We start from the raw sequence: 91,758 nt of genomic DNA, 5'->3' as shown, positions 1-91,758 counted from the left end.
CCTGGTCCCGCTGGCGCCGACGACGCCAATACCAAGCCCGAACCTGCCACTACCGACGACACGGCTACCCCTGACCAACTGCCGTTGCAGTACTAACCTACGATCGCGGCTGTGGTGGCAGCGAGCCGCCGACCTGGCGACGACGCGCACATCTAGCCGCGCTTTGGACGACGCCCACGTCCACCGATTACTCATCGTGAGCAACGAACGTGCGGCGCCGGGGCACCGGCGCCGCAAGGTCCCCCCCCCGCGCCACCCGCCCAGGCCTCCGCGCATCTGGCGCTCCAGCAGCAACCTCGGCTGTAACACGGGGACGCTGGAGCCGATCGCATCGGCTGGATCGGTGACTCGACGGGCTACGTCGGTGGTCGTGGAAGCCCTCGCTGTTCGACGGCCAGTGGGTGTGGCTGGCCGGTGAGGGCTGCCACGGCGGTAGCGACGGCTTGGAGGTCGGCCTTGATGTAGGTGGTGGCGGGTCTGCGGCGGTCGGTATGTCCGGCGTAGGCGCGGGCAACACCGTAGCCGAAGTGCCGCTCCACCCAGGTGAGGGTGGTGTGGCGCAGCCAGTGCGTGGTGATGCCCTGGGCGGCGACCCACGGCAACTGCCGGCCGATGCGTCTCCACATCAGGTCGTAGCGCCGAGAGGTGGCGGGTTGGCCGTTGCGGTAGCGCAGCAGCGCATCGGTCGGTGCGACGGCGCCGCGGGCTCGGGCGTGATCGTTTAGTCGGCTGGCGAGCATCGGTGTGATGGGCTGCCAGCGTTGCGTGCCGCCCTTCTCGCGCAGCCGGATGAGCGCGTGGTGGGTGTCCAGGTCGGTCAGGCGCAGCGCGAGGGCGCCGGCGCGTCGGCAGGCCGTTTCGGTGTGCAGGCGCAGTAGCAGGGCGTCGAGCACGATGTCGTGGCCGCCGCTGCGGGCGGCGGTGTTGATGTCGGACAGTTCGTCGGGGGTGAGGGCGCGGCGGGTGTTGGGCAGCCGGCGAGGTTTGCGGCCCCGGTGGGCAGGGCTGTCCACGATGGTCGGATAGCCGTCGGCGATAGCGCGGTTGTAGAAGGCGCGGGCGGCGGCGATGAGATGCTCGCCGGCGTGCCGGCCGTTTCGGGAGTTGCGGCGATGGCGGGCGCCTGCGGCGGCCTGTCGCATGAGGGCTTCGAGGTCGCTGACATTCCTCGTGGGATCGGCGTCTCAGACGGCGGACCCGCAGCACACTTCCGCCCGCTCACCTGCAACGCCCTACATCGATCGACAGCAATTCGGCAGGGTGGCGTTAGGCGACTCGAGACGCCGGCCTGTGCCAGCCATCCCGAAGCTTAGGACCTGTACGTGGGCCATAAGATCCACGTCTATGGTCCGCACCACACCTCCGCGTCCTCTGGACATCGCGGCACTCTTCCCTGAACTGCGGGAACATTCCATCACCGCTACCCGCCTGCATCCCCGACCCGGCGCTCCCACGGTTACGGCCAGTTCGGTCGGCGGACCGCTGCTCTGGCCGGCCGGCGAGGAATGGCCGGTCTGCGACGACGCCGGGGCGCACGAGCCATGGAACCTGACGACCCCGGCCGCCCTGCACCGCAGGCGGGAGATCCTCGCGACCGCAGAAGCTCGGGAGCCGCTGCCGGGCGGAGACTTCTTGACTGCGGAGGAGCGGGCCGAGCTCGATGCGGCCGACGCGCTGGACCTGGACGACCTGATCGAGGATCCCATCCCGTTGGTTCCAGTCGCGCAGTTGTACCGACGAGATATCCCGGACTACGCCGGTCCTGACGGCACCGACCTGCTCCAGGTGCTGTGGTGCCCGGTGGACCACTCGGACCGGCACTACAGCCCTCGCGTCTTCCTCTACTGGCGCGACAGTTCCGCCATTGGCCCGCTACTCGAAGCACCTCCCGAACCGCTGGTGATCAGCGACACGTACCTGCCGCTTCCGTGCGTGGTGCACCCCGAGCAGGTCCGCGAGTACCAATACGCCGCCCTGCTCCCCGACGACCTACGCGAGCGGCTCGACGAGTGGGATGACAACGAAGACCAGAGCCGTCCCCACTATCAGAGCGACTTGTCGCTCGCGCCGGGATGGAAGGTCGGCGGGTACGCGAACTGGTCACTGACCGATCCGTACCCGATGGACTGTGCTGCCTGCGGCACCACGATGACCTTGATTCTCACGGTCGGCTCAAGCGACTGGAACGGCATGCATTGCAGCTGGCGCCCGTCCGAGGAGAACCCGACCGCGTCCCCAGACACCGTCGGCGTGCAGATCGGGCGCGGCTACTCGCTGTACACCTTCCGCTGCCCCGAATCAATCGATCATCCCCCGGCCACCGCTATGCAGTGACGGGGCCTCCCTCCATGACGTGCCGACAAGCTGGCCGCCCGCTACCAAGCCACCATCCAACTCGCCGCCATCGACGAATAACTATGACGGACTACAACACCTGCCCTAGACCTGGGCACCGTTCTAGTGCAGGTCGCCGTCGAGCCACTAGTCGAACGGCTCGGTCGCCGACCAGCGCGGCGACGGCGGCGAGGACGACTGCGGCAGCGTGGCGCGTGATGCGCGGAAGACGGGCGGAGATTCGGGTTACCCGCATAAGGGCCTCCTCGGCACTGGGTGGACGGCAACCTTCTCTGACGATCGTTGCCATCGAAGGGCGCATTTGTGAAGGGGCGAGGAGGCAGCCACGAAGCTTTGAACTGCGGGCGGCTGGCATGCGGGCACGAACCGGGTCGACTCCACGCAGCCTCGCCGACGGCCTTTTCCGGGCACGCGCGGTACGCCATCAGCTCTCGAACGACATGGCGCCCAGCTCCCAGCGGCGCAGGTCGACCGGAGACTGCTTGGCCCGCATCGCCGCGATGTTCTCCCGGAGGTAACGCAGATGCAGGGAGAATGCCTGTGGGTTCGCCCCGCCCCAACGGTCGAAGACCTCCTCGGCCTCGGCGTTGTACTGGAACGCCTCAGTGCGACGGTCCAACTGCCAGAGGTATCCGCTGAGGTTCGCCAGTACGGCGGCCAGGTCGAGTTCGAACGCGACCATGTTGGCCCGGACGAGGTTACGGAAGATCCCTACCGACTCCTCGGCAGCCGTCACTGCGGCACTCAGCTGCCCCAACTCGGCGTGGCGCAGGCTGACCGTGTTCAGGGTGAGCGCCAGTTCGGGCCGGTACACCGACGGCTCGTCGTGGCTGAGCTGGCGCCAGATCCGCTCCGCGTGACGGACCGTCGCCAGCGCCTCCGCGCTGCGGCCCCGGTGCGCCTCGATCACCGCCAGGTTGGTGAGCGCCCCGGCCAGGCCCCGCTCACCCCGGGCCGACCGGGAACCACCGGTGAACAACTCGGCCGCCCGTCGACCCGCCACCTCGGCTTTCTCGTGGGACCCAACGTTCGACAATCGGAGAGCGAGATTGTCCAGCGCCTCCGCGAGTGCCCACCGGAACGACCCGGCACCGTCGCCCCAGGCCTGTGCGAGCGGAGTGAGCAGCTCCACGGCCCGCTCCGCACTGGCCAGCGCCGCAGGGTAACGGTTCACGGCGGCGAGTCGGTGAGCCCGCAGATGCGGGGCCAGGGTGAGCAGCGCGAACGATTCCGGCGAGGCGGCGGTAGTCACCGCGGCCTCGCCGGCCGCGACGGCAAGGTCGGTCTGCTCCAATGCCGCTTCGCGGTCCCCGGCATTGGCCAACCGGCGCCCGTAAGCGATGTGCAGGCGGGTCCGCTCAGCCGGGTCGGGGTTTCGGGCGAGGCGGTCAGCCGCGAGGCGGGCCGCCACCTCGCGTGCCACGTTGTCGAAGTCGACGTGACGTCGGGGAGGCAGGAAGGGTTCGATCCGTGCCAGAAGCTCGACGTCCACATCCGGAAGGTCGATGATCTTCGCGAGCACCGCCCCGCCGGCGGCGGTGGCGAGCGCCGGGTCGTCACATAGGGCCGGCAGGAGCACCGCGGCGGCCACACGCGCCCAGCCGGCCGCCACCTCGGCGAGCACCGTGAGCGCGCCAGCCCGGACCCGAGCCGCCTGCGCGGTGGGCATGCCCGCACCGCGCAGCAGCGCGCGAACGACGCCGACCGCCCACGCCTTCGGAGCGTACGACGACCATCCGTGACCGGGAAGCGCCAACGCCAGGTATGCCTCCCCGAGGACGACCGGAGGCCGGCTGCGACCTCGGCATCGGGCGGCGCCAGTCTGACACGCGGAGCAGTCGCGGAATAACGAACTATCGACGTATCGAATTAGCTCAGTGCCTCCGCGTTCCGCGGCTCGGCGCTGAGCGGCACCGCCCTCGGTTCACTCGTGCCGCGGGCGCGCGCCCGGCTGGACACCCCTGAGGCGCCCACCCGGTTCTCCTAAGGACTGGACACCAATACCGTTTCGCCTACCGATCGTTGTCGACTACCACCAGGCCGCACTCGTAGCCGAGAATGACCGCCTGCACCCGATCCCGCAGCCCCAGCTTCGCCAGGATCCGGCCGAGGTGGGTCTTGATCGTGCTCTCGGAGACGAAGAGCGCCGCCGCGATTTCCGCGTTCGAAAGCCCTCGCGCGACCAGGGTCAGCACCTCGCGCTCGCGCTCGGTCAGCGCCGCCAGCCGCGCGTTCGTGTCGGGCCGGGGCGGGGTCCTGCCGAGGTAGTGCGCGAAGAGGCGGCGGGTGACGGTGGGCGCGGCCACCGCCTCGCCGGCGGCCACCACTCGTACGGCGGAGATCAGGTCGGCGGCGAGCGCGTCCTTGAGCAGGAAGCCGCTGGCTCCGGCGCGGAGCCCGGCGAGCACGTACTCGTCCAGGTCGAAGGTGGTCAGGATGATCACACGGGCCGGGTGCCCACCGAGGCGGATGCGGCGGGTCGCCTCGATGCCGTTCAGGCCGGGCATCCGTACGTCCATCAGGACTACGTCGGGCCGGCTGCGGGCCACCACGGTCAACGCCTGCGACCCATCGGCGGCCTCCCCGACCACCTCGATGTCGCCGGTCTCCTCAAGCACCAGCCGGAACCCGGTGCGCACCAGTGTCTGATCGTCGACCAGCACGACTCGTATGCTCATCGCTGCACCGATGTGATCGTGCGGGCTTGCAGCGGCAGCGTCGCGCGGAGCCGGAATCCGCCGCCCCCGGCCGCGCCGGTTTCCAGTTCGCCCCCCAGCATGGCGACGCGCTCGGCGATGCCGCGCAACCCGTTGCCGCGTCCGTCCGCCCCGTCCGTCAAGCCCGTGCCGTCGTCGGTCACCTCCATCCGGAGGTGACCGGGCTCGAATGCCAGCCGCAGCACCGCGCCGGCGCCCGGGCCCGCGTGCTTCAGCGTGTTCGTCAAGGCCTCCTGCGTGATCCGGTAGGCGGACAGGTCGACCGCTGGGGGCACCGCGGCGGGCACTCCGTCGACGTACATGTCGATCCGCATCCCGGTGGACCGCAGCTGATCGATCAGCTCGGGCAGCGCGCCGAGGCCCGGCAGCGGAGTCAGCCGCGCGTCGCCGGCCGAATCGGTGCGCCCGGCGGCGAGCAGTCGGCGCATCTCAGCCAGGGAGGCCCGTCCTGTTGTGATCACGTGCTGCAGCGCGGTGGCGGCGCGGTCCGGATGCCGATTGAGCGCGGCGGACGCACCCTGCGCCTGCACCACCATCACCGAAATCCCGTGCGCCACCACGTCGTGCAGCTCCCGGGTGATCCGGGCGCGCTCAGCCGCGACCGCCAGCGCCGCCCGCTGCCGCTCCTCCCGGGCCAGGTCGGCAGTACGCTGCTCGACCGCGGCCAGGTGCGCGCGCCGGCTGCGCATCGCGTCACCAACGGCGAACGCGGCGACCAGCAGCAGCCACAGCTCCGTGACCGACTGGCCGACATTGACCAGTCTGTCGACCGAGAACACCGACGGCGGTGCCAGCACTCGCTTGACCCCGTCGTTGGCCAACGCCCCCTCGACCTGCCTCTGCGCGACCTGCTCCTGGGTAACCTGCTGGACCCTCGCGAACTCCTGCTGTTCGGCATGGATGCGGCCGCTCAGCATCGCCGCGTAGGTCAGCAGCATGGTGATGGCCAGCACGGCGAGCGAGATCCGCCGGTTTCGGCCCATCGCGGCCACGGTGTACAGGACCAGCGGAAGTGCCAGATCGAGCAGCTGGAACTTGGCGTCGCTGAACAGATGGCCGAACACCCCGGCCCCGGTGAGGACCAGTGCCACCGGAGGATGTTGTTGCCTGATCAGCAGGCCGAGAACGATCAGCCCGGCGAACATCCACCACAGGTGGTCCGCGGGGAGAGCGTTCTTCTTCACGTACTCCCCGGCGGCATCCGCGATCGTCCTGGACACGAGCCCGGGCCCCAAGGTCAGCACGATCAGCACCAGCGCCAGCGCGGCGTCGGTCAGGAAGTGGCGCGGCACGAACCGGAGCACCCTCCCATGGTAGGGACGCAGGGCGGCGGCAGCGTCCGACTCAGGTGCTACGTCCGCGGTACCGGCGGCGGCCAAAGGACCGACTCCGGTCCGACGAGGTGAATCACCACGGCAGGCACCGTGAAGCCATGACCAGAACAACGTCCAGAGTTTTTCTAGCCGCCCTGCTCGCCGTCGGGGCCGGGGTTGTCGGATGCGACCGCGGCGATTCTGCCTCCGGGGCGCCAACTCCGTCGGCGTCTGCCTCGGTGAGCCGCCAGCAACTGCTCGCCCTCGGCCAGGAGTGGGTCAAGTGCATGCGCGATCACGGTCTGCCCCGAATGCCGGACGCCGACCTCGGCTCGGAGGGATACCTCGAGTTCCCACCCCAGGGCGGGTACGACTGGAAGAGCGACCTGCGCAACCATCCAGCGGCCATCGAGGCGTGCAAGTCGATCGAGGACCGGTATCCCCCGACGGCGTTCCGCCCCAAGGCACAACTCTCCGCCGCGGACGTGCGCAAGCTCGGCGAGTACGCCAGGTGCATCCGCGAACACGGCGTCCCCGAGTTTCCCGACCCGAACGCGGCCGGCGAATTCGACCTCGCCGGAACCCCGCTGGCCAACGGACTCCCGCCCCAACAGATGAACGCAGCAGCACAGGCGTGCAGGCAGATCTGGAACGGTGAGGTCCGCATCCACGACAACGGCGGCGGCGCGACCGGAGGCAAGAAGTGAGCCGCCGGCGCCGGACCGCAACGGTGCTCGCGGTCGCGGTGGCCGCGCCGCTCGCCGCCGGCGTGGCCTACGCCGCCCGCCCCCGTGGGGACGCCCCCGACCCACCCGCCGCCACGGTGGCCATCGGAACCGCCAAGGTCACCCAAGGCACGCTCACCGAACGCATCCAGGTCGGCGGTGTCCTCGGTTACCTGGGCTCCTACACCGTCGACCATCGGGGCATGCCAGGTGTGCTGACCGCAGGGCCCGAATCGGGCGCCACGTTCGGCCGCGGCGCCGTCCTCTATCGGGTCGCCGACACACCGGTCCGCCTCCTGCTGGGCAGCGTTCCTGCGTACCGCGACTTCCGGTACGGGATGAGCGACGGTCCCGACGTGCGCCAACTGGAGCGCAACCTCGTCGACATGGGCTTCGACCCTGACCACCGGATCACGGTGGACCGGCACTTCAGCGCCGCCACGGCCACGGCTATCCGGCGCTGGGAGGCGTCCTGGGGGCGGCCGGCCCACCAGCGCACCGGACGGCTCACCCAGGCCCAGATCGTCTTCCTGCCCGCCCCGCTGCGCGTCACCCAGCTACAGATCCGGGTCGGCGGCACCGTCGGGCCCGGGACGACGGTGCTCACCGGGACGTCGACGGACCGGGCGGTGACGGCACAGCTGGACACCGCGCAGCGCAGCACAGTACACACCGGCGACCCTGTCGAGGTCGGCCTACCGGACGCCGAACCGATTCCCGGGCGGGTCACCGGCGTCGGCGAGATCGCGACGGCGCCCCCCGGAGACTCCGGCAACGGCCCACAGCAGCCGGCGAACCCGGACACGGCGACGGTCTCCCTCACCATCGCGGTCCGCCTGCCCCGCGGCAACAACCTGGAGCAGGCACCGGTGACCGTCGACATCGTCACCGGCACCCGCCCCAATGTCCTGCTGGTCCCGATCGCCGCACTGCTCGCGCGACCGGGCGGCGGCTACCAAGTGCATCTGGCCGGCGGCACCGCAACACAGGTGGAACCGGGCAGCTTCGACGAGAGCACCGGCCAGGTGGAAATCGTCCACGGCCTCACCGCCGACCAGACCGTGGAGGTGCCCTCGTCATGACCGACGACACCGAGCGGCACCCATCCGCCGTGCGCAACCACCTCACCAGCGGGGACCAGGCGTGGCAGAAGGAGGCACAGCCATGACCGCCGTCCTGGAGTTGATCAACGCGCGCAAGGTCTACCCCGGCACACCGCCGGTCGAATCGCTGCGCGGCGCCACCCTCACCGTGCACAGCGGCGAGCTGGTCGCCGTTGCCGGCCCGTCCGGCTCCGGCAAGACCACGCTGCTCAACCTGGCCGCCGGCCTGGACCGCCCGTCCGGCGGCTCGGTACGCATCGCCGGCCACCCGGTCGAAAAGCTGCGCGACGCGCAGCTCTCCGGCGTGCGTGCGCACCTCCTCGGGATTGTCTTTCAACAGTTCTTCCTGTTGGAGCGGCTGACTGCGGCAGAGAACGTGGCAACGGGCCTGCTCTACCGCGGTGTGCCGGCCGCCGAACGCCGGCGGGCCGCCCGCACCGCCTGCGAGCGGGTCGGGCTGGCCCACCGCGCCGATTTCCCTGCCGCACATCTGTCCGGCGGCGAGCGGCAGCGGGTAGCGATCGCCCGCGCGCTGGTCGGCCGCCCTGCCGTGGTGCTCGCCGACGAACCTACCGGCAATCTCGACTCCGCCACCGGCGACGAGATCGTCGAACTGCTACGCGAACTCAACGACGACGGTGTCACCATCGTGGTGATCACGCACGACGAGCGGGTAGCCGCGGCGATGCGGCGCCGCATCCAGTTGCGGGACGGACTGGTGGTCGCAGACACCGGGGCTGCGTCGTGAGGTCCCGCCTGCGCGCCGCCGATCTGCTGCCGGTGAGCACCGTGGGCCTGCGGTCGCGGCCCGGCCGGGCGGCGCTGTCCATCCTCGGGGTGGCGATCGGGATCGCGGCCATGGTCGCCGTGCTCGGCGTCACCCGGTCCAGCCAGTCCGACGTGATCGCCCGCATCGATCGGGTCGGCACCAACCTGCTCACCGTGGGCAGCGGCAAGACCATCCGCGGGGAGGAGGCCCAGTTGCCGGTGACCGCGGGCACGGCGGTGGCGCGTACCGACGGGGTGCTCACCTCGGCGGCGACCGCAATGCTCGACGTGCGGATCTACCGCAACGACCGGATGCCCGCCGGGCGGACCGGCGGACTGTCGGTGCGGGCCGCCGACCCGGCACTGCTCGCCACCCTGGACGGCACCCTGGTAGACGGACGCTTCCTGGATGTGGCGACGGCCCGTTATCCGGCGGTGGTGCTCGGCCACTACGCCGCCACGTCGCTGGGCATCCGCCGCGTCACCGGGAACCCGCAGGTCTACCTCGGCCACCGCTGGTACACGGTGGTGGGCATCATGGCGCCGGTCGAGCTGGCGCCAGAACTGGACGCTTCGGCGCTGATTGGCGCGCCGGTGGCGGCCGACCAATTCGGGTACGACGGCAAACCGACCCGGATCTTCGTGCGGGCACAGACCGAACGCACCGACGAGGTGGCCGGCCTGCTCGGACGGGCGGCCAACCCGGCCCACCCCGAGGAGGTCGCCGTGAGCCGGCCCTCGGAAGCGCTCACCGCCCGGCTCGCGGTCACCGGCGGAGCCACCGTACTGCTGCTGGGCCTCGGCGTGGTGGCTCTGCTGGTCGGCGGCATCGGCATCGCCAACGTGCTGGTGATCTCGGTCCTGGAACGGCGCGGCGAGATCGGGCTGCGCCGGGCGCTGGGTGCCACCCGCCGGCACATCGCGGCGCAATTCCTGGTCGAGTCGCTGCTGCTGGGCGCGGGCGGCGGCGCGGCGGGGGTCATACTGGGCGCCACGATCACGTACGTGATGGCCATCGTCCGCGGCTGGCAGACGCTCGTGCCGGCTGCCGCGATCGGCACGGGTCTGGCCGCTGCCCTTCTTATCGGAGGGCTGGCGGGGGTCTATCCGGCTCTGCGGGCCGCCCGCCTCTCCCCGTCCACGGCACTGCGAACGACGTGAGTGCGGGCGCCCTGGCCGGATGGGACAACACGACGCTGCCCGGACCGCACATGACGCCCGTGGTGCGAGTCAACTCGCTGCCCAACTGATCGTGACGAACTGTAACGCTGGCGGGAGATGGGTAGGCCACGGATTCTCTCCCTACCGCCGGCCTACAGTCCCCGCGCGTGGCGCACCGGGCCCTGAGTGACCACAGTGGCGTCGGCTACTGCGCGAACTGGCGACGCCGACGGTGACACCCAGGTGTTCTCCGCCGGTGCAGGCTTTCCGAGGAGATCCTGCACCGGCGGACGAATCTGATTCAACCCCGTACCGATGAAGGCACCGTGGTTATCCAACGCCGTGGCCAAGGCGCAGCGACTTCTCACTGCCGTCTTACAGAGATTGAAAGGCTGGCGTCTCTCGACGTGTGTGCGTGATCTGCGTCGATGGTTTGGGTAGGTCGGGGTGATGAGGTATCCGGCTGGTGGTGGCATGAACGCGGCAGCCCGGGTCCGGCGTGAGAAGGTCCGGGTCCAGGCCGCGACGATGTTCGAAGAGTCCAAACCGACGACGCAGATCGCTTCTGAGCTGCGGGTTTCCGAGAAGTCTGTCCGTGAGTGGCGACGCAAGTGGGTAGCTGGCGGAGCCCAAGCTCTGGCGTCGGCCGGGCCGGGTGGTTCGGATTGCAAACTCTCCGCTGACCAGCAGAAAGAACTCACGAAGATGCTCGATGACGGTCCTCTGGCCCACGGCTGGGAGGACGCCCGCTTGACCCTGGCCCGTGTCGCCGAGGTCATCGATCGCCGCTTCGCGGTCAACTACACACTGCGCGGGGTGTCCTATCTGCTGCACCGCATCGGGTACAGCCAGCAGGTCCCGACCCGCCGGGCGGTCGAACGTGACCCCGAGGCGATCGCGAGTTGGCATCGTAGGCGGTGGCCGTCGGTAAGAGATTAGCCGCGACGCGGGGCGCCTGGATCTGCTTCCAGGACGAGGCAGGCCAGGTCATGCGACCGCCGGTGGCCAAGACGTGGGCCCGGCGCGGGCACACGCCGGTCATCGAGGTCTGCGGCAAGGGCTCCGGCCGGGTCTCGATCGCCGGTCTGGTCTGCCTCAAGCCCGGACAGCGAGGCCGGCTGATGTGGCGAACCCGGCTGCACCGCGGTCGCGCCGGGGAACGTGGCAGTTTCAGCGAGGACGACTACATCGCCTTCCTCGACCAGACCCACCAACGCCTACAGGCACCGATAGTGCTGATCTGGGACAACCTGAACACCCACGTCAGCCACCGCATGCACGCCCTGATCGCCGCCCGGACCTGGCTGACCGTGATCCGGCTACCCGCCTACGCCCCGGACCTCAACCCCACCGAAGGCGTCTGGCGCTGGATGAAACGCGGCCTGACCAACACCGCCGCCCGCGGCGTCGACCACCTCACGCAACTGGTCAAACGTCGACTACGCAATTGTCAGCAGCAGACAGATCTCCTCGCCGGCTTCCTCGCCAGCACCGGCATGACCCTCGACCCCGAACCACCGAGATAACCCGAACCCTGGCCTTTCAACCTCTGTAGCTACGCTCGGCCTCCATGACGACGATCTACACAACCCAAGAGTGGAACGGCCACGGGAAGCAGAACTACTACTGGAACGAGTACCGGCTCGAAGGTGACACCGTCGTCAAGTACAAGTGCCACAGGCAGAAGTTCTTCGATGGCGATGAAAACACCTGGCAGGAGGACGAGACGGTCGTGGAGTCGTGGAGGGTTGACGATCCGAGCATTCCCGACTGGCTCAAGCAGTACCTCTGATCGCGCGCCCCCTTAATTCATGACGTTGCTCAGACGCTGAAGCGGAACTAAGAGACGCTATGCCGCTACCAGCGGGAATGGTGTTCGCCGCCTGCTCACAGGGCGTCTGGGGCTGCCACTGCTGATAGCTGGTTGACGACGATTCACACCGTCTTGTGCCCCACCTGTGCCCCGTCGTCACCGGGCATCTCCGCCCCCGTCTCCTCATCGGCTGGGCGAGGAAGCCTTTCCAGAGTGGCAGCTAGGTAGGCGTTGCGGCGTGCGACGAGGCGTTGCAGGTACGGCCGCAGGATGAGGCTGGCCACGAGGCGGCCAATAAGTCCCATCGGTGCAGTGAAGTCGATGACATCCGCATAACGGTTGCCGAGGAGTCAGCCGGGTTCCGTGTGAAGCTGTGCTCGTGGTGCCATCGGCCGAACGGGCCGCTGATCTGCTTGTCCGTGAAGCCGTACGGCCGCCGGTAGTCAGTGATCCGAACCGTCATCCGCCAGGGGATCCCGAAGTGCCTGGTTTCCCACGTGCTACAGAAAGCTCACAACCGCCCCCCAGCGCAGCAGCGCTCGGGTGCAGATCAGCTCACTCTGGGTGATGTCGCTGCCTGCGGTGAGCGCCGGGGTTGCTTCTCCGGAACTGCCTGACTAATATCTCAACGCTTGTCTAGTTATTGGGTTGCCGGTGAGGCTTCCGCCCTTGCCGGGACCTGCCTGCGACGAACCCACCAGGTTGAGGAATTCGTATGAAGCTGATCGTTTTCGGGGCCAGCGGCGGCACCGGACGCCTCGTGGTCTCCGGCGCGCTCGACCGCGGGTACCAGGTGACCGCAGTGGCCCGCCACCTCGACGGGCTGCCGTCACATCCCGATCTCGCGTTGCAACCCGCCGACGTGCTGGCCGGTGGCCGCCCGTTGCGGGAGATCGCTGTCGGGCACGACGCGGCGATCTCCGCGATCGGCAGCACGGCCCGGAATCCGAACGGCATCTACTCCAAGGGTGGCCAGGCGGTAGTCACTGCGCTGCAGGACGCTCAGGTGCGGCGGTTGATCGTCGTCTCCTCCGGCGGGGTGGAGCCCAAGGACCCCGGGTTGCCCTGGTGGTTCCGGCTGATGATTCCGCTGTTCCTGCGTGAGTTGTACGAGGACATGGGCGTGATGGAGGACATCGTGCGGTCTAGCCGGCTCGACTGGACTCTGGTCCGCGCCGGTTACCTCACCGACAAGCCGGCCACCGGGACGTTCCGAATCGAGGACGGGAAGAACCCGCCCGGTGGGTCGCGGCTCAGCCGCGCCGATCTGGCGAACTTCCTGCTCGACCAACTCGACACCAGCCGGTGGAGCAAGGCTGCCCCGACGCTGACCTATTGATCTCATCGTTGGTTCAGTTTCTACGTACGGCGAGAAGGCACGGCGAGGATTTGATGCGTACGACGGCGGAGCATTCCGAGCAGGCGAGCCCGGGGGATCTGCTGACGCTTCGGGAGGTCACCGCCCGTACCGGATGGCGGCCCCCGTTCTGCGTTTCTACGAGAGCAAAGGGCTAATCATCGCAGAGCGCAGTGAGGGCAACCAGCGTCTCACCGCAGGAACATGCTGCGCCGCGTCTCGCTGATCCTCGTTGCTCGGCGACTCGGCATTCACCTTGCCGATGTCGCGGAGATCGTCGCGACGCTGCCGATCGGCCGGCGCCGACCCAGCGGGACTGAGGGCATGTCTCGCGATTGGAAACGGGAGTCGGAGGGCCGCCGGCGCTTCATCGAGAACCTTGAGCATCAGCTCGTCGGCTGTATCGGCTGCGGCTGCCTCTGGATGAAGGCGCGTGGTCTGTTGAACCCGGACGACGGCCTCGCGGAACGTGGTCAGGGACCTGTACGCCTCGATAAGGCCAGCCGCTGACCCCCGGCACGCCACGCTGCGAGCCGAGGGGAGTACTTCATGATGCGGTGTGCCGTCGCGCACCTGCCGACAGGGCGAGCGAGAGCAGTTCGAGCAGACGGCTTTCAGCATCATTGCAGCCGAGCAGGTGCCGGCGATCTTCGGCGCCGACGCGTAGGCGTCAGGCCGGCGGGGCGATGACGTTGCGAATGGCCGGGCCGGCCAGGCGCAGGACGTCGTCGAGGTCGGCGTCGGCGATGTAGGGCATCCGCAGCAGGTAGCGCTGCGCGGCGATGCCCATCATCATGGCGCCGGCCAGGGAAGCGCGCAGGTGGGCCTCCGGATCGTCGACGGTCGCGGCGATCGCGTCGACGACCTCGGTGGTGATGTGACGCCGCAGCAGTTCGGCGGCTTCTTCGCTGGTCATGCTCGCGCGCACGAGCACCGCCATCGGACTGTTCGGGTCGGCGGCCCAGCTGCTCAGCATGCCGTGCATGAAGTTGTGCACGCTCTGCGCCGGATCGTCGGCGGTCAGCTCCGCGATCGGGATGTGCCAGTGCACCGCGGCCCGGAACAGCTGCTGCTTGCTGCCGAAATACTGCAGGATCGACGACTTGTCGACCTCGGCCGCCGCGGCGATCCCACGGATCGTGGTGCGCTCGTAGCCGAGCTCGGCGAACAGGGCGCGAGCGGCCTCCAGGATGCGCCGCCGGGTGCGCTCCCCCTTGCGTTCACCCTGCGGCGCCTCTGCGGCGGCCTCGGTCATCGTGCAGCACCCTTCCGTACGTCGGCGTCCGATCGTACAAGCCGGCACACCCCTACTTGAAAAACTAGACAACCGTTGAGATATTGTCGCGGCCTCACGAAAACTCAACACCCGTCTAGTTCTGGAGTTTCTGATGTCCATCCCCGCACAATCGGCTCCGCCGCGCACCTCCACCCATCCGGCCCTCGCGCTGATCGTCATCGCGGCCGCGCAGCTGATGGTCGTGCTGGACAGCACGATCACGAACATCGCGCTGCCGAGCATCCAGAAGGACCTCGAGGTGTCCGCCTCCGGCCTGTCCTGGATCGTCAACTCCTACGTCCTGGCCTTCGGCGGGCTGCTGCTGCTCGGCGGGCGCACCGGCGACCTCTACGGCAAACGGCGGGTGTTCCGGATCGGCCTGACCGTGTTCGCCGGCGCGTCCCTGCTGGGCGGCCTGGCCCCGAGCGTGGAGTTGCTGATCGCCGCCCGGATCCTGCAGGGCCTCGGCGCGGCCGTCATCGCGCCGACCGCGTTGTCGCTGATCGCGACCACGTTCGCCGAGGGTGCCGCCCGTAACCGGGCGATGGGCGTCTACGCCGCGATGTCGGGCTCGGCGCCACCGTTGGCCTGCTGCTCGGCGGCGTGCTCACCGACTACCTGAGCTGGCGCTGGGTGATGTTCGTTAACGTCCCGATCGGCGCGCTCGTACTGCTCGGCGCCCGGGTGCTGGCCAGCGGCGAGAAGCTGCACGGCGAACTGGACGTGCGCGACGCGGCCACCGCCACCGGCGGCCTGACCGCCCTGGTCTACGCCATCACCCAGGGCGGCGACCGCGGCTGGACCGACCCCGTCACCCTCGGCATGTTCACCGTCGCGGCAATCCTGCTGATCACCTTCCTGCGCTCGCAGCGCAGGAACCGGCACCCGCTGCTGCCGTTGCGGCTACTGCGTAACCGCAACCGGGCCGGGTCCTACGTCACCATGCTGTTCATCGGCGCGGCCATGTTCGCCACCTTCTACTTCCTGTCGCTTTTCATGCAGCAGGTCAAGGGCTACAGCCCGGTTCGTGCCGGGTTCGCCTATCTGCCGTTCAGCCTCGGCATGGGGATGGCCGCCGGGATCGGCTCACGCCTGGCCGGCGGGTTCTCGCCACGCACGCTCGCCGGCCCCGGCCTGGTCGTCGCGGCCGGCGGGATACTCTGGTTCAGCCTGCTCGAACCGTCCTCGTCGTACTTCACCCACCTGATGCCGGCCATGTTCATCACCGCCCTCGGCCTGGGCGCCAGCTTCCTGCCGATGACGCTCGGCGCGATCTCCGGCGTCGACCGCAACGACACCGGCATCGCCTCGGCCATCCTCAACACCGCCCAGCAGATCGGCGGCGCCGTCGGCCTGGCCGTCCTGGCCACCGTCTCCACCAGCGCCGCCGATGACAAACTGCCGCACGCCGACGTCGCGTTCTTCCGCGGCCTGGCCAGCGGCGACCAGCCCCTGATCCAGCGGGCGGCCGACGCGCTGTCCCACGGCTACACCGTCGCGTTCGCCTCCGCCGTCGGCTTCCTGCTGGCCGCGCTGGTCATCACCGTCACCACGCTCAACGCAAGCCCCCAGCAGCGCACCGAGGACCCGGCGCCCGTACACATCGGCTGACACGCCGCTGCGGTGTCGCTCCTTCGGCGACACGTGTGCAGACAACGGGCTGGTGGCGGTGTCGAAGTGAGCTGCTGGAGTCCGGTCACAACGGTTCCAGCCCGGCAGAAACGGTGGCCGCCACATGTATCACGACGCCCGAGCTTGCCGATGGAGTCGCTGGGGCTACATCGGCACCTGGCGGAGAGGGTGGACGACGGCTGATTGGGCGGTGTGGAGCGGCTCCGGGAACTGGGTGTTCTCGGTGGCGAGCAAGTTCACGATGCGGGCGAGCATGTCGTTGTCGTGCTCCAGAGAGTGGATTTGCTCCATGGCTTCGGCCAGCCGACGCTGCGGTATCGGGGCATCAGGGCCGTTACTCGTTGCGGGAGATCTTGAACTCGATCTTCTATCAGAACCGGACCGGGTGTCAGTGGGCGTATCTGCCGCATGACACCGAACCCAAAGACACCGAAGGTGTCCGAGCCAAGCTGAAACGCCTGGTCAACCGGCAGATCCTGACCGAGAGCCAACCCGGCCTATTCACCCTCAACCCGGAACGGACATAACCTCCCGGAGCGCCCTCTGAGAGGGCGCGTGCCGCGTCCAGGCGACGTTCCGTGAATCAGGGTTCGGCGTTTCGCCGTCTGGTCTGAGTGCTGCGTTAGAAGGGCGGCTGTTAGGGGTCGGGGCTGTGCTGGCAGGCGTCGAGTGTCCAGTTCTCGATGTCGTCCGGCCAGGGGGCGGAGCGGCCGTGGTCATCGAAGAAGCCGGTTTCGGTGTTGTCGGTGAACAGGCCGGTGTTGAGTGCCTCGCGTTCGGCCCGGGAGGGGAAGTTGCGGGGTGCCGGTTCGGTCATGGTGTGGTCCGCGCGGGGCGCTCGGCGGCAGTGAGGTTGTGGGCGGTCATTTGTCTGTGGTGAGGCTTTGGGTCGTTTGTTCGGCCGGTAGGAGGGGCCGTTCATGAAGACCTGGTGGCTGTTGTTGATGAGCCGATCGAGCAGTGACTCGGCGACCACGGGGTTGGGGAACAGCGGATACCAGTCCTGAGGAGCGCGGTTGGCGGTGATCGCGTTGGAGCGGCCTTCGGCTATGCGTTGGGAGATCAGCTCGTAGAGGTCGTCGGCCTGGCCGGGGGTGAACTCGCGCATGGCGAAGTCGTCGAGGATGAGCAGGTCGGCTTTGACGTGGGCGGCGAGGCGTTTGTCGAAGGTGCGGTCGGCGTGGCCGCTGGCGAGGTCGGCCAGGATGCGGCTGGTTTTGTGGAAGCGGACCTCGGCGCCGGCGCGGATGGCGAGGTGTCCCATGGCTTGGGCGACGTGGGTTTTCCCGACGCCGACGGCGCCGTAGAGGATGATCGATTCTCCGGCTTGCAGCCAGCGCAGCGCGGCGAGGTCGCGGATCTGCGCGGCGGGGAGTTTCGAGTTGGCGCCGAAGTCGAAGCCCTCGACGGTGGTTTCGGTGTCGAAGCGGGCGCGGCGCAGCCGGCGGCTCATGGCTACTTGTTCGCGGCGGGTGATCTCGTCGTCGCAGAGGATCTGCAGGAACTCCAGATAGCCGAGATCACCGCCTTGCGCCTGAGCGAGGCGGGCGTCGAGGGTTTCCAGCATCCCGGACAGTTTCAGCGTCCGGAGGCTGTCAGCCAGAGCGGGGCGCAGGATCGTCATCGTGTCGTCTCGGCCTTCGAATCGGCGGGATTGAGCGGGGCGCGGGTCATGACACGGCGTCGTGTGGTTCGTCGTCCCCGGTGCTGTCACGGCGATCGGGCGTCGCCTCGCTCGTCGTGTTCGTGCTTGTCGCGACGGCCGCGGCCGGGGCGGGGAACGGGATGATGTCGGCGAACAGACCGGCGGGGCCGTGCAGGAACGCGGGCGCCCCGGCGTCGCCGGTGGGCCGGTCGGCCTCGATGTCCTCGAGCCCGGCGGCCAGAATGTGGCGGATGGTGCGATAGGACGGATCGCCGGCTGTGGTTGCCTTGCGGCAGGCCGCCTCCAGCCGGGCGTCGGAGTATTTGCCGGCCAGGTTCAGGATCGCCTGTGCCGAGCGCAGCCGATGCAAAGCTGGGCCGTCGAGCAGTTCGGCGATCACCGCGGCAGTCGCGGGCCCGGTCTGCTCAGCCCGCTCGTGGCACCACTGCGGGGTGCGCATGTGGAACGCGATCTTCTCCGGCGGGTAATCTGCGATGTCGGTGGCCCGGCCCCTGTCCTTGCGGACGTGGGTCTTGACCAGCTCGCCGTGGTGGAAGATCTGCACCATCGTCGCGGTGGCGCGGATGTCGACCAGCTGCCCGATCAACCGCCAGGGCACCGAGTAGAGCGCCTTGCCGCACTTGACGTGGACGTCCGAGCCGACCTTCGCCCGCGACCACTCCGCCAGGGTGAACGCCGCGGCCGGCAGCGGAGTCAACGTGCCCGCCTCAGCCTGGTCGAACACTTCCGCCGGGGTCCGGCCCTCCAGTCCGCGGTGCTTGCGTTGCCCCGCGACCTCCCGGCACCAGTGCAGCGCCGAAGCCTGCATCTCGACCAGCGAGGTGAACTCGCGGCCCTTCCACCACGAGTCGCGGATGTAGGGCATCTGCCGTTCGACCCGTGGCTTGTCCTTGGGTTTGCGGGCCTGCGCCGGGTCGACCAGGACGCCGTAGTGCGCGGCGAGTTCGGCATAGGCCCGGTTCAGTTTCGGGTCGTAGAGATCGGGTTTGTCCACGCCGGTCTTCAAGTTGTCCGGGATCAGCCGGGCCGGACTACCGCCGAAGAACGCGAACGCCTCGACATGGCTGGCCGTCCAGGACGCCTGATCCATGCTGATCACCGGCCGCACGAACATGTGCCGCGAGTGCGACAGCAGCATCACGAACGCCCAGATCCGCTGCGAACGTCCCGTGCGCGGGTCCATCCACGAGCCCAGCAGCCCGTAATCGATCTGCCCTTCCAGCCCCGGCTCGGGATCAGCCCGCAGCACCGTCACCTTGTCCCGTGCCGCGTCCTCGGCCAGGTTCGCCGTGACATACCGCTTGAACGACGCCAACGACCCGGCCACCCCGTGTTCGTCACGCAGCCGCTGATGGATCGTCGCCTTGGTCACCCCGGCCCGCAGCATCTCCACGATGTAATCGTGGTGCTTAGCGAACTCCGGCCAGGTCACCTGCCGCAACCGGGTATCGGTCAGGTGCGGAAACCACTGCTTGACCAGCGGCGCCCAGTCTTCCTGACTCATCGGCTGCGCCCCGCTCGGCACGAACCCCGCCGCGATCGCCGCCTCGACGTAACGCCGGATCGTCTTTCGATCCACGCCCAGCGAGCCCGCGACGTCGTGCTGAGACCGGCCCGCGTACCAGTGCACCAGGATCTCGGTTATATCGATCACGTGGAACGTCCTCCTCGCCATCCGCTCCCCAAAGGGCATGCCGGCGAAAAGATGATCTACGCGAGAAGGAAAGGATCTTGAGACCTACGCCCGAACGCTCGCCGTCCCCTCGACGAACACCACGAGCGGACCTGTAGTCCATGACGAGCGCACACCAGGGGAATTACATGAGCGCGCTACGGCCTCCTGGAGGAATTAGTTGAGCGCTGACAGCCGAGGCACTGGCGGTCCTGCCGCAGCGTGAGCAGGACGTGCTGATCGCGCCGTTCGTCGAGGAGGTGTTCGACCACAAGCCGCTGGCGTCACCGCTGGACCTGAAGGCCAAGGTCACCCTCGTGGTGCGAAACAGCCTGATCGAGCAGGCACACCACGACGGTCCGCTTGACGACGGGATCATCCCGGCGACGGAGTACGCGGCCGGCCCGCTGTCGCATCTGCTGGCCGCACGCCGCCGCCAGCCCATCGCGGCTCAGGATTCGCCGGGCTGGCCGAGCGCTATCGACGTGCGTGGGCGTGCCTGGACGCGCTGACCGACACCTTCACCGACGGCGGCCGTGGTCCACTGCGCCTACCGTCGGCGCCCACGCCCAGCCTGCCGTCCAGCAACGAGGTAGTCACGGCACCACCGTCCGATGACGACACGGTGACCGTGTTCAGCGCGATCGACCCGCGCTTCGACCAGGGCCTGGTGGACCTGCTCGCGATGGCCACCGAAGGCAACTTCGTACTGTGCACGTCGGCGCTGAGCCGGTACTCGCGCAACAACGAGAAGCTGCACCGCATCCTCGAATTCCTTCTCGCGCACAGGGCCACAATCCTGACCACCAACTATCTAATCCGCCACACCGACGTCTGGGTCCGCCGTGGCGCGCTCGTCAAACCAGACAGCAGCAAGCCCTTCGCGGGCGTGCTCGACACCCAGGGACTGGCCGGCACCCACCGAAAGGTAGCCGAGAGCGTCGCCGCGCAGCACGGTCTGCGCTGACTCCGTCAGGCGGTTGCGCGTCGGCGCGGAGCACGATCAGCCGGACGAGCCACCGGCACCCACCCCGGCGATTGCGAGACCCAGTCCCACTGGGCGGTGACAACAGCAGCCGCGCAAGCAGGCGTACCGTCGGACATGTTCCGTCCTGGGCAAACACGGTGGGGATGGTAGGCAGGGCAGCGGCGCGAAGGGGTTACCGGATGGCAACCGGGGACGAGGCGTCGGACTCGCGTCGAGACAGCGGTGGGTTCCTGCGCTGGGTGGAGCTCACCGACGACGACGCGGACCGGTCCGGCTATCCGTTCGCTCTGCCGGTCGTCGCCGGTCTACGGGCGGCCGGCCGGTTGACGCTGGACCCGGCGGTGACATTCCTGGCCGGTGACAACGGCACCGGCAAGTCGACCCTGATCGAGGCGATCGCGGTAGCGGCAGGGTTCAACCCCGAGGGCGGATCCGCCAACTTCCGGTTCAGCACGCGGGCCACCGAGTCGTCTCTGGGTGAACACCTACGACTGGTACGCGGCACCAGGAAGCCACGCACCGGCTTCTTCCTGCGGGCCGAGTCGTTCTACAACGTGGCCACCGAGATCGACCGCCTCGGTGTCGCCGACGGCTACGGCGGCACCAGCCTGCACGAACGATCCCACGGCGAGTCGTTCCTCGACCTGACCGTCTACCGGTTCAAGCCCCACGGCCTGTACCTGCTCGACGAACCGGAAGCAGCCCTGTCCGTACACGGCTGCCTGGCTCTGCTCACCCGCATCCACGACCTCACCCAGGCCGGCGCACAGTTCATCATCACCACCCACTCCCCCATCCTGCTGGCCGCCCCACACGCCCGGATCCTGCAAATCGAACCCGACGGCACTATTCGTAACGTCGACTACGACGAGGCTCAGCCGGTACTGCTGACCCGCTCATTTCTGGCCAACCCGCAGCGCTACCTGCACCACCTGTTCCAGGAAGACACCTGACGTGGGCTGGCGGACTGGGGCTTGTCGTCACCTAAGGGCGCCCGAACACCCGTCTGCCTGGCGGACACATGCACGCTAATGCCGATAACATTCCAGGATTTGGCGGCAAACATTGTAGGATTGGCGCATGCTGTATCGGGCCCCTGCACTCGCCGACGACGACAAGCGCGTGCTCGGCGAACTGGACACCATGCGGGACAACCTGCGGTATCAGATCGCCGAGCCGCACCGCTGGACAGGGCAACTCCGACGAACCCTGATCGCTCACGCCATCCAGGGTTCGAATTCGATCGAGGGCTACCAGGTCTCCCTGGACGACGCCGCCGCCGCCGTCGCCGGCGACGAACCGGTAGAGACGAACCCACAAACCTGGGAAGTCATCACCGGCTACCGCGACGCCCTGACCTACGTGCAACAACTCGCCCGCTCACGCGAGTTCACCTGGCAGCACATGCTGCTCAACGCACTGCACTTCATGATGCTCCGCCACGACCTCAGCAAATGGCCGGGCCGCTACCGTCCAGGAGACATCCACATCGACGAGGCGCACACCGGCCGACGCGTCTACACCGGGCCAGACGCCGACGACGTTCCATCGCTGATCTCCGAGCTGATCGACTGGCTGGTCGACGGCGAACCGGAGACCCCGCTACTCGTCCGGGCCTCCATGGCCCACCTGAACCTGGTCAAGATCCACCCCTGGCGCGACGGCAACGGCCGAATGTCGCGCTGCCTGCACACCCTCGTACTCGCCCGCGACGGTGTCCTCGCCCCGGAGTTCTCCTCGATCGAGGAGTGGCTCGGCGTCGGCCGGAACACCTACGCCTACTACGACGCGCTCGGTGAGGTCGGCGGCCCAACCTGGCAGCCCGACAACGACACCAGCAGGTGGATCCGATTCTGCCTGAGCGCCCACCACCAACAAGCCCAACTGGTCCGGCAACGCCTCGACCAAGCCGCGCATCTCTGGGACCTGCTCGACACCTGGGTCCGGCGCAACGGCCTGCCCGAACGGGTCGTCAGCGCCCTACACCTCGCCGCCACCGGCGGCCGAGTCCGCCGCACCCTCTATCAACGCGACGAGAACCTCACCGACGACCAAGCAACCCGCGACCTACGCGCCCTCGTCCGGGCAGGCATGCTCGAACAGCACGGCGAGACCCGAGGCAGGTTCTACCTCACCTCGCCGACACTCCGCGAGCTCGCCGCCCCCGCGCTGCGCCCAAAGGAAATCATCGACCCGTACCGACGGTGAGGCGCAAGCCCCGACACTGCCGATCTCCGAACCGCCGATTACGCTCGGCACAACTCTCAAGCTCACGCAAAGCCAGCGACACCGTGGACATCAACCGGAACGACGGCACGGTGGTCAAGGCCGGGCAGAAACCGCTCATGACGGGAGTTGTATTTGCCTCGCGGCTGGTGCGACGACTTCATCGAGGAGCTCACCGAGGTCGTTCAGCAGGAACCCGTTGACTTCGGCCAAAAGCGTCTGATTTGGATCTTCTTCGCTGGTACCTCAAGGGTAGGTTCCGAAGTTAAGCCTTGCCCGCAACCAGCCTCAACAGGACGACCGGCGAATGCTCGCGGTGGCTTTCTCCATCCGCGGACATGCAGCTCGGCGATGCCGCTGGCAGCCGCTCCGTTCCCCATCCATAGTCGTTGCCTAGATCTCAGCGTAGTGGCCTGGACCGTCGAGGCCATTGCGACGCAGGAGTTCCTTGCGATGCCGACAGGACGTTCGGACGGCTCCTGCATCGATGAGTACGCCGCGGACCCTAACCACTGGATCAGCGTTCGCCAGCACGGCGTCCACGCGGGTGTATCCCTGCGCTGGGCGACGCACGGCACGTGGAAACGGTGGCCGATACTGGTCGACCGATCGCTGGTGGACGCAACGGCGGGGTTGCAGGTTGTGGAGGGCAGGACGCGGGTCGGCATCCTCAGAGGACGTCACCGCGAGAACGACCGGGTGGCCCGACAGCATCTAGCGTGGGTCGGCCGACCCACCGCAGATCCCAGCCAGACGGCGTGATCTGGCCCCCAATACTCGAGAAGGCCCAATCGAGCCGGATCATCGCCGCGGGTGTCTCGGATCCGAGTCGCGTGCCGGCGGCACGGTGGCCGGTGACGAACAGTTGGCCCGGCCAGTTCGTGCACGCCGACGCCGTCCGTGTGCGCACGACCTGAGGGGTAGGTGTGAATGGCGGTCGCCGCCTCGCCGCGTACCCGGCGCCGGTATCGGCTATCGTCGCGCAGCCACATCAGGACCCGCCGGCCGTCGTCGTCGAGATTGAGGTCGTTGATGTCCAGCCCGACTACTAGGTGTTCTGCGCGGTCGACTCCGACAGCACGAAGCTCTGCACCTGGAGCCGGCAGGTCGCCGCGATGCTCAACGGCGAGCTTGCATCGCCGGCCGCCCGTCCCGGAATCCCCTACAGCGCCGTCCGAAGACCATTGAAGTGTCGGTCTGTACGGAACTCGTGTGGCGGAACAGCTCGCATCCCCTCGGACGCCATTCCACGGAGCCGAGGGCAGGTTTCGGCCTGGCGGTACGGCAAGCGGGTCACAGTCGCCCGTCTCTGCGCAGCTGCCATCGGCACCGACGACGTCGTTGTGACCGGGGGCACGACGAGCGCGTTTGCAGTGACACTGATGTGAACGTTGGAGTCTGGTGGCATGAACGACACGACGCAGTCAGCCACGGGTCCTGTCAAGGTTGATGTCTGGTCCGACATCGCCTGCCCCTGGTGCTACATCGGGAAGAAGAAGTTCGAGGCGGCCGTCGCCGAGACGGGTATCCCAGTGGAGGTCGAGTACCACGCCTACGAGCTAGCGCCGGACCTGCCCCAGGAGTTCGAGGGGAGCGAGCAAGACTACCTGGAGATTCGTGGGTTCACCGCCGACCAGGTCGAGCCGCTGCTGGCCCGGATCGTCGGAGCCGCGGCGCAGGTCGGACTGCGTTTCGACTACGACATCTTGCGGCACACGAACATGCTGAAGGGCCACCAGCTCATCCGCTTCGCCAAGGAGCAGGGTATGCAGTTGGAGATGGTTGAGCGGATCCTCGCCGCCCATTTCGAGGAGGGTGGCCATGTCGGCCGGAACGAGGACCTCGCCGACCTGGCTGCCGAGGTCGGCTTGGACCGCGAGGAGGCGCTGGCGGCGCTCCGGGAGAACCGCTTCGTTGACGACGTCCGTGCCGAGGAGGCGCACGCGCACAGGCTCGGCATCCGGGGCGTCCCGTTCTACGTCTTCGAAGAGAGGTACGGCGTCTCCGGCGCGCAGGACACCTCCGCCTTCGCTCAGGTGCTCCGCAAGCTCTCCCACGAGAAGCGGGGGACGGCGGCGTGAACGAGGACGAGAAGGACCCGATCGCCATCGTCGCCCTCGACATTCCACCGGCGGTCGTGTGTAGCGACGGCGTCTGCGTGATCGCGGACGAGCACCCGACGGACGCAGAGGACGGGTCCGAGAACTCGACGCCGGCGCAGTGACAGCACGCGACGCCCCTTGAGGCCGGCCCTCGCTGGAGGTCTCCGCACCGAGCGCAGTGATCTTGCCGTCCCACCGCGTGCTCCAGCGCGCCCCGACGTCGAGGATCCCGAAGCTTAGCCGGAGCACCCATGAAGAGCTCGCGGCCTCCGTTCGCGATCCGGCACTGGCCACCGCCTTCTCCGGTTGACAAGCCTGATCGACCCCGGGAAGTCTGAGCGATCCTGCGCTGACTCGCCGGGTTGTCGCGGCCGACGGGTTCGCCCTCATAAAGGTTCAGTTCCAGCGGGCGTGGGGACGTGTCTCAACGCTCGTTTTCCGAGCCTCAGTTTTTTACCGTATGTTCGGTAACCTGGTGATATGGGCCGCGCACCTAGCATCGAAGACGAGGCACTGCTGAAGCAGCTGACCGAGGTCTTCCGCCGTTCGGGCTACGAGGGAGCTTCGCTGACGGCTCTGTCGTCGGCTTCAGGGTTGCACCGCGCCAGCCTCTATCACCGGTTCCCCAACGGAAAACCCGCCATGGCCGCAGCGGTGATGGCGTCCGTGGAACAGATATTCAGCGATATTCTCGATCCACTGATGTCGGAGGACGACCCGTCGACGGCCGTCGCGGAGATGGCTCGACGTGTTGGCGCGTTCTATGACGACGGTCGCCTCGCCTGCGTTTTGGACACGATGACGCTCCGCGGCACCCCGGAGGACATTCGAGCCCGGGCCACCCATCTGGCAACGACCTGGCTGACGGCGATGGCCGAAATCGCCCGGCGCGCCGGAGCCTCCGAGGAGGATGCCGCGCGCCGGGCGAGAACCGCACTGGTCCTCATCGAGGGGTCACTGGTCGTGGCACGAGTGCTGGACGATCCGGCCGAGTTTCGGTTGGCGCTGGCCGAACTTCCGCAAACGCTGATCGGCGGACCTGGCAATGCCGGATAGCCGGCAGTGTCATGGCGCTCGCCTCAGGTCCGCGGCAGGACTTGAGGCGAGCGACAACGGATGATCCCCCTGAGGCGATCAGACCGGCAGGGGCGGGTTGAATCGCGATAGGGTTGGCGCCGACCAGTTCGTCAGGAGTGCCTCTGGCCGATAGATGGCTTCATCGAGTTCGAACTCCACGGAGCGCTGGCCGGTCGCGGTCGGGCCGAGACCCTCGGGCCAATTCACCTTGGCTCGCCCGGTCAGTTGGAGCGTCGTCCCGGTCGCCCAGTCGACGAAAAGCAGCGCAGCGTGCGGGTTCTCGGTGATGTTGCCCAGTGTCATCAGCATGTTGTTGCCGACGTAGTCGGGCCAGCGCAACCGTGTCCGCGACATCAGGTCGACGAATCCTGGGTTGCCGCCGCGATGCGAGACATCAGGGTCACCGGTTTCGGAAGCCGAGGCCACGAAGAAGGTGTCGGCGTGGGCGACCAACTCGCTCATCTCGTCGGTCAGTGCGGCGACCCGCTTACCGTCGGCCGGCCCTGCCTCTCGACCCCTCGCTTCGGCCAGACTGACCACGTGGCGCTTCTGAATGTACTTCGGGCAGTTGGGAAAGCTTTGCTCGATGGCGAGCCGGAGCCCGCCCGGCAGCGGCGTCGCTTCGCCGTTGATCCGCAGTCTGATGCGCGTTTCGAGATCGATGGCCAGCAGACCCAGCTTGCCCTGGCGCCGGGTCATCGGCTCGACCGGATCGTCGGCCGCGAGCTGAGCCAGCACCTGCACCGATTCATCGTCGGTGGCACTGATGAACCCGCGTGGCCCGACGAACAGCGACGCCCATAGCCTACCGTCGTCGCCCTGAGCCCCGACCGCCAGTAGATTCTGGTACGACAGGAAGTTGTCGGCGCCGTCAGGCAGTAGCGGTTGCACCAACTGGGAGATGGCCAAGGCCCTCTTGGTGAGGCCAGCTCTGGCCTGAGCCTCCAATTCCCCCCAATGATAAACAGAAGAGTTCGACATGGTGATTCTCCCTGTGCCGCCCGGCAGATGCCCGGGGCGGAGCCGTTCCGGCCCGGGTCGCGAAGATTGAGAACGTAAGGACTCGGTAGTCGTGCTCCGTGAGCTCTCGCTGGCTCGTCACTCCCGGCGTGCCCGGCGCCCTGTGTTGCTGATGGCCTCGATGCCGGCGTCTACCACCGAATCCTTCGCGCCGACCGCGATTGAGCACCCGCCGGAGGCCGTGATCGCGATCTTGTCGCGGTTGACCACAGCGGTCTTCCGCTCGGCATCGCAATCTCCCTCCGGTCGATGCACCGACAATATTACCGAACGTTTGGTAATAGCCGAAGAGGCGGTGTGCGGCTTCACATGCTGGTGACCGGGTCCGCCGCCTCGGTGTCTCCGCCCAGGCGGACAGCAGCGATTGTCGAGCTTCACCCGAGCGTGACACCGCGCAAGTCAGGAAGCGGAAGAGACTGTGCTTTACAGCAGACCGAGGTCGAAGACTTCGAAGGAAGCGGCGTAGCGGACACCCAGACGGGCGCCGATCTGGCGCGAGACACTCTCGAGGAATCCCTCTGCGTCAAAGGGGCCGGAGGCCAGGCTTCTCAGGTAGGAGGCGTGGGCCTTCAAGGAACGTACGCCCAGATCGAAGGTGTCGGTGGTATCCACGGCGTGGCTCGGACAGGGTGAGCCGGCGGCCCAGACCGCGCGGGTGGCCCACTTGTCGAGGCCGTCCTGCTCGATCTGGTCTCGGAAAACCCAGCGGTTGGCGGCGTCGCGCGCCGCGTCCAGGACGGCGCGGCCGGTGACGATGTGGTCGGCCATGTTCAGGGCGTGGCCGGCCTCGTCCCAGCTGTCTCGGAAGTTGTTGGTGATGATGACGTCCGGACGGTCAGCGCGGATCACGCGGGCCAGCTCGCGGCGAAGAGGGACGCCGTAGTCGAGGACGCCGTCGGGCAGGCCCAGAAAGTGGATCTGTTCGACGCCGACGATGGCGGCCGCGTCGCGCTGCTCCTGCTCGCGGGCGATGGCGGCGTCGCTCGGATCGAGGTCGTCGATGCCGGCCTCGCCACTGGTGAGCAAAACGTAGGCGACGTGCTTGCCCTGCTTGATCCAGCGGGCAATGGCGGCGGCAGTGCCGAACTCCAGGTCGTCGGGGTGGGCAACAATCGCGAGACCGCGCTGCCAGGACTCATCGACGGGTTGAAGAGCCATGGGACCGGCCAGCCTTCCATCCTTGCACCGGAACGTCACAGTGGGATGGGGATGCAGCCGGCTGCGGTGGCGGTTCGCCGACGACGACGCTTCGCTTCCGTGGAGTCGCCATAGATCAGCTGTACCGCCATCGCCGGCTCGTTATCGCAGGTGACGTGAACAGCGACGTATCCCATTTCAGAGACCTCCAGACACGCCGGCAGGGGCAGGTTTCTTCGAGAACCTGCGCTGACCAGGCGTGCGGTCGCCCGGCTGGCTCAGGCCACGCCCGCCGGGCGACCGCACACACTTCGGCTTCACGGGAGGGGTGTTCTGTTCGTACCGCATCAAGATCGGGATGAACCAGTCCCCCACGTGACCAGGTCGCCTGAGTTCGTTCGGCGATCGGATGGTCAATGCCCACCGGAGGTCAGCGAACCGGCATTGTCCCGTGGTTTCGCCGGGCCTGAGGCCGGCTTGCGGCTTAGTTTCGACAACACCGTTGCCAGCTAAATCAGTGCACCAGGGTGCTGATCCAGCCACCGTCCACGCTCAGGAGCTGACCGGTGACGAACGAGCTGGCCGGCGATGCGAAAAACAGGACGGCCTGGGCGATGTCCTCGGGTTCACCGAGGCGACCGAGGGCGTACTGCGCGGTTAGCGTGTTCTTCCATTCGGGGTCGGCGAAGATGGGCGCCGACATGTCGGTGTTGGTCACGGCAGGACGGACAGCGTTGACGCGCACGCCCTTCGGGCCCCACTCGGCAGCCATCGCGAGTGTCATTCCGTCGACCGCTGCCTTCGTGGCGCCATACAGGGTCTGGTTGGCGATGGCCCGTTCGCTGCCGATGACCGATGAGAGGTTGACGATGCTGCCGCCTCCTCGCGATGCCATGTGCTCAGCAGCTCGACCGGCCAGGATCAGCGGGGAGCGGGCGTTCAGCCGCCAAAGGTCGTCCGCCTCGGCCTCGGTGAGTTTTTGGCTTTGGGTGAAGTTGAGAGCGCCCACGTTGTTCACCAGGATGTCCAACTGACCCAGGCGGGCGAGGGTGGCGTCGAAGAGTCGCTCTGTTTCGCCGTCCCGTGACAGGTCGGAGGGGATGATCACGGCGCCGTCCTGGAGGCTGTCGGCGACCGTGCGCAGTGACTCCTCCGATCGGCCGGTTAGCGCGAGCCGGGCGCCGGCCGTGGCGAACAGTTTGGCGATGCTCGCGCCGACGCCGCGCCCACCACCGGTGATGAGAGCGGTGCGGCCGGCCAGCGGGTGAATGGGCAGTCCTTCGTTCACTTCTTCGGCTCCTCGATGAGGTTATTCGCGGGTGGGCGGCGGTAGGCGCCGTACCACCAGATGTGCCCGAGTTCGCGGGCGAACGCGGCGTCGCCGTCGCCGTTGTCGACTTCGATGTGCCTGGCGATGGCTTGTCCCCCGCCCCACACGATCACCCGGCTCGCCGCGGCGGCGTCCAGATCGGCCGGGGTCTTTCCCGACTGCTGCTGTTCGACAAGTGTGCGGAGCACGGCCTGGTCGAAGCCCTCCAGATCGGCGGTGTAGAAGCCGCGAACCGTCTGGTCGTAGCTCGCGACCTCGCGCAGCGCGGCCAGCACCAAGCCTTTTCGGCGGTGCAGGGCGATGACGTCGGCGAAGAACCGGGTGTACCGGTCGGCGCCATCCTCGCCTGCTGCGGGGTTCCATCCCTGGGCCATCTCGAGCAGCCGCTGCCGCAAATCGGCGGTCAACCGCACTATCAGGTCGGTCTTGTCCGAGAAGTGCGCGTAGAAGGTCGCCCGGGAGACGCCCGCCTCGGCCAGGATCTGCTGCACCGAGATCTCGGTGTAGCGCTCGCCCCGCTCGATCAGGCGTTCCGTCGCGGCCAGGATGCGGCTCTCGACCGCCGGCGTCCCGGGGTCCGCCTTAGCTCGCCGAGTGAACGAGGCCATCGATTTCCACCAGGACGTCAGCGAACTCGGCGGGATTCGACCAGAATGGCGCGTGGTTGCCGGGCACCCGGAACACCCGGTCGGCACGGGCGGCCATCTGCTCGGCGATCGTTCCGGTCAGGGAGATGTCATCGGACGGGATGACATAGCTGTTGGCCACCTCGCGCCAGCCGACGCGAGTCACCGACTCGTAGTCAGCGCGGGCGCTCTGGGGAACCAGCCGCGCGATCGCCCCGGCCGTCTCGGGGTTGGTCGGGTCGCCGTCGTAGAAGGCGAGGGGCAGGTTCAGGTCCGGGTTCGCTGCGGGGCGCAGACCACCCAGCGAGTCCGGCGTCGGAACTCCGTGCACGCCGAACATGCTCTCCCCGCTGTCGACCATGTAGGCGGCAACATAGACGGCGTGGGCGACCCCGGACCCCGCGGTGATCGCCTCGGTGACGGGCACCCCCGCGTAGGAGTGGGCCACCACGACGACCGGACCGGTGATCTCGGCGATAGCCTCCCGGACGACCTGGGCATCGTCGTACATGCTCGGGTACGGCTCACCGGACGACGCGTCCGTCACCGCGGTCGGCAGGGTCACCGTGCGGGTCGCAAGACCGCGGTCCGCCATCGCTTTCTGCAAAGGACCCCAAACCCACTCGCCGTGGTGGCCACCGTGTACGAGCAGGAAAGTCGCATCACTCATGAAGCTGCTCCGAAGCTGAGGAGGGACAAGTACGACCCGAGTGTACGACGCAACTATACATCGTGTTTAGACGCGATGTTCCGGTGTAACTTCGATCACAGCTCCAGAGGTCACCTCACATCGAAACATGTGGCAAGCGCCGGACAACATCAGGTCCGCGCAGACGGTGCCGTAGCCATCGGGAGCAACTCGGCGAGAATCGATCAGAATCGCGTTGCCTAGGAGCTTCGAACAAAATATGGCCACCTCCGCAGGTGCTTGATGAAACGTTCGCTCAGCCCGTTGGCGAGAAGGTACTCCTCCGTCACCGGCGTCTTCGGACTTTCGTACCGCGGGTGCTGCTTCACTTGAAGAGGAAAATCCCGCCGAAGGATGCCAGCCCTGCCGATCAGCACGAAGTCGCATCCCTCATCCAAAAGTTGCCCGACACGTTGAGCGCTCATTATCTTTCCCGCCGTGCCCACACGCACACCTCGGCGGGGAAGGCTGGTGAAGACACTGAGCATGGTCTGGCCCCGAAACGTGCCCTCCTGAACAATCTGAGCGGAATCCCACAGTGCCAGGTCGAGATAGTCGATCAGTTCTCGGTCAAGGATGTTCGCTGCAATTTCCCGCAGTTCCTCCAGGCGAAGCCCGTAGCGCTCGACGGACATGCGCAGACCGATCTGGAAGTCGGGGCCGAAAACCCGTCGAATTCCTTCGATCACCTCGACGGTAAGGCGGGCTCGGTTCTCGGTGCTACCGCCATATTTGTCTCTGCGATCGTTCAACAGCGGGGACATGAATTCCGACAGGATCCACCCGAATGCGCCGTGGACTGACACTCCGTTGAATCCGGCCAGTTCCGCCCTCCTCGCGGCAGCGATGAAACTGTCCCGGATCCGCTCCACCTGTTCCGTGGTCAGAGCTCTGACACCCGGCACCGTCAAGCTGGAAGCGGGGGCTGGAATTCCGCCCAAGCCAGGATCAGCGCGATGCCCGGCGTGGTGCAACTGCACAGCGGAAAGCGCTCCCCCCTCGCGGATCGAGGTGGCCATCTGGGTCAGTCCGGCCACGTGGGCATCACTTTGAATACCTAGCTGCCGCTCGTACGCGATGCCACCGGCCTCGACGTAAGTGGCACCAGTCTGGATCAAGGCGTAACCGCCCCACGCGAGCTGCCGAATCCAATCTTGGTCGAAGGTGGACGCTGAACCGTCATGCCCGCTTTGTTGATTGACGAGCGGTGCCATCATGAATCGGTTGCGCATCGGCGGGCCATGCAGGAGGGTAAGCGGTTCAAACATTTCTGCGACAGTCATGAGGTCTCCCGATAGGAGTGATGACGCGGTTGGTTTCTTTTCGCCGACGAGCTCTGCAAGAACGAGCGCTGATTGCGGCGGCTCGACTATCGTCCAACCTTCACATTGGTGTCATGGCAAGTGGGCACGGACGGTGTCCCTCGTCTCGCCCGACGACCCGTTCGCGAAGCTGCTCGGCGTCGCGTTGTTCGGCGCCGCCACGACCTGGGTGCTCATCTTCGCGACCCACGCGGCTCTCCGCCGCTGGCCCGCCGACGAGGCACGCCGTCGCCGCTGTCGCTGCCCGGCGGTTGGCACACCAGTGCCGCGGCGGCGGTCACAACGACGGCGGCGGACGTGAACGTGCTGTTCATCGGGACGTTCCGGGTCGCGTGGACGGTCGGCACGCCGACCGTGGAGGCGACCATGGCAACCTACGAGCTGACCCCGAACGGTACGGCGCACACACCCTCAACCGTGATCTGAACCGGCATCGCCCTCTCCAGTCAGCAGCCGAGCCGCTTACTGGAGAGGGCGATGTCATCGATCCAGAGGCCGAACTCGCTCGGCGTCGTGTGTCTGCACGGTTATACCGGCCAGGGCGTCCGGCACGACCAGATCGGTCAGCCGAGCTTGCGGGTCAGGAAGTCGTGGATGAGCGGGAAGACCTCGTCGGCGCGGTCCTCGAGCAGGAAGTGCCCGCTGTCGAAGAGGTGAAATTCGACGTCCTTCAGGTCTCGCTTGTAGGGGTGCGCGCCCTCGGCAGGGAAGATCACGTCATTCGCGCCCCACACGATGAGGGTCGGTGGCTGCGTGGTGCGCAGCCACTCCTGCACCCGCGGGTAGAGCGCCGGGTTCGTGCCGTAGTCGAGGAAGTAGTCGAGCTGGATCTCGTCGTTGCCGGGTCGGTCGAGCAGGGCCTGGTCGACGATCCAGTTGTCGGGTGAGATACGCGAGGCGTGGGCCATCCCGTCGGTGTACTGGAACTTCGTGGTGTCCAGGGTGAGCAGGCCGCGGAGGGCATCACGGTTTTCCTGGCTGTTGTCGGCCCAGTAGCGCTTGATCGGCGCCCAGAAGTCGTTGTCCAGGCCCTCGTCGTAGGCGTTGCCGTTCTGCACAATGAGCGCCGTGATCGCGTCGGGGTTCGCGAGGGCGAGCCGCCAGGCGGTTGGTGCGCCGTAGTCGAAGACGTTGACGGCGTACTTGGTCACTCCGAGCTTCGTCAGCAGCTTCTGCACGTACGTCGCCGCGTTGTCGAAGGTGTAGGAGAACTCGGCGCGATCGGGTGCGGCGCTGTGTCCGTAGCCGGGCAGGTCGGGCGCGATGACGCGGAACCGATCCGCGAGGAACGGGATCAGGTTGCGGAACATGTGGGAGGAGGTCGGGAAGCCGTGTAGGAGCAGGACGACCGGGCCATCGGCCGGGCCGGCCTCTCGGTAGAACATCTGGAACCCGTCGAGGTCCTCGGTCTTGTACTGCACGACGGGGACGAACGGTGTGGCGGTCATGGTGGTGCTCCCTTCGGTGAACGTCGGACGAGCCAACCATACATACCTCTAGGTATGCCGACAACCCTACCTCCAGGTATGGAGCTTGCTAGTCTTGTGTCATGGACAACAGGCGGCTGATCATCGACTCGGCCAAGAGGCTCTTCTGGCGCCACGGATACTCGACGACGAGCCCGAAGCAGGTGATGGCCGACTCTGGTGTCGGGCAGGGCAGCTTCTATCACCACTTCCCGACGAAGCCCGACCTCGGCCAGGAGGTGGTTCGGGAGAACGGGCGGGATCTCCTCGCCTCCGTGCGCGCCGCGATGGAAGGGTTGCCGACGGGCCGGGAGCGTCTTGCCGCGTTCCTCGCGTCGGCCGGCGACGCGCTCGGCGGATGCCAGATCGGCGGCTTCGCGTACGACGCGGGGATTCTTGCCGAAGCCGGGTTACGGGAGGCCCTCGGTGCCGCGTTCACCGAGCTGGCCGACCTTCTTGAGAACGTCGTTCGAGAAGCTCAGGGCGACGGCTCACTATCGCCGAAGCTGGACCCGGCGAAGACCGCTGCCACTCTCCTGGCCGTCGTCGAGGGCGCGTTTGTCATCGCGCGAGCCACCGGACGGCAGTCCTCCGCCGACAATGCGACCACGGGCGCTCTCGCGCTGCTGGACGGGAACGACGTCAGGTCGTGACTCCCCATCGACCTGCCGCGAGATCGGGCCGGGACGTTCGAGCCTCAGATGGTCCGCAAGCCGCAGCGCCGGTCCTCGGGGGTCGACGAGGTGGAGTTGTCGTCGCATGCGCCGGATCACCGACACGGTGATCAAGGAGATCAACAACTGGTCACGCCTGCCCCTGTCGAACTATGGGCCGGCGCCGGTGGCGAAGGCGCGTTCGGCAGGTGCGCACGCTCGGCGAGGTCCGACACCTCCTGGCGCATCGGTGCTGTAGGTATTCGCCGCCTGCTGGGGACGCGGCCACGAGTGCGGCTGCCGCGACGACGTGGCTGAGCTACCTCTGGGCGACGGCGTCCAGGTACGCGTCGATGGCCTGCAAGTTCTTCGTCAGGCACTCGAGTCGCTCCGCCATCCGGTCGCGCTCCTGCTGAACCCGGCTGACGAAGTCCGGGGCGGGATACTCGCGGGTCGCCGCTTCGGCCAGGCAGGGCAGCACTTCCCTGATGATCTCTGTCGTCAGGCCTGCGTTGAGCAGACTACGAATCTGCTCGACCCTCTCCACCAGGGCCTCGTCGTAGTCGCGATACCCGTTCTCCTCGCGCCTGGGACTGAGCAGGCCTTGCTCCTCGTAGTAACGCAGGAGTCGAGGCGACACGCCCGCCCGCTCGGACAACTCTTTGATCCTCAACAAGACCGCCCTCACAGCACCCTTGCCATCACATTGATGTGAAGGTTACAGCATGGTCGAGCCGCCGCAGCAGTGGTGGCTTGGACCTGCAACTAGATGAGGAATGACCCGTGTCCACCACACATCTGGACGTTCCGCAGACGCCGCGTACGGAACGTCTGCCGTTCCCGTCCCTGATCGCGCTCTTCACCGCCGGATTGATCACCACCCTGACCGAGGCGCTGCCGGCCGGTGTGCTGCCGCAGATGAGTCAGGCGCTCGGAGTCTCGGAGTCCGTAGCCGGTCAGACTGTCACGATCTACGCAGTGGGAACGCTGCTGACGGCGATCCCCGTCGCGCTGGCCACCGCGACGTGGCCACGACGTCACCTGCTCCTGGCAGCACTTGTGGGCTTCGTGATCGCCAACCTCGTCACCGCCGTCTCCCTCAACTTCTCCGTCACGATGGTTGCCCGATTCGTCGCTGGCGCCGCCTCCGGGGTCGTCTGGAGCCTGCTTGGTGGGTACGCGGCGCGTCTGGTCGGCCCCCCACTCAAGGGCCGGGCGATGGCGTTCGCCTTCGCCGGCACCCCGGTAGCCCTGTCTCTCGGCGTGCCAGTCGGCGCGTATCTCGGCAAGGCGGTTGGGTGGCAGCTCACCTTCGGCCTCGCCTCGGCGCTGACCGCCCTACTGATCATCTGGACCGCGTGGAAGTTGCCCAACTTCGCCGGACAGAAGGCCGAGGACCGGATTCCACTGCGCACCATCCTGAAACTGCAGGGCATCCGTACGGTCCTCGTGGTGACCGGAGCGTTCGTGCTCGCGCACACCATCCTGTACACGTACATCGCGCCCATCCTCGCCGACGCCGGTCTGCAGGATCATGTCCAGTGGATCCTTCTCGACTTCGGCATCGCCTCGATCGTCAGCATCTGGCTCACAGGCCTATTCATCGACCGGCACCACCGTCGACTCGTCGTACTCGGCACGGGGTTGTTCGCCGCAGCCGCGGTCGTGCTGACCGTGGCCAGTTCCAGCGCTGTGGCCGACTACGTCACGGTCGCGGCATGGGGACTGTCGTTCGGCGGCGCAGCCACCCTGCTGCAATCGGCGTTGATGAGGGCGGCAGCAGAGCACGCAGACGTGGCCCAGTCGTCGATGGTCACGACCTGGAACCTGGGAATCGGCCTCGGCGGACTCGTTGGCGGCGCGCTTCTCGCCGGCTTCGGGTCGCGCTCGCTCATCATCGCAGCGGTCGTACTCATGGTGCCGACCGTGCTCGTGGTGATCCTCGCCCGGCGGCACGCCTTCCCGACCCGGCGCCCGGACTAGCAACTCAAAATTGTCGGTAAGAATTGAGTGGGAAGGTGGCACACATGGAATCTGGAAGAGCGGGCTCGGCCAGGCCCGCTGACATCAACTTCTACTTCGATCCGATCTGCCCATTCGCGTGGATGACAAGCAAGTGGATCAGGATCGTGCAGGCACAACGCGACTACACCGTCGACTGGCGGTTCATCTCGCTGCGCCTCATCAACTCGCACATCGACTACGACACCCACTTCCCGCCAGAGTACGAAGCCCAGCACACCGCGGGGCTGCGGCTGCTGCGGATGGCCTCCGCGGTGCGTGAAAAGCACGGTCGCGAGGCAGTCGGCCCCCTGTACCAGGCGTACGGCGCCCGCATCCTGGAGGTGGGCCCCGACGACGGCCGGAAGGCGGGCTGGCAGGGTGCTCCCGACCTCGCCACCGCCGCCCTCGCCGAGGCCGGCCTGCCGACCTCGCTTGTCGAGTTCCTCGACGACACGTCCCGTGACGCGGAGATCCAAGCGGAGTCGGACGAGGCGCTGTCACTGACGGGTAAGGACGTCGGCACGCCGATCGTGCACTTCCAACCGCCGGACGGCGCCGCGTTCTTCGGGCCGGTGATCAGCCGGCTGCCCGACGAGAAGCAAGCCGCACAGCTGTGGGACCACGTCGTCGGCCTCGCCCAGTTCCCCGGCTTCGCCGAACTCAAGCGCAGCCTGCGCGAGCAGCCACAACTGCCGTCGTTCGGAGTCACCGGACAGGAGACGGGCAAGGTCGAGGACTGGCACGCCGGAAGCCGGCGTCTCAAGAAGTAGACACCCGGTCGTTCCTCCTACCGGCAGTCAGCGGTACCGCACTAGTAAGCAGCGGTCCGGGCCTGTCAGCGACAGCCCTTGTTCCTTGGCCGCCATAACCAAGCCGGCGGCAGCTTTGCCTCCGCCGACGCTTGGGTCACTTCTTACACCCCATCGGGTCGCTCCGTGCCGCGGGTCATGACGGCACCCACGCCGCTAGGCACAACGCCCGGAGTGTCAGGCCGAAGACACCGGTAGACACCCACAGGCCCGGCCGGTGGGGATCGCCGGCCTCCGCAGGCCGTGACCTTACAACACACAGTGAATGTCTTTCCGCCAACTATGCCTTGGTGGTGGAAGACGAAAGAAAGGTGGAATCTCGTGGTGTCGTACGGCCACTTGCAGCCCGTGCGTGTTCAGTTCGATGACCTGGACCCGATGGGCATTCTGCATCACGCCAACTATCCCAGATTGCTGGAGCATGCTATCGCGGCATACGTCGCGCCGATGGGATTGGCATTCGGTGGGCCGAAGCCGGACCTTTATCACGTCATTCGTGAATTCAGTATCAGATATGACGCTCCCATCCGAGGTTACGGCGATGTCGAGGTGCATTTCTGGACGGAACGACTCGGTTCGAAATCGGCTGACATGGGCTTCCGGTTCGTGTCGACGGATGGCAAGGTCGTTCATGCCGAGGGGGTGCGGAAGCACGTGCATATCGATCCACGCACGATGAAGCCGGCCGAGTGGAGTGATCTTGCTCGTAGCATCCACGACGACCTGGCGCGGCCGGCTGGGACTGACTGATTCGGGTCGTGGACATCGTCGACGTGAAAGACGTCTGCCCGGCACGACACGCGCCGGGCAGACTCGCCCGTCACCAGGGGCGACGGCGAGAATCACAGTGCCTGGAGTTTGCGGGCGTCGTCGTCTGCGCACGGGTGACCGCTGAGGTGGAACACACGTCAGCAGCGAGAATTCACCGTCCGTGCGGAAGGACAAGGTCCATCGGACCGCGCGTCACTCCTGGTCGAGCTCACCGGTGAACAGCCGGTTCGGCGGTATCTTTTCTCGATGATGCTCGAATGGGGCGCAGAACGCCTGCATTTCACCGTTGAGGGCGCCGGACCGGCACTTCTATTCCTGCACGGACTTGGGGGGACCGCCGGAAATTGGTTGCATCAACGTCGGTACTTCGCAGCGACCCACCGCGTGATTGCGCTGGATCTCCCGGGCCACGGCCGGTCGACCGGGATCGAGGTGCCGTTCGGGGACTATGCCCTTGCTATCGAGGCGGTGGTTAAGCACTGCGCGGTGGAGCAGGTGTCGATCGTCGGTCTGGCCGCCGGCGCGCGGGCCGGGTTGGCGTTCGCGGCGAGCCGACCGGCCCAGGTTCCAGCCCTGGTGATCGTCAACGCCTTCCTACGATTGACTCCGGAAGATCACCGCCGCAACGTCGAGCTGTACGACCTTCTCCTTCAGCCGAACGGCGTCACGGCGTGGGGAGAGGCACTGCTGTCGAAGATGGGGATGACCGCGCATCCCGGAATCAATCGAAGCTTCATGCGGTCACTGTCGGGCGTCGACGCCTCCCACCTGCGGCGAATCTTCAGCGAGACCCTCGACAGCGACCAGGAAGATCAGCTGGCCAATGTTCCGGCTGAGGTGCTGCTCATCAGGGGTGAACGAGACGACCTCATCCCGGCGTACACCATCGAGGACATGTCGGCTCTACATCCCGGGACGCGGATAGCTCGGTTCCCCGAACTGGGCCATCTGCCCTACCTGGAAGACCCGGCGGCCTTCAACGCCGCGGTGGCGGCGTTCCTCCGGCCAGCACAGTCACCTGCCGAGACCTCGGCGAACTGAGCCTGTGCCGAACAGTCACGCCTACGCCGAGGCGTCCCGCACACGGCGCGTCCGGCCTCTGACCGAGACCGAACGCGTGGTTGGCCTGGCGGGCGCGTACCCGGAGGGTGGGGTGAATTTACCGGCGGTGACGTTGCAGTCCCACCCGGCAGTGCAACAAGCAAACCGGCCTGATCGTTGCCTATCGTCGCGGCCGATTCAATGACCTTGATCTTCATGGCGGTGGGTCAGTGGTGTCGGTTGCGCCGGGCGTCGGTCAGCGTGATGCCGAACAAGACGCCCATCGTGACGACCAGAACGACGATCGGGGCCTGCGCGCTCAGCACCGGCGTCAGGCCGAGCAGCAGCACCAGCCAACCCACCCGCGACCGCGGGAGCTGACCGAGGAGTACGTACTCGGAGCTCATTCGCCCGAGCACGAACAGGACCGGGCCACCGACGATGAGGGCGACCCAACTCGTCGGGGTGGTGGGCCCGAGGGGTTCGTGCAGGACGAGATCCACCCCGGCCGACGTGGCGATCACGCCAGTCACCACACCCGCATAGACGTACGGCGCGAGGCGCACCGCCTGACGCGGACGCCAGTGCGCCGACCGGTCGACGAGCGTGTTGCTCTGGAGCACATAAATCTGCCAGAAGAGCAGCGCGATGGCGATCGCGATGAGGAAGACGGCAGCCCGGGCGGGCGTGTAGGTCGCGTTGGCGAATGTCAGCGTGGCCATCAGCGTCAGTTCGCCCAAGGCCAGGATGGCGATCTGCTGGTAGCGCTCGCCGAAATGGACGCTCAACTGGTTGAACTGGTCCAGCGGCACCCGACCCAGTCCGGGTGTCGGGTGGCGCAGCGCGGTGGCCACGTAGTCGACGGCGAGCGCGCCGGCCCACAGCCCGGTACGCCAGGCCGGATCGACGAAACCGCCCGCGAGCCACAGAACTCCGGAGATGACGAACCAGAACAGGAACCGTTCCTCGCGGGCGTGCGCGCGGCGTGGACGCAGTGCGCCGACCAGCAGAGCCCCCCGTACCAGGTGCAGGCCCACGTACGCGCTCGCGAAGAGGAGACCGCGCCCCTCGTACGCACTCGGTACGGCCACCGCCATCAGGGCCACGCCGAACATCGCACTGGCGACCACGCCCTGGATCACCCGTAGCCGGGGATCGTAGAACTCGGTGACGATCGCCGTGACCGACCAGGTCCACCAGACGGCCAGCAGCAGGACAAGACCCTGACCCAGTCCGCTCCAGGTGGAGTGCTCGGCCAACTCCATCGACAACTGCGCGAACGCGGCGACGTAGAAGACGTCGAAGAACAACTCCAGCAACGTCGCCCGGCTCGACGACTTAGGGTCACGTCGTAACCCGACCGGCTCCGCGCTCGTCATCGATGAGCCGTCCCCACTGGGCCTCCCGCGGACGATTCCACGTCGAGGCCGGGCCATCCCCCGAGGTGAGGCTTGCCCGCCCGGCAGCCGGCGACGTGCGGCACACGGCGATCAACGACCGAGGTGCCGGCGAGTTACCCACGACGCCTCGCCCTTGTTTGCGGACTCCGTGTAGCGCCGTGCCCGTCCTCCGCGCCCTGGGCGGGGAACTGCTGCTCGCTCTCGGCGGCGGCCAGTGGGTGTGGCTGACCGGTGAGGGCAGCCAGCGCGGCGGCGACGGCGTGCGGGTCGGCTTTGATGTAGGTGGTGGTGGCGGCTCCGCGGGGGTCGGTGTGTCCGGCGTAGGCTCGCGGGCCACACCGTAGCCGGAGTGGCGTTCAACCCAGGTCAGGGTGGTGTGGCGCAGCCAGTGCGTGGTGATGCCTTGGACGGCGACCCACGGTAGCTGTCGGCCGATGCGTTTCCAGATCAGGTCGTAGCGCCGGTAGGTGGCGGGTTGGCCGTTGCGGTAGCGCAGGAGTGCATCGGTCGGTGCGACGGCGCCGCGGGCTCGGGCATGATCGTTTAGCCGGCTGGCGAGCATCGGTGTGATGGGCTGCCAGCGTTGCGTGCCGCCCTTCTCGGACAGGCGGATCAGCGCGTGGTCGCTGTCCAGGTCGATCAGGCACAGCGCGAGAGCCCCGCTGCGTCGGCAGGCCGTTTCGGTGTGCAGGCGCAGGATCAGGGCGTCGAGCACGATGTCGTTGCCGCCGCTGCGGGCGGCGGCGTTGATGTCGGACAGTTCGTCGGGGGTGAGAGCGCGGCGGGTGTTGGGCAGCCGGCGAGGTTTGCGGACCCGGTGGGCAGGGCTGTCCGCGATGGTCAGGTAGCCGTCGGCGATAGCACGGTTATAGAAGGCGCGGGCGGCGGCGATGAGGTGCTCGCCGGCGTGCCGGCCGTTGCGGGAGTTGCGGCGAGGGCGGGCGCCTGCGGCGGCCTGTCGCATGAGGGCTTCGAGGTCGCTGGCCCGCACCGCGTCAATGCGCCAATCGGCGAAGGCTGCGGCCATTCGTCGCCAGGAACTGCCGTAAGTGCGTCGGGTGCCAGGGCTCGCTGCGGCGACCACAACAGGAAGGTACTCGGCGACTGTCGGCACGGCAGGCCGGTTACTACCGGTGAGGTCGGCCGTGGTAAGGCCGAGGTGCTCGAGCAGCGCTCGGGCGGTGGCAACACGATCGGGATCCATGGTCATGAGGGCCCTCCAAGGATGCGGGCGTGCAGGTCGGCCAGAACCGCCGTGATGGTGTTTGAGGGGTGCACGACAATGCTGTTCTGGCGGGGCAGGGCAGCCAGGAGCACGGGCTCGCCGGTGGCGATGCCGCACAGGTGTCGGGCGGCGGCGGGTAGGGGCAGCTCTTCGCGGGTGCCCACGACGTGCGCGCCATCGGCGGCCGGGGTGATCAGGATTGCGCCGGTCACGACGTCGACGTGCAGCGTGAGGCCCGGTGTCCAGCCCAAGGCCCGCAGCAGCGCACGAGCGGTGACCCGGCCGGCGGCGTCGGGTCGGCCCACGTCGAACAGCACGCCATCACTCGTGCAGGCGGAGGGCGCGGGCAAGGTCGGCAGCGGTGCCGGCTCCGGCGATGCGACCGGCAGTGGGGTGGGTATGAGCGCCTCGACGAGCTGCTCGTCGGGCCAACGAGGACGCGGACTGCCGCGACTCACCTAGGCCCCCGCCGACGCAGAGGTAAGCGTGTCAGCGCAGGTGGCGCCGGCTCCCTGGGGTCGGTGCGCACATATGAGTCGTCACGGCTCGCGTCCCCACGCGAGAGGAAGTTGATCTCGCGTGGATATCCACGAACTTTGGTGTCCGAGGGGGGACTTGAACCCCCACGCCCTATACGGGCACTAGCACCTCAAGCTAGCGCGTCTGCCATTCCGCCACCCGGACCTACACATTCAGCCTACCTGGCCGACCATATGATCTTGCAATCCGATGGTCGGTACGGCGGGCCGCACGGGGAGTTACTGTACACGCCGCTCGTGGATCATGCACATCGCCTTCCGACCCCGCCCTCCCCGCGCTTTCGCCCCTGCTCAAACCACCTCGTACCCGCCCACCGACTCCCCACCCGGGGCGTGTCCGGGTAGCGGCCGGCGGCCCTCTGACGGCAGCATTGCCACGTGTCCCATCCCTCTCCCCTGGCAGCCGCCCAGCACCGGGCCCTCGCCCTGCGCGCCGCGGGCGACCTCAGGGCCGCCCGGCAGCTACTCGCGGAGGCCGTCGAATCCGCTCCCCCGCCGTACGCCAAGGACCACCCGGAGATGCTGCACACCGCGCACCTGCTGGCGCGGCTGCACCGCGAGGCGGACGATCCGCTCGCCGCCCGCCGGGTGCTGGAGGAGGCGTTCGCGGCGGGCGAGCGACGTTGGCAGCACGCCGACCCGGTGATGCTCGCGCTCGCCTTCGAACTCGCCGAGGTCGCGGAGGATCTGGGCAACCGGCACGAGGCCCGCCGCAACTACACCCGCGTCGCCACCGCCGGGCCCGCCACGCTCGGCGAGCACCACCCGGCGGTACGCGCCGCCCGCGACTATCTTGGCCCGCCCTCGTCGGCGCCGAGTGAGCAGCACAGGCCGTCACCGGCCCCCGATCCGGACCCGAGCGCGGCGGCCGAGTCCGGCATCCGGTCGGCGCTGTCCGGCCCGACGCTGTCCATGGCGACGCTGGCCGCGATGCGCCCCTCCGCTGGTGGCCCGCCGCCCACCAACTCGCCCTGGGCTCCGCCGCAGGCGCCGGCCACCCCCTGGTCAACCCCTCCCGGGGTACGCGGCCCCGCCGCACCCAACCCGGCCAGCGACGCCGCCGCAGCGCCAGCTGCCGACTCCCGGCGTACGCCCATGCCTCCCCCGATCACACCGCCGCAGCCCAGCGCACCGCCCGCCGCACCCGGGCCCGCCTTGCCGCCCCGTCAGCGTGCCAGCGAGCAACCAGCCGGGTCCGCCCGGCCAACGATCGACCAACCACCCCGGCCAAGACCCGAGAGTCAGCCGCCCCGGCCAAGACCCGAGAGTCAGCCGCCCCAACCACGAGCAGAAGGCCAGCCACCTCAGCCCAGGATCGAGGGCCAGCCACCCCGGCCAAGGGCCGAGAGCCAGCCACCGCCGTCTGGTCAGCGGCCACCGCAGCAACCGTCCGGACCACCCGTAGCGCCCCGCCAGCGCACGGGTGACCAGGCGACCCACCCGGCGGTCGACGTGCCGCACCGGCCGTCCACCCCATCCGCCCCGGCACCGGCCGCCGCGGCGCCCGCGTCGGGGCCGCCGGCGCCTCGGTGGGACAACCCCACCATCCAGGTACGACAGATCGAACCGCTGCTCGCCGAGGAGGCGGCCCGTGCCGCAGCCGGAGCAGCCGGAGCGAGTGGACTGGCCGACACGTCCGGCGCCGACGCGACCTTGCCGGACCGACAGTCCCCAGCCGGTGGACAACCAGGCCCGGCGCAGCCGGTCAGCGGACCACCAGCCCACCCGGTCAGCGGGCCACCCGCCCACCCCTACCCGGTCTCCGGACCACCGGCACACCTGTCCCCGACCTCCGGGCCACCGGCGCACCCGTCCCCGGCCTCCGGATCACCAGCCCATCCCTACCCGGTCTCCGCGCCACCCGGGCACAGCTACCCAGTCTCCGCACCACCCGGCCGCGCACACCCCGTCTCCGCACCACCGGTGAGCGCCCCACCCGGCCACGGCTACCCAGTCTCCGGGCCACCCGGCTACGGGTACCCCGTCTCCGCACCACCCGGGCACAGCTACCCCGTCTCCGCACCACCCGGCTACGCACACCCCGTCTCCGCACCACCGGTGAGCGCGCCACCCGTACCGCCGTGGGGGTTGACCGCGCCGCCGTGGAGCCGCACCGCCCCGCCGCAACCCCTGCCGGCTGCCGGTGCCGACCCCGTCGAGGAGCCCCCGCCGGACGCGGACGACAGTGGCGCGGACGGTGAGTCCGGGCTGGGTAGCGTCGATGCCGCGGTGGTGCCGACCTCACCGGCGTATACCGCGATGTCGGATCAGACCGAGGTGATCCCGGCCGTCCCAGCCGGCGGTGGCCCGGCCAGTGGTGACGCCGGTTCGACTCCGGCCGTCGCCGCCCCACCAGCTTCGACCGCCGGGCCGTCGGCCGGGCCGACTCCGGCTGCGTGGTCAGCGGACGCGGGCACGAGGCCGGCGGAGTCGCGGCCGACCACGCCGCGAGCGACGCCGCAGCACCACCACGACCAGTATCCGGCTCAGGACCAGTACCCCACTCAGAACCAGTACCCGACTCACAACCAGTACCCGACTCACGACCAGTACCCGCCCCGCGACCAGTACCCGACCCCGGAGCACCAGGCGATCCAGGTGCCGTACCCGGGTCAGCAGTACCACTCGGTGCACGACATGTACCGGCCGGCGCACACCGACGAGGGCGGGTCGGCGGGGCGCAACCGTGCGACGCTGATCGGCGCGGTGGTGGCGGCCGGGGTGGCCGTCGTGGCGGTGGCCGGCCTGGGTGCGGTGGTGTTGACCCGGGACGACCCGCCGCCCGCGGGCACCGTGCCGACGGCTGCGGGCCAGGCGACGGTGGGGCCACCGCCCGGGGATCTGCGGCTGCGTGACGATTCGACAACGATCACGCTGACCTGGACTGATCCGTCCGGCGGCGCGGTGCCGTTCATGGTCGCGGCCGGGCGGGCGGGGCAGCCACTGGGGGTGATGGCCACCGTGGACCCGGGTAAGACGAGCTACACGGTGAACGGGTTGAACTCGAGAGTGGATCACTGTTTCACGGTGTTGGCGGTCTACTCCACCGACAGCTTCGCGACCTCGGGTCAGGTCTGTACGACGCGGGAGCGTACCGCCGGGTCGAGCGGCGAGCCCTCGGTGCGACCGTCGCCGAGCTGAGGCACACCGAGCGGAACCGGGGTGAGCTGGGCGTCCACTGCGCACACGCTCGGTATCCACAGGGGTGACGGTGCGGGTTCCCCCGTCACCAGCAGCGCCATATGATGGCACCCGGCTCAGGGGAGGGGTCGCCGCGAGGCGCCGCCACCTGCCACGACTCAGGGGAGGCAGCCGGCTGTGGCCAGCATCGAAGACTCCGTACCGACAGATGCCCGTCGCTCCCGGTCCCGGCTGCGCGGCGGGCTGGTGACGGTGGGCACGGTGGCCGCGCTGCTGGCGGCCATGGGGCTGACCGTTCTGGGGCTCGGCGCTGCCGACAACGCGGTGGCCAACTATGACGCGAGTTCGTGGCTGTGGAGCGCGGCGCGCAGCGAGCTGGCCCGGGTCAACGGGGTCACCGCCCGGGTGGACACCCGCACCGAGATCCCCGGTGCGGTCCGGCACCCGATGCAGATCACCCAGACCGATCGGCTGCTGGTCCTGCGTGACCTGCAGACGGGGCAGGTCAGCTCACTGGACCTGGCCACCCTCCAGCTCACCGCGACCACCCGGACCACCCCCGGCCTGGGCGTGAGTGTCGCACTGCACGAAGATTCGGCGTTCGTCGTCGACGCCGTGCAGGGCATCGTGCGCCAGCTCGACCCGCGGTCGCTGACCCCGGTCGGCGAGCCGGTGCACTATCCGCCGGGCATCACCGGCGGGACGTTCGACGGCGAGGGTCGGCTGTGGATCGCGGTGCCCAGTCAGGGCACCGTCTCGGCGATCACCGCCGCCACGTTGCCGTCCGCGCCGGCCTCGGCCGCGCCCGCCGGCGGCGGGCTCAGCCCGAAGCAGGTCGAGTCGTACGACGTCGCCGAGGCCAGCCACGAGCTGGTGGTGTCCAGCCTGGACGAGGGTGTGGCGGTGCTCGACCGCACGGCCGGGAAGCTGGTGCGGGTGCAGGGGGGCAAGGTTCATCCGACGCCGTTGACGCTGTCCGGTCCGGGTGAGCTGCCCACGCGCACCAGCGGGCAGCGGGTTCCGGTGACCGTGCCCGGCGAGCGGCGGGTGCTGGTGGTGGGTGACGGTGGGGAGGAGCGGGCGTTCACGGTGCCGGGCGAGGGTGACCGGCTCAGTCCGGCGGTGGCCTGGGCGGACCGGTTCTACTGCGCCGACGAGGCCACCGGCACGATCTACACCTTCGACGGGGGTGGCCAGTTGGTCGAGACCATCCGCGGGCGGGCGAACGGCCCGCTGGAGCTGGAGGTCCGGGAAAACCACCTGTTCATCAACTCTCCCGACGCGGCGACCGCCCGGGTGGTGGACGACAAGCACCAGGTGCGTGAGGTCGACAAGTACGCCAACGACGTGCTCGGCGGCGATCCGCCGCCGGTTGCCCCGCCGCCGCCCCCGCCGAAGAAGCCCCGGGTGGGTAAGCCGAGCGCGCCGCGCAGTGTCACCGCCGCCGCCGGCAACGCGCAGGCGCGGGTGAGCTGGCGGCCGGCCGCCGCGAACGGCGCCGAGATCATCAAGTACGTGGTGGAGGGTGCCGGCCAGCGCCTGGAGGTGGGCGCCAACCAGCGTGCGGTGGAGGTCAAGGGCCTGACCAACGGCGAGACGTACCGGTTCGCGGTGCACGCCGTCAACGCCAAGGGCGACGGGCCGCCGCGCAACAGCAACCCGGTGATCCCGACCGCGGCGGTGCCCGACCCGCCGGCGAGCGTGACCGCCCAGGAGCGACCGGACGGCACGGTGCTGGTGAAGTGGCCGGCCGCGAACGGCCAGGGCAACACCATCGCCCGGTACGCGGTGACGGCCAGTTCGGCGGGGACGAACGCGCCGGTCGGCGAGTCGGCGAAGACGGAGCTGGTGGTGCCCGCCGGTGAGTTGGAGTTCGGCACCCAGTACGCGTTCACCGTCGTCGCGGTCAACGACAAGGGTGCCGGTTCGGCGGCGTCGCCGGTCAGCAACACGGTGGTGCCGTTCGCGGTGCCCGGTGCGCCGGTCGAGCTGCGGGCCGGCACTGTCGCCAACCAGCCCGGCTCGGTCACGGTGCAGTGGGCGCCGGCCGAGGCCAACGGCCGACCGGTGACGAAATACCTGGTGGACGTCGGTGGGCGGGTCACTGAGGTGACCGACACCCGCACGACGGTCACCGGGCTGGGCAACGGCCAGAACGTCACGGTGCGGGTGAAGGCGGTCAACGAGGCGGGTGCCGGCCCGGAGGCCACCGCCACCGCCCGTACGGTCGCCGAGCCACGGGTGACGGTGACCGGCTCGTCGGCGACCGCCACGGCGGCGACTGTGACGTTCACCGTGGACGCGGGCGGCGGTCAGGCGACCTGCGCGGTGAGCACGCCGGGTGAGCCGACGAAGGCCGGTGCGTGTTCCAGCATCACGATGACGGGCCTGGCGCCGGGCACGGCGTACACGTTCACGGTGACGGCCACCAACGCCGCCGGCCAGGGCACGGCGACGAGGGCCCAGACCACTCCCTCGCTGTTCGGCATCGCGACCTGCAAGAACGGGCCCGACGGCGCCCAGCGCACCTACTGCGACGAGGAGCGCGACGGCCGCAACGGCAACGAGATCTTCAAGGTCGCCGCGCAGGACAACGACAAGCAGGTCGGCTGGGCGGAGCCCGGCACCCGGTTGGAGGCGTACTGCAAGAAGGCCGGCGAGGACGTCGACTCGTGGATCTACAACAACCAGAAGCGCAGCACCTGGTGGGTGCAGGTCAAGTACAGCGGAAAGAACTACATTCCCTGGGCCTGGCTCAACCTGGAGGGCGGCGACGACATCAATGTCCTGCCCACCTGCTGAACCACCAGGCAAGGAGCACCGCCGACCGTGAACGCCCACGAGCCGCTCACCCACCCGGAGGTCCAGGGCTTCGCCGCCCTGGCCGCCCGGCTGGCCGAGAACGTCAACGCGGTGGTGCTCGGCAAGCCGCAGGTGGTCCGGCTGGCGCTGACCGCGCTGTTCGCGCAGGGTCACGTGCTCCTGGAGGACGTGCCGGGGGTCGGTAAGACGACCCTGGCGCGGGCCATCGCCGCCACGGTGAAGGGTGAGTGGCGGCGCATCCAGTTCACGCCCGACCTGCTCCCGTCGGACGTGTCCGGGGTGACCATCTTCAACCAGGCGAGCAGGGACTTCGAGTTTCACCCGGGGCCGGTCTTCGCCAACATCGTGATCGCCGACGAGATCAACCGGGCGTCGCCGAAGACCCAGTCGGCGCTGCTGGAGGTGATGGAGGAACGCACCGTCACGGTGGACGGGGTCCGCCATCCGGTGCCGTCGCCGTTCCTGGTGGTGGCCACGCAGAACCCGGTGGAGATGGACGGCACCTACCGGCTGCCCGAGGCCCAGTTGGACCGTTTCCTGGTGAAGCTCTCCGTCGGCTACCCGGACGAGGCGGTCGAGGTGGAGGTGCTGCGCGGCGCGACGGTGCGTTCCCCGGAGGCGCTCGCCCCGGTCACCGACACCGCCACCGTTGGGGAAATGGTGCGGATGGCCCGCCGGGTGCACATCGCCGAGCCGCTCTACGCGTACGCGGTTCGGCTGGCCGCCGCTACCCGCACCCACCCGCAGGTGCGGGTCGGGGTCAGTCCCCGGGGTGTGATCGCGTTGACCCGCGCGGCGTGCTCGTACGCGCTTATCGACGGGCGGGGCTGGATCATGCCGGAGGATCTGAAGGCGCTCGCCGAGGCGGTGTTCGCGCATCGGCTGCTGCTCACCCCCGAGGCCCAGGTGCGCGGGATGACCGCCGCGGAGGTGCTGCGCCAGGCCATCGCCTCGGTGCCGGTGCCCCTGCCGTCGGGGCAGCCCGCTCCGGTGCAGGGCTGACCGGCAGCAGCGGCATGGGGATCACCGCCCGTGGGGTCGGGCTGCTCGTCGCCGCCGTGGTGCTGCTGGCTGTGGGTTTCCGGTTCGCGTACCCCGAGTTGACGCTGCTCGGCGCGGCGGCCGGCGCGGCCGTGGGTTATGCCGCGCTCGTCGCGGCCTGGCGGCCCCGGCTGACGGTGACCCGGCACGCCGATCCGGACCGGGTGGCCCGCGGCGAGCCGGCGAGCATGATGGTGACGGTGCGCAACACCGGTCGGTTGCGGTCGGCGAACCTGCTCGCCGAGGATCGGTGCGGGGATCGCAGCGTGCCGGTGCCGGTGTTGCGTCTGCGGCCGGGCCGGGACACTGAGGTCCGCTACGACGTGCCGACCCACCGTCGTGGGGTGGTGCCGGTGGGGCCGCTGCGGGTGACCCGACGCGACCCGCTGGGGTTGGTGGCGTTGGCCCGCCCGTACGGGATGGTGGTGCCGGTGTGGGTGTATCCCCGGGTCCACCCGCTGACGGCGGTGCCGCGCGGTGCGGGGCGCAGCCTCGACGGCCGGGTGGACGGGGTGCCCCACGGCTCGATCACGTTCGACTCGCTACGGGAGTACGTGGTGGGCGACGAGTTGCGCCGGGTGCACTGGCGGACCAGCGCCCGGGTGGGTGAGCTGATGGTGCGGGAGAACGTGGACACCAGCCTGCCGCGCCTGGTCGTCCTGCTGGACAACCGGGCCGTCGCGCACCCGCGGCGGGTGGGTGGGGTGGCGGAGTCGTTCGAGTCGGCGTGTGAGGCGGCGGCGTCGGTCGTCACGGCCGCGCACCGCGAGGACCTGCCGGTGGTGTTGCTGTTCGCCGCCGCCGAGCCGGACCCGCCGGGCGGCGAGACGGACGTCGGTGCGGCGCTCGGCCCACTGGACCGGCTGGCCGCCGCCGAGCTGTCCGACGCGGACGAGGCGGTCCGTGGGGCGGCTTCCCGGCTGCGCCAGGACCGGCTCGGTGACACGCTGATCTTCCTGACCGGGCCGGGTGGGCGCGACGACCTGGGGCACGTGGGGGCGCTGCGTGGGGCGTACCCGTCGGTGGTGGTCGGGGTGTTCGGGGCGGCCGAGCCGACGCCGCCGGGCGCGGCCGGCCTGGTGGTGGTCGACGCGGCGGACGGCGCGCAGTTCGCCGCCGAGTGGGACGGGGTACGCCGGTGGTGACGGGCATCGCGCCGCAGAAGGAGACGGCGGCCCCTCGACAGGCGCCGCCGACGGCCGGCGGACCGAGCGCCGCAGAGCGGGTGGTACGCGCGTTGCGGGCGGCCGTCGTGCCGCTGGCGCTGATCACGCTCACCGCGCTCGCCGGGGTGGTGCTCGGCCGGGTGTACGCGGGTGACCTGCTGTCCCGGCTGGTGATCGGCGCGGCGGTGGGCTCGGTGCTGGTCAGCGTCGCCGCCCGACGGCTGCCGTCCTGGCTGGTCGCGCCGGTGTCGATGGCGGCGATGGCCGGGTGGACGCTGTGGTCGTTGCGGCTGGCCGCCGCCCGCGCCGACCTGCCCGGCAGCCTGCTGGAGGTGAGCGCGGACGCGGCACGCAACGGCATTCCCCGGCTGCTCACCGCGATGATTCCCGTGGAGCCCACACCGGACACGGTGCTGGTCCCGGTGGTGGCGGCGTGGCTGGCCGGTCTGGCCGGGGCGGAGGTGGCGCTGCGCACCGGCCGGATGCTGCTCGGCTACCTGCCGGCGGCGGGGCTCTACGCCGCGGCCCTCTACGTGGTAGGCCCGAACGCCGAACCAGCGATCGGGACGACCATTGCCTTCGTCGCGGTCGCGGCGGTCGGGCTGGCCGCGCCGACGGGTACGCCGTCGGCCGGCGGTGACCCGACGGCCGGTCTCGCCCCAGGGATGCGCGCGGCGGTGCGGCTTCGGCTGGCGGTCTCGGCGGCGCTCGGCGTCGCGCTGGTGATCGGCCTGGTCGCGCTGCTCGGCCCGATGGTCGCCGGTCAGGTCGACGGGCGTCCGGTGGACCCGCGCCGGTACGTGGAGCCACCGCAGGTGCAGATGCTCGACGAGAACCCGCTGATCCGCATCTCCGGGTGGGCGCTGCGCCCGGAGCAGAAGCTCCTCGACGTGAGCACGGTGGGCGCCACCCCGTCGGCCGGCGGAGCGGACGACACGAAGGCGACCGGCGGCGTGGACGACGCAGCGACCGCCGACGCGGGCGACGCGAAGGCGGGCCGCAGCGTACAGATCCGGTTGGCGGTGCTCAGCGACTACGACGGGATCACCTGGCGGGTCGGTGCGACGTACCGCAACGCGGGGCGGATCCTGCCGGCCACCGCGCCGGCCCGGGACAGCACGGTGGATACCGTCCGGCAGGAGATCACCGTGGCGGAGCTGAGCGGTCGGCTGCTGCCGGCCGTGGCGACGCCGCGCGAGGTCAGCGGGGCGCGGGTGGCGTACGACCCGGCGTCGGGAACGCTGATCAGGCCGGAGGGACTGACGCCGGGGCTGCGGTACACGGTGACGTCGGCCCGGGAACGCCCGGACAACAACCTGCTGGCCACCGCGAACGTGCCGGCCGGCGAGGAGGTGGCCCGGGTGCTGCGGGTCGCCGACGGGGTGCCCGACCCGCTGCGCCGGTTGGCGGCACAGCTCGCCGAGGAGAACGGCGCCCCGTACGCGCGGGCGGCGGCGATCGAGCAGTTCCTGGCCGAGCACTACCGGGTGGTGGCCGACGCGCCGAGCGGGCACGCGTACCCGAACCTGGCCTTCTTCCTCTTCGGTCCGCGCAACGGCGGCGGGCAGCGCGGGACGTCGGAGCAGTTCGCGGCGGCGTTCGCGGTGCTCGGCCGGCTCTCCGGTCTGCCGACGAGGGTGGTGGTCGGCTTCTCCTGCAGTGGGCAGGGCCCGGTGCGGGCCGGTGATGCGTACGCCTGGCCGGAGGTGCTCTTCGACGGATTGGGCTGGGTGGCGTTCGACCCGCTGCCTCGCCCGGAGAACGAGCCGAGGCCGGTGGAGGAGGACTTCCGCCCGACCCCGGAGGACCCGCCGCCGTCGGAGGCGCCGGCGCCCACCGTGGAGCCGACCGCGTCGCCGGAGCCGGTGGCCGCCCCCGAGGGCCCGCCCGCACGGGGTGGCGTGTCCACGCCGGTGCTGGTCGCGGGCGGCAGCGGTGCCCTGCTGCTGGTGGTGGGGGCGCTGCTGCTCACCCTGTTGGCGATGCGTCGCTCCCTCACCCGCAAGCGACTGGCGGGGGGTGACCCCGGCCAGCGCATCGCCGGCGCCTGGCGGGAGGTCACCGACGCGTTGCGACTGGCCGGCCGCCCGGTCGGCGACGACCTGGCGGCGACCGAGGTGGCTGCGCAGGCCCGCCAGGCCCTGGCCGAAGCCCGAGCGGGCACGACCAGAGGCGGCGCATCCGGCAGCGCCACGACCGGAGGCGGCGTGCCCGGCGGCGGCGTGCCCGGCGGCGGCGTGCCCGGCGCGGAGCCGGCCGTCGACGAGCTGGCGACGCTGCTCAATCAGGTGGGTTTCGCCCCCGAGGCCGCAGCGGCCGATCAGGCGGCCCGCGCCGCCGAGGTGGCCACGGCCTACATCACCGACCTGCGCTCGGCCCGACCCTGGTGGCGCCGCCTGCTCTGGTCCGTGCACCCCTCCCCCCTCCACCAGGCCCGCCGGTCCCCCCACTCCCACCCCCGCCGCCCCCCGCGCTGATCAAGAGGTTCGCGTCATTTCAAGACCCGTCCCTGACCCGAACCTCTTGATCACCGGTGGCGGACTGGGGGCTGCTCGTGACCGCGGTGACCGTCAGCGGCTGACCCGGGCGCCGGCGAACTGCGACCAGCCGGCCACCAGTTCGGTCACCACCGCGACCAGCGGCTGCAGGTGGGTGGCCGGATAGAAGTGGCCGCCCGGCATCGAATGGCATACGAACTGCCCCGACGTGTGCCGTGCCCAGGCCCGCGCTTCATCCGGGGCGACCCGCGGATCGTGCTCGCCGACCAGCGCCGCGATCGGGCACCGCAACGCCCCGGTACCACCGGGATAGGTCTCCAGCGCGCGGTAGTCGTTGCGGATCACCGGCAGGCTGGCCCGGACCAACTCGGCCTGCACCGGGTCGGTGATGGCCGCGCCGCTGAGGATCTCCACCTCGATCAGCAGCGCCGCGTCGCTGAGCAGGTGCACCTTCGCGTCCCCGGCACGCGACGGCGGTCGGGCCGCGGAGGCGATCAGGCCCAGCGGCGAACGACCGTCGCGTTCCAGGCGGGCCGCTAGCTCGAACCCGACGGTGGCGCCCATGCTGTGGCCCAGCACCGCCGTGGGCCGGTGCGACCAGGGCAGCAGCGCCCGCTCGACCGATTCGGCGAGCACTTCCAGGTCGTCCACCAGGGGTTCGGTGAGCCGGTCCTGGCGGCCCGGGTACTGCACGGCGAGGACCTCGATGTCCGGGGGGAGCGCGCGGGCCAGGGCGAAGAAACTGGACGCGGACCCGCCGGCGTGCGGCAGGCACACCAGCACCGGGGCGTCGGCGGAGGCGGGCGTGAACCGTCGTACCCAGCTCTCGGTCGTCATGCCGCTCCCCCGTCGCCGGGCTTGGGAAACCATCCCCGGTTGATGAAGAAGTCCACCTGGCGGCGGAAGAACTCGCGAGTCACCGGCGGGCAGGCGATGTCGCTGCCGTCCAGGGCGGCGACCGTCTCGCGGTCGTCCACCGGCGGGTAGAAGCGGTCCGGCGCGGCCGCCATCACGTCGAACGCGTCGAGCAGTGGAAGCAGCGCGTTGGCCGGGTCGCCGATGATCGCCGCCCGCCAGTCGTCGGCGGACCGTTCGGTCAGCGGGTAGCCGGTACCGCGCAGCTCTTCGATCATTTCGTCCAGCCCGATGTCGCCGTGCCCGGCCACGTGGAAGGTGCCGCCGGCGGTCTGCTCCTGCCGGGAAATGTGCAGGATGGCCGCGCTGGTGTAGTCGACCGGCATCAGCCGGAACCGCACCGGAATGGGTTCCGGGACGGCACCGCTCTGCACCATGCCCTTGAGCGCCAGCCACACGTAGTCGCGGCTCTGGCAGGCCCCGGAGTACCGGTCGCCGGCGATCAGGTCGATGCGGTAGATCGAAACCGGCAGACCCCGGCCGCGGGCGATCTCGATGATCTGCTCGGCCACCCACTTGCTCTGCGTGTAGCCGGTGGGCAGCCGCTCCCCCGGGCCGGCCGGGTCGCCGACACGCAGCCCGGCGCCGCCGGTGTCACGTCCGACGTAGACGCCGAGGGTGGACACGTGGTGGACCGGCACCGTCCGGAACCGGGCGGCCAGTCGCAGAATCTCGGCGGTGCCGCCGACGTTGGCGTCGCGCACGGTCGCGTACGGCTGTACCCAGTTGACGGCCGCGCCCGCGTGGTAGACGGCGTCGACGGTGCGGGCCAGAGTGTCGTAGTGCTGCTCAGTCAGTCCGAGCCGGGGCGCGGCCAGGTCACCGGGGACGACGACGATCCGGTCCTGGTCGATCTGGCCGGTCAGGCCGTACCAGTCGAGGTTGTCCATCAGCCGCCGGCGTGCCTCGTCCGGTCCGGCACCGCGCACCAGGCAGTGCACCCGGGCCCGGGTCTGGCTCACCAGATCGCGCAACAGGTAGGCGCCGAGGAAGCCGGTAGCGCCGGTGAGCAGCACCTCGCGCGGGTCGGCCACGACCCGGTGCAGCTCGTCAGCAGGCCGGATGTCGTCGGCCAGGGTGATGTCGGCGGCGAAGTCCGGCCCGGCGGGCTGGTCGGCGCCGCCCAGCTGGCCGGCGAGGTAGCCGGCGGCTTCCAGCAGAGTCGGGTGGTCGAAGACGAACGTGGCCGGTAGCCGGAGCCCGGCGACCGCGCCGAGCCGGTTGCGGAACTCGACGCCGGTCAGCGAGTCGAAGCCGAGGTCGGACAGGCGCTGATCGGCGGGTATTTCACCGGGGTTGACGTGGCCGAGTACGGCGGCGACCTCGGCACGGACCAGTTCGACCAGCCGGTCGCGGCGCTCGTCGGCGGGCAGCCCGGCGAGTTCCTCGAGCAGGCCCGCCTGCGCGGCGTCGTTGCCGGCGGCCTCGCGGCGGGTCAGGCGCAGCACCGCGTCGAGCATGGCCGGCACCTGGTCGGGCCGCGCGCGCAGGGCGTCCGGGTCCAGGGGCGCGACCACGACGCCGGGTTCGCCGAGGGTGAGCGCCGCGTCGAAGAGCGCCGTCCCGGCGCCGGTGGCGATCGGCGGGTAGCCGGCGCGGGCGATGCGGTCGATGTCGGCGACGCTGAGCTCCCCGCCGGCGCCGCTGATCTGCCAGACGCCCCAGGCGATCGAGGTGGCTGACAGCCCCTGCTCATGGCGGTGGGCGGCGAGCGCGTCCAGGAACGTGTTGGCGGCGGCGTAGCTGGACTGGCCGGCACCGCCGATGACCCCGGCGAGCGAGGAGAACAGGACGAACGCGGTCAGCGGCAGGTCGCGGGTCAACTCGTGCAGATGCCACGCGCCGTCGGCCTTGGGCCGCAGTACGGCGTCGAGCCGCTCGGTGGTGCCAGAGGTGATCAGGCCGTCGTCGATGACACCGGCCGCGTGGACGACTCCGGTCAGCGGGTGCTGCGGTGCGATGCCGTCCAGGACGGCGCGCAGCGCCTCGCGGTCCCCGGTGTCGCAGGCCGCGATCCGCACCCGCGCGCCGAGTCCGGTCAGCTCGTCCGCCAGCTCCGCAGCGCCCGGCGCGGCGGGTCCGCGGCGGCTGGTCAGCACCAGGTCGGTGACGCCGTGTGCGGCCACCAGGTGTCGGGCGAACAGGGCGCCCAGCGCGCCGGTGCCGCCGGTGATCAGGACGGTGCCGCCGGGCGTCCACGGCGGAGCGGACGCGGTGGCGCCGACGCGGTGCAGGCGCGGGATGAGGATGGTGCCGGAGCGGACGGCGGCCTGCGCGACGCCGCTGGCGGCGACCATCGACAGGATCGGGTACGGGTCGTCGTCATGATCGATGTCGGCCAGCACGAAGCGGCCCGGGTTCTCCGACTGCGCTGAGCGGAGCTGCCCCCACACAGCGGCCGCCGCCGGATCGGTCACCGGACCACCGGCCGGGACCGCACCGCTGGTGGTGATCAGCAGGGGGACGTCGGTGAGCCGCTCGTCGGCCAGCCACGCCTGTACCAGGGTGAGGACGCGGCGAGTGTGCAGGTGTGCCTGCTCGGCGGTGCGCGATCCGGCGGGCTCGCCGCCACAGTCGTACCGGACGGCGGTGGCCGCGGCGGCCCGGTCCAGGGCGGCGCGCAGCCGGTCGGGGTGGTCCGGGTCGGCGGACATCAGCGGGGCCCAGTCGTGGTCCGGGGTCGGGCCGGTGACCTCGACTGGTGTCCACCGCACGGCGAGCATCGCATCGGGCACCGGCTGCCGCCCGCACGTGTGCGCTCCGCGTTCGGCGGCGCCGAGGGTCGCGACGAGCCGGCCGGTGCGGTCGGCGAGGACCGCACTGAACCCGCCGCCGGTGGCCGGAGTCAGGCGGGCGCGCAGGGTGGTGGCGCCGGTGGCGTGGACGTGCCAGTCGCTCCAGGCGTGGATCGGGCCGTCGCCCGGGGCCACGTTCAGCAGGGCGTCGAGCAGGGCCGGATGCAGAACGTACCGGTCCGCCTCGCCGGCGAGGTTCTCCGGGAGGGTGACCTCGGCGTACAGGTGCGGTGAGTCGGTGACCGCCTCGGGTGCGGACGGCCAGTCCGCGATCGGTTCCTGGTCAGCGGTGATGGTGACGCCGAGGGTGCCCTCGGCGTGCCGGGTCCACGGGCCGTCGCCGTCACCGGGGCGGGCGTGCACGGTCACCGGACGCCGGCCGCGCTCTCTGGGCGCCCCGACCCTGACCTGGACCTGAAGGCCGCCCCGGGCGGGCATCTCCAGCGGGGTGATCGTGCGCAGTTCGCGGACGGTCGTGCAGCCGGTCTCGTCGCCGGCGCGGGCCACCATCTCCAGCAGGGTCGCGTCGGTGACCGCCGGGTTGCCGGAGCCGGGCAGGCGGGTGGTGAACACCGTCTCGTCGCCGCCGGCCAGGGACACGGCCGCGCCCAGCAGCGGGTGGGTGGTGTCGCGCAGGCCGAGACCGGTGGCGTTGCCGGTGCGGCCGGCTGCGACATGCCAGTAACGGGTGTGCTCGAACGCGTACGTCGGCAGCGGAACGACCCGCGGGTTCGTCCCGGCGAACGGGTGTTCCCGGTCGACGGGCAGGCCCTGGGTGTGCAGGTGGGCGAGGGCGAGCTGGAAGGTGCGCACGGCGTCGGTGTCGCGGCGCAGGGTGCCGCCGACGAGCGCGTCGGCGCCCAGGTTGTCGCGCAGCGAGGCGACCAGCACCGGGTGCGCGCTGACCTCGATGAACGTGCCGTGCCCGGCGTCGGCGAGGGCGCGCAGGGTGGTGGCGAACTCGACCGGCCGGCGCATGTTGGCGTACCAGTAGCGGGCGTCCATGCCGGTGGTGTCAAGGCGCCCGCCGGTGACCGTCGAGTACAGGGGCACGGTCGCCGCTTGGGGCCGCACGTTGCGGAGGGCTTCGAGCATCTCCTGCTGTACGACGGCGACGTGCGGCGAGTGCGACGGGAAGTCGGCCGGGAACCGCTTGGTGCGCGCGCCGGCCGCAACGCACTCGGCGACGAACTCGTCCAGGGCCTGCCTTTCGCCGGCGACCAGCACCGACGCCGGGCCGTTCTCGACCGCCAGGGTCAGCCGGTCGGCGAAGCGCCCCAGGCGCCGCTCGACGTCGGCGCGGGGCAGGCCGATCGCGGCCATCCCACCGCGCCCTTCCAGCCGGCGGGCGAGCCGGCTGCGGACCGCGATGATGCGGGCGCCATCGGCGAGGGAGATCGCGCCGGCGACGACGGCTGCGGCAATCTCGCCCTGGGAGTGCCCGACGACGGCGTCCGGCCGGATTCCGGCCGCCTCCCACAGGGCGGCAAGAGCCACGTGTACGGCGAACAGGGCCGGCTGCACCACCTCGATGCGGTCCAGGGCCGGCGCGCCGGGCACGCCGCGCAGCACGTCGTCCAACGACCAGTCCAGGTGCGGTTCGAACGCCTTGACGCACTCGACGACGCGGGCTGCGAACACGTCCGAGGAGGCGAGCAGCGCGGTCGCCATCCCCGGCCACTGGCTGCCTTGGCCGGGGAAGACGAACACGGTACGACCCCGGTCGGCGGCCGTGCCGGTCATCAGATTCTCGGCGCTCTCCCCGGCGGCGAGCGCGTCCAGGCCGGCCAGCACGGTGTCCCGGTCGGCGGCCACCACCACCGCCCGGTGCGGGAACACCGTACGTGTGGTGGCCAGCGAGTACGCCACGTCGCGCAGGACGTCCGGGCGGTCGCTCGCGGGCAGCGACCGTACGTGGGTGGCGAGCCGGGCGGCCTGGGCCCGCAGCGCGGCCGGTGTCTTCGCCGACACCGCCCACGCAAGCGGCCCCGCGACCACCGTCTCCGGCTCGTCGCCGGACGGCTCTCGGGTTTCCGGTGCCTGTTCGAGCAGCAGATGGGCGTTGGTGCCGCTGGCGCCGAACGCGGAGACCGCGCCGCGGCGGGGTCGATCGGTGCTCGGCCACGGCCGGGTGGTGGTGAGTAGTTCGACGTCGCCGGCCGACCAGTTCACGAACGGCGACGGCTCGTCCAGGTGCAGCGTGCGGGGCAGCACGCCGTGCCGGATGGCCTGCACCATCTTCACGATGCCACCGACCCCGGCGGCCGCCTGGGCGTGCCCGACGTTCGACTTGAGCGAGCCGACCAGCACGGGACGGCCCTCGGGGCGGCCGGCGCCGTACGTGGCCAGCAGCGCCCCGGCCTCGATCGGGTCGCCGAGCCGGGTCCCGGTGCCGTGCGCCTCGATCGCGTCAACGTCGGCGGTGGTCAGCCCGGCGTCGGCAAGCGCCTGCCGGATGACCCGCTCCTGGGCGAGCCCGTTCGGGGCGGTGAGCCCGTTGGAGGCGCCGTCGGAGTTGACCGCGCTGCCGCGGACCACGGCCAGCACGCGGTGACCGTTGCGCCGCGCGTCGGCAAGCCGCTCCAGCACGAGGATCCCGGCGCCCTCGGACCAGCCGATCCCGTCGGCGGCGGCGGAGAACGGCTTGCACCGGCCGTCCGGGGCGAGTCCCCGCTGCCGGGAGCCGTCCAGGTAGCCGCCGGGGTGCGCGGCAATGTACGCGGCACCGGCCAGCGCCAGGGTGGACTCGCCGGAGCGCAGCGACTGGGCGGCCAGGTGCACCGCGACCAGCGCCGACGAACAGGCGGTGTCGATCGACACGGCGGGGCCCTGCAGCCCCAGCGTGTACGCGATCCGCCCGGACGCCATGCTGCTCAGCTTGCTGGTCATCTGGTAGCCCTCGAACTCCTCCGGCGGGTCGAGGTCCAGGTAGCTCTGCTCGACCAGCCCGGCGAACACCCCGGTGCGGGACCCGGTCAGCGTGCTCGGATCGATGCCGGCGTTCTCGAGGGCCTCCCACGCCGACTCCAGCAGGATCCGCTGCTGCGGGTCCATGGCCAGCGCCTCGCGCGGGGAGATGCCGAAGAACGCGGCGTCGAACAGCCCGGCGGTGGCCACGAAGCCGGCCTCGCGGATGTAGATGTGGCCGGGCTTGGCCGGGTCCGGGTCGTAGAGGGCGTCCAGGTCCCAACCGCGGTCGGTCGGGAACGGGGTGATCTCGTCGCGTTCCTCGACGGCGACCCGCCACAGCTCGTCCGGGCCCTGCGCGCCCGGGAACCGGCAGGACATGCCGACGATGGCGACCGGGTCGCGCTGCGGGTTCTCCATCTCGGCAATGCGGGCGCGCGCCTGCTGCAGGTCGGCGGTGACCCACTTGAGGTAGTCGACCAGCTTCTCTTCGTTGGACATGTGCGGTCCCGTCCTCGGGTCAGCCGGCTCGGCGGCCGAGCTCGGTGTCGATCAGGTGGAAGATCTCGTCGGTGCTGGCATCGGCGATCCGGGCGCTCGGGTCGGGTCCGCTGGCCGCGGGGGCGCCGGTGAGCCGGTCCAGGACGGCCCGCAGCCGGGCACCGGCCGGGGCCAGCGCCGGGTCGCCGGGTGTCCGGCCGGTCAGGGCCGCTTCGAGCTGGTCGAGCAGGCTCGGCAGGTCAGCGTCAGGCACGCCGGCGGGCAGCAGGGTGAGCAGGTGCGCGGCGAGCGCGGCCGGGGTCGGGTGCTCGAAGACGACCGTGGCGGCCAGTTCCAGGCCGGTGGCGGCGCGGAGCCGGTCGCGCAACTGGACGGCGGTCATCGAGGTCATGCCGGTCTCCTGGAACGGTCGGTCGGCCGGGATGGCCGTGTCGCCGGTGTGGCCGAGCGCCTCGGCGCTGTGGCGCAGCACCAGGTCACGCACGGCCCGCTCGCGGTCCGCGTGATCCAGCCCGGCCAGGGTGGTGGCGAGCGTCGGGGCCGGCTCGGTGGGCGCCGACTGAGGTTCCGGCGTACGGGCGGTGCCGGTGGCCAGCCAGTAGGCACGGTCGTGGTCGAACGCGTACCGGGGCAGGTCGATGCGGGTGGCGCCGCTGCCGGCGAAGTAGGCGGACCAGTCCACGGCCGCGCCACGTGACCACACCGTCGCCAGCGCGTCGAGCAGCGTCGTCACCTCGTCGCGGTCGCGGCGGCCGGCCGGCACCGCGCCGTCGACCAACGCCGAGAGCGCCGCGTCCGGCCCGACCTCGAGGAACACACCGATGCCCTGGTCGCGCAGGGTGCGTACGGCGTCGGAGAACCGGACGGTGGCCCGGATCTGCCGGGTCCAGTAGTCCGGGTCGCTCCACTCGTCCTGCACGGCGTTGCCGGTCACCGTCGACACCGCCGGGATCGTCAGTCCGGCGTAGTCGACCATCTCGGCCTGTTTGCGGAACTCCGGCTGCATGGGCTCCATCCGGACCGAGTGGAACGCGTGCGACACGGTGAGCCGCCGGGTGCGCCGGCCCCGACCCGCCCACCGGGCCACCACCGCCGCCACGATCTGCTCGTCGCCGGAGATCACCACCGAGTCGTCGGCGTTGACGGCGGCGATGTCGATCTCGTCGCCGATCTCGGCCTCGGTGGCCTGCACGGCGGCCATCGCCCCGCCCGCGGGCAGCGCCTGCATGAGTCCGCTGCGGGCGGCCACCAGCACGCAGGCGTCCGGCAACGACAGCACGCCGGCGACGTGCGCGGCGACCAGTTCGCCGATCGAGTGCCCGGCGAGCGCGTCCGGCCGTACGCCCCAGGACTCCAGCAGGCGGAACTGGGCAACCTCGAACGCGAACAGGGCGGGCTGGGTCAGTCCCGTCTCGTCGAGTCCGGCGCCGCTGTCGATGGCGGCGCTCAGCGAGGTGGGCAGCAGGCGGTCGAAGATGTCGCAGATCTCGTTGTAGGTCGTCCGGAAGATCGGGAAAGCGGACCGCAACCCGGCGCCCATGCCGACCCGCTGCGCGCCCTGCCCGGTGAAGAGGATCGCAAGGCCACCGGTGCCGGCGGTGACGGGCACGGCGTGCTCGACATCGGTGCCGATCACGACCGTGCGGACCGGGAGCGCCGCGCGGGTGGCGAGGGTGTAGCCGACGTCGGCGAGGTCCGTGCCGGGGTGCTGGGTCAGGTGCTCGCGCAGCCGGGCGAGCTGGCGCCGCAGCGCCGGCTCGTCGCGGGCGGAGAGCACCCACGGCAGGACCGGCGGTGTCTGCTTCGCAGTCGGCCCGGTTGTCGGGCCCTGTTCCAGGATGACGTGCGCGTTCGTGCCGCTGATCCCGAACGACGACACCGCCGCACGCCGTGGACGGTCCTCGACAGGCCACGACTGGACCTGCGACAACAGACGCACTCCCGAGGCATCCCAGTCAATCTCCGACGACGGCGTCTCGCTGTGCAACGAACGCGGCATCACCCCGTACCGCATCGCCTGAACCATTTTGATCACACCACCGACCCCCGCCGCCGCCTGCGCGTGGCCGATGTTCGACTTCAGCGAACCCAACCAGACCGGACGCCCGGAACGACCGTAGGTCGCCTGCAACGCCTGAACCTCAATCGGATCGCCGAGCCGGGTACCCGTGCCATGACCCTCCACCACGTCAACATCCGTCACCGTCAGGCCAGCGGTCGCCAGAGCCTGGCCGATCACCCGCTCCTGCGCAGGGCCACTCGGCGCGGTCAGCCCGTTCGACGCGCCATCCTGATTCACGGCCGAACCACGCACCACAGCGAGGATCTGACGACCGGAAGCGACCGCGTCCGACAACCGCTGGACCAACAGCAACCCGACACCCTCGGACCAGCCAGTACCCTGCGCGTCATCGGCATAGGAACGGCACCGGCCATCCACTGCCAAGCCGCGCTGCCGAGAGAACTCCACAAACGTGTTCGGCGACGACATCACCGTCACCCCACCCGTAACCGCCAGATCACACTCACCGCGCTGCAGAGCGGACACCGCCCAGTGCAGGGCCACCAAAGACGACGAACACGCGGTGTCGACCGTCACCGCCGGACCCTCGAGACCGAACGTGTACGCCACCCGCCCCGACACGACGCTGCTCGCGCTGCCGCCGGCGAGGTAGCCCTCCAACTCCGGGGGCACCTCGCGGACCCGTGCGCCGTAGTCGCTGTACATCGCGCCGGTGAACACGCCGGTGTTGGAGCCGCGCAGGGTCGCCGGGTCGACGCCGGCGTCCTCGAACAGCTCCCAGGTCGTCTCCAGCACGAGCCGTTGCTGCGGGTCGGTGGCGAGGGCCTCCTTCGGCGACAGGCGGAAGAAGTCGGCGTCGAAGCGGTCGGCGTCGTACAGGAAACCGCCGTGCCTCGTGATCGACGTGCCCGGGTGGGCCGGGTCCGGGTCGTACAGCGACTCCAGGTCCCAGCCGCGGTTGGCCGGGAACTCCCCGACCGCGTCGACCTCATCGGCCACCAGCCGCCACAACTGCTCCGGCGAGCCCACCCCACCCGGAAACCGGCAGGCCATTCCCACGATCGCGATTGGCTCGTCCGCCTCGGCGCGCATCCGCTCGGCGGACGGCGCCTCGGCCGGGTCGCCGCCGAGTTGGGCGGACAGGTACGCGGTCAGCCGCTCGACGGTGGGGTGGTCGAAGGCGAGCGTGGCGGGCAGGCGCAGCCCGGTCGCGGCGCCGAGCTGGTTGCGCAGCTCGACCGCGGTCAGCGAGTCGAGCCCGAGTTCCTGCAACGGACGGTCGGTCGGGATGGCCGTGGGGTCGGCGTGGCCGAGCACGGCGGCGAGCGTGGCGCGGACCAGGTCGGAGGTGGCCCGGTTCGGCTTCGGCGGTGCCGCCGGGCGACGGCGACGCGGCACCAGCTCCCGCAGCAGCGGCGAGGCGTCGGCGGCGTCCAGCGCGGACCGGTCCAGGCGGGTCGCCGCGTACACCGGTTCGGTGCCGGCGATGGCCTGGTCGAACAGGGCCAGCCCGGCTGCGGTGGACAGCGGCCGCAGGCCGAGCCGGGTCAGGCGGCCGCGGTCGGTCGCGGACAGGTGTCCGGTCAGCACGCTGTCGGCCTCCCACAGCCCCCAGGCCAGGGAGACGGCGGGCAGCCCGGCGGCCCGCCGGTGCGCGGCGAGCGCGTCCAGGAAGGTGTTGCCGGCCGCGTAGTTGGCCTGCCCCGGTGTGCCCACCAGGCCGGCGAGGGAGGAGTACAGCACGAACGCGGACAGGTCCCGGGTGAGCTCGTGCAGGTGCCACGCACCGTCGATCTTGGGTCGCAGCGTCCGGTCGAGGCGGGCCGGGTCGAGGGCGGTCAGCACGCCGTCGTCGGTGATCCCGGCGGTGTGCACGACGGCACGTACCGGATGGTCAGCCAGGACCGCTTCGAGGGCGGCGCGGTCGGTCACGTCGCAGGCGGCGAAGGTGACCCGCGCGCCGGCGGCGGCGAGCTCGTCGCGTAACTCGGCGCCGGGCGGCGTCTCGCCGCGGCGGCTGAGCAGCAGCAGATCCCGGGCACCGTGCTGGTGCACCAGGTGGCGGGCCAGCGCGCGGGCGAGCGTCCCGCCGCCGCCGGTGATCAGGATGGTCCCGTCGAAGCGCGGCGCGGTGCCGGCCGGGGCGACCGGGACGGCCGGGACCAGGCGCGGGACGAAGAGCACGCCATCGCGGATCGCGAGCTGTGGTTCGCCGGCCGCGACGGCGGCCGCCAGCAACTCCGGGGTGCCGGGCACGTCGGCGTCCACGAGCGTGATCCGGTCCGGGTGCTCGCTCTGCGCCGAGCGCAGCAGGCCCCAGACGGCGGCGTGGATCAGCGAGGGTGCTTCGCCGGGTGCGGTGGCGACCGCACCGCGGGTCAGCACGACCAACCGGGTGGCGGTGAACCGGTCCTCGGCGAGCCAGTCGCGGACCAGGGTGAGCACGTGCGCGGTGGCGGCGCGCACGGCGGCGGGCAGGTCGCCGTCCGGCGGTGGGCCGGGCACGGGGGCGAGCACGACGTCCGGCGGTTCGGCGGCCAACGCGGCCAGGTCGGACGGGGCGTGCAGCGTCGCCCAGCTCGTGCCGGGTCGCGGATTCCCGGCGGCTGCCGGGCGCCAACGCAGGGGCAGCAGGTCGGCCGCCGGCGCCGGGGCGCCGGAGGTGGACAGCGGGCGCAGCGCGACGGCGTCGACCCCGGCCAGCGGGGTGCCCGCGCTGTCGGCGACGAGCAGGGCGTACGTGTCGGCGCCCGCCGGGGTGAGCCGGACCCGCGCGGTGGTCGTCGCGCCGGGCCGGAAGCGTACGCCGGCCCAGCTGAACGGCATCCGGGCTGGCGCCTCCCCGGCCACACCGGGCAGCAGCGCGTGCAGGGCGGCGTCGAGCAGTGCCGGGTGCAGGGCGAAGTCGCCCGAGTCGACGCCACTCACCTCGGCGAACAGCTCGTCGTCGCGATGCCACAGCCGCCGCAGGCCGCGCAGGCGCGGGCCGTAGCCGTAGCCGTAGTCGCGAAGCCGCTCGTAGGTGCCGGTCAGGTCCAGCTCGGTGGCGCCGGCGGGCGGCCACTCGCGCAGGTACTCGACGGGTTCGGCCGGCGTCTCGGTGAGCTGCCCGGTGGCCACCGGGTACCAGGTGCCGTCGGTGGCGGCGTGGATGTCGACGCGCTGGTCGGCGGCGCGGACCGCCACCTGCACGTCGACGCCGGCCCGCGGTGGCACCGTCAGCGGTGTGAGCAGGGTGAGCTCCGCGATGCCGGTGGCGCCGGCCTCGTCGGCGGCACGCCGCGCCATTTCCAGCAGCGCCGTGCCCGGGACGATCACCTGACCGTTCAGCGTGTGGTCGGCGAGCCAGGGCTGGGTGTCGGTGTCGAGGTGCCCGGTCAGCAGCAGGTCGCCGGCGCCGGCCGGGCGGACGGCGGCGCCCAGCAGCGGGTGCCCGGTCGCGGACTGTCCCAGCGCGGCGGCGTCCGGGACGGCGGTACGCGGGCTGAGCCAGTAGCGCTGGCGGGCGAACGCGTACCGGGGCAGGTCGACGTGTGGGCCGGTGCCGCCCGGGAAGTAGCTGGAGAAGTCGACCGGCACGCCACGTTTCCACAGGTCGGTCAGCGCGCCGACGACGGCCGGGACCTCGGGGCGGTCGGCGCGGCAGGCCGGGACCGCGCCGTCGACCAGGGCGGACAGCACCGCGGTCGGTCCGATCTCGACGAAGGTGGTCACGCCGAGTTCGCGCAGCTTGCGTACGGCGTCGGCGAACCGGACGGTGGCGCGGACCTGCCCGGACCAGTAGCCGGGTCGCTGCCATTCGTCGCGGACCGGGGCGCCGCTGACCGTGGAGACGGCGGCGAGCTTCGGTACGGCGTACGTCAAGGTGTTCGCCTGCTCGCGCAGGGCGTCCAGCATCGGGTCCATCCGGGCCGAGTGGAAGGCGTGCGAGACCGTCAGGCGGCGGGTGCGCCGGCCGCGGCCGCGCCACAGCGCCTCCACCCGGGCGGCGGCCCCCTCAGCACCGGAGATCACCACCGCGTCGTCGGCGTTGATCGCGGCGACGTCGACGCCGTCGGGCAGCGTCGGGCGCAGCTCGTCCTCGCTGGCCTGGATCGCGACCATCACGCCGCCCGGTGGCAGGGCCTGCATCAGGGTGCCGCGGGCGACGACGAGCCGGGCCGCGTCGGGCAGCGTGAGCACACCCGCGACGTGGGCGGCGGCGAGTTCGCCGATCGAGTGGCCCACGACGAAGTCCGGACGCAGCCCCCAGGAGGCGAGCAGTCGGAACAGTGCGACCTCGAAGGCGAACAGCGCCGGCTGGGTGAAGCCGGTCTGTTCCAGCCCGTCGCCGGACTCGATGACCGGGCGTACCGGGCGCGGCAGCCAGCGGTCCAGCTCCGCGCAGGCCGCGTCGTACGCGTCCCGGAAGACCGGGAAGGCCGCGCGAAGTTCGCTGCCCATTCCGGCCCGCTGCGCGCCCTGCCCGGTGAACATGACGGCGAGCGCGCCACCGGCGGCGGCCGGGGCCGGTTCGGCGGCCGCGAGCGCGGCGCGCAGCTCCCCCCGGCTGGTCGCGGTGATCACCGCGCGGGTCGGCAGAGCGGGACGAGCGGCGAGAGTACGGCCGATGTCGGCGACGCTGGCCTCGGGGTGGGCCTGGGCGAACCCGGCCAGCTGCTCGGCCTGCGCCCGCAGTCCGGCCGCGTCGTGCGCGGAGATCAGCCACGGCACCACCGGCGGAGCGGGTGGCGGGGTGACCGGCTGCGGCACGGTGTGTTCGAGGACGACGTGCGCGTTGGTGCCACCGAAGCCGAACGACGAGACCGCCGCGCGGCGCACCCCGTCGGTCGCGGGCCAGTCCCGGGCCTCGCGCAGCAGCGTGACACCGCCACTGTCCCAGGCGACGTGCGGGGTCGGCTCGTCGGCGTGCAGGGTGCGCGGCATGACGCCGTACCGCATGGCCTGCACCATTTTGATGACCCCGCCGACCCCGGCGGCGGCCTGGGAGTGCCCGATGTTGGACTTGAGCGAGCCGAGCCAGACCGGCCGCCCGGCCTGGCCGTAGGTGGCTTGCAGCGCCTCGACCTCGATCGGGTCGCCGAGCCGGGTGCCGGTCCCGTGTCCCTCGACCACGTCGACGTCGGCCGGGCGCAGGCCCGCCGCGTCCAGGGCGCGGCGGATGACGCGCTCCTGGGCGGGGCCGTTCGGGGCGGTCAGGCCGTTGGAGGCGCCGTCGGCGTTGACCGCGGTGCCGCGGAGCACGGCCAGCACCCGGCGGCCGTCGCGGATCGCATCGGACAGCCGCTGCACCAGCAGCAGGCCGACGCCTTCGGCCCAGCCGGTGCCGTCGGCCGCGGCGGAGTACGAGCGGCACCGGCCGTCGGTGGACAGGCCGCGAAGCCGGGAGAACTCGATGAACGCGACCGGGGTCGACATGACGGTCACGCCGCCGGCCAGGGCCAGGTCGCACTCGCCGCGGCGCAGCGCGGAGGCGGCGAGGTGCAGCGCGACCAGCGACGACGAGCAGGCGGTGTCGACGGCGACGGCGGGGCCCTCCAGCCCGTACGTGTAGGCGAGCCGCCCGGCGGCGATGCTGCCGGCGCTGCCACTGAACAGGTAGCCCTGGAACTCGTCCGGCGGCAGGCCGGGCCGGGTGCCGTAGTCGCTGTACATGGCGCCGGCGAACACGCCGGTGGCAGTGCCCCGCAGCGTCGCCGGGTCGACCCCGGCGTCCTCGAACGTCTCCCACGCCGTCTCCAGCAGCAGCCGCTGCTGCGGGTCGGTGGCGAGGGCCTCGCGCGGCGACATCCCGAAGAAGTCCACGTCGAACAGGTCGGCGTCGTGCAGGAAGCCGCCCTCGCGGGTGATGGAGGTGCCCACGTGGTCGGGGTCGGGGTGGTAGAGCCGCCGCAGGTCCCAGCCCCGATTGTCCGGGAACCCGCCGACCGCGTCGACGCCGTCGGCGACCAGGCGCCACAGCTGCTCGGGGGTGCGCACCCCGCCCGGATAGCGGCAGGCCATGCCGACCACGGCGATCGGCTCCTGCTGGCTGTCCTGCACCTGTTGCAGACGCTGGCGTACGTCGCGCGCATCGGCGATCGCACGCTTGAGGTATTCGCGAAGCTTCTCTTCGTCAGCCATGGGGCCACCCACTTTCCAGGTCGGCGATCACTCGGACTCGTCGACGAGCGCGAACAGTTCTTCGTCGCTGGCGGCCGCCAGGTCGGCACCGGCCGGTCCGGCACCGGGTTGGACGATCTTGAGCAGGGCGTGGAGCCGTGCGGCGAGATCGGCGGCGTCCCCCACCTCGACCGCCGCCGCCAGGTTCTCGCCGATCCGGTCCAGATCGGCCAGCAGCGCCCGCGCGGCGGCCCGCGGGTCCGGAGCGACGATCCGGTCGAGGTAGGCGGCGAGGGCGCCGACGCTCGGATGGTCGAAGACCACCCCGGCCGGCAGTTGCGTGCCGATCGCGGCACCGATCCGGTTGCGCAGCTCAACCGCGGTCAGCGAGTCCAGGCCGAACTCCTGCAAAACCCGGTCCTCGGCCAGGGCCTGCTGATCGGCGTAGCCCAGCACGGCGGCAGCCTGCCCGCGGACCAGGCGCAGCAGGGCGGGACGGCGTTCGGCTGCGGGCAGCGCGCCGAGCCGAGCAGCGGCCGGTTCGCCGGTCCCGGCCGGGCGGGAGCTGGCGGCCGGCATGAGCGCGCGCAGCAGCGGTGGAACGGCACCGGTGGCGCGGACGGCGGCCAGGTCGAGGCCGGTGAGCGCGTACAGCGGCTCGGTGCCGGCGGTCGCCGCGTCGAACATCACCATCGCCGCTTCCGTGGCGACCGGGCGTAGGCCGAGGCGGGCGAGGCGTTGCCGGTCGGCGTCGCCGAGGTGCCCGCTCAGTTCGCTGGTCTGCGCCCACAGCCCCCAGGCGAGGGAGGTGCCGGGCAGTCCGGCGGCGTGGCGGGCGGCGGCGAGGGCGTCCAGGTACGTGTTGCCGGCCGCGTAGGCGGCCTGCCCGGCGGTGCCGAAGAGCCCGGCGACCGAGGAGTAGAGGACGAACGCCTCCAACTCGCGCTCACGGGTCAGCTCGTGCAGGTTCCGGGCGGCGTCGATCTTGGCGGCGAGGACGCGGTTGACCTGCTCGTCGGTCAGCCCGGTCAGCACGCCGTCGGCCACCACGCCGGCGGCGTGCACGACGGCCCGCACCGGGTGGACGGCCAGGACGGCGGCCAGGGCGGCGCGGTCGGTGACGTCGCACGCGGCGAAGGTCACCCGCGCGCCGGCGGCGGTCAGCTCGTCGCGCAGTTCGGCGGCGCCCGGTGCGGTCTCGCCGCGGCGGCTGAGCAGCAACAGGTCGCGGGCGCCGTGCCGGGTGACCAGGTGGCGGGCCAGGATCCGGCCGAGCGTGCCGGTCGCGCCGGTGAGCAGCACGGTTCCGGCCGCCCAGTCGGGCGCCGCGCCCGGTGTGCCGGTGGCCCGGACCAGCCGGGGCACGAGGAGTTGTCCGTCACGTACGGCGAACTGCTGCTCCGTCGTGGGCAGCGCGGGCGGCGACACGGGGTCGTCGTGGTCGACGTCGAGCAGGACGAACCGGCCCGGGTGCTCGGTCTGGGCCGTGCGGATGAGCCCCCACACCCCGGCGTGGACGGGACCGGCCGCCCGGCGGGTGACCACGGCGAGGCGGCGCTCGGCAGTGCTCTCATCGGCCAGCCACCGCCGTACCCGGTGCAGCGTGTCGCGGACGACGTCGCCGGGGTCGGTGCCGGTGACCTCGTACACGTCCACCGTGGTGCCGGGCTCGGAGGCGGCGGGAACCCAGGAGACCGTCAGCAGCGGGTCGTGCGGCATCGCGCCGGCCAGGGGCCGCAGGCTCAGCGCCTCGACACGCAGCACGGGCGTACCGAACTCGTCGGCGGCGGCGACCGCGACGGTGTCCGGGCCGGTACGGGTCAACCGTACGCGCAGCTTGCGGGCTCCGGTCCGGTACAGCCGCACGCCCGCCCAGCTGAACGGCACGACGGCCGGCCGGTCGTCGGCCGCGACCCCGGGAAGCAGGGCATGCAGGCCGGCGTCGAGCAGGGCGGGGTGCAGCAGAAACCCGGCGTCGTCCTCTTGCTCGACCTCGGCGTACAGGTCGTCACCGGCGGTCCACACCCGACGCAGGCCCTGGAACGCCGGCCCGTACCGGTAGCCGTGTCCGGCGAGCCGCTCGTAGGCGCCGGCCAGGTCGACCTCGGTGGCGGCCGGCGGCCACTCGATCGCGTCGACGGCGGGGTCGTCGTCCTCGCCCGGGGCGAGCGTCGCCGTCGCGTGCGAGGCCCATTCGTCCTGCTCGCCGGCGCGGGCGTGCACCTCGGCGGCGCGGTTCCCGCGATCGTCCGGCGCGGCGATCAGCACCTGCAACCGCAGCGTGCCGTCGTCCGGTACCACCAGGGGCGCGGTGACGGTCAGGTCGGCGACTCTCGGGCAGCCGGTCTCGCGGCCGGCGCGCAGCAGCATCTCCAGCACGGCGGTGCCGGGGATCAGGACCGCGTCGCCGACCCGGTGATCGGCGAGCCAACCGGTCGCGGCGGCGCTGCCGGTGAAGACCATGCCGTGCCGGCCGGCCAGCTCGGTGCCGGTGTGCAGCAGCGGGTGGCCGAACCCGCCGTCGGTGTCGGCGGGCGGCGCCGGGAGCCAGTAGCGGTCGGCCTTGAAGCTGTACGTCGGCAGGTCGGTGTGTCGCCCGCCGGGGAACACCGCAGCCGGGTCCCAGGTCGCGCCGTGCAGGCGCAGCTGGGTGAGCCCGGCGGCGATCCCGTGCGGCTCGGGCCGGCCGGGCGGCAGCAGCGCGGCACAGGTGGCGTCCCGGTCCGCCGGCAGGCACTGCTGGACCAGGGCGGCCAGGGTCCCACCCGGGCCGATCTCCAGGTAGCGGCCGACGCCGAGGGCGTCGAGCTGGCGTACGCCGTCGAAAAAGCGCACCGTCTCGCGGATGTGCCGGACCCAGTAGCCCGGCTCGCGCAGCTCGTCCGGGTCGGCGAGTTCCCCGGTCAGGTTGGAGACGATCGGGATGCGCGGCTGGTGGAAGTCCACCTTCGCCAGCGCGGCGAGGAAGTCGTCCAGCACGACGTCCATGTGCGGGGAGTGGAACGCGTGGCTGACCGTCAGCAGCCGGCGGGCGACGCCCTGCTCGTCCCACCACGCGGCGAGGCGGTCGGCCGCCGGAGCGTCGCCGGAGACGACGGTGGCCTGCGGGCCGTTGACCGCGGCGACCGCGAGCGCCTCGTCCAGTCCGAGGCGGCGCACGTCGGCGCGGACCTGATCCTCACTGGCGCGGGCGGCGATCATCACGCCGCCTTCACGGGCAGCCTGCATGAGCCGGCCGCGGGCGGCCACGACCGCGCAGGCGCCGGGCAGGTCCCACAGACCGGCGACGTGGGCGGCGCTCACCTCGCCTATGGAGTGGCCGAGCAGGTAGTCCGGGCGTACGCCGTGGTGCTCGACCAACCGGTAGAGGGCGACCTCAACGGCGAAGAGCGCGGCCTGCGTGTACGCGGTCTGATCGAGCAGGGCCGAGTCGGCAGAGCCGGGCTCGGCCCACAGGACCTGGCGCATCGGCCGGGGCAGGTGCGGGTCGAGCAGGTCGCAGATCTCGTCGAAGGCGCGGGCGAATTCGGAACTGGTCTCGTGCAGCTCGCGGCCCATGTCGAGGCGCTGGCTGCCCTGCCCGGTGAACAGGAACGCGGTGCGGGCGCCGGTGTCGCGGACGGCACGCGCGGGCAGCACCGCCGGGTGCGGCGTGCCGGTGGCCAGCGCGTCGAGCCCGGCGAGGGGGTCGTCACCGACGACGGCGGCCCGGTACTCCAGCAGGGGCCGGGTGGCGAGGGTGTAGCCGACGTCGACGGGGTCCGTATCCGGATACCGGGTCAGGTGCTCGCTCAACCGGGCCAGCTGACGCCGCAACCCCGGTTCATCACGAGCCGAGAACACCCACGGCACAACCGGCGACCGCCGCCGCGCGACCGGCTCGACCACCGGACCCTGCTCCACAATGACATGCGCGTTCGTGCCGCTGATTCCAAACGACGACACCGCCGCCCGCCGCGGACGGTCCTCGACAGGCCACGACCGGGCCTGCGACAACAAGCGCACCCCACCGGCATCCCAGTCAACCTCCGACGACGGCGTCTCGCTGTGCAACGAACGCGGCATCACCCCGTACCGCATCGCCTGAACCATCTTGATCACACCACCGACGCCCGCCGCCGCCTGCGCATGACCAATGTTCGACTTCAACGAACCCAGCCACACCCCATCGCGCGAACGACCATAAGTCGCTTGCAACGCCCCGACCTCAATCGGATCACCAAGCCGAGTCCCCGTCCCATGACCCTCCACCACATCAACATCCGCCACCGACAAACCAGCAGCCGCCAACGCCCGACCAATCACCCGCTCCTGCGCAGGAGCACTCGGTGCCGTCAATCCGTTAGACGCGCCATCCTGATTCACCGCCGAACCACGAACCACAGCCAAAACCCGACGACCAGTAGCAACCGCATCCGACAACCGCTGAACCAACAACAACCCCACACCCTCGGCCCAACCCGTACCCCCCGCACCATCAGCGAAAGAACGACACCGCCCATCGACCGCCAGACCACGCTGCCGGGAAAACTCCACAAACGTGTTCGGCGACGACATGACCGTCACCCCACCGACCACCGCCAGATCACACTCACCACGCCCCAACGCCGAAACGCCGAAATGCAAAGCCACCAACGACGACGAACACGCCGTATCAACCGTCACCGCCGGGCCCTCAAAACCAAAGGTGTACGCCACCCGCCCGGACACGACGCTGGAGAGGTTTCCAGTGAGCAGGAAGCCTTCGAACTCCGGTGGGGCGCTGCGGCGGCCGGCCGCGTAGTCGTCGTACATGGCGCCGGTGAAGACGCCGGTGTTCGAGCCGCGCAGCGTCGCCGGGTCGATCCCGGCGTCCTCGAACAGCTCCCAGGTCGTCTCCAGCAGCAGCCGTTGCTGCGGGTCGGTGGCGGTGGCCTCGCGGGGGGACATGCCGAAGAACTCGGCGTCGAAGCGGTCGGCGTCGTACAGGAAACCGCCCTGCCTCGTGATCGACGTCCCCGCGTGGTCCGGATCCGGGTCGTACAACGACTCCACATCCCAGCCCCGGTTGACCGGAAACTCCCCGACCGCGTCGATCTCCTCGGTCACCAGCCGCCACAACTCTTCCGGCGAGCCCACCCCACCCGGAAACCGGCAGGCCATCCCCACGATCGCGACCGGCTCGTCGGAGACCTTCGCGACCGCCGGAACGACCGGCGCGCTCTCGTCGGCGCCAGCACCGAACTGGGCGCTCAGATGGGCCGCGAGCGCCTCCGGGGTGGGGTGGTCGAAGACCACGGTGGCCGGCAGGCGCAGTCCGGTCGCGGCGCCGAGCTGGTTCCGCAGCTCCACGCCGCCCAGGGAGTCCAGGCCGAGTTCACGGAATGCCCGCCGCGGGTCGACCCGGTCGGTGCCGCGGTGTCCCAGGACGGTGGCGGTGGCCGCACGCACCAGCTCCAGCGTCCGGCTTTCGTCGAATTCCACGACCCGGTCATCGTCGAGCGAGACGGCAACCTGCGCGACGGGTCGCGGTTGGTATCGGGCCGGCGCGATCAGGGCCGCGTCGGCGCTGATCGCGGCATCGAACAGGACGAGGCCGTCGGCGGCGCCGAGCGGGGCGAAGCCGGCCCGGCGCCAGCGGGCGAGGTCGTCCTCGCCGAGGCCGGCGCCCATCCCGGCGGTGCCGTCCCACAGCCCCCAGGCCAGCGACAGCGCCGGCATCCCGGCGGCACGCCGGTGGGCGGCGAGCGCGTCCAGGAAGGTGTTCGCGGCCGCGTAGTTGGCCTGCCCGGGTGTGCCGACCAGGCCGGAGACCGAGGAGAAGAGCACGAACAGCGCCGGTGGACGGTCCCGGGTGAGCTCGTGCAGGTGCCAGGCCGCGTCGATCTTCGGACGCAGCACGGTGGTGATCTGCTCGTCGGTGAGGGTGGCGACGGTCGCGTCGGCGAGCACGCCGGCGGTGTGCAGGACACCGGTCAGGGGGTGCTCGGCGGGGATCTCGTCCAGCACGCGGGCGAGTTGGGTGCGGTCCGCCGCGTCGGCCGCGACCGCGCGTACCCGGACACCGTGGGCGGCGAGTTCGGTGACCAGCTCGGGCAGCCCGGGGGTGTCCGAGCCGCGGCGGCTGAGCAGCAGCAGGTGGCGTACGCCGTACTCGGCGACCAGATGGCGCGCGAACCGGGCGCCGAGCCCGGCGGTGCCGCCGACGATGAGCACCGTCCCCGCCGGGTCGAGCCGCCCGCTCACGGCGCCGGCCGGCGCCGCCGGGACGAGCCGGGGCGCGAGCAGCTTTCCGCCCCGGACGGCGACCTGCGGTTCGCCGGTGGTCAGGGCCCGGCGCAGCTGGAGGTCGTCGGCCGCCTCGTCCAGGTCGACCAGCACGACCCGGCCGGGATGCTCGCTCTGCACCGAGCGCACCAGGCCCCACGCCGTGGCGGCACCGAGACCGGTGACGTCCTCGCCGGGCAACACCTGCACGGCGTTGCGGGTGACGACGGCGAGCCGCTCGTCGCCGGGCAGCCGCCCGCGGATCAGCCGGGCCAGGTCGAGGGCCGTGGTGTGTGCCTGTCCGGGCAGCTCACCGGGCGCGTCGATGGGCACGACAGTCAGGATCGGCGGCGAGGTCCCGGCGCTGACCTCGACCCAGTCGATGGTGTGCAGGCGAGCGTCGGTGGCGGTCACCGGTCGTACGGTGACGGCGTCGACCGTGGCCACCGGCGACCCGTCGGCGGCCACGAGCCGCAACCCGGCCGCGTCCGTCCCCGCCGGGGTGAGCCGGACCCGCGCCGTGGCCGCGCCGTGCCGCGCGACCTGCAGACCGGCGATCACGAACGGCAGGTCGATGGTGTCCGCGTCGCCGGTTCGCCGGGACAGGAGCTGCCAGACCAGGGCGTGCAGCGCCGAGTCGAGCAGCACCGGGTGCAGGCCGTAGCCGGCGGCGGTGTCGCGCAGCCCGTCCGGCAGGCCGACCTCGGCGTAGGCACCGTCGCTGTTGTGCCAGAGACCGCGCAGCCCGCGAAAGGCCGGACCGTAGTGGTAACCGGCGTCGGCGAGGCGGGCGTAGACGTCGGCGACCGGTACCGCGGTCGAGCCCGGCGGCGGCCACGCCCCGGTCGGTCCGGCCCGCTCCGGCACGGCCGGGGTGAGCAGGCCGGTGGCATGCCGGCTCCACTGCTCCCCGCCGGTGTCCGCCGCGGCGTGCACGGTGAACGCGCGGCTGCCGTCGCCGGCCGGGGCGGCGACGGTGATCTGCACGCGCACCGGCGCGTCCAGCCGCAGCGGTGCCTCCAGCGTCAGCTCCGCGACGCGCGGGGCGCCACACGTCAGTCCGGCGCTCAGTACCAGCTCGGCGAAGGCCGCCGCGGGCAGCAGCGCCCCCGATCCGACGACGTGGTCGGCCAGCCACGGCTGCTCGTCCGTCGACAGCCGGCCGGACAGCACGACCTCGTCCCGTCCGGCGATGCTGGTGCGGGCGCCCAGCAGCGGATGCCCGGCGGGCATCAGGCCGAGGGTGCGCACGTCGCCGCCACCCTGCGGCGCCAGCCAGAAGCGTTCCCGCTGGAACGGGTAGGTGGGCAGGTCGGCGCGCGCGTCACCGGGGGCGAGCAGGTCGAGATCGACCGGTACGCCGTGGACGTGCGCCCGGGACAGCGCCCCGGCCACCGACCGGGTGTCGGAGTGCCCGCGACGCAGCGCCGCGATCGCCGTCACGTCCGGCGGCAGCGTCCGCGCGGCGAGCGGTGCGAGCACCGCGTCCGGACCCACTTCGACCAGCAGCCCGGCACCGGCCTCGACGAGCGCGGTCACCGCGTCGGCGAAGCGGACCGTCTCGCGGATCTGCCGGGTCCAGTACTCCGCCGTGGCGATCTCCTCCCCGGCGAGCCGCCCGGTGACCGTGGAGATCAGCGGCAGCCGGGGCCGGTGGTAGGTGACCTGCTCGGCGACGGTCCGGAACTCGTCCAGCGCCCCGTCCATGTGCGCCGAGTGGAAGGCGTGGCTGACGACCAGCGTCCGGGTGCGGCGGCCGCGCGCGGCCCAGCGCTCGGCCAGCGCGGTCACCGCGTCGGCGTCGCCGGAGACCACCACGGCGTCGGGGGCGTTGACGGCCGCGAGGCTCACCTCGGCGCTCAGTTCCGGCTCGACCTCGGCGGCACCAGCCTCGATGGCCGCCATGGCGCCACCCGCGCGGGCGTCGCGCATGGCACGGCCGCGGGCGGTGACCAGGCGGGCCGCGTCGGGCAGCGAGTACACCCCGGCCAGGTACGCGGCGGCCAGCTCACCGATCGAGTGCCCGGCGAGCAGGCCGGCCCGCAGCCCGTGGTGCTCCAGCAGCCGGGCCACGGCGACCTCGACGGCGAACAGGGCGGGCTGGGTCCAATCCGTCCGGTCGATGTCCTCCCCGGCGTGCACGACCTCGCGCAGCGGCCGGTCCAGATGCGGTGCGAAGGCGTCGCACACCTCGTCGAAGGCGGCCGCGAAGACCGGGTCGGCCTCGTACAGCTCGCGGCTCATGCCGGGGTACTGCGCGCCCTGCCCGGTGCAGAGCAGCGCCGTCGGCGCGGACACCCGCGCCTCGCCGGTGACGACGTCCGGATGCGCGCTTCCCGCGGCCACGGCCGCAAGCCCGCCGAGCAGGGCCTCGAGGTCGGTGCCGAGGACGACGGCGCGCCGTTCGAAGGCGGTCCGTCCGGTGGTGAGCGTCCGCGCGACCGCGGTCGGGTCGGTCTCCGGCGCGGCGCTCAGCCGCTCGTGCAGGCGGCGGGCCTGCTCGGTCAGGGCGGCACCGGTGCGCCCGGAGACGGCCCAGGCAAGCGGGTACGGACCGGCCGGCGCGGGAGCGCCCGGCCCCGGATCGTCGCCCTCCTCGAGGACGACGTGCGCGTTGGTGCCGCTGACCCCGAACGACGACACTGCGGCGCGACGTGGCCGGTCGCCGCGCGGCCATTCCCGGTCCCCGGTCAGCAGGCGAACCCCGCCGGCGTTCCAGTCGACATGGTCGGTGGGCCGGTCCACGTGCAGGGTTCGCGGCAGGCGCTGGTGCCGCATCGCCTGCACCATCTTGATGACTCCGCCGACACCGGCGGCCGCCTGGGTGTGGCCGATGTTCGACTTCAGCGAGCCGAGCCACACCGGATGGCCGGCCTGCCCGTACGTGGCCCGCAGCGCGTCTGCCTCGATCGGGTCGCCGAGGCGGGTGCCGGTGCCGTGCGCCTCCACGGCGTCGACAGCGGTCGCGTCCAGGCGGCCGTCGGTGAGCGCGTCGCGGATCACCCGCTCCTGGGCCGGGCCGCTGGGGGCGGTCAGGCCGTTGGACGCGCCGTCGGAGTTGACCGCGCTGCCCCGGATCACGGCGAGGACCCGGTGACCGTGGCGGCGCGCGTCGGCGAGCCGCTCGATGAGCAGCAGGCCGGCACCCTCGGCCCACGAGGTGCCGTCGGCGGCCGCGGCGAACGACTTGCTGCGGCCGTCGGGCGCCAGTCCCCGCTGCCGGGAGAACTCGACGAACATGCCGGGGCCGGACATCACCGCGACGCCGCCCGCGAAGGCGAGGGTGGATTCGCCGGACCGTACCGAACGCACCGCCAGGTGCAGCGCGACCAGCGACGACGAGCAAGCGGTGTCCACCGTGACCGCCGGGCCGTGCAGGCCCAGCTGGTAGGCGATGCGCCCGGACATCACGCTGGCGGTGGTGCCGGTCAGCACGTGCCCGTCGACCTCCGAGCCGGCGGTGTGCATGCGCGGTCCGTAGTCGAGGTGGGTGCCGCCGACGTACACGCCGGTACGGGTCCCGCGCAGCGAGCGCGGTTCGAGCCCGGCGCGTTCGGCCGCCTCCCACGCGGTCTCCAGCAGCAGCCGCTGCTGCGGGTCCATGGCGAGCGCTTCCCGCGGTGAGATGCCGAAGAAGTCGGCGTCGAACAGCGCCGCGTCGTAGAGGAAGCCGCCCTGGTCGACGTAGCTGCGGCCGGGCCGGTCGGGGTCGGGGTCGTGCAGGTGGGCGTCCCAGCCGCGGTCGGTCGGGAACGCGCCGACCGCGTCAACGCCGTCGGCGACCAGCCGCCACAGGTCCTCGGGGGAGGCGACGCCGCCCGGGTAGCGGCAGGCCATGCCGATGATGGCGACGGCACCGTCGTCGCCGGTCCCCTCGGCCGTCACGGCCGCCGTGCCACCGGAGTCGGCGCCGGCTTCGGCCAGGTGGGTCACCAGGTCGCCGATGGTCGGCCGGTCGTAGATCAGTGCCGCGGGCAGCGACCGGCCGGTCGCGGCGGCCAGGGCGTCGCGCAGCTCGACGCCCATCAGCGAGTCGAAGCCGAGGTCGCGGAAGGTGGCGTTCGGATCGAGCCGCTGTCCCGGCGCGATGCCGAGCACGGCTGCGGCGTGCTCGTGGACCAGGGACGCCAGGTCGGTGGTCGCCGGGTGCCGCGGCGCGGCTTCGACCGGCGCGGTGCTCACGGTGTCGAACCAGTGCCGGCGTCGCTGGAACGCGTACGGCGGGAGCTCGGCTCGCGGGCCGGGGCCGCAGGCGGCCGCCCAGTCCACCGGCACGCCCCGCACGAACGCCTGGGCAATCGCGGTGGTGAAGGTCCGTGGTTCGTTCCGGTTCGCCCGCAGCAGCGGTACGGCGGACGCGCCGCCCGCCTCGGGCAGGGCCGCCGCGATCAGCGCACTGCACACCCCGTCCGGGCCCAGCTCCAGGTAGGTAGCGACGTGCTCGGCCGCCAGCGCCCGGATCGCGTCGTGGAAGCGCACCGGCCGGCGAACCTGCGTGCTCCAGTAGCCGGGGTCGGTGGCCTCGTCGTCGCGCAACGCCCGCCCGTGAACGGTGGAGATCAACGTTATCCGGGGCGGGCGCGGATCCAGCCCGGCCACGACGGCGTGGAACTCCTGGAGCATCGGCTCCATCAGCGCCGAGTGGAAGGCATGGCTGACGCTCAGACGGCGGGTGCGGTGCCCGGCGGCCCGGAACGCCTCGGCGAGTTCCAGGACGGCCGGTTCCGGGCCGGAGATGACCACGGCGGCCGGCCCGTTGATCGCCGCGAGGTCCACGCCGGCGGTCAGGCGCGGGCGCACCTCGTCCTCGGTGGCCTCGACGGCGACCATCGCGCCGCCGGCCGGCAGGGCCTGCATGAGCCGCCCCCGGGCGGTGACCAGGGTCGCCGCGTCGGCCAGGGTGAACACGCCGGCGACGTGCGCGGCGGCGATCTCGCCGATGGAGTGTCCGGTCACGTGATCGAAGCGCACTCCCCAGGACTCGGCGAGTCGGTAGAGGGCGACCTCGACGGCGAACAGCGCCGGCTGGGTGAATCCGGTGTCGTCGAGGCCGTCCCCGGAGACGATCACGTCGGTCAGCGGCCGGGGCAGCAACCGGTCCAGGTGGGTGGCGATCTCGTCGAATGCCTCGGCGAAGCGCGGGAACGCCGCGTACAGCTGCCGTCCCATGCCGGCGCGCTGGCTGCCCTGGCCGCTGAAGACCGCCGCCACGGGTCCGGGCGCGACGGCTCCGGTGATCAGATTCGGCGCTGGGCGGCCGGCAGCCGCCGCGTCGAGAGCGGCCGGGTCGGCGTCGAGGATGACCGCGCGGTGGTCGAAGACCGTACGGGTGCCGGCGAGCGCCCGGGCGACGTCCGCGGGTGGCGGCGGGTCGTCCCGGTTCAGCCAGTCACGCAGCCGGGCCGCCTGCGCGCACAGCGCGTCCTCGCGCGCGGTGACCACCCAGGGCAGCACCGGCGGGACCGGGCCCTCGGGCTGCTCGGGGGTCGGGGGCGCCTCGGCCAGGACGACGTGGCAGTTGACGCCGCCCATGCCGAACGAGCTGACGCCGCCGACCAGCGGTCGGGTCGGGTCCGGCCACGGGCCGCGTCGCTGCTGGACTTCGAGGCCGAGCTCGGCGAACGGGATGTCGGGGTTCGGCACGCTGAAGTTGCGGCTGGCCGGCAGCTCTCGGTGGGAGAGCGCGAGCAGGACCTTGAGCAGTCCGACGACGCCGGCCGCGGCCTCCAGGTGGCCGACGTTGGTCTTCGCCGAGCCGATCCGCAGCGCCTGCGCGGCGGGGCGCCCGACGCCCAGGGCGGCACCAAGCGCCTGGGCCTCGATCGGGTCGCCGAGCCGGGTTCCGGTGCCGTGCGCCTCGACGTACTGCACCTGGTGCGGGTCGGTGCCGGCCCGGCGGTACGCCGCGCGCAGCAGGTCGGCCTGCGCGTCGGCACGAGGGACGGTCAGCGCCGGCGCCGCGCCGCCGTGGTTGACGGCGCTGCCCCGGATGACGCCGTAGACGCGGTCGCCGTCGGCCCGCGCCTTCGTCAGGGGCTTGAGCACGACCAGCGCGGCGCCCTCGCCGGGGGCGAAGCCGTTGGCCCGGGCGTCGAAGGCGTAGCTCTCGCCATCCGGGGAGAGCGCGCCGAAGCGCCGTTCGGTGACGTGGTCGCCGAGCAGCGCCAGGTTGATCCCGGCGGCGAGGGCGAGGTCGGCCTCGCCGGTGCGCAGGCTCTCGCCGGCCAAGTGCACGGCGACCAGTGAGGAGGCCTGCGCGGCGTCAACGGTGAGGCTGGGTCCGCGCAGGTCAAGGAAGTAGGAGACCCGGTTGGCGATGATTCCGCGGCTGAGCCCGGTCATCGAGTGCTGGGTGACGGCCTGCTCGCCGTGCCGGCGCACCAGGTGGGCGTAGTCGTCGCGCAGCGCGCCGACGTAGACGGCGGTGCGGCTGCCGGCGAGGGTGGCCGGGATGATGCCGGCGTCCTCGAGGCCCTCCCAGGCCAGTTCGAGCAGCAGGCGCTGCTGCGGGTCGACGGCGGCCGCTTCGCGGGGCGAGATGCCGAAGAACGCGGCGTCGAAATCGCCGGTGCCGTCGAGGCGGCCCGCCCGCGTGCCGTCGGCGCCGGTGCGCAGGCCGCTGCCACCGGCGGCGAGCAACTCCCAGAACGCACCGGGCTCGGAGGCGCCGGGCAGCCGGCACGCCATACCGACGACTGCGATCTCGTTCATCATCCGCCTTCCGGGTGGACCTGGGGATCTCCCACCCTTCCGGCCCTTCCTCAGCAGGCGGTAATGATGTGGTAACCCAAAGTGGATGAGTGCTCCGTTGCCCGGCGGTGGGGTCGGCAACGACCGCGCCCGGTTAGCGTCGGCCACCGATGACTTCGGACACCAAACGGAGGGAGCACGCCATGACCGTCACACACGAGCAGCTGGTCGACGCCGCGCGCGAGCACGGGGAGCGATACGTCGAGGCGTTCAACTCGGGAGACGTCGACACGATCAACGCGATGTACACGGAGGACGCGATCTCGGTGTGGGAGCCGGGCAACCCGCAGACCGGTCAGGCCCGGCGCGACTCGCTCGCGGAGTTCATCAGCCAGAAGCCGCAGATGCGCGCGACGCTGCGCGAGTCGCACGTCACCGGCGACACCGCGTTGCTGGTGGTGGACTGGGCGATCGACGTGGAGACGCCGGAGGGTGCACAGCAGCTGGAGGGCGTGGGCCTGGACGTGCTGCGCCTGGGCGCCGACGGCCAGTGGCGGTTCGCCGTCGACAACCCGTTCGGGCAGAGCCCGGCGAACTGAGTGCACGACGCGGAAGGTCCGTCCCGGGGGGTGCCCGGGGCGGACCTTCCGCGTCGAAGGGCGCCGGTCAGACGGCGGCCGGTACGCCGAGGCGCACCGGGACGACCTCGTGCCCGTTGGAGACGAACGACTCCACCGTCGGCAGCTTCTCCACCGGCTCGGCGAGCCGCAGGTCCGGGAAACGCTCGAAGAGCGCGGGCAGCGCCACCGATGCCTCCAGCCGGGCCAGCGGCGCCCCCACGCAGTGGTGCACGCCGTGGCCGAACGAGATGTGACTGCCCCGCTCGGGGCGGCTGATGTCGAACACGGACGCGTTGTCGCCGAAGACCTTCGGGTCGCGGCCCGAGGCGGCGAAGTTGACGAGGATGGCGTCGCCCTTGGCGATCGTCACGTCACCCAGGTCGATGTCCTCGACGGCGAAGCGCAGCGGCAGGCTGCCCAGCGGGGACTGCACCCGCAGCGTCTCCTCCACCACGTCCGACCAGGTCGCGGCGCCGCTGCGGACCAGCGCCAGCTGCTCGGGATGGGTGAGCAGCAGGACCGCCGCGTGATCGAGCAGGTTGACGGTGGTCTCGTGGCCGGCGGTGTACATCAGGAAGATGGTGTCGATCAGCTCGCGCTCGGTGAGGCCGACGCCGCCCTCGTCGCGGACCGAGACCAGGCCGCTGGCCAGATCGTCGCCGGGCGTGGTCCGCTTCAGCTCGATGAACCCGACGGCCAGCTCGTAGAGGGCCGCCTCGTTGGCGCGGGCCTCTTCCTCGCTGGCCGAGGTCTGGAAGATCGCCTGCATCCGCTCCAGCAGGTCGTCGCGCATGCCGGCGGGAATGCCCAGCAGTTCGGAGATGATCAGGGTGGGCAGCGGGAAGGCGAAGTTCGCCCGCAGGTCGACCACGTCGTGCGGGCCGGCGGTGGCCATTCCGTCGAGCAGCGCCGCGGTGACCTCCTCGATCCGGGGCCGCAGCGCGGCGGTACGCCGGGCGGTGAAGGCCTTGGCGACCAGCTTGCGCAACCGGGTGTGCTCCTCGCCGTACGCGGTGATCATGTTGTGATCCTGGACCCAGATGGCCAGCGGCCAGGAGCGCGCCAGCTCGCCCTCGCCGTTCTCCCAGGCCGGCCAGTGCCGGTACGCGTCGCGGGAGACCCGGTCGTCGGTGAGCAGGCGCTTGATCAGCGCGTGACCGGTGATCGACCACGCGGGGACCTCACCGGGCAGTTCGATGCGGGTGGCCTCGCCGCGCTCGCGCAGCGCGGCCGCCTCACCGTGAATGTCCGAGCCGGCCGGATCGATGGCGTACGGGCATTGGGATTGCTTCGCTTCGGCTTCCATGGGACACCCCGAATCCTGGCGATGAATTGTCACCGGCCACGGTAGGCACGGACTCGTCATCAAACGCTCACGCACCGGTCTATCCACCACACTTACTTCCAGGTAAGTACGGACATACGAGTCCCTACTTGTGTCTCGACATTCCCTGCGGAAGCCTGGCAGCACACCGGGTTTCGGAAACGATGGCGCGCGCCTCGGCGTGGGCTGGCTGGAGACAAGTCATTGAGCAGCTACACGGGTAAGAAGGCAGTGATCACCGGTGGCACGATCGGCATGGGTCTGGCTACCGCGAAGGCACTGATCGACGGCGGTGGCGAGGTTCTGGTCACCGGCCGCAACGAGAAGAACCTCGCCGCCGCGCAGACCGAGCTCGGCGACGCCGCGCGCGTGGTGCGCTCGGACACCGCCGTGCTCGCCGACATCGAGCAGCTCGGCGAGACCGTGGAGAAGGAGTTCGGCCAGATCGACCTGCTCTTCGTGAACGCGGGCTTCGCCCAGCCCGGCCCGTTCGGGCACGTCACCGAAGAGCTGTATGACAACACCTTCAACGTCAACGCCAAGGGCGCGTTCTTCACCGCCCAGCGCCTCGCACCGCTGATCAAGGACGGCGGCGCGATCATCTTCACCACCTCGGTCGCCAACGACTCCGGCAACCCCGGCATGGGCCCGTACGCCGGCTCCAAGGCCGCCGTCCGCGCGTTCACCAAGGTCATCGCCGCCGAGCTGCTGCCCCGCAACATCCGGGTCAACAGCCTCAGCCCCGGCTTCATCCACACCCCGACCGCGGGCATCACCGGCGCCACGCCCGAGCTGCTGGCCGTCTTCGAGAAGGTCGGCGACACCATCACCCCGATGCGCCGGCACGGCTCCTCCGAAGAGGTCGCCCGCGCCGTGCTCTTCCTCGCCTTCGACGCCACCTTCACCACCGGCGCCGAGCTGAACGTCGACGGCGGTCTCGGCCAGCGCCTCAACCGCCAGCAGTAACCCCTAATCCGTCGCTGCGAGGCGACGCTGCGCCTTCACCCTGGCGCAGCGTCGCTTTTGCGCGTTGTCGCCCAACGCCACTCACCGGCCGGTAACCGGCGACTCACCGCGTTAGCCGTGAAGCCGCGGTTACCCCGCCATGACCAGGTTCACGTTGTTGTCTGCCACGATTCCTGCGTTCCTTCCGGACGTGTGCAGCGTCGAGCCGACAAGGAGACGGAATGACTACTCGGGAAAATGGCGTCGAGGCCGTGCTGAGCGCCGTACGCAAAATGGTTCCGCAGTTGCGGGAAAACGGCCTGGAAGCCGAGGACCGACGCTGGCTGCCCGACGAGAACCTGCGTCTTCTCGAGGACGCCGGCGTATTCCGGATGGCCACTCCCGACTACCTCGGCGGCCTGGGCTTCTCGGTGGCCGAGCAGGCCGCCGTGCTGTCCGAGATCGCCCGCGGCGACGTGTCGACGAGCTGGATCGCCAGCGTCTGGGTCTCCAGCGCGTGGATGGCCACGCTGTTCCCGGAGGAGATCCAGAAAGAGGTCTTCGCGACGCCCTCGGTGCGCATCTCCGGCGGCTTCACGCCCTCCGGCGTGCTGACGGCGACCGACGGCGGCTACACGCTCAACGGGTCGTGGAAGTTCAACTCCGGCTGCCGCGGCGCGCACTGGAACATCGCCACCTCGCTGATCGAGCACCCCGACGGCCGGTACGAGGACGCCATCGCGATGGTGCCGATGAGCGATTTCAGGATCGCCGACGACTGGAACACCTCGTCGGTCGCGGCGACCGGTAGCTGCACCTCCACCGCCGAGAACGTCTTCGTACCGGCGCACCGGGTGATCCCCGGCGACGCGGCGGCCTTCGAGGCCGCGCTTGCCGAGCTGCCCGCCGACTGGCAGCCGACCGGCCGCGAGTACGGGCTCTACAGCTTCATCATCGCGCAGGGCGTGGCGACCCTGATCGGCGCGGCCCGCGGCGCCCTGGACGCGTTCCTGGACCGGCTGCCCGGCCGGGGCATCACCTACACCCCGTGGACCGAGCAGAAGCTGCACCCGCTGACCCAGATCCAGGTGGCCACCGCCGACGCGAAGATCGCCGCCGCCGAGGCGTTGATGGGCCGGGTGTACGAGACCCTGCAGCGCCGGGCCGACGCGGGCGAGCTGCCCACCCTGCAGGAGAAGGCGGCCACCCGGGGCCACAGCGCGTACGCGGTCGAGCTGGCCAAGGAGGCGGTCGCCATCCTCTTCAACGCCAGCGGCGCGACCGCCATCCAGCGGGCCGTGCCGATCCAGCGGTTCCACCGCGACATCCAGGGCCTGGCCCTGCACGGCATGATCCTGCTCAACTCCAGCCTCGAGGTCCACGGCCGCGTTCTGCTCGGCCTGGACCCGGAGACGCCGCTGCTCTGAGGAGCCGGCCGCTACACCCCGTCCCGCCACGCCGGGCGCGGAACGTCTCCACGTTCCGCGCCGGGCGTATGTCACGGGACCCACTTTTCCCGGGCGAACCGGGAGATCACACCGTCCTGCGCGAGGGGGCCGGACGGTGCCACCTGTCGTCCCGCGCACGTGGGCACGACCATCACTGGGGGGACCCAACATTGCGGAACCAACACACCGCACCAACGACCGCACTTTCCGGCCACCGACTGTCGCGGCGCCGGTTCGTGCAGGCCGCCGGCCTGACCGCGGTGGCCGCCTCGGCGGGCACCGCACTGGGCTCGCCGGCCCGCGCCGACTCACCCCGCACCAACCGTGACGTGATCGTCGTGGGCGCCGGGTACGCCGGCGTCACCGCGGCCCGCGAGCTGCGGGCCCAGGGCTTCCGGCCGGTCATTCTGGAGGCCCGGTCCCGCATCGGCGGCCGGACTTGGACCACCACGTTCGAAGGCAAGCAGATCGAGCTCGGGGCACAGTGGATCGGCCCGACGCAGCCGCTGGTCAACGCCGAGGTCCGCCGGTACGGTCTGAGCACCCTGACCGGCTCCATCCCGTCGCGGCTGCTGATGCCGACACTGTCCGGCCCGGCGGCGGTGGATCTGGAGAGCAGCGACGCCCGCTACGGTGCCCTGATGGAGCGGCTGTTCGCCGGCGCCCGGGACCTGTTCCCGGACCCGCTGAACCCGCTGGCCAACCGTGCCGCGGTGGTCGCCGCCGACGGGCTGACCCTGCGCGACCGGCTCGACCAGCTCGGCCTGACCGCGGAGGAGCGGCTCTGGCTCAGCGGCACCACGGCCGGATACTCCGGCGGGGACAGCCGGCTCGGCGCGTACACCGCGCTGGCGCACTGGTGGGCGCTGGCCGGTTACAACATAGCCGGTTACGACGCGGCGATGTCGCTGCGGATCTCCACCGGGATGACCGGGCTGTTGCAGTCGATGCTCAACGACGCGCAGGCCGAGCTGCACCTACGCACGGCGGTGGCGTCGGTGACCGACACCGGCGGCGAGGTGTGCGTGACCACGACCGCCGGGGTGACGTACCGGGCGCCCTGGGCGGTGATCGCGGTGCCGGTCAACGTCTGGAAGACGATCGCGTTCCGGCCGGGCCTGGCCGCGGTGCGCGCGAGGGCCAGCGCCCAGGGCGTCGGTGTGCCACACAGCAACAAGATCTGGATGAAGGTCACCGGCCTGCCGGACCGGGTCGCCGCCCGGGGCACCGAGGGCGACCCGTTCACCACCCTGCTGTCGCAGGGCGACGTGAACGGCGGGCAGCTCATGGTGGCCTTCAACAGCCTACCGCCGGTCGACGGCACCAGCGTCTCGGCGGTCCAGCGGGCCCTGCGCTATTACCTGCCCGAGGCCTCGGTGACCAGCGTGCTGGCCCAGAACTGGGGCACCGACCGGTATTCGTTGGGCGGCTGGGCGCTGCGCCGTCCCGGCCAGCTGTCCACCCAGCAGCCCGCCATCCAGACGCCACAGGGCCGGCTGGCGTTCGCGTCCGGTGACATCGCCACCGGCTGGATCGGTTTCGTGGAGGGCGCGATCGAGTCGGGCCTGCGCGCGGCCGGCCAGGTGGCCGCGATGGGCACCCCGGCGCTGGCCGCGGTCTGAGCCCGCGTCGGTGAGCGTGACCGCCGTGCACCCGGACGCGGGCCACGGCGGTCATGCCGGCGACGGCGGGGCCGCCCCGGGACGGAACCCGCCGCCGAAGAAGATCAGCCCGTCGGCGCCCGTTCCCCGCAGGCTGTTGATGACCGAGCCGACAAAGATCGAGTGGTCGCCGGAGTCGTGCGCGTCCACCAGGACGCACTCGATCCAGGCCAGCGCGCCGCTGAGCAGCATGGCCCCGGTACGCGGCCCGGGATGCCAGTCGAACGGTTCGAACTGTGGCGCGCCCAGCGGACGGCTCTTGTCGGCGAAGTAGCGGGCATGCCGTTCCTGGTCGGCGGCCATGATGGAGATCGCGAAGCGGCGCTCGGAGCTGATTGCCTTGTGCATGACCGCGCTGTGCGCCACGCAGCAGAGCACCTGCGCCGGATCGAGGGATACCGAGCTGAAGGCGTTCGCGGTCATGCCGTGCGGATGCTCGCCGCCAACGGTGAGCACGATGACGCCGGTGGCGAACATCGACATGACCTCACGCATGGTCGCCGCCACGGGCGGTTCCTGAAGGGACATCGCTGCTCCCGTCCGAGGGGACTCGTGATCGAACGTAGTTGCGGCGTGGCAGTCGGTATCCATCACGAGGTAATCACGTGGCAATCCGCGCCACGCTAGGACGCTTACCGCGCCGAGACCGTACGCTGCCGGGCCGTAGTCGACCCGTCGGTAACGTCCCCGGCGCATACGGCCCGTACCTGCTGACGCGGACGAGGAGCCCCGATGACCACCACCGAATCCCACGCACCCGAACTGGCCGAGCCGCAGATGCTCGGCTTCCTCGCCCAACTCGGCATCGACGTCGAGTTCATCCGGGCCGAGGGGGACACGCTGTTCTACCGCAATGGTGCCGGCGAGGACGTGCCGGTGCTCGATGTCGCGGGCGGTTACGGCGCGCTGATCCTCGGACACAACCATCCGGAGATCGTCGACGCGGCCCGCGACTTTTTCGCCGCCGGCCGGCCGGTGCTGGCCCAGGCGTCCCGGCAGAGCGACCCCACACTGGTGGCGCGGCTGCTGAACGACATCCTGCGGCGCGAGTTCGGCGATCCGGAGCCGTACTACGCGGTGTTCGCCAACAGCGGGGCCGAGGGCGTCGAGGTCGCGATGAAGCACGCCGAGTTCGCCCGGGTGCTGCGCGTACAGGATCTGCTCACCGAGATCGAGACGCACCTGGCCGCCGTGGTCGAGGCGGTGGGCTCGGGCGCCGCGCGCGTACCGGAGGAGGTCCTGCGGCGCCTCGGCGCCGAGCCCGGCGACGGCCCCGGCGTCCTCGCCGACCGGGTCCGCGCCGCCGTGGCCCAGCAGGCCGCCCAGCCGCCGGTCTTTCTCACCTTCGCCGGGTCCTTCCACGGCAAGCTCGCCGGTTCGATCCAGCTGACTCACAACGCGGGCTTCCGGGTCCCGTTCGCCGGGCTGGCGGCGAGCGCCCGGTTCGTTGCGTTCGAGCAGCCGGGCGCGGTCGCCGAGGCGGTCGAGGCAGAAGGGGCCGACGTGCCGGACCTGCTGGTCGAGGGCGGCGAGATCAGACTGGTACAGCGCCCGTTCCCGACGGTCGCCGCGTTCGTACTGGAGGTGATCCAGGGCGAGGGCGGCATCCGGATGGTCTCCGCGCCGATCGCCGCCGAGCTTCGGGCCGCCGCCGACGCGGCCGGGTTCCCGGTCGTGGTCGACGAGATCCAGAGTGGGATGGGCCGCACCGGCGCGTTCTTCGCCAGCTCACACATCGGTCTGCGCGCGGACTACTTCGTGCTCGCCAAGGGGCTCGGCGGTGGTATCGCGAAGACCGCGGTCACCCTGATCAGGGAGAGCTGCTACCGCCCGGACTTCGAGCTGCTGCACAGCTCGACGTTCGCCCGCGACGGGTTCTCGACCGCGCTGGCGCTGCGCACCCTGCGGGTGCTGGAAGCCGACGGCGGCGCCGTGTACCGCCTGGCCGCCCGGGCCGGTGAGCGGCTGCGGACCACCCTGGAGAAGGTCCGGGCCGACTTTCCGGACGTGGTGGCCGAGGTCCGCGGCCGCGGCCTGATGCTGGGGGTGGAGTTTCGCGACCAGTCGACGTCCCCGCTGCCGCCACTGCGCGAGGCGACCGCGAACGGGATTCTGGGCTATCTGTTCTCCGGCTATCTCTTCCGGGCGCACCGGATCCGAACCTTTCCGACCGCGAGTGCGGTGAGCACCCTGCGCCTGGAGCCGTCGGTCTACTTTGGTGACGAGGCGGTCGCCGAGATCGACGGCGCGCTACGCGCGTTGTGTTCTCTGCTGCGCACCGGCGATCCACGCCTCTTCGAGACTGCGTGACCACAACGACACGTTGCGTTCGGATCCCGCCCGTGGCACGGTGGTGGCGGGTTCGGCGGCCGTGACCGGCGCGGCCGCCTCAGTCCCCGCAACGACAAGGGTGTGATGCATGAGCGTGCGAGCGCGACCACCGTTCTGCGGCCTCGACGCCTCGATGGAAGTCATCAGCGGCAAGTGGAAGGTCCTCATCCTCTGGGCCCTGCGCGACCAGCCCCAGCGGTTCGGTGCCCTGAAACGGCAGGTGCCGGGGGTCAGTGAGAAGGTGCTCACCCGCCAGCTGCGCGAGTTGGAGGAGGATCGGATCGTGCGGCGCGAGGCGCACGACGACCAGACCGGCCTGCGCGTCGAGTATTCGCTCACCCAGCGCGGCGTCGACCTGTACAAGGCCCTGGAGCCGCTGGGCGACTGGGGCCGGCGCTATCTGACGCCGGCCCGCCAGGACGAGCTGGCGCAGAGCTCAACCGGCAACGCATGAGGTCGTCGTAGCGGTCAGACAGCGCGGCGGCCGCATGGCCAGCAGCGACCGCAGATGGCGGCGGCGCTCGTCGGGGTGGGTGCCGGCACTCGCGCCCAGCAGCTGGCGCAGCCAGCCACCCAGCCCGCGCGCCGCCTGACCGTCGGCGCTGTCGAGAAGCCGGTCGACCGCGGTGTCCGAGAGCGCGTCCAGCGTCAGCGTGGTGATGTGCCGCTTGCCACCGCCCCAGCCGGGCCGTACCTCGAGCAGACACGGCTGGGCGGAGGCCACCACGAGCAGCGGCACGTCGGAGACGTCGGCGAGGCCGTTGACCATGGTCAGCACGTCGTCGTCGGCATCGTGGAGGTCGTCGATCAGCAGCACCAGCGGCCGGTCCAGTGGCACGTGCTCCAGGAACTGCCGCCACGCGTCCAGCTCGGCCTGCAGGTCGCCGAGGTGGTCGCGGTCGGCGTCCGGATCGACGTAGGCCCGCAGGCACGCGGCCAGGGTCCGTTGCCGGTCCGGGTCGGGGACGAGGTTGCGCAGCGTCCGGTCCAGCTTCGTCTTCCGCACGTCGACGGAATCGTCCTCGTCCACCTCGCAGAGCGCCAGAATCAGCTCGCGCTGCACGGCGAAGGCACCGCTCACCGCCTGCTCTGCGGCGCCGCCGGCGGCCACCGGGAACCGGGCCACGTGGACGAGGCCGCTGATGACGCGTCGCAGCTCGGCCAGGAACCGGGTCTTGCCAGTGCCGGATTCGCCGAGGATGGTCACCAGGTGCGGGGTGTTGCGATAGCGTGCCCGCTCCAGCAAGTCGCGGATCAGCAAGAGTTCGAACTCGCGCTCGACCAGCGGGATGCCGTCGTAGGCCGCCTCGTCGAACCGCAGGCCACGCACCGTCCACTCCCCCGGCTCGGCGAGCCGGTCACTGCGGTACACCTCATCGACGTCGCAGCGGGTCTCGTCGCAGATGCGGATCTCACCGTCGCCGGCACGGGCCAGTAGGGCGTGACAGCGGTCGAGGACCTGGCCGGTGGCCGACGACAGCGCTCCCCCGTCCGGCGACTCGTAGCGCACCAGCGCCGATCCGGTGACCACCGCGGCCCGGAACCGCACCGGTGGGCGGGTCACCTCGTCGCCGGAGTCGCACAGGCGTTCGCGCACGGCCAGCGCCGCGAAGACGGCGCGCTGTGCCCCGTCCTGGCCACCGTCGGCGGGAAAGACGGCCATCGAGATAGGACCGATCGCCGCGGTGGCCTGGCCACCGAGGTGCTCGACGCGCCGGCGGGTGTCGTCCGCGACGCCGGCCAGCAGCGCGTCGGCGTCGGGATGCCCGCTCGACCGGCTCTCGTCGTCCACCTGCGTGCTCACCAGCAGCACGCTGACCTGGCGGCGGGCGCTGGCTGCGGCCGCGACAGGATCGGCCGGTGGCGCGACGAGGGGGGCGCGCTGGGCGGGGATACGCGCCGGGACGGGATCGGCGGCCGGTGACACCACGACGGCCGGCTCACCGGTCGTCGTGGTGTCCACGTCGAGTGCCGGATCCTGGGCCAGGATCGCGTTGTGCAGCACCTGCAGGTCCCGGCCGGGTTCGAGGCCGAGTTCCTCGACCAGGTAGGTGCGCATGCGCCGGTAGACGTTGAGCGCGTCGGCCTGCCGGCCGCTGCGGTAGAGCGCGAGCATGAGCTGCTGGCAGGAGCGTTCGCGCAGGTTGGAGCCGCAGACCATGCTCTCCAGGTCGGCGAGCACGCTCTGGTGCTGGCCGCAGGCGAGCTGGGCCTCGAAGTAGTCCTCCAGGGCGTCCAGCCGGGAGTTTTCCACGGCGGTCAGCTCCGGCCAGACGATGTCGGCCTCGGTAAGGTCGGCCAGCGCCGGGCCGCGCCACAAATCGAGGGCCTGGCGCAGCATCGCGGCCGCGGCGGCGGGCTCGCCCCGGGCCAGTCGCTCGCGCCCCGTGTCGGCCTGGGCCTGGAACTGGACGAGGTCGACGCTGTCCGGCGCGACGACGAGCTTGTATCCGGGTGACTGGGTCATCAGCTCCACCTGGTCGGCGCCGTCGGCCGCGGCCAGCACCCGCCGCAGGCCCCACACCGCGTTCTGCAGGATTTTTCGGGCCGAGACCGGCGCGTCGTCGGCGGGCCAGAGCGCGTAGAGCAGCTGACTGGT

General features: G+C 70.8%; 60 protein-coding genes, 1 tRNA gene and 2 pseudogenes (1 of these 63 only partly in view). 36 read left to right on the top strand and 27 right to left on the bottom strand.

Annotation, left to right across the window (positions count from 1 at the left end):
- Window positions 1-356: 356 nt before the first annotated feature.
- Window positions 357-1,142: a site-specific integrase gene (locus AB0B57_RS25525; RefSeq protein ID WP_357074695.1), complete on the bottom strand. Its 786-nt coding sequence runs from the start codon at window positions 1,140-1,142 to the stop codon at window positions 357-359.
- 202 nt (window positions 1,143-1,344) lie between these two features.
- Here AB0B57_RS25525 and AB0B57_RS25520 point away from each other — a divergent pair, with 202 nt between their 5' ends.
- Window positions 1,345-2,334, top strand: coding sequence for a hypothetical protein (locus tag AB0B57_RS25520; RefSeq protein ID WP_357074693.1), 990 nt, complete (start codon window positions 1,345-1,347; stop codon window positions 2,332-2,334).
- 445 nt (window positions 2,335-2,779) lie between these two features.
- Here AB0B57_RS25520 and AB0B57_RS25515 read toward each other — a convergent pair whose 3' ends face one another.
- The 3 genes from AB0B57_RS25515 to AB0B57_RS25505 form a co-directional block, all read right to left on the bottom strand.
- Window positions 2,780-4,024: a tetratricopeptide repeat protein gene (locus tag AB0B57_RS25515; RefSeq protein ID WP_357074690.1), complete on the bottom strand. Its 1,245-nt coding sequence runs from the start codon at window positions 4,022-4,024 to the stop codon at window positions 2,780-2,782.
- A gap of 343 nt (window positions 4,025-4,367) precedes the next feature.
- Window positions 4,368-5,033: a response regulator transcription factor gene (locus AB0B57_RS25510; protein ID WP_357074687.1), complete on the bottom strand. Its 666-nt coding sequence runs from the start codon at window positions 5,031-5,033 to the stop codon at window positions 4,368-4,370.
- Window positions 5,030-6,376 carry a histidine kinase gene (locus AB0B57_RS25505; protein ID WP_357074684.1) on the bottom strand — a complete coding sequence of 449 codons (1,347 nt, stop codon included), beginning with the start codon at window positions 6,374-6,376 and terminating at the stop codon, window positions 5,030-5,032. Before AB0B57_RS25505 ends, AB0B57_RS25510 begins: the two co-directional genes overlap by 4 nt.
- 248 nt (window positions 6,377-6,624) lie before the next feature.
- Between AB0B57_RS25505 and AB0B57_RS25500 the strand changes: the two genes are divergently transcribed.
- The 7 genes from AB0B57_RS25500 to AB0B57_RS25470 all read left to right on the top strand — a co-directional run bounded on the left by AB0B57_RS25500 (window position 6,625) and on the right by AB0B57_RS25470 (window position 11,934).
- The gene (locus tag AB0B57_RS25500) at window positions 6,625-7,092 is read left to right on the top strand and encodes a hypothetical protein (RefSeq protein WP_357074681.1); all 468 of its coding nucleotides are present in this window, start codon (window positions 6,625-6,627) and stop codon (window positions 7,090-7,092) included.
- Entirely contained in the window at window positions 7,089-8,192 is a 1,104-nt protein-coding gene (locus AB0B57_RS25495; protein ID WP_357074679.1) for an HlyD family efflux transporter periplasmic adaptor subunit, read from the top strand. Before AB0B57_RS25500 ends, AB0B57_RS25495 begins: the two co-directional genes overlap by 4 nt.
- Before the next feature lie 82 nt (window positions 8,193-8,274).
- A complete protein-coding gene (locus AB0B57_RS25490) occupies window positions 8,275-8,961 on the top strand; it encodes an ABC transporter ATP-binding protein (protein WP_357074676.1) in 687 nt (228 codons plus the stop codon).
- Window positions 8,958-10,142, top strand: coding sequence for an ABC transporter permease (locus AB0B57_RS25485; RefSeq protein ID WP_357074673.1), 1,185 nt, complete (start codon window positions 8,958-8,960; stop codon window positions 10,140-10,142). Before AB0B57_RS25490 ends, AB0B57_RS25485 begins: the two co-directional genes overlap by 4 nt.
- A 474-nt stretch (window positions 10,143-10,616) precedes the next feature.
- Window positions 10,617-11,081, top strand: coding sequence for a winged helix-turn-helix domain-containing protein (locus tag AB0B57_RS25480; RefSeq protein ID WP_357074670.1), 465 nt, complete (start codon window positions 10,617-10,619; stop codon window positions 11,079-11,081).
- The gene (locus AB0B57_RS25475) at window positions 11,060-11,668 is read left to right on the top strand and encodes a transposase (protein ID WP_357074667.1); all 609 of its coding nucleotides are present in this window, start codon (window positions 11,060-11,062) and stop codon (window positions 11,666-11,668) included. The genes AB0B57_RS25480 and AB0B57_RS25475 overlap by 22 nt, the downstream gene beginning before the upstream one ends.
- Before the next feature lie 44 nt (window positions 11,669-11,712).
- On the top strand, window positions 11,713-11,934 hold the full coding sequence (locus AB0B57_RS25470; RefSeq protein WP_357074664.1) for a hypothetical protein: 222 nt from the start codon (window positions 11,713-11,715) through the stop codon (window positions 11,932-11,934).
- 143 nt (window positions 11,935-12,077) lie between these two features.
- Here AB0B57_RS25470 and AB0B57_RS25465 read toward each other — a convergent pair whose 3' ends face one another.
- On the bottom strand, window positions 12,078-12,260 hold the full coding sequence (locus tag AB0B57_RS25465) for a hypothetical protein (protein ID WP_357074661.1): 183 nt from the start codon (window positions 12,258-12,260) through the stop codon (window positions 12,078-12,080).
- 410 nt (window positions 12,261-12,670) lie between these two features.
- On the opposite strand from AB0B57_RS25465, the gene AB0B57_RS25460 reads away from it, so the two are divergent.
- Together AB0B57_RS25460 and AB0B57_RS25455 are read left to right on the top strand one after the other, a co-directional pair.
- On the top strand, window positions 12,671-13,294 hold the full coding sequence (locus AB0B57_RS25460) for an SDR family oxidoreductase (RefSeq protein WP_357074658.1): 624 nt from the start codon (window positions 12,671-12,673) through the stop codon (window positions 13,292-13,294).
- A gap of 222 nt (window positions 13,295-13,516) precedes the next feature.
- Window positions 13,517-13,822 (top strand): MerR family DNA-binding protein, encoded by a 306-nt coding sequence (locus tag AB0B57_RS25455; RefSeq protein WP_357074655.1) that lies wholly within the window; start codon window positions 13,517-13,519, stop codon window positions 13,820-13,822.
- A gap of 160 nt (window positions 13,823-13,982) precedes the next feature.
- Here the strand turns inward: AB0B57_RS25455 and AB0B57_RS25450 are convergent, their stop codons facing one another.
- The gene (locus AB0B57_RS25450) at window positions 13,983-14,567 is read right to left on the bottom strand and encodes a TetR family transcriptional regulator (protein ID WP_196928547.1); all 585 of its coding nucleotides are present in this window, start codon (window positions 14,565-14,567) and stop codon (window positions 13,983-13,985) included.
- A gap of 133 nt (window positions 14,568-14,700) precedes the next feature.
- Between AB0B57_RS25450 and AB0B57_RS25445 the strand changes: the two are divergent.
- Together AB0B57_RS25445 and AB0B57_RS25440 are read left to right on the top strand one after the other, a co-directional pair.
- Window positions 14,701-16,199: pseudogene (locus AB0B57_RS25445) on the top strand (MFS transporter).
- A gap of 35 nt (window positions 16,200-16,234) precedes the next feature.
- Window positions 16,235-16,645, top strand: a pseudogene (locus AB0B57_RS25440) (transposase); the annotation flags it as partial.
- A 212-nt stretch (window positions 16,646-16,857) separates the two neighbouring features.
- Here AB0B57_RS25440 and istB read toward each other — a convergent pair.
- The gene (istB, locus tag AB0B57_RS25435) at window positions 16,858-17,844 is read right to left on the bottom strand and encodes an IS21-like element helper ATPase IstB (RefSeq protein WP_357074651.1); all 987 of its coding nucleotides are present in this window, start codon (window positions 17,842-17,844) and stop codon (window positions 16,858-16,860) included.
- 46 nt (window positions 17,845-17,890) lie between these two features.
- On the bottom strand, window positions 17,891-19,579 hold the full coding sequence (gene istA, locus AB0B57_RS25430) for an IS21 family transposase (RefSeq protein WP_357074648.1): 1,689 nt from the start codon (window positions 19,577-19,579) through the stop codon (window positions 17,891-17,893).
- Between the two features lie 212 nt (window positions 19,580-19,791).
- On the opposite strand from istA, the gene AB0B57_RS25425 reads away from it, so the two are divergent.
- The 7 genes from AB0B57_RS25425 (at window position 19,792) to AB0B57_RS25395 (ending at window position 25,930) form a co-directional block, all read left to right on the top strand.
- Window positions 19,792-20,070: a hypothetical protein gene (locus AB0B57_RS25425; RefSeq protein WP_357074645.1), complete on the top strand. Its 279-nt coding sequence runs from the start codon at window positions 19,792-19,794 to the stop codon at window positions 20,068-20,070.
- Window positions 20,071-20,183: 113 nt separating this feature from the next.
- Window positions 20,184-20,525, top strand: a complete 342-nt coding sequence (locus tag AB0B57_RS25420) for a hypothetical protein (protein WP_357074643.1) — start codon at window positions 20,184-20,186, stop codon at window positions 20,523-20,525.
- A gap of 200 nt (window positions 20,526-20,725) precedes the next feature.
- Window positions 20,726-21,499 carry an AAA family ATPase gene (locus AB0B57_RS25415; RefSeq protein WP_357074640.1) on the top strand — a complete coding sequence of 258 codons (774 nt, stop codon included), beginning with the start codon at window positions 20,726-20,728 and terminating at the stop codon, window positions 21,497-21,499.
- 127 nt (window positions 21,500-21,626) lie between these two features.
- Window positions 21,627-22,754 (top strand): Fic family protein, encoded by a 1,128-nt coding sequence (locus AB0B57_RS25410; RefSeq protein WP_357074638.1) that lies wholly within the window; start codon window positions 21,627-21,629, stop codon window positions 22,752-22,754.
- A gap of 1,424 nt (window positions 22,755-24,178) precedes the next feature.
- Window positions 24,179-24,853 (top strand): DsbA family oxidoreductase, encoded by a 675-nt coding sequence (locus AB0B57_RS25405; RefSeq protein ID WP_357074635.1) that lies wholly within the window; start codon window positions 24,179-24,181, stop codon window positions 24,851-24,853.
- On the top strand, window positions 24,850-24,996 hold the full coding sequence (locus tag AB0B57_RS25400) for a hypothetical protein (protein WP_357074632.1): 147 nt from the start codon (window positions 24,850-24,852) through the stop codon (window positions 24,994-24,996). The genes AB0B57_RS25405 and AB0B57_RS25400 overlap by 4 nt, the downstream gene beginning before the upstream one ends.
- Window positions 24,997-25,354: 358 nt before the next feature.
- Window positions 25,355-25,930, top strand: coding sequence for a TetR/AcrR family transcriptional regulator (locus AB0B57_RS25395; protein WP_357074629.1), 576 nt, complete (start codon window positions 25,355-25,357; stop codon window positions 25,928-25,930).
- 78 nt (window positions 25,931-26,008) lie between these two features.
- Here AB0B57_RS25395 and AB0B57_RS25390 read toward each other — a convergent pair whose 3' ends face one another.
- The 6 genes from AB0B57_RS25390 to AB0B57_RS25365 all read right to left on the bottom strand — a co-directional run bounded on the left by AB0B57_RS25390 (window position 26,009) and on the right by AB0B57_RS25365 (window position 32,035).
- The gene (locus AB0B57_RS25390) at window positions 26,009-26,860 is read right to left on the bottom strand and encodes a pyridoxamine 5'-phosphate oxidase family protein (protein ID WP_357074626.1); all 852 of its coding nucleotides are present in this window, start codon (window positions 26,858-26,860) and stop codon (window positions 26,009-26,011) included.
- A gap of 534 nt (window positions 26,861-27,394) precedes the next feature.
- Complete coding sequence (locus AB0B57_RS25385) at window positions 27,395-28,129, bottom strand: PIG-L deacetylase family protein (protein WP_357074623.1); 735 nt, start codon at window positions 28,127-28,129, stop codon at window positions 27,395-27,397.
- A gap of 493 nt (window positions 28,130-28,622) precedes the next feature.
- The gene (locus AB0B57_RS25380) at window positions 28,623-29,396 is read right to left on the bottom strand and encodes an SDR family oxidoreductase (protein WP_357074621.1); all 774 of its coding nucleotides are present in this window, start codon (window positions 29,394-29,396) and stop codon (window positions 28,623-28,625) included.
- Entirely contained in the window at window positions 29,393-30,046 is a 654-nt protein-coding gene (locus AB0B57_RS25375; RefSeq protein ID WP_357074618.1) for a TetR/AcrR family transcriptional regulator, read from the bottom strand. Before AB0B57_RS25375 ends, AB0B57_RS25380 begins: the two co-directional genes overlap by 4 nt.
- Complete coding sequence (locus tag AB0B57_RS25370) at window positions 30,021-30,734, bottom strand: alpha/beta hydrolase (RefSeq protein WP_357074615.1); 714 nt, start codon at window positions 30,732-30,734, stop codon at window positions 30,021-30,023. Before AB0B57_RS25370 ends, AB0B57_RS25375 begins: the two co-directional genes overlap by 26 nt.
- A 218-nt stretch (window positions 30,735-30,952) precedes the next feature.
- Window positions 30,953-32,035, bottom strand: coding sequence for an NADH:flavin oxidoreductase (locus tag AB0B57_RS25365; RefSeq protein WP_357074612.1), 1,083 nt, complete (start codon window positions 32,033-32,035; stop codon window positions 30,953-30,955).
- A gap of 336 nt (window positions 32,036-32,371) precedes the next feature.
- Here AB0B57_RS25365 and AB0B57_RS25360 point away from each other — a divergent pair, with 336 nt between their 5' ends.
- Window positions 32,372-32,500: a hypothetical protein gene (locus tag AB0B57_RS25360; RefSeq protein WP_357074609.1), complete on the top strand. Its 129-nt coding sequence runs from the start codon at window positions 32,372-32,374 to the stop codon at window positions 32,498-32,500.
- A gap of 137 nt (window positions 32,501-32,637) precedes the next feature.
- On the opposite strand, the gene AB0B57_RS25355 is transcribed toward AB0B57_RS25360, so the two are convergent.
- Window positions 32,638-33,522: an alpha/beta hydrolase gene (locus tag AB0B57_RS25355; RefSeq protein WP_357074606.1), complete on the bottom strand. Its 885-nt coding sequence runs from the start codon at window positions 33,520-33,522 to the stop codon at window positions 32,638-32,640.
- Between the two features lie 101 nt (window positions 33,523-33,623).
- On the opposite strand from AB0B57_RS25355, the gene AB0B57_RS25350 reads away from it, so the two are divergent.
- Window positions 33,624-34,193: a TetR/AcrR family transcriptional regulator gene (locus tag AB0B57_RS25350; RefSeq protein ID WP_357074603.1), complete on the top strand. Its 570-nt coding sequence runs from the start codon at window positions 33,624-33,626 to the stop codon at window positions 34,191-34,193.
- A 319-nt stretch (window positions 34,194-34,512) separates the two neighbouring features.
- Here AB0B57_RS25350 and AB0B57_RS25345 read toward each other — a convergent pair whose 3' ends face one another.
- Entirely contained in the window at window positions 34,513-34,851 is a 339-nt protein-coding gene (locus tag AB0B57_RS25345; protein WP_357074600.1) for a MerR family transcriptional regulator, read from the bottom strand.
- Window positions 34,852-34,976: 125 nt separating this feature from the next.
- On the opposite strand from AB0B57_RS25345, the gene AB0B57_RS25340 reads away from it, so the two are divergent.
- The 4 genes from AB0B57_RS25340 to AB0B57_RS25325 all read left to right on the top strand — a co-directional run bounded on the left by AB0B57_RS25340 (window position 34,977) and on the right by AB0B57_RS25325 (window position 38,818).
- Window positions 34,977-36,176, top strand: a complete 1,200-nt coding sequence (locus AB0B57_RS25340; protein ID WP_357074597.1) for an MFS transporter — start codon at window positions 34,977-34,979, stop codon at window positions 36,174-36,176.
- 44 nt (window positions 36,177-36,220) lie between these two features.
- Complete coding sequence (locus AB0B57_RS25335; RefSeq protein WP_357074594.1) at window positions 36,221-36,967, top strand: hypothetical protein; 747 nt, start codon at window positions 36,221-36,223, stop codon at window positions 36,965-36,967.
- A gap of 360 nt (window positions 36,968-37,327) precedes the next feature.
- Window positions 37,328-37,756: a thioesterase family protein gene (locus AB0B57_RS25330; protein ID WP_357074591.1), complete on the top strand. Its 429-nt coding sequence runs from the start codon at window positions 37,328-37,330 to the stop codon at window positions 37,754-37,756.
- 267 nt (window positions 37,757-38,023) lie between these two features.
- Window positions 38,024-38,818 carry an alpha/beta hydrolase gene (locus AB0B57_RS25325; protein ID WP_357074588.1) on the top strand — a complete coding sequence of 265 codons (795 nt, stop codon included), beginning with the start codon at window positions 38,024-38,026 and terminating at the stop codon, window positions 38,816-38,818.
- 227 nt (window positions 38,819-39,045) lie between these two features.
- Here AB0B57_RS25325 and AB0B57_RS25320 read toward each other — a convergent pair whose 3' ends face one another.
- The 4 genes from AB0B57_RS25320 to AB0B57_RS25305 all read right to left on the bottom strand — a co-directional run bounded on the left by AB0B57_RS25320 (window position 39,046) and on the right by AB0B57_RS25305 (window position 42,127).
- Entirely contained in the window at window positions 39,046-40,197 is a 1,152-nt protein-coding gene (locus AB0B57_RS25320; protein ID WP_357074586.1) for a low temperature requirement protein A, read from the bottom strand.
- Window positions 40,163-41,428: a site-specific integrase gene (locus AB0B57_RS25315; RefSeq protein ID WP_357074583.1), complete on the bottom strand. Its 1,266-nt coding sequence runs from the start codon at window positions 41,426-41,428 to the stop codon at window positions 40,163-40,165. The genes AB0B57_RS25320 and AB0B57_RS25315 overlap by 35 nt, the downstream gene beginning before the upstream one ends.
- The gene (locus AB0B57_RS25310) at window positions 41,425-41,901 is read right to left on the bottom strand and encodes a hypothetical protein (RefSeq protein WP_357074581.1); all 477 of its coding nucleotides are present in this window, start codon (window positions 41,899-41,901) and stop codon (window positions 41,425-41,427) included. The genes AB0B57_RS25315 and AB0B57_RS25310 overlap by 4 nt, the downstream gene beginning before the upstream one ends.
- A gap of 139 nt (window positions 41,902-42,040) precedes the next feature.
- Window positions 42,041-42,127: transfer RNA gene (locus tag AB0B57_RS25305), tRNA-Leu, on the bottom strand.
- Between the two features lie 233 nt (window positions 42,128-42,360).
- Here AB0B57_RS25305 and AB0B57_RS25300 point away from each other — a divergent pair.
- From AB0B57_RS25300 to AB0B57_RS25280, 5 genes are all read left to right on the top strand, one after another.
- Entirely contained in the window at window positions 42,361-45,123 is a 2,763-nt protein-coding gene (locus AB0B57_RS25300) for a hypothetical protein (RefSeq protein ID WP_357074578.1), read from the top strand.
- A 177-nt stretch (window positions 45,124-45,300) separates the two neighbouring features.
- Window positions 45,301-47,925, top strand: a complete 2,625-nt coding sequence (locus tag AB0B57_RS25295) for a fibronectin type III domain-containing protein (RefSeq protein WP_357074575.1) — start codon at window positions 45,301-45,303, stop codon at window positions 47,923-47,925.
- Window positions 47,926-47,952: 27 nt separating this feature from the next.
- Window positions 47,953-48,948: a MoxR family ATPase gene (locus tag AB0B57_RS25290; RefSeq protein ID WP_357074572.1), complete on the top strand. Its 996-nt coding sequence runs from the start codon at window positions 47,953-47,955 to the stop codon at window positions 48,946-48,948.
- Window positions 48,949-48,962: 14 nt separating this feature from the next.
- Window positions 48,963-50,132 carry a DUF58 domain-containing protein gene (locus AB0B57_RS25285; protein WP_357074569.1) on the top strand — a complete coding sequence of 390 codons (1,170 nt, stop codon included), beginning with the start codon at window positions 48,963-48,965 and terminating at the stop codon, window positions 50,130-50,132.
- Window positions 50,108-52,630: a transglutaminaseTgpA domain-containing protein gene (locus AB0B57_RS25280; protein ID WP_357074566.1), complete on the top strand. Its 2,523-nt coding sequence runs from the start codon at window positions 50,108-50,110 to the stop codon at window positions 52,628-52,630. Before AB0B57_RS25285 ends, AB0B57_RS25280 begins: the two co-directional genes overlap by 25 nt.
- Window positions 52,631-52,723: 93 nt before the next feature.
- Here the strand turns inward: AB0B57_RS25280 and AB0B57_RS25275 are convergent, their stop codons facing one another.
- Genes AB0B57_RS25275 through AB0B57_RS25260 form a run of 4 tightly spaced genes read right to left on the bottom strand, consistent with a single transcriptional unit; the run spans window position 52,724 to window position 80,851 of the window.
- Window positions 52,724-53,488 carry an alpha/beta fold hydrolase gene (locus AB0B57_RS25275; protein WP_357074563.1) on the bottom strand — a complete coding sequence of 255 codons (765 nt, stop codon included), beginning with the start codon at window positions 53,486-53,488 and terminating at the stop codon, window positions 52,724-52,726.
- Entirely contained in the window at window positions 53,485-59,769 is a 6,285-nt protein-coding gene (locus AB0B57_RS25270) for a thioester reductase domain-containing protein (protein ID WP_357074561.1), read from the bottom strand. Before AB0B57_RS25270 ends, AB0B57_RS25275 begins: the two co-directional genes overlap by 4 nt.
- Before the next feature lie 19 nt (window positions 59,770-59,788).
- Entirely contained in the window at window positions 59,789-67,915 is an 8,127-nt protein-coding gene (locus tag AB0B57_RS25265) for a type I polyketide synthase (RefSeq protein ID WP_357074559.1), read from the bottom strand.
- A 27-nt stretch (window positions 67,916-67,942) separates the two neighbouring features.
- Window positions 67,943-80,851 (bottom strand): type I polyketide synthase, encoded by a 12,909-nt coding sequence (locus AB0B57_RS25260; protein ID WP_357074556.1) that lies wholly within the window; start codon window positions 80,849-80,851, stop codon window positions 67,943-67,945.
- Window positions 80,852-81,033: 182 nt separating this feature from the next.
- Between AB0B57_RS25260 and AB0B57_RS25255 the strand changes: the two genes are divergently transcribed.
- Window positions 81,034-81,429, top strand: a complete 396-nt coding sequence (locus tag AB0B57_RS25255) for a nuclear transport factor 2 family protein (protein WP_357074553.1) — start codon at window positions 81,034-81,036, stop codon at window positions 81,427-81,429.
- 67 nt (window positions 81,430-81,496) lie between these two features.
- On the opposite strand, the gene AB0B57_RS25250 is transcribed toward AB0B57_RS25255, so the two are convergent.
- Entirely contained in the window at window positions 81,497-82,756 is a 1,260-nt protein-coding gene (locus tag AB0B57_RS25250; protein WP_357074551.1) for a cytochrome P450, read from the bottom strand.
- A gap of 222 nt (window positions 82,757-82,978) precedes the next feature.
- On the opposite strand from AB0B57_RS25250, the gene AB0B57_RS25245 reads away from it, so the two are divergent.
- From AB0B57_RS25245 to AB0B57_RS25235, 3 genes are all read left to right on the top strand, one after another.
- Entirely contained in the window at window positions 82,979-83,740 is a 762-nt protein-coding gene (locus AB0B57_RS25245) for an SDR family oxidoreductase (RefSeq protein ID WP_357074548.1), read from the top strand.
- Window positions 83,741-83,961: 221 nt separating this feature from the next.
- Window positions 83,962-85,146 (top strand): acyl-CoA dehydrogenase family protein, encoded by a 1,185-nt coding sequence (locus AB0B57_RS25240; RefSeq protein ID WP_357074545.1) that lies wholly within the window; start codon window positions 83,962-83,964, stop codon window positions 85,144-85,146.
- 191 nt (window positions 85,147-85,337) lie between these two features.
- Entirely contained in the window at window positions 85,338-86,789 is a 1,452-nt protein-coding gene (locus tag AB0B57_RS25235; RefSeq protein ID WP_357074542.1) for an FAD-dependent oxidoreductase, read from the top strand.
- Between the two features lie 51 nt (window positions 86,790-86,840).
- Here AB0B57_RS25235 and AB0B57_RS25230 read toward each other — a convergent pair whose 3' ends face one another.
- A complete protein-coding gene (locus tag AB0B57_RS25230) occupies window positions 86,841-87,356 on the bottom strand; it encodes a flavin reductase family protein (RefSeq protein ID WP_357074539.1) in 516 nt (171 codons plus the stop codon).
- 204 nt (window positions 87,357-87,560) lie between these two features.
- Here AB0B57_RS25230 and AB0B57_RS25225 point away from each other — a divergent pair, with 204 nt between their 5' ends.
- Window positions 87,561-89,138 carry an aminotransferase class III-fold pyridoxal phosphate-dependent enzyme gene (locus AB0B57_RS25225; RefSeq protein WP_357074536.1) on the top strand — a complete coding sequence of 526 codons (1,578 nt, stop codon included), beginning with the start codon at window positions 87,561-87,563 and terminating at the stop codon, window positions 89,136-89,138.
- 109 nt (window positions 89,139-89,247) lie between these two features.
- The gene (locus tag AB0B57_RS25220) at window positions 89,248-89,613 is read left to right on the top strand and encodes a helix-turn-helix domain-containing protein (RefSeq protein ID WP_357074534.1); all 366 of its coding nucleotides are present in this window, start codon (window positions 89,248-89,250) and stop codon (window positions 89,611-89,613) included.
- Here AB0B57_RS25220 and AB0B57_RS25215 read toward each other — a convergent pair.
- A protein-coding gene (locus tag AB0B57_RS25215; protein ID WP_357074531.1) for a BTAD domain-containing putative transcriptional regulator crosses the window boundary here: on the bottom strand, window positions 89,596-91,758 show its 3' portion. The gene runs 72 nt beyond the window's last position; 2,163 of the gene's 2,235 nt are visible here — the last part of the coding sequence; its start codon lies off the right edge, out of view; it ends in the stop codon at window positions 89,596-89,598. The two genes, AB0B57_RS25220 and AB0B57_RS25215, sit on opposite strands and share 18 nt — an antisense overlap.

It is taken from the genome of Micromonospora sp. NPDC049101 (assembly GCF_040648675.1).
Taxonomy (GTDB): domain Bacteria; phylum Actinomycetota; class Actinomycetes; order Mycobacteriales; family Micromonosporaceae; genus Micromonospora.
The sequence above is the reverse complement of the archived record's forward strand: the minus strand, read 5'-3'. Positions and strand labels throughout refer to the sequence as shown.

Bases quoted from the DNA above. Each gene is read 5' to 3' on its own strand.
- istB (WP_357074651.1), bottom strand. From the start codon at position 17,844: ATGACGATCCTGCGCCCCGCTCTGGCTGACAGCCTCCGGACGCTGAAA.
- AB0B57_RS25525 (WP_357074695.1), bottom strand. From the start codon at position 1,142: ATGCGACAGGCCGCCGCAGGCGCCCGCCATCGCCGCAACTCCCGAAAC.
- AB0B57_RS25405 (WP_357074635.1), top strand. From the start codon at position 24,179: ATGAACGACACGACGCAGTCAGCCACGGGTCCTGTCAAGGTTGATGTC.
- AB0B57_RS25415 (WP_357074640.1), top strand. From the start codon at position 20,726: ATGGCAACCGGGGACGAGGCGTCGGACTCGCGTCGAGACAGCGGTGGG.
- AB0B57_RS25240 (WP_357074545.1), top strand. From the start codon at position 83,962: ATGACTACTCGGGAAAATGGCGTCGAGGCCGTGCTGAGCGCCGTACGC.
- AB0B57_RS25375 (WP_357074618.1), bottom strand. From the start codon at position 30,046: ATGGCCTCGTTCACTCGGCGAGCTAAGGCGGACCCCGGGACGCCGGCG.
- AB0B57_RS25510 (WP_357074687.1), bottom strand. From the start codon at position 5,033: ATGAGCATACGAGTCGTGCTGGTCGACGATCAGACACTGGTGCGCACC.
- AB0B57_RS25350 (WP_357074603.1), top strand. From the start codon at position 33,624: ATGGACAACAGGCGGCTGATCATCGACTCGGCCAAGAGGCTCTTCTGG.
- AB0B57_RS25490 (WP_357074676.1), top strand. From the start codon at position 8,275: ATGACCGCCGTCCTGGAGTTGATCAACGCGCGCAAGGTCTACCCCGGC.
- AB0B57_RS25465 (WP_357074661.1), bottom strand. From the start codon at position 12,260: ATGGGACTTATTGGCCGCCTCGTGGCCAGCCTCATCCTGCGGCCGTAC.
- AB0B57_RS25225 (WP_357074536.1), top strand. From the start codon at position 87,561: ATGACCACCACCGAATCCCACGCACCCGAACTGGCCGAGCCGCAGATG.
- AB0B57_RS25275 (WP_357074563.1), bottom strand. From the start codon at position 53,488: ATGACGACCGAGAGCTGGGTACGACGGTTCACGCCCGCCTCCGCCGAC.
- AB0B57_RS25520 (WP_357074693.1), top strand. From the start codon at position 1,345: ATGGTCCGCACCACACCTCCGCGTCCTCTGGACATCGCGGCACTCTTC.
- AB0B57_RS25410 (WP_357074638.1), top strand. From the start codon at position 21,627: ATGCTGTATCGGGCCCCTGCACTCGCCGACGACGACAAGCGCGTGCTC.
- AB0B57_RS25265 (WP_357074559.1), bottom strand. From the start codon at position 67,915: ATGGCTGACGAAGAGAAGCTTCGCGAATACCTCAAGCGTGCGATCGCC.
- AB0B57_RS25515 (WP_357074690.1), bottom strand. From the start codon at position 4,024: ATGCCCACCGCGCAGGCGGCTCGGGTCCGGGCTGGCGCGCTCACGGTG.
- AB0B57_RS25260 (WP_357074556.1), bottom strand. From the start codon at position 80,851: ATGAACGAGATCGCAGTCGTCGGTATGGCGTGCCGGCTGCCCGGCGCC.
- AB0B57_RS25250 (WP_357074551.1), bottom strand. From the start codon at position 82,756: ATGGAAGCCGAAGCGAAGCAATCCCAATGCCCGTACGCCATCGATCCG.
- AB0B57_RS25470 (WP_357074664.1), top strand. From the start codon at position 11,713: ATGACGACGATCTACACAACCCAAGAGTGGAACGGCCACGGGAAGCAG.
- AB0B57_RS25355 (WP_357074606.1), bottom strand. From the start codon at position 33,522: ATGACCGCCACACCGTTCGTCCCCGTCGTGCAGTACAAGACCGAGGAC.
- AB0B57_RS25460 (WP_357074658.1), top strand. From the start codon at position 12,671: ATGAAGCTGATCGTTTTCGGGGCCAGCGGCGGCACCGGACGCCTCGTG.
- AB0B57_RS25335 (WP_357074594.1), top strand. From the start codon at position 36,221: ATGGAATCTGGAAGAGCGGGCTCGGCCAGGCCCGCTGACATCAACTTC.
- AB0B57_RS25320 (WP_357074586.1), bottom strand. From the start codon at position 40,197: ATGACGAGCGCGGAGCCGGTCGGGTTACGACGTGACCCTAAGTCGTCG.
- AB0B57_RS25255 (WP_357074553.1), top strand. From the start codon at position 81,034: ATGACCGTCACACACGAGCAGCTGGTCGACGCCGCGCGCGAGCACGGG.
- AB0B57_RS25480 (WP_357074670.1), top strand. From the start codon at position 10,617: ATGAACGCGGCAGCCCGGGTCCGGCGTGAGAAGGTCCGGGTCCAGGCC.
- AB0B57_RS25365 (WP_357074612.1), bottom strand. From the start codon at position 32,035: ATGACTGTCGCAGAAATGTTTGAACCGCTTACCCTCCTGCATGGCCCG.
- AB0B57_RS25285 (WP_357074569.1), top strand. From the start codon at position 48,963: ATGGGGATCACCGCCCGTGGGGTCGGGCTGCTCGTCGCCGCCGTGGTG.
- AB0B57_RS25325 (WP_357074588.1), top strand. From the start codon at position 38,024: ATGATGCTCGAATGGGGCGCAGAACGCCTGCATTTCACCGTTGAGGGC.
- AB0B57_RS25315 (WP_357074583.1), bottom strand. From the start codon at position 41,428: ATGACCATGGATCCCGATCGTGTTGCCACCGCCCGAGCGCTGCTCGAG.
- AB0B57_RS25270 (WP_357074561.1), bottom strand. From the start codon at position 59,769: ATGTCCAACGAAGAGAAGCTGGTCGACTACCTCAAGTGGGTCACCGCC.
- AB0B57_RS25450 (WP_196928547.1), bottom strand. From the start codon at position 14,567: ATGACCGAGGCCGCCGCAGAGGCGCCGCAGGGTGAACGCAAGGGGGAG.
- AB0B57_RS25370 (WP_357074615.1), bottom strand. From the start codon at position 30,734: ATGAGTGATGCGACTTTCCTGCTCGTACACGGTGGCCACCACGGCGAG.
- istA (WP_357074648.1), bottom strand. From the start codon at position 19,579: ATGCCCTTTGGGGAGCGGATGGCGAGGAGGACGTTCCACGTGATCGAT.
- AB0B57_RS25385 (WP_357074623.1), bottom strand. From the start codon at position 28,129: ATGGCTCTTCAACCCGTCGATGAGTCCTGGCAGCGCGGTCTCGCGATT.
- AB0B57_RS25230 (WP_357074539.1), bottom strand. From the start codon at position 87,356: ATGTCCCTTCAGGAACCGCCCGTGGCGGCGACCATGCGTGAGGTCATG.
- AB0B57_RS25220 (WP_357074534.1), top strand. From the start codon at position 89,248: ATGAGCGTGCGAGCGCGACCACCGTTCTGCGGCCTCGACGCCTCGATG.
- AB0B57_RS25395 (WP_357074629.1), top strand. From the start codon at position 25,355: ATGGGCCGCGCACCTAGCATCGAAGACGAGGCACTGCTGAAGCAGCTG.
- AB0B57_RS25455 (WP_357074655.1), top strand. From the start codon at position 13,517: ATGCTGCGCCGCGTCTCGCTGATCCTCGTTGCTCGGCGACTCGGCATT.